General features: G+C 71.0%; 97 protein-coding genes (1 of these 97 cut by a window edge). 57 read left to right on the plus strand and 40 right to left on the minus strand.

All coding sequences use genetic code 11. The features are described from left to right. Positions 1-81: 81 nt before the first annotated feature. Positions 82-735: a helix-turn-helix transcriptional regulator gene (locus ACFYNU_RS30310; RefSeq protein WP_356592530.1), complete on the minus strand. Its 654-nt coding sequence runs from the start codon at positions 733-735 to the stop codon at positions 82-84. Between the two features lie 126 nt (positions 736-861). Between ACFYNU_RS30310 and ACFYNU_RS30315 the strand changes: the two genes are divergently transcribed. From ACFYNU_RS30315 to ACFYNU_RS30335, 5 genes are all read left to right on the plus strand, one after another. Further along, positions 862-1,824 carry a threo-3-hydroxy-L-aspartate ammonia-lyase gene (locus ACFYNU_RS30315; protein ID WP_356592532.1) on the plus strand — a complete coding sequence of 321 codons (963 nt, stop codon included), beginning with the start codon at positions 862-864 and terminating at the stop codon, positions 1,822-1,824. A gap of 117 nt (positions 1,825-1,941) precedes the next feature. After that, the gene (locus tag ACFYNU_RS30320; protein ID WP_356592740.1) at positions 1,942-2,742 is read left to right on the plus strand and encodes a GNAT family N-acetyltransferase; all 801 of its coding nucleotides are present in this window, start codon (positions 1,942-1,944) and stop codon (positions 2,740-2,742) included. Between the two features lie 207 nt (positions 2,743-2,949). After that, complete coding sequence (locus ACFYNU_RS30325; protein ID WP_356592534.1) at positions 2,950-4,359, plus strand: family 2B encapsulin nanocompartment shell protein; 1,410 nt, start codon at positions 2,950-2,952, stop codon at positions 4,357-4,359. A 41-nt stretch (positions 4,360-4,400) separates the two neighbouring features. Continuing rightward, positions 4,401-5,639 (plus strand): family 2 encapsulin nanocompartment cargo protein terpene cyclase, encoded by a 1,239-nt coding sequence (locus ACFYNU_RS30330; protein WP_356592536.1) that lies wholly within the window; start codon positions 4,401-4,403, stop codon positions 5,637-5,639. 15 nt (positions 5,640-5,654) lie between these two features. Beyond that, a complete protein-coding gene (locus tag ACFYNU_RS30335; protein WP_356592538.1) occupies positions 5,655-6,533 on the plus strand; it encodes a geranyl diphosphate 2-C-methyltransferase in 879 nt (292 codons plus the stop codon). A gap of 86 nt (positions 6,534-6,619) precedes the next feature. Here the strand turns inward: ACFYNU_RS30335 and ACFYNU_RS30340 are convergent, their stop codons facing one another. Then, positions 6,620-7,492 carry an ergot alkaloid biosynthesis protein gene (locus ACFYNU_RS30340; protein WP_356592540.1) on the minus strand — a complete coding sequence of 291 codons (873 nt, stop codon included), beginning with the start codon at positions 7,490-7,492 and terminating at the stop codon, positions 6,620-6,622. Between the two features lie 137 nt (positions 7,493-7,629). Here ACFYNU_RS30340 and ACFYNU_RS30345 point away from each other — a divergent pair, with 137 nt between their 5' ends. Genes ACFYNU_RS30345 through ACFYNU_RS30355 form a run of 3 tightly spaced genes read left to right on the plus strand, consistent with a single transcriptional unit; the run spans position 7,630 to position 10,223 of the window. Then, positions 7,630-8,247 (plus strand): TetR/AcrR family transcriptional regulator, encoded by a 618-nt coding sequence (locus ACFYNU_RS30345; protein WP_356592742.1) that lies wholly within the window; start codon positions 7,630-7,632, stop codon positions 8,245-8,247. 51 nt (positions 8,248-8,298) lie between these two features. Next, entirely contained in the window at positions 8,299-9,012 is a 714-nt protein-coding gene (locus tag ACFYNU_RS30350; RefSeq protein ID WP_356592542.1) for a TetR/AcrR family transcriptional regulator C-terminal domain-containing protein, read from the plus strand. After that, the gene (locus tag ACFYNU_RS30355; RefSeq protein WP_356592544.1) at positions 9,009-10,223 is read left to right on the plus strand and encodes an NAD(P)/FAD-dependent oxidoreductase; all 1,215 of its coding nucleotides are present in this window, start codon (positions 9,009-9,011) and stop codon (positions 10,221-10,223) included. The genes ACFYNU_RS30350 and ACFYNU_RS30355 overlap by 4 nt, the downstream gene beginning before the upstream one ends. Before the next feature lie 25 nt (positions 10,224-10,248). Here the strand turns inward: ACFYNU_RS30355 and ACFYNU_RS30360 are convergent, their stop codons facing one another. Next, positions 10,249-10,869, minus strand: a complete 621-nt coding sequence (locus ACFYNU_RS30360) for a CE1759 family FMN reductase (RefSeq protein WP_356592546.1) — start codon at positions 10,867-10,869, stop codon at positions 10,249-10,251. A 44-nt stretch (positions 10,870-10,913) separates the two neighbouring features. Continuing rightward, on the minus strand, positions 10,914-12,050 hold the full coding sequence (locus tag ACFYNU_RS30365) for an LLM class flavin-dependent oxidoreductase (RefSeq protein ID WP_356592744.1): 1,137 nt from the start codon (positions 12,048-12,050) through the stop codon (positions 10,914-10,916). Between the two features lie 293 nt (positions 12,051-12,343). Between ACFYNU_RS30365 and ACFYNU_RS30370 the strand changes: the two genes are divergently transcribed. Beyond that, positions 12,344-13,195, plus strand: coding sequence for a DUF3592 domain-containing protein (locus ACFYNU_RS30370; protein ID WP_356592548.1), 852 nt, complete (start codon positions 12,344-12,346; stop codon positions 13,193-13,195). A gap of 63 nt (positions 13,196-13,258) precedes the next feature. Here ACFYNU_RS30370 and ACFYNU_RS30375 read toward each other — a convergent pair whose 3' ends face one another. Together ACFYNU_RS30375 and ACFYNU_RS30380 are read right to left on the minus strand one after the other, a co-directional pair. Then, a complete protein-coding gene (locus ACFYNU_RS30375; RefSeq protein ID WP_356592550.1) occupies positions 13,259-13,795 on the minus strand; it encodes an EF-hand domain-containing protein in 537 nt (178 codons plus the stop codon). A 177-nt stretch (positions 13,796-13,972) separates the two neighbouring features. Beyond that, positions 13,973-14,515: an FABP family protein gene (locus tag ACFYNU_RS30380; RefSeq protein ID WP_356592552.1), complete on the minus strand. Its 543-nt coding sequence runs from the start codon at positions 14,513-14,515 to the stop codon at positions 13,973-13,975. A 143-nt stretch (positions 14,516-14,658) separates the two neighbouring features. Between ACFYNU_RS30380 and htpX the strand changes: the two genes are divergently transcribed. Both htpX and ACFYNU_RS30390 read left to right on the plus strand, forming a co-directional pair. Continuing rightward, on the plus strand, positions 14,659-15,564 hold the full coding sequence (htpX, locus tag ACFYNU_RS30385) for a zinc metalloprotease HtpX (protein ID WP_356592554.1): 906 nt from the start codon (positions 14,659-14,661) through the stop codon (positions 15,562-15,564). Between the two features lie 44 nt (positions 15,565-15,608). Next, positions 15,609-16,193, plus strand: coding sequence for a hypothetical protein (locus ACFYNU_RS30390; protein WP_356592556.1), 585 nt, complete (start codon positions 15,609-15,611; stop codon positions 16,191-16,193). On the opposite strand, the gene ACFYNU_RS30395 is transcribed toward ACFYNU_RS30390, so the two are convergent. Continuing rightward, positions 16,104-17,399 carry an MFS transporter gene (locus tag ACFYNU_RS30395; RefSeq protein WP_356592558.1) on the minus strand — a complete coding sequence of 432 codons (1,296 nt, stop codon included), beginning with the start codon at positions 17,397-17,399 and terminating at the stop codon, positions 16,104-16,106. The genes ACFYNU_RS30390 and ACFYNU_RS30395 overlap by 90 nt on opposite strands. Positions 17,400-17,453: 54 nt before the next feature. On the opposite strand from ACFYNU_RS30395, the gene ACFYNU_RS30400 reads away from it, so the two are divergent. Both ACFYNU_RS30400 and ACFYNU_RS30405 read left to right on the plus strand, forming a co-directional pair. Then, positions 17,454-18,254: a helix-turn-helix transcriptional regulator gene (locus tag ACFYNU_RS30400; protein WP_356592560.1), complete on the plus strand. Its 801-nt coding sequence runs from the start codon at positions 17,454-17,456 to the stop codon at positions 18,252-18,254. Between the two features lie 134 nt (positions 18,255-18,388). Further along, positions 18,389-20,377 carry an NAD-binding lipoprotein gene (locus tag ACFYNU_RS30405; protein ID WP_356592562.1) on the plus strand — a complete coding sequence of 663 codons (1,989 nt, stop codon included), beginning with the start codon at positions 18,389-18,391 and terminating at the stop codon, positions 20,375-20,377. A 121-nt stretch (positions 20,378-20,498) separates the two neighbouring features. Here ACFYNU_RS30405 and ACFYNU_RS30410 read toward each other — a convergent pair whose 3' ends face one another. Both ACFYNU_RS30410 and ACFYNU_RS30415 read right to left on the minus strand, forming a co-directional pair. Further along, positions 20,499-23,477: an FAD-linked oxidase C-terminal domain-containing protein gene (locus tag ACFYNU_RS30410; protein ID WP_356592564.1), complete on the minus strand. Its 2,979-nt coding sequence runs from the start codon at positions 23,475-23,477 to the stop codon at positions 20,499-20,501. A 22-nt stretch (positions 23,478-23,499) separates the two neighbouring features. Beyond that, positions 23,500-24,666, minus strand: a complete 1,167-nt coding sequence (locus tag ACFYNU_RS30415) for an aminotransferase class V-fold PLP-dependent enzyme (RefSeq protein WP_356592566.1) — start codon at positions 24,664-24,666, stop codon at positions 23,500-23,502. A gap of 97 nt (positions 24,667-24,763) precedes the next feature. Between ACFYNU_RS30415 and ACFYNU_RS30420 the strand changes: the two genes are divergently transcribed. Together ACFYNU_RS30420 and ACFYNU_RS30425 are read left to right on the plus strand one after the other, a co-directional pair. Then, entirely contained in the window at positions 24,764-25,516 is a 753-nt protein-coding gene (locus ACFYNU_RS30420) for an IclR family transcriptional regulator (protein ID WP_356592568.1), read from the plus strand. 402 nt (positions 25,517-25,918) lie between these two features. Then, positions 25,919-27,211, plus strand: a complete 1,293-nt coding sequence (locus tag ACFYNU_RS30425) for an SLC13 family permease (RefSeq protein WP_356592570.1) — start codon at positions 25,919-25,921, stop codon at positions 27,209-27,211. Between the two features lie 77 nt (positions 27,212-27,288). On the opposite strand, the gene ACFYNU_RS30430 is transcribed toward ACFYNU_RS30425, so the two are convergent. Further along, positions 27,289-27,477: a hypothetical protein gene (locus tag ACFYNU_RS30430; protein WP_356592572.1), complete on the minus strand. Its 189-nt coding sequence runs from the start codon at positions 27,475-27,477 to the stop codon at positions 27,289-27,291. A gap of 266 nt (positions 27,478-27,743) precedes the next feature. On the opposite strand from ACFYNU_RS30430, the gene ACFYNU_RS30435 reads away from it, so the two are divergent. The 5 genes from ACFYNU_RS30435 (at position 27,744) to ACFYNU_RS30455 (ending at position 31,979) form a co-directional block, all read left to right on the plus strand. Further along, positions 27,744-28,391, plus strand: a complete 648-nt coding sequence (locus ACFYNU_RS30435) for a TetR family transcriptional regulator (RefSeq protein ID WP_356592574.1) — start codon at positions 27,744-27,746, stop codon at positions 28,389-28,391. Between the two features lie 145 nt (positions 28,392-28,536). Further along, positions 28,537-29,805 (plus strand): FAD-dependent oxidoreductase, encoded by a 1,269-nt coding sequence (locus ACFYNU_RS30440; protein ID WP_356592576.1) that lies wholly within the window; start codon positions 28,537-28,539, stop codon positions 29,803-29,805. 58 nt (positions 29,806-29,863) lie between these two features. After that, complete coding sequence (locus ACFYNU_RS30445) at positions 29,864-31,093, plus strand: cytochrome P450 (protein WP_356592578.1); 1,230 nt, start codon at positions 29,864-29,866, stop codon at positions 31,091-31,093. Positions 31,094-31,210: 117 nt separating this feature from the next. Next, positions 31,211-31,405 carry a ferredoxin gene (locus ACFYNU_RS30450; protein ID WP_069627339.1) on the plus strand — a complete coding sequence of 65 codons (195 nt, stop codon included), beginning with the start codon at positions 31,211-31,213 and terminating at the stop codon, positions 31,403-31,405. 133 nt (positions 31,406-31,538) lie between these two features. Beyond that, positions 31,539-31,979 (plus strand): hypothetical protein, encoded by a 441-nt coding sequence (locus tag ACFYNU_RS30455; RefSeq protein ID WP_356592580.1) that lies wholly within the window; start codon positions 31,539-31,541, stop codon positions 31,977-31,979. A 72-nt stretch (positions 31,980-32,051) separates the two neighbouring features. Here ACFYNU_RS30455 and ACFYNU_RS30460 read toward each other — a convergent pair whose 3' ends face one another. Next, a complete protein-coding gene (locus ACFYNU_RS30460) occupies positions 32,052-32,456 on the minus strand; it encodes a DUF5997 family protein (RefSeq protein WP_356592582.1) in 405 nt (134 codons plus the stop codon). Between the two features lie 59 nt (positions 32,457-32,515). Between ACFYNU_RS30460 and ACFYNU_RS30465 the strand changes: the two genes are divergently transcribed. Next, a complete protein-coding gene (locus tag ACFYNU_RS30465) occupies positions 32,516-33,343 on the plus strand; it encodes a LysR family substrate-binding domain-containing protein (RefSeq protein WP_356592584.1) in 828 nt (275 codons plus the stop codon). A gap of 41 nt (positions 33,344-33,384) precedes the next feature. Here the strand turns inward: ACFYNU_RS30465 and ACFYNU_RS30470 are convergent, their stop codons facing one another. The 5 genes from ACFYNU_RS30470 to ACFYNU_RS30490 all read right to left on the minus strand — a co-directional run bounded on the left by ACFYNU_RS30470 (position 33,385) and on the right by ACFYNU_RS30490 (position 37,699). Continuing rightward, complete coding sequence (locus tag ACFYNU_RS30470) at positions 33,385-33,846, minus strand: SRPBCC family protein (RefSeq protein ID WP_356592586.1); 462 nt, start codon at positions 33,844-33,846, stop codon at positions 33,385-33,387. 21 nt (positions 33,847-33,867) lie between these two features. After that, positions 33,868-34,677 carry a PrsW family intramembrane metalloprotease gene (locus ACFYNU_RS30475; RefSeq protein ID WP_356592588.1) on the minus strand — a complete coding sequence of 270 codons (810 nt, stop codon included), beginning with the start codon at positions 34,675-34,677 and terminating at the stop codon, positions 33,868-33,870. An 89-nt stretch (positions 34,678-34,766) separates the two neighbouring features. Continuing rightward, a complete protein-coding gene (locus ACFYNU_RS30480) occupies positions 34,767-35,552 on the minus strand; it encodes an SAM-dependent methyltransferase (protein ID WP_356592590.1) in 786 nt (261 codons plus the stop codon). Positions 35,553-35,714: 162 nt separating this feature from the next. Then, complete coding sequence (locus tag ACFYNU_RS30485; RefSeq protein WP_356592592.1) at positions 35,715-36,785, minus strand: hypothetical protein; 1,071 nt, start codon at positions 36,783-36,785, stop codon at positions 35,715-35,717. Positions 36,786-36,874: 89 nt separating this feature from the next. Beyond that, positions 36,875-37,699 (minus strand): aldo/keto reductase, encoded by an 825-nt coding sequence (locus ACFYNU_RS30490; RefSeq protein WP_356592594.1) that lies wholly within the window; start codon positions 37,697-37,699, stop codon positions 36,875-36,877. 236 nt (positions 37,700-37,935) lie between these two features. Here ACFYNU_RS30490 and ACFYNU_RS30495 point away from each other — a divergent pair, with 236 nt between their 5' ends. Next, a complete protein-coding gene (locus tag ACFYNU_RS30495; RefSeq protein WP_356592596.1) occupies positions 37,936-39,192 on the plus strand; it encodes a glycosyltransferase family 4 protein in 1,257 nt (418 codons plus the stop codon). Next, on the plus strand, positions 39,189-40,058 hold the full coding sequence (locus ACFYNU_RS30500) for a hypothetical protein (RefSeq protein WP_356592598.1): 870 nt from the start codon (positions 39,189-39,191) through the stop codon (positions 40,056-40,058). The genes ACFYNU_RS30495 and ACFYNU_RS30500 overlap by 4 nt, the downstream gene beginning before the upstream one ends. A 55-nt stretch (positions 40,059-40,113) precedes the next feature. Here ACFYNU_RS30500 and pgm read toward each other — a convergent pair whose 3' ends face one another. Continuing rightward, positions 40,114-41,760, minus strand: coding sequence for a phosphoglucomutase (alpha-D-glucose-1,6-bisphosphate-dependent) (pgm, locus tag ACFYNU_RS30505; RefSeq protein WP_356592600.1), 1,647 nt, complete (start codon positions 41,758-41,760; stop codon positions 40,114-40,116). A gap of 51 nt (positions 41,761-41,811) precedes the next feature. Further along, a complete protein-coding gene (locus ACFYNU_RS30510; protein ID WP_356592602.1) occupies positions 41,812-42,426 on the minus strand; it encodes a WHG domain-containing protein in 615 nt (204 codons plus the stop codon). Between the two features lie 114 nt (positions 42,427-42,540). On the opposite strand from ACFYNU_RS30510, the gene ACFYNU_RS30515 reads away from it, so the two are divergent. The 3 genes from ACFYNU_RS30515 to ACFYNU_RS30525 all read left to right on the plus strand — a co-directional run bounded on the left by ACFYNU_RS30515 (position 42,541) and on the right by ACFYNU_RS30525 (position 46,269). Continuing rightward, positions 42,541-43,035: an FBP domain-containing protein gene (locus ACFYNU_RS30515; RefSeq protein ID WP_356592604.1), complete on the plus strand. Its 495-nt coding sequence runs from the start codon at positions 42,541-42,543 to the stop codon at positions 43,033-43,035. Between the two features lie 106 nt (positions 43,036-43,141). Further along, positions 43,142-43,918 (plus strand): HAD-IA family hydrolase, encoded by a 777-nt coding sequence (locus ACFYNU_RS30520; RefSeq protein WP_356592606.1) that lies wholly within the window; start codon positions 43,142-43,144, stop codon positions 43,916-43,918. Beyond that, positions 43,915-46,269 carry a glycosyl hydrolase family 65 protein gene (locus tag ACFYNU_RS30525; protein ID WP_356592608.1) on the plus strand — a complete coding sequence of 785 codons (2,355 nt, stop codon included), beginning with the start codon at positions 43,915-43,917 and terminating at the stop codon, positions 46,267-46,269. Before ACFYNU_RS30520 ends, ACFYNU_RS30525 begins: the two co-directional genes overlap by 4 nt. A 71-nt stretch (positions 46,270-46,340) precedes the next feature. On the opposite strand, the gene ACFYNU_RS30530 is transcribed toward ACFYNU_RS30525, so the two are convergent. Further along, on the minus strand, positions 46,341-46,820 hold the full coding sequence (locus ACFYNU_RS30530) for an AsnC family transcriptional regulator (RefSeq protein ID WP_356592610.1): 480 nt from the start codon (positions 46,818-46,820) through the stop codon (positions 46,341-46,343). A 138-nt stretch (positions 46,821-46,958) separates the two neighbouring features. On the opposite strand from ACFYNU_RS30530, the gene ACFYNU_RS30535 reads away from it, so the two are divergent. From ACFYNU_RS30535 to ACFYNU_RS30545, 3 genes are all read left to right on the plus strand, one after another. Further along, the gene (locus ACFYNU_RS30535) at positions 46,959-48,266 is read left to right on the plus strand and encodes an amidohydrolase family protein (protein WP_356592612.1); all 1,308 of its coding nucleotides are present in this window, start codon (positions 46,959-46,961) and stop codon (positions 48,264-48,266) included. Beyond that, on the plus strand, positions 48,250-49,767 hold the full coding sequence (locus ACFYNU_RS30540; RefSeq protein ID WP_356592614.1) for an APC family permease: 1,518 nt from the start codon (positions 48,250-48,252) through the stop codon (positions 49,765-49,767). The genes ACFYNU_RS30535 and ACFYNU_RS30540 overlap by 17 nt, the downstream gene beginning before the upstream one ends. Before the next feature lie 219 nt (positions 49,768-49,986). Further along, positions 49,987-50,730 (plus strand): NPP1 family protein, encoded by a 744-nt coding sequence (locus ACFYNU_RS30545; RefSeq protein ID WP_356592616.1) that lies wholly within the window; start codon positions 49,987-49,989, stop codon positions 50,728-50,730. Between the two features lie 105 nt (positions 50,731-50,835). Here the strand turns inward: ACFYNU_RS30545 and ACFYNU_RS30550 are convergent, their stop codons facing one another. Then, a complete protein-coding gene (locus tag ACFYNU_RS30550; protein WP_356592618.1) occupies positions 50,836-51,507 on the minus strand; it encodes an SGNH/GDSL hydrolase family protein in 672 nt (223 codons plus the stop codon). Between the two features lie 240 nt (positions 51,508-51,747). On the opposite strand from ACFYNU_RS30550, the gene ACFYNU_RS30555 reads away from it, so the two are divergent. Further along, positions 51,748-52,704 carry a right-handed parallel beta-helix repeat-containing protein gene (locus ACFYNU_RS30555; protein WP_356592620.1) on the plus strand — a complete coding sequence of 319 codons (957 nt, stop codon included), beginning with the start codon at positions 51,748-51,750 and terminating at the stop codon, positions 52,702-52,704. Between the two features lie 124 nt (positions 52,705-52,828). Here the strand turns inward: ACFYNU_RS30555 and rox are convergent, their stop codons facing one another. The 4 genes from rox to ACFYNU_RS30575 all read right to left on the minus strand — a co-directional run bounded on the left by rox (position 52,829) and on the right by ACFYNU_RS30575 (position 60,711). Beyond that, the gene (gene rox, locus ACFYNU_RS30560; RefSeq protein ID WP_356592622.1) at positions 52,829-54,274 is read right to left on the minus strand and encodes a rifampin monooxygenase; all 1,446 of its coding nucleotides are present in this window, start codon (positions 54,272-54,274) and stop codon (positions 52,829-52,831) included. 187 nt (positions 54,275-54,461) lie between these two features. Continuing rightward, positions 54,462-55,766 carry a hypothetical protein gene (locus tag ACFYNU_RS30565; protein ID WP_356592624.1) on the minus strand — a complete coding sequence of 435 codons (1,305 nt, stop codon included), beginning with the start codon at positions 55,764-55,766 and terminating at the stop codon, positions 54,462-54,464. Further along, positions 55,763-56,848: a hypothetical protein gene (locus ACFYNU_RS30570; protein WP_356592626.1), complete on the minus strand. Its 1,086-nt coding sequence runs from the start codon at positions 56,846-56,848 to the stop codon at positions 55,763-55,765. Before ACFYNU_RS30570 ends, ACFYNU_RS30565 begins: the two co-directional genes overlap by 4 nt. Then, positions 56,848-60,711, minus strand: coding sequence for a tetratricopeptide repeat protein (locus ACFYNU_RS30575; RefSeq protein WP_356592628.1), 3,864 nt, complete (start codon positions 60,709-60,711; stop codon positions 56,848-56,850). The genes ACFYNU_RS30570 and ACFYNU_RS30575 overlap by 1 nt, the downstream gene beginning before the upstream one ends. 62 nt (positions 60,712-60,773) lie before the next feature. Here ACFYNU_RS30575 and ACFYNU_RS30580 point away from each other — a divergent pair, with 62 nt between their 5' ends. Further along, the gene (locus ACFYNU_RS30580; protein WP_356592630.1) at positions 60,774-61,130 is read left to right on the plus strand and encodes a trypco2 family protein; all 357 of its coding nucleotides are present in this window, start codon (positions 60,774-60,776) and stop codon (positions 61,128-61,130) included. Positions 61,131-61,181: 51 nt separating this feature from the next. Here the strand turns inward: ACFYNU_RS30580 and ACFYNU_RS30585 are convergent, their stop codons facing one another. The 3 genes from ACFYNU_RS30585 to ACFYNU_RS30595 form a co-directional block, all read right to left on the minus strand. Further along, the gene (locus ACFYNU_RS30585; protein ID WP_356592632.1) at positions 61,182-62,309 is read right to left on the minus strand and encodes a type III polyketide synthase; all 1,128 of its coding nucleotides are present in this window, start codon (positions 62,307-62,309) and stop codon (positions 61,182-61,184) included. Between the two features lie 10 nt (positions 62,310-62,319). Then, a complete protein-coding gene (locus ACFYNU_RS30590; protein ID WP_356592634.1) occupies positions 62,320-63,528 on the minus strand; it encodes a cytochrome P450 in 1,209 nt (402 codons plus the stop codon). A gap of 282 nt (positions 63,529-63,810) precedes the next feature. Continuing rightward, a complete protein-coding gene (locus ACFYNU_RS30595; protein WP_356592636.1) occupies positions 63,811-64,602 on the minus strand; it encodes a calcium-binding protein in 792 nt (263 codons plus the stop codon). 157 nt (positions 64,603-64,759) lie between these two features. Between ACFYNU_RS30595 and hemC the strand changes: the two genes are divergently transcribed. Continuing rightward, positions 64,760-65,695, plus strand: a complete 936-nt coding sequence (gene hemC, locus ACFYNU_RS30600) for a hydroxymethylbilane synthase (RefSeq protein ID WP_356592638.1) — start codon at positions 64,760-64,762, stop codon at positions 65,693-65,695. Between the two features lie 131 nt (positions 65,696-65,826). Here hemC and ACFYNU_RS30605 read toward each other — a convergent pair whose 3' ends face one another. Together ACFYNU_RS30605 and ACFYNU_RS30610 are read right to left on the minus strand one after the other, a co-directional pair. Then, entirely contained in the window at positions 65,827-67,248 is a 1,422-nt protein-coding gene (locus tag ACFYNU_RS30605) for a carboxylesterase family protein (RefSeq protein WP_356592640.1), read from the minus strand. A gap of 115 nt (positions 67,249-67,363) precedes the next feature. After that, positions 67,364-68,266, minus strand: a complete 903-nt coding sequence (locus ACFYNU_RS30610; protein WP_356592642.1) for an MBL fold metallo-hydrolase — start codon at positions 68,264-68,266, stop codon at positions 67,364-67,366. A gap of 134 nt (positions 68,267-68,400) precedes the next feature. On the opposite strand from ACFYNU_RS30610, the gene ACFYNU_RS30615 reads away from it, so the two are divergent. From ACFYNU_RS30615 to ligA, 3 genes are all read left to right on the plus strand, one after another. Further along, a complete protein-coding gene (locus ACFYNU_RS30615; protein ID WP_356592644.1) occupies positions 68,401-69,252 on the plus strand; it encodes a helix-turn-helix transcriptional regulator in 852 nt (283 codons plus the stop codon). Positions 69,253-69,354: 102 nt separating this feature from the next. Beyond that, positions 69,355-70,278, plus strand: coding sequence for a TIGR03564 family F420-dependent LLM class oxidoreductase (locus tag ACFYNU_RS30620; protein WP_356592646.1), 924 nt, complete (start codon positions 69,355-69,357; stop codon positions 70,276-70,278). 67 nt (positions 70,279-70,345) lie between these two features. After that, positions 70,346-72,481 (plus strand): NAD-dependent DNA ligase LigA, encoded by a 2,136-nt coding sequence (gene ligA, locus ACFYNU_RS30625; protein ID WP_388767830.1) that lies wholly within the window; start codon positions 70,346-70,348, stop codon positions 72,479-72,481. Between the two features lie 37 nt (positions 72,482-72,518). Here ligA and ACFYNU_RS30630 read toward each other — a convergent pair whose 3' ends face one another. Continuing rightward, positions 72,519-72,986 carry a hypothetical protein gene (locus ACFYNU_RS30630; RefSeq protein ID WP_356592650.1) on the minus strand — a complete coding sequence of 156 codons (468 nt, stop codon included), beginning with the start codon at positions 72,984-72,986 and terminating at the stop codon, positions 72,519-72,521. Between the two features lie 173 nt (positions 72,987-73,159). Continuing rightward, positions 73,160-73,474 carry a nuclear transport factor 2 family protein gene (locus ACFYNU_RS30635; protein WP_356592652.1) on the minus strand — a complete coding sequence of 105 codons (315 nt, stop codon included), beginning with the start codon at positions 73,472-73,474 and terminating at the stop codon, positions 73,160-73,162. 203 nt (positions 73,475-73,677) lie between these two features. On the opposite strand from ACFYNU_RS30635, the gene ACFYNU_RS30640 reads away from it, so the two are divergent. Next, entirely contained in the window at positions 73,678-76,092 is a 2,415-nt protein-coding gene (locus ACFYNU_RS30640; protein WP_356592654.1) for an AbfB domain-containing protein, read from the plus strand. Between the two features lie 89 nt (positions 76,093-76,181). Here the strand turns inward: ACFYNU_RS30640 and ACFYNU_RS30645 are convergent, their stop codons facing one another. Next, a complete protein-coding gene (locus tag ACFYNU_RS30645) occupies positions 76,182-76,577 on the minus strand; it encodes a RidA family protein (RefSeq protein WP_356592746.1) in 396 nt (131 codons plus the stop codon). 105 nt (positions 76,578-76,682) lie between these two features. On the opposite strand from ACFYNU_RS30645, the gene ACFYNU_RS30650 reads away from it, so the two are divergent. Next, positions 76,683-77,705: a WYL domain-containing protein gene (locus ACFYNU_RS30650; protein ID WP_356592656.1), complete on the plus strand. Its 1,023-nt coding sequence runs from the start codon at positions 76,683-76,685 to the stop codon at positions 77,703-77,705. Between the two features lie 6 nt (positions 77,706-77,711). Here ACFYNU_RS30650 and ACFYNU_RS30655 read toward each other — a convergent pair whose 3' ends face one another. Next, the gene (locus ACFYNU_RS30655) at positions 77,712-78,959 is read right to left on the minus strand and encodes a serine hydrolase domain-containing protein (RefSeq protein WP_356592658.1); all 1,248 of its coding nucleotides are present in this window, start codon (positions 78,957-78,959) and stop codon (positions 77,712-77,714) included. 528 nt (positions 78,960-79,487) lie between these two features. Here ACFYNU_RS30655 and ACFYNU_RS30660 point away from each other — a divergent pair. From ACFYNU_RS30660 to ACFYNU_RS30670, 3 genes are all read left to right on the plus strand, one after another. Beyond that, positions 79,488-82,367 carry a carbohydrate-binding protein gene (locus ACFYNU_RS30660; protein WP_356592660.1) on the plus strand — a complete coding sequence of 960 codons (2,880 nt, stop codon included), beginning with the start codon at positions 79,488-79,490 and terminating at the stop codon, positions 82,365-82,367. Positions 82,368-82,387: 20 nt separating this feature from the next. After that, on the plus strand, positions 82,388-84,115 hold the full coding sequence (locus ACFYNU_RS30665; RefSeq protein ID WP_356592662.1) for a ThuA domain-containing protein: 1,728 nt from the start codon (positions 82,388-82,390) through the stop codon (positions 84,113-84,115). Between the two features lie 189 nt (positions 84,116-84,304). Beyond that, entirely contained in the window at positions 84,305-85,009 is a 705-nt protein-coding gene (locus tag ACFYNU_RS30670) for a GntR family transcriptional regulator (protein WP_356592664.1), read from the plus strand. Here the strand turns inward: ACFYNU_RS30670 and ACFYNU_RS30675 are convergent. Continuing rightward, positions 84,948-86,681, minus strand: a complete 1,734-nt coding sequence (locus ACFYNU_RS30675) for an alpha-glucosidase (RefSeq protein WP_356592666.1) — start codon at positions 86,679-86,681, stop codon at positions 84,948-84,950. The two genes, ACFYNU_RS30670 and ACFYNU_RS30675, sit on opposite strands and share 62 nt — an antisense overlap. A gap of 41 nt (positions 86,682-86,722) precedes the next feature. Continuing rightward, entirely contained in the window at positions 86,723-88,891 is a 2,169-nt protein-coding gene (locus ACFYNU_RS30680) for an alpha-galactosidase (RefSeq protein WP_356592668.1), read from the minus strand. A 213-nt stretch (positions 88,892-89,104) separates the two neighbouring features. On the opposite strand from ACFYNU_RS30680, the gene ACFYNU_RS30685 reads away from it, so the two are divergent. Beyond that, complete coding sequence (locus ACFYNU_RS30685; protein ID WP_356592748.1) at positions 89,105-90,271, plus strand: ROK family transcriptional regulator; 1,167 nt, start codon at positions 89,105-89,107, stop codon at positions 90,269-90,271. A gap of 84 nt (positions 90,272-90,355) precedes the next feature. Here ACFYNU_RS30685 and cynS read toward each other — a convergent pair whose 3' ends face one another. The 3 genes from cynS to ACFYNU_RS30700 form a co-directional block, all read right to left on the minus strand. Continuing rightward, on the minus strand, positions 90,356-90,799 hold the full coding sequence (gene cynS, locus ACFYNU_RS30690; protein WP_356592670.1) for a cyanase: 444 nt from the start codon (positions 90,797-90,799) through the stop codon (positions 90,356-90,358). Between the two features lie 136 nt (positions 90,800-90,935). Next, a complete protein-coding gene (locus tag ACFYNU_RS30695; protein WP_356592672.1) occupies positions 90,936-91,400 on the minus strand; it encodes a hypothetical protein in 465 nt (154 codons plus the stop codon). 29 nt (positions 91,401-91,429) lie between these two features. Beyond that, positions 91,430-92,305 (minus strand): alpha/beta fold hydrolase, encoded by an 876-nt coding sequence (locus ACFYNU_RS30700; RefSeq protein ID WP_356592674.1) that lies wholly within the window; start codon positions 92,303-92,305, stop codon positions 91,430-91,432. Between the two features lie 123 nt (positions 92,306-92,428). On the opposite strand from ACFYNU_RS30700, the gene ACFYNU_RS30705 reads away from it, so the two are divergent. The 4 genes from ACFYNU_RS30705 (at position 92,429) to ACFYNU_RS30720 (ending at position 96,219) form a co-directional block, all read left to right on the plus strand. Next, on the plus strand, positions 92,429-93,796 hold the full coding sequence (locus ACFYNU_RS30705) for a PLP-dependent aminotransferase family protein (protein WP_356592676.1): 1,368 nt from the start codon (positions 92,429-92,431) through the stop codon (positions 93,794-93,796). Between the two features lie 106 nt (positions 93,797-93,902). Next, complete coding sequence (locus ACFYNU_RS30710; protein ID WP_356592678.1) at positions 93,903-94,589, plus strand: ABC transporter permease; 687 nt, start codon at positions 93,903-93,905, stop codon at positions 94,587-94,589. Further along, a complete protein-coding gene (locus ACFYNU_RS30715; protein WP_356592680.1) occupies positions 94,586-95,260 on the plus strand; it encodes an ABC transporter permease in 675 nt (224 codons plus the stop codon). Before ACFYNU_RS30710 ends, ACFYNU_RS30715 begins: the two co-directional genes overlap by 4 nt. Beyond that, a complete protein-coding gene (locus tag ACFYNU_RS30720; RefSeq protein ID WP_356592682.1) occupies positions 95,257-96,219 on the plus strand; it encodes an ABC transporter substrate-binding protein in 963 nt (320 codons plus the stop codon). The genes ACFYNU_RS30715 and ACFYNU_RS30720 overlap by 4 nt, the downstream gene beginning before the upstream one ends. Positions 96,220-96,243: 24 nt before the next feature. On the opposite strand, the gene ACFYNU_RS30725 is transcribed toward ACFYNU_RS30720, so the two are convergent. After that, positions 96,244-97,215: an acetylxylan esterase gene (locus tag ACFYNU_RS30725; RefSeq protein WP_356592684.1), complete on the minus strand. Its 972-nt coding sequence runs from the start codon at positions 97,213-97,215 to the stop codon at positions 96,244-96,246. Between the two features lie 184 nt (positions 97,216-97,399). Here ACFYNU_RS30725 and ACFYNU_RS30730 point away from each other — a divergent pair, with 184 nt between their 5' ends. The 6 genes from ACFYNU_RS30730 to ACFYNU_RS30755 all read left to right on the plus strand — a co-directional run bounded on the left by ACFYNU_RS30730 (position 97,400) and on the right by ACFYNU_RS30755 (position 105,402). Next, positions 97,400-98,500, plus strand: coding sequence for a LacI family DNA-binding transcriptional regulator (locus tag ACFYNU_RS30730; RefSeq protein ID WP_356592686.1), 1,101 nt, complete (start codon positions 97,400-97,402; stop codon positions 98,498-98,500). Between the two features lie 54 nt (positions 98,501-98,554). Further along, on the plus strand, positions 98,555-100,171 hold the full coding sequence (locus tag ACFYNU_RS30735) for an FAD-dependent oxidoreductase (RefSeq protein WP_356592688.1): 1,617 nt from the start codon (positions 98,555-98,557) through the stop codon (positions 100,169-100,171). A gap of 109 nt (positions 100,172-100,280) precedes the next feature. After that, positions 100,281-102,410, plus strand: a complete 2,130-nt coding sequence (locus ACFYNU_RS30740) for a hydantoinase/oxoprolinase family protein (RefSeq protein ID WP_356592690.1) — start codon at positions 100,281-100,283, stop codon at positions 102,408-102,410. Then, positions 102,407-103,030, plus strand: a complete 624-nt coding sequence (locus ACFYNU_RS30745) for a hypothetical protein (RefSeq protein ID WP_356592692.1) — start codon at positions 102,407-102,409, stop codon at positions 103,028-103,030. The genes ACFYNU_RS30740 and ACFYNU_RS30745 overlap by 4 nt, the downstream gene beginning before the upstream one ends. A 4-nt stretch (positions 103,031-103,034) precedes the next feature. Beyond that, positions 103,035-104,315 (plus strand): TRAP transporter large permease subunit, encoded by a 1,281-nt coding sequence (locus ACFYNU_RS30750; RefSeq protein WP_356592694.1) that lies wholly within the window; start codon positions 103,035-103,037, stop codon positions 104,313-104,315. A 28-nt stretch (positions 104,316-104,343) separates the two neighbouring features. Next, the gene (locus tag ACFYNU_RS30755) at positions 104,344-105,402 is read left to right on the plus strand and encodes a hypothetical protein (protein WP_356592696.1); all 1,059 of its coding nucleotides are present in this window, start codon (positions 104,344-104,346) and stop codon (positions 105,400-105,402) included. Between the two features lie 63 nt (positions 105,403-105,465). On the opposite strand, the gene ACFYNU_RS30760 is transcribed toward ACFYNU_RS30755, so the two are convergent. After that, positions 105,466-106,629 carry a betaine/proline/choline family ABC transporter ATP-binding protein gene (locus tag ACFYNU_RS30760; protein WP_356592698.1) on the minus strand — a complete coding sequence of 388 codons (1,164 nt, stop codon included), beginning with the start codon at positions 106,627-106,629 and terminating at the stop codon, positions 105,466-105,468. 173 nt (positions 106,630-106,802) lie between these two features. On the opposite strand from ACFYNU_RS30760, the gene ACFYNU_RS30765 reads away from it, so the two are divergent. The 6 genes from ACFYNU_RS30765 to ACFYNU_RS30790 all read left to right on the plus strand — a co-directional run. After that, positions 106,803-108,101 (plus strand): alpha/beta fold hydrolase, encoded by a 1,299-nt coding sequence (locus ACFYNU_RS30765; RefSeq protein ID WP_356592700.1) that lies wholly within the window; start codon positions 106,803-106,805, stop codon positions 108,099-108,101. Positions 108,102-108,229: 128 nt separating this feature from the next. Continuing rightward, the gene (locus tag ACFYNU_RS30770; RefSeq protein ID WP_356592702.1) at positions 108,230-109,345 is read left to right on the plus strand and encodes a PP2C family protein-serine/threonine phosphatase; all 1,116 of its coding nucleotides are present in this window, start codon (positions 108,230-108,232) and stop codon (positions 109,343-109,345) included. 44 nt (positions 109,346-109,389) lie between these two features. Then, positions 109,390-110,370, plus strand: a complete 981-nt coding sequence (locus tag ACFYNU_RS30775) for an NADPH:quinone oxidoreductase family protein (protein ID WP_356592704.1) — start codon at positions 109,390-109,392, stop codon at positions 110,368-110,370. 5 nt (positions 110,371-110,375) lie between these two features. Continuing rightward, the gene (locus tag ACFYNU_RS30780) at positions 110,376-111,569 is read left to right on the plus strand and encodes an acyl-CoA dehydrogenase family protein (RefSeq protein ID WP_356592706.1); all 1,194 of its coding nucleotides are present in this window, start codon (positions 110,376-110,378) and stop codon (positions 111,567-111,569) included. After that, on the plus strand, positions 111,566-112,687 hold the full coding sequence (locus ACFYNU_RS30785) for an acyl-CoA dehydrogenase family protein (RefSeq protein WP_356592708.1): 1,122 nt from the start codon (positions 111,566-111,568) through the stop codon (positions 112,685-112,687). The genes ACFYNU_RS30780 and ACFYNU_RS30785 overlap by 4 nt, the downstream gene beginning before the upstream one ends. A gap of 110 nt (positions 112,688-112,797) precedes the next feature. After that, positions 112,798-114,310 carry the 5' portion of an ABC transporter substrate-binding protein gene (locus ACFYNU_RS30790; protein ID WP_356592750.1) on the plus strand. 86 nt of this gene lie beyond the right edge of the window, so the window shows 1,513 of its 1,599 coding nt (coding positions 1-1,513); it begins with the start codon at positions 112,798-112,800; the stop codon falls past the right edge of the window.

Genomic DNA, 114,310 nt, shown 5'->3' on the forward strand with positions numbered 1-114,310 from the left:
GGACGTACGTGGATGACTCCGACAACGCGGCGAGCGTGCGTGCCAGGCGTCGAGAGCCAGACGCGACTTTGCGGACACGCCCTAGGGGGTGTCCGGTCGGCTCTCGCGGTAGGCCGCCAGGTCCGCGTACAGGCCGGATCGGGAGACCCCCAGCCGTTCGGCGACGCGCGGCACCGCGTTGCGCATCTTGAACACGCCCCGCCGGTCGAGGGCTCCGACCAGGCCGAGCCGTTCGGCGCGGGTGAGAGCGTCGAACGGCTTGCCCCGGGCGAGCTGTTCGGTGCGTACGACAGCGTCGACGACCTCTTCGAAGTCGTTCGTGAACGTGGTGGCCGGAAGTTCGACCGGCGCGGTGCCGGCGAGCGCGGACAGGACGTCGGCCGCGTCGCGCAGGGCCGTCACGTCGATGTTCACGCACAGCGCGCCGAAGACCTGGCCCGTCGCGTCCCGCAGCGGCATCGTCGACGACTTGAGCACGCGGCCGTCCGGGCCGCGCGACAGGTAGTTCAGATCGTTGGTCGCTTCCTCGCCCTTGGCGAGCACGGAGAGCCCGATCTCGCTCAGCGCCCCGCCGACCCGCCGCCCGGTCACCTGCCCCGCCACCGCCACCACCGACTGGTCGCCCCGCCGGTAGTCGTGCAGGACGACCTCGCACGACGGGCCGAACGTGGCCGCCAGCCCGTCCACGACCGGCATCAGCGCGGCCAGGATCGCGTCGCCTGATGTGTCGGACACGCGGTACCTCCCTCTCTCTTCCGCTCTCTTCCGAATCTCTCTTCCGGCTTGGACGGGAAGTCTATAGCGTGGACGTATAGTCCAGATCGATGTCCGGTCATTCCGGCCCGGGAAGGGAAGCAGCAGATGCCTCAGTCGCCGACCTACGACGACGTCCAGGACGCGGCCACGCGCATCGCGCCGTACGCGCACCGCACCCCCGTACTGCGCTCGCGCCTCATCGACGAACAGCTCGGCGTCGAGGTGGTGTTCAAGTGCGAGAACTTCCAGCGCGTCGGCGCCTTCAAGTTCCGTGGCGCTTTCAACGCCCTGTCGCGGTTCACACCCGAGCAGCGGCGTGCCGGGGCGGTCGCCTTCTCCTCGGGCAATCACGCCCAGGCGGTCGCCCTCTCCGCCCAACTGCTGGGCATGCCCGCCACGATCGTGATGCCGCACGACGCGCCCGCCGCGAAGGTCGCCGCGACCAAGGGGTACGGGGGACAGGTCGTCACGTACGACCGCTACACCGAGGACCGGGAAGAGATCGGCCGCGCACTGGCCGCCGAACGAGGTCTGACGCTGATCCCGCCGTACGACCACCCGCACGTCATCGCGGGCCAGGGCACCGCGGCCAAGGAACTCTTCGAAGAGGCCGGCGATCTGGACGCCCTGTTCGTACCCCTCGGCGGCGGCGGTCTGCTCTCCGGCTCCGCTCTGTCCGCGAAGGCCCTGTCGCCGCACTGCCGGCTGTACGGCGTCGAACCCGAAGCCGGCGCCAAGGCGGCGCGGTCCGTCCGGCAGGGCTCCGTCGTCCATATCGACACCCCGAAGACCATCGCCGACGGCGCGCAGCCCCAGCATCTGGGCGCGTTCACGTTCGACGTCATCCGCCGTGAGGTCGCCGACTTCCACACCGCCACCGACACCGAACTGGTCGAAGCCATGCGGGTGTTCGCCACCTATCTGAAGATCGTGGTCGAGCCCACCGGCTGCCTCGGGTTCGCGGGAGTCCGCGACCTGGCCGCCCGGCTGCGCGGGCAACGGGTCGGGGTGATCATCAGCGGCGGCAACATCGACCTCGACCGCTACGCGTCACTTCTGGCCACCTGACCCACCGGGCCACGGCGAAGGCGGAACCACGGCGAGGAGGGATCGTTGTCCACTCCGGAAGCTCGTACCCGCGCGGCGGACGCGGCAAGTTGAGGAGTCTCGGTGGCGGATGCGGATCTGACGGATCTGACGGACTCGATCGAATCGATGGAACAGCTCGCCACGGTCTGGCGCGCCATGGTGCTCGACCGGGACGCGGGCGCGGACGTGTCCGATCTGCCCGGCATCGCCGTCCGCTGGGCCGACTGCCGGTTCCCCTTCTGGAACTGCGTCACACTGACCGATGTCGGCGCCGACACGGAGCTGCTCGGGCAACGGCTGCGCCAGGCCGCCGACATCATGCGTACGAAGAAGCATCCCGGCTTCCTGTGGGTCTTCGAGGATCTTCTCGACGACGGGGCGCGTGCGGCGCTGGAGACAGCGGCCGGGCAGGCACTCCTCGAACACGCCTTCCCCGGCACCGGCATGGCCGGAGACCTGCTCCCCATCCCCGAGCCGCACCACCCCGACCTGACGTTCGAGCGCGTGAGCACCGAGGAACAGCTGCTCGCCTACGCCGACCTCAACTCACGTGCCTACGGCTTCGATCCGGAGCACGGCCGCGACGGACTCGCCGGCTCCGCGCTCTGGAAGAACGAGGTGCACGCGTACCTCGGCCTGCGTGACGGGGCTCCGGTGACCTGTGCGGGGACGGTGGAAGCCGACGGCCGCCTGTTCGTGGTGCTCGTCGCCACGGACCCGAAGTGGGAGCGCAGAGGTTACGGCGAGGCGGTGACACGCAAGGCGCTGTACGAGGGGGCCCGCGCCACCGGACTGACCCGCGCCACGCTGCACGCGACCGTCGCCGGGGCGCCGGTCTACCCGCGTATCGGCTTCCGGCCGAACTCTCCGGTGCGTTTCTACAGTCTGAAGGGCTGACCGAACGTGGGGCCCGCCGTTCGAACACCATCCACCGGCCCGATAAACCTTATGTGGAACAAGATCCCCGCATCGAGGTAACTCAGCCGCTTCTCGCGGTGAGTTGGGGGCGACGGCCGTTAGCGTTCCCATCGATCTGGACGGACCGGCCGCGACTCGCGGCCGGGTCCGCGGATCGACCGCCGTCGCAAAGGAGAACGCGCCCCGATGACCGTTGACAGCAGCCCGGAAGCACAGCCGGAGTCACCACCGCAGTCCAGCCTTGGTACCGCGGCTGCCCGGAATCTCGCCACCACCACCAAGTCCGCCCCGCAGATGCAGGAGATCACCTCCCGGTGGCTGCTGCGGACACTGCCCTGGGTCGAGACCAAGGGCGGCGCCTACCGGGTGAACCGCCGGCTGACCTACACCGTCGGCGACGGCCGCGTGGAGTTCGTCCAGGACGGTGCCGGCGTCCGGGTCATCCCGCGCGAGCTGGGCGAACTCGCCCTGCTGACCGGCTTCGACGACGTCGACGTGCTCACCGCCCTCGCCGACCGCTGCGTCCAGCGCGACTTCCGCGCCGGAGAGACATTGGTCGAGCGCGGTACGCCCGCCGAACAGATCCACCTCATCGCGCACGGCCGGATCAACCAGACGTCCGTCGGCAAGTACGGCGACGAACTGGACGTCGCCGTCCTCGCCGACGGCGACCACTTCGGCGAGAACGCGCTGCTGGACGACGACGCGACGTGGGACTACACCGCCACCGCCGAGACCGGCGGCACCCTGCTCACACTGTCCCGCGCCGACTTCGCCGCCGTGATGTCCTCGGCGCCGGCCCTCCAGACCCATATCAGCCGGTTCAGCTCACTGCCCCTTCAGCGGCAGAACCGGCACGGCGAGGCCGAGATCGCGATGTCGGCCGGCCACACCGGCGAGGTCGCGCTGCCCGGCGCGTTCGTGGACTACGAGTTGAAGCCGCGCGAGTACGAACTGTCCGTCGCGCAGACCGTTCTCCGCATCCACACCAGGGTCGCCGACCTCTACAACGGGCCGATGAACCAGACCGAGGAGCAACTCAGGCTCACCATCGAGGCATTGCGCGAGCGCCAGGAGTACGAGCTGGTCAACAACCGCGAGTTCGGCCTCCTCCACAACGCCGACTTCAAACAGCGCATCCAGCCCCACTCCGGGCCGCCCACCCCGGACGATCTGGACGAACTGCTCTGCCGCCGCCGGGGCACCAAGGTCCTCCTCGCCCACCCGAAGACGATCGCCGCGATCGGCCGTGAGCTCAACAGCCGCGGGCTCTACCCGGACCATGTCGACCTCGGCGGCCAGCAGGTCCCGGCCTGGCGCGGCGTACCGATCCTGCCCTGCGGCAAGATCCCCATCACCAAGGAGAAGACCAGCTCGATCATCGCCATGCGCACCGGCGAGGACAACCAGGGCGTCATCGGGCTGCGCCAGACCGGACTGCCGGACGAGTACGAACCGGGCCTGTCGGTCCGCTTCATGGGCATCAGCGAGCAGGCGATCATCTCCTACCTCGTCAGCACCTACTACTCCGCCGCCGTCCTGGTGCCCGACGCCCTCGGGGTGCTGGAGAACGTGCAGATCGCCCGCACACGTTAGGGACGGCACGCTCCTCAACCACTTTCACCAAGGAGTCACGGATGCCCGACCCCGGGCCTTCCCCTCTGCAACCGAGCCCCGCCCTGGCACGGATCCTGGGCGGCCCCAGCGGTCTTGGCACAGCGAGCCTGCGTCTGGGCCGACAGACGGAACCTCCGGCTCCCGCCGAACTGCCTCCCGCCGGACTGTCTTCCGCCGAACCGTCTGCCGCGGAACTGCCTTCTGCCGAATCGTTTCTCGCGGCACGCGCCGGCACCGTCCCGGAGCCCTCGGCCTCTCCGGAGCCCGGGACCCCGGCGGCGGGCAGCCCCATCCCGGGGCTCTACCACCACCCGGTGCCGGAGCCCGATCCGGCACGGGTGGCGGAGGTCGGCCGCAGGATCAGGACGTGGGCGGTGGACGAGGTCCAGGCCTTCCCGCCCGAGTGGCAGGACCAGTTCGACGGCTTCTCCGTCGGGAGCTACATGGTCGCCTGCCACCCGGACGCCCCCACCGTCGACCATCTGATGATCGCCACTCGGCTGATGGTCGCCGAGAACGCGGTCGACGACTGCTACTGCGAGGATCACGGCGGCTCACCCGTGGGGCTCGGCGGCCGTCTGCTGCTGGCACACACGGCTCTCGACCCGCTGCACACGACGAAGGACTACGAGCCGCAGTGGGAGGAGTCGCTGCGGTCCGACGGACCCCGGCGCGCCTACCGCTCCGCCATGGAGTACTTCTGCCGCCAGTCCACCCCCTCGCAGGCCGACCGGTACCGGCACGACATGGCCCGTCTCCATCTGGGTTATCTCGCCGAGGCGGCATGGGCCGAGACCGACCACATGCCCGAGGTGTGGGAGTACCTGGCGATGCGCCAGTTCAACAACTTCCGCCCCTGCCCCACGATCACCGACACCGTCGGCGGTTACGAACTGCCCGCCGACCTGCACGCCCAGCCCGCCATGCAACGGGTCATCGCGCTCGCCGGCAACGCCACCACGATCGTGAACGACCTTTACTCGTACACCAAGGAACTCAACAGCCCAGGCCGGCACCTGAATCTGCCCGTGGTGATCGCCGACCGTGACGGTGTGTCCGACCGCGACGGCTATCTGAAGGCGGTCGAGGTCCACAACGACCTCATGCGCGACTTCGAAGCCGAGGCCGCCGCGCTGGCCGCCGCCTGTCCCGTCCCGAGCGTGCTGCGCTTCCTACGGGGAGTGGCCGTATGGGTCGACGGCAACCACTACTGGCACCAGACCAACACCTATCGATACAGCCTGCCCGATTTCTGGTAAGGAGCGCATTTCACAGTGACCAGCACCCAGCTCAGCAACGGCACGTCCGTGTACATCCCCGCCCCGGCGTCGCCGTACCAGGGTGACATCGCCCGCTACTGGGACGGTGAGGCCAGGCCCGTGAATCTGCGTCTCGGTGACGTCGACGGGCTCTACCACCACCACTACGGCGTCGGCGACATCGACCACACCGCCCTCGGAGACCCTGGCGACAGCGGGTACGAGAAGCGGCTGATCGCCGAGCTGCACCGGCTGGAGTCCGCCCAGGCCGAAGTGCTCCTGGGGCAGCTCGGCTCCATCGGGCGTGACGACACGCTCATGGACGCCGGCTGCGGCCGGGGCGGTTCGATGGTCATGGCCCACCAGCGGTTCGGCTGCACGGTGGAGGGCGTCACCCTGTCGGCCAAACAGGCCGAGTTCGCCAACCGCCGTGCCCAGGAACTCGGCATCGAGGACCATGTCCGGGCCCGGGTGTGCAACATGCTCGACACGCCCTTCGAGACGGGGCAGGCCGCGGGCTCGTGGAACAACGAGTCGAGCATGTACGTCGACCTGGACGACCTCTTCGCCGAGCACTCCCGCGTCCTCAAGGTCGGCGGCCGGTATGTGACCATCACCGGCTGCTGGAACCCGCGTTACGGGCAGCCGTCGAAGTGGGTCTCCCAGATCAACGCGCACTTCGAGTGCAACATCCACTCCCGCCGCGAGTATCTGAAGGCCATGGCGGACAACCGTCTCGTACCGCAGGCCATCATCGACCTGACCCCCGACACCCTGCCCTACTGGGAACTGCGGGCCACGTCGTCGCTGGTCACCGGTATCGAGGAGGCGTTCATCAACTCGTACAAGGACGGCTCCTTCCAGTACCTCCTGATCGCGGCCGACCGGGTCTGACCTGGTCTGACCTTGTCCGGGCCGGGTCCGGACCCCGATCCGGACCCGGCGCCGTACGGAGAGCCGCACCGAGAAGTAGCGGCGGGTCAGGTCAACTCCCGCTCGGCGAAGGCGCGGAAGGTCCCCGCCGGGCGGCCGGTGAGGCGCCGGACCGTGTCGGTGGTCCTGTCCTCCGCCCCCTCCGCGATGGAACGGTCCAGGCCGGCGAGCATCGCCGCGTACTCGGCGGGCATCGCCGAGGCCAGCCGGTCGCGCATCTGCTCGTACGTCAGCTGTCGGTGGGTGACGGTCCGGCCCATGACGGCGGAGAGGACGGCGGCCACCTCGTCGTAACTCAGCGCCTGCGGACCGGTGATGACCAGATCGCTGTTCGGGGCCTTCGCGGCGGTCAGCGCGTGTACGGCGACGGCGGCGATGTCGTCGGCGTCGACAAACCCGACTCGGCCCTCGCCGGTGGCCGTCAGGATGGTGCCGTCCGCCCGGACGCTCAGCGCGTGCGGCTGGTCGCCGGTGAAGTTCTGCATGAACCACGAGGGCCGCAGCACCGCCCATTCGGCGAACAGGCCGGGCAGTGCCTGGTGGATCTGTCCCATGGCCGGGCCGCCGGCCGTGATCGCCGAGGAGCTGAGCAGTACGGCGCGGCGCACGCCGGAGGCGCGGGCCCGGTCGAGGAAGGGCAGCGCGACCGCGGCCGGTTCCAGGGAGCCGGGCGGCGCGACGAGATAGACCCGGTCCGTGCCGCTGAGGGCGGTGTCGTACGTCGCGGGGTCGTCCCAGTCGAAGCGGACGCTCCGGGCCCCGGCCACGGGGCCGGCGCGCCGGCTCGCGGCGGTCACGCGGTGCCCGCCCGCCGTGAGTTGGGCGACGACGCGGCTGCCGGTGGTGCCGGTGGCGCCGATGACCAGAGTGGTGCCGGTCGTGCTCGGCGGTTCCGGTGTCGGCGTCGTGTCTGTGGGCACGGGGAACTCCGTTCAGTACGATACGGACCGGGGGTCCGCTTCTCGTTGCACGATACGGACCCCCGGTCCGCTTAGCAAGCAACGGGAGGAACCTCGTGTCAGTGCCCGATCAGGCGTCCGGTCCAGTGCCCGACCCGGTGGCCGAGTCGACTTCCGGGTCGGCGCCCGAGCGCAAACCGCGCAAGGACGCGGCCCGCAACCGGGCCGCCGCCCTCTCCGCCGCCGACGACCTCTTCGCCCGCTGCGAGAGCCCCGAATCGGTCACCATGGCCGACATCGCGGCGGCGGCCGGCGTCGGCAAGGCGACGCTGTTCCGCGCCTTCGGCGACCGCACCGGCCTGATCCACGCGCTCTACGCGGCGAGGCTCGAACCCGTCGCGACCGCCATCGAGGAAGGTCCGCCACCACTGGGCCCCCGCACCCCGCCGCTTCGGCGCGTACCCGCCCTGCTCGACGCCGTCCTGTGCTTCAAGCTCGACAACCGCCATCTCGCCCTGGCCCTCGAAGGGATCGGCGGCGACAGCCCGTACCAGGCCGCGCACTACCAGCGGTGGCACAGCACGCTCCAGGCCGTACTCGACCAGATCCCCGGCTTCTCGGGCGGCGACTTCACCGCCCACGCGCTGCTCGCCGCCGTCCGCGCCGACCTGGTCGAGCACCTCGCCGGCCGGCAGGGCGTGTCGCGTGAGCGGATGCGGGCGGACCTGGCGTCCTTCACGGCCAAGGTCCTGGATGTCGGCGCCCCTCCGAGCTGACCGAACCGACCGAACTTGTTCGTGACGAACATGTTCGTTACGCTTCCGGGTATGACCTCTCGTCCCCCCGCCCCCCGAAGTCGCCGCGAGCGGCCGGCCAAGCCCGCGCTGAGCCGACAGGGCATAGTCGCGGAAGCCGTACGGATCATGCGGTCCGAGGGCCTTGAGCGCGTCACCATGCGCCGCCTCGCGAAGGAGCTGGACACGGGGCCCGCGTCCCTGTACGTCTACGTCGCCAATACGGCGGAGCTGCACGCCGCGATCCTGGAGGAGTTCCTCGGCGCGGTCGATCTGCGGCCGGTGACGGCGGCGGGGGAGTGGCGGGACCGGCTCGCGTCGGTCCTCATCTCCTACACGCGCGTCCTGTTCGAGTATCCGGCCCTCGCCCGCTCCGCACTCGTGGCCCGGCCCTCCGGCGCGAACTACCTCGCGCTGGTGGAGGCGGTTCTCTCCCTGCTGGACGAGGGCGGCGTGCCCGGGGGCCAGGCCGCCTGGGGCGTGGACGTGCTGCTCCAGGTGGCCACCGCCACCGCCGCCGAGCAGTCCACACGCACCGAGGACACCCACGCCGAGGACGAGCACAACGCGCTCGCCCGCACCCTGCACGAGGTGTCGGCCGACACCCACCCGCGTATCGCCGCGCTCGCCGACGACCTGGTATCCGGTACCCCGCGGCAACGCCTGAGCTGGATGTTCCACACGGTCGTCAACGGAGCGCTGGCCACGCCTCGCCCGCACACCCCGGAAGAAGGAGCAGCCCCATGACCACACCCACCCACCACCCGATCGCCGTCATCGGCGGCGGCCTCGGCGGACTGACCCTCGCCCGCGTCCTGCACGTGCACGGCATCGACGCCACCGTCTTCGACCTGGAGGCGTCCCCGACCGCGCGGACCCAGGGCGGCATGCTCGACATCCACGAGGAGAGCGGCCAAGTCGCGCTGCGCGAGGCCCGGTTGCACGAGGACTTCCTGGCCAAGGTGCACCCCGGCGGCCAGGAGATGCGGGTCCTCGACAAGCACGCGCGCGTCCTGCGCGAGGACAAGGACGACGGTACGGGAGGGCGTCCCGAGATCGACCGGGGCGACCTGCGTGATCTGCTGGTCTCCTCCCTGCCGGAGGGCACCGTCCGCTGGAACGCCAAAGCCGTCTCGTGCCGTGCGCTGGGTGACGGCAGACACGAGGTGACCCTGGCCGACGGCGAGGTGTTCACCACTGACCTGCTGGTCGGCGCCGACGGCGCCTGGTCCCGCGTACGGCCCCTGGTGTCGGCGCAGACCCCTGCCTACACCGGGATCTCCTTCGTCGAACTCGACCTGTTCGACGCGGACGAGCGCCACCCCGGGAGCGCGGAGCTGATCGGCGGCGGCATGTGCCTCGCGCTCGGCGACGACAAGGGGTTCCTCGCGCACCGTGAGACGGACGGCAGCCTGCACATCTACGTGGCGCTGCGCGCCGACGAGACATGGCTGGGGAGCTTGAACTTCACCGACCCGGGCACGGGCACCGACCCGGGCACGGGCAGGGGCGTCGGCTCGGGCACCAGCACCGGCCCGGAAGCCGGCACCGTGAAGGCGGAGTTGCTGAAGCACTTCGGCGGCTGGGCCCCCGCCCTGCGCGATCTGATCACCGAGGCCGACGGCCCGCTCGTGCCCCGCCATATCCACGCGCTGCCGATCGTGCACCGCTGGCCCCGGGTCCCGGGAACGACGCTCCTCGGCGACGCGGCCCATCTGATGTCCCCCTTCGCGGGAGAGGGAGCCAACGGCGCCCTGATCGACGGCGCGGATCTCGGCCGCTGCCTGGCCGAGCACCCCGGTGACACGGAGGCGGCACTGACGGCGTACGAAGCCATCCTCTTCCCGCGCTCCGAGAAGACGGCGCGGGAGTCCGCCGAGGGTCTGGACGCCCTCTTCGACAGGAGCGCGCCCCAGCCGCTTCTCGACATGTTCGCCCAGTTCGACGAGGTGCGGTGACGGCCCGCCGGTCCGGCGGGCCTCGTCAGGACCGGTCCCGGCCCAGGAGCTGTTCCATGGCGGCGGCGCCTTCGCCGAACGCGTCGCGCCGCCGGTGGGGGCCGCAGCCCCGGACCAGACGGGCGTAGTCGGTCGCGGCGGCCGTGATGCGGTCGCCCAGGACCGTGCCGTCAGACTGGGAGCCGAAGTCGTCGGTGGCGGCGTACACACCCCGCGACGACACGATGGCGTGCAGATACGAGAACATCGGCCGCAGCGCGTGTTCGAGGACGAGCGAGTGCCGTTCGGTGCCGCCCGTCGCTCCCATGAGCACGGGCATGTCCGACAGCGTCTCCTCCGGGAGCACGTCGAAGAAGGACTTGAACAGACCGCTGAAGGAAGCGTTGAACGCGGGTGTGACCGCGATGACCCCGTCGGCGTCCGCGACCGTGCCGAACGCCTCCTCCAGCGGCGCGGCCGGGAATCCGCTGAACATCGCGTCGATGATCGCGTGTCCCAGCGGGCGCAGTTCGACGAACGAGGACTCCACCGTGCTGCCGGCGGCGGTGAGTTGGGTCCGTACGGCCGCCTCCAGGCGGTTGGCGAGCATGCGCGTCGAAGACGGTTCGCGCAGTCCGCCGGTGATGATCGTGATTCTGGTCGTCACGTCATCCGACCTCCGACTTCTCTCCGGGATACAGGGATTACGGCTCAGCCGGACGCGTCCTTCGTGTCCTTCATGTCCTTCGCGTCCTTGGTTTCCTTCGCGTCGCGCTCGTCCCGCTCGCGCAGCAGCGACTGATGGGTGGGGGCCGCCGGTGCCTCCGGCGACCTGCCGACGGCGAACTCCTTGCGCAGCACCGGCACGACCTCTTCCCCCAGCAGGTCCAGCTGCTCCAGCACCGTCTTGAGCGGCAGCCCCGCGTGGTCGAGGAGGAACAACTGACGCTGGTAGTCGCCCGCGTACTCCCGGAAGCCCAGCGTCTTCTCGATCACCTGCTGCGGGGAGCCGACGGTCAGGGGGGTGAGCGAGCTGAACTCCTCCAGGGACGGCCCGTGCCCGTACACGGGCGCGTTGTCGAAGTACGGCCGGAACTCCCGTACCGCGTCCTGGCTGTTGGGACGCATGAACACCTGTCCGCCCAGGCCGACGACGGCGGACTCGGGTGTGCCGTGCCCGTAGTGCGCGAAGCGCTTCCGGTACATCTCCACCATCTTCTGGGTGTGTGACGCCGGCCAGAAGATGTGGTTGGCGAAGAAGCCGTCTCCGTAATAGGCGGCCAACTCCGCGACCTCGGGGGTGCGGATGGAGCCGTGCCACACGAAGGGCGGGATTCCGTCCAGCGGACGGGGAGCGAGGGTGAAGCCCTGGAGCGGCGAGCGCAGCTTCCCCTCCCAGTCGACCACCTCCTCGCGCCACAGCCTGCGCAGCAGGTCGTAGTGCTCGACGGTCAGGGGGACGGCCTGGCGGATGTCCTGGCCGAACCACGGATAGACCGGCCCGGTGTTTCCGCGCCCCAGCATCACATCGGTCCGGCCGCCGGACAGATGCTGGAGGACGCTGAAGTCCTCGGCGATCTTGACGGGGTCGTTCGTGGTGATGAGCGTGGTCGATGTCGACAGGATGATCCGCTCGGTCTGTCCGGCGATATAGCCGAGCAGGGTGGTGGGGGAGGAGGGCACGAAGGGCGGGTTGTGGTGCTCGCCGGTGGCGAAGACGTCGAGGCCGACCTCCTCCGCCTTACGGGCCACGGTCACGGTGGCCCGGATACGCTCCGCCTCCGTGGGGGCACTGCCGGTCGTCGGGTCGGGGGTCACGTCACCGACGGTGAATATGCCGAACTGCATCCCGGTCATGTCACTGACACCTCCCTGCCTCGCGGCTCGCGCGGGCACCGCCCAGGGGGCAGGTGCGTGCGCCTCACGGGCGGTCTCCTGGGCTCACACACATGGGTTCACACAAAACACCCCATTTCTACCCTTCGTGGGTCGCGTTGAATCCGGCCGCGCCGACCCGGGACCGGGCGGGCGCGCAGGGGCCTGCCGGTCGCCCGCCTCCTGCGGCATGATGATCGCGGTGGACCCGTCGCAGGCCGCCGTCGGGCTCCACCGGTCGGCGAGGCGACGGCAGGGGGACGGGCGTGGACTGGCACGGGGTGCTGCTGCTGTGGTGCGTGGGGTGGGGCGTACTCGCGCTGATCGGATACGGCCGGTCGCTCGCCGGGGTCACCCGGGCCCAGCGCGCGGTGCGGGTCCCGGGGCGGATAGCCGAGATACGGGTCCCTGAGCACGGCGGCCCCGGCATCTTCGGGATACCCGTGGTCGTCACCTTCCGCGACCCCGTCACCGGGCAGGAGCATCGCCTGCCGTATGTGAACGAGACCGGGATCGAGTTGGGAGCGGTCTGGGTGGGCCGTGAGATCGCGGTGATCCACCCGCCCGGCGAACCCGAGCGCTTCGAGGTCACCTACGACGTCAAGGACGGTCAGGACGGCCTGGCCTGGCCGCACTTCGCGGTCTTCCTGCTCTACGCCGGTCTGGTCGCGGACACGGCGATCACCCGCGGCTATCCGTGGGCGCTGCTCGGTGTGGGCGTGCCTCTGACCGTCGTCATGTCGTACCTCCTGCGCCACGACCTCCGACTGACGCGACGCGAGGCGGCCCGGCGGATGGTCTCGGTGCCGGGCCGTGTCGCGGCCGTCCTCACGTCCGTCCATGACGACGGCGAGTCCGTCTGGACCAGCCGCACCGCGTTCATCACCTTCACCACTCGCGAGGGAACAGCCGTCGTCGGCCGTCTCCGCGCCGGCCGGAGGGACCCGAACACCAGATACGGCGCGGAGATCACCGTCCACTACCCGGCCGACAGGGTTGACGCCTTCACCCTGGATCCCGTCGCCACCCGCAAATCCGCCGCCAAGGACATCGCCTTTATCGTCCAGTGTCTGCTGCTCGGCGTGGCCGGGACCGTCGCGGGCGCCCTCCTGCTGTGACGCCGCCCCGCGACGGATCCCGCGAGGCGCTTCCGTCCGCGTGATTCCCGGCCCCTCGCCCTGTCACGGCCCCACGTTGCCGGTCAGGTGGTCGCCGGGGATACCCGCCTTCTCCGGGCGGTAGTAGTCCCTGATTCCCTCCGCCCAGGTGACTTCCGCGATCCGGTCACCGTCATCGGGGCCGAAGGCGTCGAACAGGGCGTCGATACGGGACCGTTCGAAGCCGATGGCGATCATCAGGGCCATGAACAGCGGGCGCGCGACGCGGCCGTCGCGCTCCGGGGCGCCGAGCGTGGCGAGCGCCACGGCGAAGTCGTCGATCGTCGCCTCGAACCGCTCGGGGGACAGCACGCAGGCGGTGAACTCCTCCCGGCTGACCTGTCCGTTGCCATGGGTGTCCAACTCGGTGACGAGGGTCCGCCAGTAGCGGCGACAGGAATCCAGCAGCGCGCTCCTCGCGGCCTCGTCGGACTCCGGTGCCACCGCGAGCACCCGGCTCGCCAGCAGCTCGAAGTCCTCGGCCTCCAGGGTGCCGTTGCCGTTGGCGTCGAGCAGGGAGAAGACGAGTTCGACCCGATCGGTCGCCTCAACGGTACGCATGGCGCTCACCTTTTCTCTCCGTCTTCCGGCCGGAGCCCGTGCCCCGGCGGCTGCTTCACTATCCGGCGGGTCCGGGAGCCCTGGTGGGGAAAGCCGGTGAGCTGCACACGAACGGGGGCATTTCGCCGGTCGGCGCATGAAACGGCACCATCTGGAAAGCGAAGGCGGCGGTGGTCGTCAACTGCCGCGTCGTAGCTCGGCCGCGAGATGGTGCCCCAGCGGCTGACCCACCGCCGCCAGATCGTGGACGAACGTCAGCGCGCCGTCGTCGGTCAGCGTGTAGCGCCGGCGCGTGGCGTCGACCTCCTTCGCCGTGGGGGTGCGGGCCACCTCGGTCGTGGCGAGGTCGACGTAGTCGCCGGCGGCCCGGCCCACCGCGATCTCCGCGATGCCGGTGGGCTGTGTGATCAGGGCCTCCACCAGCCCGTCGGGCTGAAGCCGCCACCAGCCGCTCTCCCGCGCCGACGGGCGCAGCGGCGCGTCGTCGGCGTCGAGCAGCCAGGCCCGGCTCTCGTAGCGCAGGAAGGGCCGCCCGTCGTGACTGAAGGTGATCTCCTGCGCGTAGGTGAAGTCGCCGGCGAGTGTGGGATACCCGCCGCGTCCCCGGCCGTGCCAGGTGCCCAGCAGACCGAGCACGGGCGTGAGCAGCGGGTGCGGCGCCGGTGCCTCGTCCGGTCGGTGGGCATCGGGGAACGGACGCTCTGGTACGAGGTCGAACACGGTTCGCGCTCCTGGAATCGGGGCCGGTACAGGGTGGCAGCCTAGAGCGCGCCCGACCCTGAGCGGCCCATACATTCTATTTACGCCGTTTTGCCGAGATGTGGAGGAAAATGGCAGGAGTAGAGAAGTGACGGAGGCGAGTGATGACACGAACCCGCTACACCAAGGACCGCGGCCTGACCACCCGCATGGTGACGACCATGTTCCTGATCGGTCTGCTGTACGTGGTCCTGGTCGGTGTGCTGCTGGCCGTGCTGGGCAAGTTCTGGCCGGTGATCCTGATCCTCGCCGGAGTGCTGTTCGTCGCGCAGTTCTGGTTCAGCGACAAGATCGCGGCCTTCGGGATGGGCGCGCACGAGGTCACCCCGGAGCAGGCGCCCGAGCTGCACGGCGCCGTTGACCGTATCTGCGCGCTGGCCGACATGCCCAAACCGAAGGTGGCGATCTCGGACAGCGACATACCGAACGCCTTCGCCACCGGCCGCAGCGAACGCACCGCGCTGATCTGCGCCACCACCGGACTGCTGCGCAGACTGGAACCGGAAGAACTGGAAGGCGTCCTCGCCCACGAGATGTCCCACGTCGCGCACCGCGATGTCGCCGTGATGACCGTCGCGTCGTTCCTGGGCGTGCTGGCGGGCCTGCTGACCCGGTTCGCGCTCTACAGCGGACTGTCGAGGAGCGCCAGCAACTCCGGCCCCCTCGGAATCGCGATCCTGGTGATCCCGCTGGTCAGCGCGGTGGTGTACGCGATCGGCTTCCTGCTCACGCGGCTGCTCTCGCGCTATCGCGAGCTGTCCGCCGACCGTACGGCGGCCCTGCTCACCGGAAAGCCCTCGGCACTCGCGTCGGCGCTGACCAAGGTCGACAGCCAGATGGCGCGGATCCCCACGAGGGACCTGCGGAAGGCGGAGCCGTACAACGCCTTCTTCTTCGTGCCGGCCTTCTCCTCCGGCGAGAGCCTGGGGCGGCTGCTCTCCTCCCACCCGACCCTGGAGCAGCGGCTGGACCAGCTGGGCCGGATGTCCGCCGAGCTGGCCCGCCCGTAGACAGCTCGCCACCCGTGAAACCGTCAGCGTGAGGAGCTGGTCCCGTGGGCCTTCTCGACACCATCCTGGGCCGCAGCAAACCGGTCCGCCCCGATCTCGACCAGCTCTTCGCCCTCCCGTCCGCCGCGCTAACCCTTGAGGCCGGGGCCGGATACACACCCACCGGCCTCGGGTCGGTCTGTTTCGCGGGCGTCGAGGGCGGCGGCTTCGCCCGGATCAGACAGGACGTACAGGAACTGCTCGACGCCGACACCGGCGAGGACAGTCACCCCGTGGAGTTCAGCCGGGACAGTTACGGCTACACCTGGCTGCTCGCCCGCCAGGCACCCGGCGACACGGCCACGCTGGTCAACGATCTGCACGCGGTCAACACCCTGCTCCAGGACGGCGGCTTCGGTCCGCAGCTCCTGTGCTCACTGATCAGCTTCCGGGACGCGGAGCAGCGACCGCTCGCCCTCGTCTACCTCTACAAGCGCGGCAGCTTCTATCCCTTCGCGCCGCTGCCCGGTACCGCCGAGAAGCGGGACAGCCAGCGCGAGCTACAGGTCAGGGCGATCATCGGCGACGACCTGCGGATCGAGTCGGACCTCGCCCGCTGGTTCCCCGTATGGGGCGCCCCCGGGCTCTGACCCGTCCCGGCCGGCCGGCCCCGCCGTGACGGTCTTCGCCGTGGCCTCCGGCTCGGTCTTCGCCGTGGTCTTCGAGCCGGGTTCCGGCAGCGTACGGAAGAGCAGCCAGCTCAGCAGGGGCATCAGGATCAGCGGGGTCAGCGCCGTACGCAGGGACGTCGCGTCGGCGATGGCGCCGACGACGGGGCTGGCCAGGCCGCCGATGCTGACGGTCAGTCCCAGGGTGATCCCGCCGGCGGTGCCGACGCGCGTCGGCAGATAATCCTGGCCGAGGGTGACCTGGAGCGAGAACGGGATGTAGAGACCGGCGGAGGTCAGCGCCAGACACAGGAAGATCGCCGGGCCGGGGACGAACACGATTCCCGCGACGGCGGGGATCGAGACGAGATACGACCAGCGGGCGACCGTGACCCGGTCCCAGCGGTCCGCCAGCGCCCCGCCCACCACGGACCCCACCGCGCCGCCGATGTAGAGCACGAACAGCGCGGCGGTGCCCGCCGCCTCGCTGCCTCCCGGACGCTGCTGGACGTAGAGCGCGATGAACGTGCTCAGGCCCACGAAGACGATCGACCGGCAGACCACGGCCAGCGAGAGTCTGACGAAGGCGGCCTTGTCGTCGACGGCTGTCGCGACCGTCTTCCCTGAGCCGGCGCTCACCGTCTTCCGCAGCGCCCGCAGGACGGGCAGACACAGCACGCTGCCCGCGAGGGCGGGCACCACGAGCAGCGGCGACAGACGCAGACCGCCGGTGGCGACGACGGCGGTGACCAGGAGCGGAGCGGTGGCGAAGCCCAGGGTGCCACCGAGCGAGAACCAGCCCATCGCACTGTGGCTGCCCCCGCTGGCCAGCCGGGCGACGCGGGCGGACTCGGGATGGTACGCGGCGACCCCGATACCGGACACCGCGACGAACACCAACGTCAGCGCGTACGAACCGCTCAGCCCGCTCAGTGCGATCCCCACCCCGCCGACGATCGTGCCCGCCGGCATGAGCCAGGGCATCGGCCGGCGGTCGGTGAGCAGGCCGAACACCGGCTGCACCACCGAGGACAGCACCGAGGCGGCGAGTACGAGGCCCGAGACGGCGGCATAGCTGTAGGCGCGTTCGGCGACGAAGAACGGCACCAGCGACGCGACAGCGCCCTGGTAGACGTCCACGCAGGCATGGCCGACCGCGAGGAGGGTGATCGATCTGTTCCTCGGCACCTCGCCATCGTGATCGCCGAGCCGTCTGTCGCGCTTCCGATAAACTGCCAGAAGATGAAGGAAATCCGCCACGAGCCCGTGGCGCCGACCCGCACCCAGTGGCTCGCGCCCGGAGCCGCCATCGACGCCCACCGTCATGACGACCACCAGATCGTCTACGCGGGCCGTGGCGTGCTGGCCGTGACGACGAGCACGGGCCTGTGGATCGCACCGGCGACCCGCGCCATATGGGTTCCGGCGGGCACCGTGCACGCCCACCAGGCCCACGGCGAACTCGATCTGCACCTGGTCGGCCTGCCCGCGAGTGAGAACCCGCTCAACCTGGCCGAACCGGCCGTACTGACCGTCGGGCCGCTCCTGCGTGAACTGATCCTCGCCCACACCCGGGACCACGACCACGGCCACGGCCACAACCGCAGCCGCACGCATGCCCATTCGCGGGACCCGCACGACGGCGGCCCCGAACGCGCCCGGCTGCGCGCCGTGTTGCTCGACCAGCTGCGCGTATCGCCGCAGCAGCCCGTGCACCTGCCCACCCCGAGCAGCCCTCAGTTGAAGGCGGTGTGCGAGATCCTGCGCACGAACCCCGCCGACAACCGCACCCTCCCCGCCCTGGGCAGGGAGGTCGGCGCCAGCGACCGTACGCTGTCCCGTCTCTTCAAGTCCGACCTCGGTATGACCTTCCCGCAGTGGCGCACCCAACTGCGCCTGTATCGCGCGCTGGTGCTGCTCGCGGAACACACCCCGGTGACCACCGTGGCCCATCGGTGCGGCTGGTCGTCCGCCAGCGCGTTCATCGATGTGTTCCGCCGGAGCTTCGGACACACCCCCGGCGCACACCAGCCCCGCCCGTAGCCGTTGAGCGCTTGCCCGAACGGGTGAACCGGCCGCCGAACACGGTGTGTTCGGCGGCCTGAGGCAGCACTGTGCGAGTGCGGGCCGACCAGTGCCGTAACCGCTGGGCAGAACGTGGGGGAAGGGGGGCGGGAGTGGTACGTGACAAGGGACGGCGGCCGGTCTCGTTGCGGGACAGGGCGGGCTACCGGTTCGACCGTACGCTGGCCCGCAGCACCGGCACGCTGATGGGCTGGCTGGTGGTCACCTGCCTGGCCGTCGTCGTCCCGGTGAGCGCGCTGCTGGTGTGGACGGACCCCGGCTCGCCGAGGTCACTGTCGGGCCGGCTCACCGCGGCGTGGCGTACCAGCGCGGAGACGCTGCGCCTCGGGTCCATGACCGGCACGGCGCCGCGCATGGTGCTGTCGGCGTTCCTCGGACTGGTCGCCCTGCTGTGCGTCTCGACCCTTGTCGGAGTGATCACCAACAGTCTGGCCGAGCGGATGGCGGAGCTGAGCCGTGGGCGGTCGACGGTCCTGGAGCAGGGCCATGTCGTCGTACTCGGCTGGTCGGACCAAGTGACCACGGTGGTGGGGGAGTTGATCGCGGCGAGCGCCGCCCGTCGCACCCGGGCCGTCGTGCTGCTCGCCGACCGGGACAAGACCGAGATGGAACGGACGCTGGCCGCGCACGTCGGCCCGGCCGCACGATCCCGGCTCATCTGCCGCAGCGGTCCCGCGAGTGACCCCGCCGTCCTGGCGCTGGTCAGCCCGGGGACGGCGAGCACCGTTCTGGTGCTGCCGTCCGGGGAAGCGGGGGGCGACGCCGAGGTGCTGCGCATCCTGCTCGCGCTGCGGGCGGTCGTCGGCGAGGGACCGGACGGGCCGCCGGTGCTGGCGGCGGTGCGGGACGACCACTACCGCGCGTCCGCCCGGCTGGCCGCGGGCCCGCACGGCACGGTCCTGGAGACCGACACGGTCACGGCCCGGCTCATCGCGCAGTGCGTCGGCCGCCCCGGTCTCTCCCTCGTCCTGCGTGACCTGCTCGACTTCGCCGGCGACGAGTTCCACCTCACCGACGCGACCGCGTTCGAAGGCGGCCCCTTCGGCACCGCGCTGCTCGGGCACGCCGACTCCTGCGTGGTCGGGCTCCTCACCCCGCAGGGACGTACGCTGCTCAATCCGCCCGCCGACACCGTCGTGGCGCCGGGGAGCAGACTGATCGTCGTCACCCGCGACGACGGCACGTCCCCGCCGGCGGACTGCCGGCGTCTCGTCGACCTCCCGGCGATCACCACGGACCCGCCACCGCCGGAGGAGCCCGCGCACCTGCTCATGCTCGGCTGGAACCGGCGTGCGCCCCTGGTGGTGGGCCAGTTACGGCGTACGGCCCGGCCGGGTGCTGTCCTGGACGTGGTGACGGACCGGGCCGTACCCGCACCGCGCGAGGCGGAACCGGCAGAAGCGGCGGCTCCCGGGACCAGGCTGACCGTACGGTTCCGGTCCGCCGCCCTGTCGCGGCCCGACACCCTCCTCGGGCTCGACCTCGCCCCGTACGACGGGCTGGTGGTCCTGGGCCCCGACCCGGACGAAGGTCCGGACCGTCCCGACGACTGGACGCTCGTCACCCTGCTGGCCCTGCGGCTGCTGGAACAACGAACAGGCGGACGGGAGTTACGCGTCGTCAGCGAACTCACCGACGACCGCAACCGACCCCTGGCACCGGTCGATCCCGGCTCCGACGTCATCGTCAGCGGTGAACTGACCGGACTGCTCATGGCGCAGATCGCGCAGAACCGGCATCTGGCGTCCGTGTTCGACGAGTTGTTCTCCGCCGAGGGCAGCATGATCTGCCTGCGGCCCGCCGCGACCTATGTCCACCCGGGCGCCACGACGGCTTTCGCGACCGTCGTGGCCGCCGCCCGGGACCGGGGCGAGTGCGCCATCGGCTACCGCCGCCACGACCGGCGCACGACGGCGCCCGACCACGGGGTGCGGCTCAACCCCCACAAGAGCGAGAGACGGGAGTGGAGCGCCGAGGACCAGGTGGTCGTCATCACGACGGAAGCGACTGAAGCAACCGAGGCCGCCGAGGTGACCGGTCCGGCAGACTCGGCGGATGCCGTACGCCGTCATCCGGACTGAGGACGGACCACGCGACGACGGCCCGCCCGGTGCCGGCCCTGCCGACGAACCCGGTGCCGTTCGTCGGCGCCGACGGGACCGAGGCGGCCGATGGGGCAAGTACCGCCCCCACCCCGCCGGTTCACTCCGAAGCGACCGCCTCCCACAGCAGTTGGACGGGGTGCCAGGCGTCGCGCGCCGTGCCGTGGAAGATCTGCTGCCGGCAGGACACCCCCGTGGCGACGACCACCGTGTCCGGCGGTTCCGCCGTGATCGCGGGGAAGAGCCGGTCCTCGCCCACCGTCATCGACACGTCGTAGTGCTCCGACTCGAAGCCGAAGGATCCCGCCATCCCGCAGCATCCGGCGTCCAGTTCGACCACCGACACCCCGGGGATCCGGTTCAGCAGCGCGACCGTCGCCGCCGTGCCCACCTCCGCCTTCTGGTGGCAGTGGCCGTGGTAGACGAGGGTGCGCCCGGCCAGCCAGGAGTCCTCGCGCGGTCGCAGCCGCCCGTCGTCGATGGCTTCGACCAGCAGTTCCTCGACCTGGCGCACCCGGCCGGCGATGTCCTTGACCGCGGGGTCGTCGGGCAGCAGGGACAGATGTTCGTCGCGCAGCGTCATCAGGCACGAGGGCTCGCAGCCGACGACCGGCGAGCCCGCTTCCGTCGCCTTGCTGATGGTGTCCGCGAGATGCCGGGCCTTGTTCTTCGCGTCGTCCACCAGCCCCTTGGAGAGGGAGGACCTGCCGCAGCAGACGCCGCTCTCCAGCCGTACGTCCCACCCCGCCCGCTCCAGCAACTGGACGGCCGCCCGGCCGATGTCCGGCTCGGTGAAGGTGGTGAAGGAGTCGGCGAGATAGGTGACGGTGCCCTGGGTGATCGGATGGGTGGTGTTCTTACGGCGGCGGAACCAGCGCGTCAGGTTCTGCCGTACGAAGACGGGGAGCGGTCGCGCCGGGGCGATGCCCACCGTACGGTCCATCAGCCGGCGCACCAGGGGGATTCGCCCCGGCAGGTTGGACAGCGGCGCGGTCGCCGAGCCCATGCGGTTCAGGAACCGGATCGACCCGAAGATGCGGGAGCGCAGCGGCACCCCGTGGATGTCGTGGTGGTGCGAGAGCGCCTCGCTCTTGAGAGTCGCCATGTCGACACCGAGGGGGCATTCGCTCTTGCACGCCTTGCACATCAGGCACAGGTCCAGGACCTCGTGCAGCCGCTCGTCCCCGAGCGCGGCGCGCGGGTCCGGCTCGGACAGGGCCTTGACCAGGGCGGCGGCCCGGCCACGGGTGGAGTCCTCCTCCTTGCGGGTGGCCATGTAGGAGGGACACATGGCACCGCTGCCGGACTTGCGGCACAGACCGATGTTCATGCACCGGTCCGCCGCCGCCCGCATGGCGCCCCCGCCGCCGTCGCCCGCCCCCGGCCCCGCGCCGACGACCTCGAAGGAGAGCCGGGTGCGCAAGGGTTCGACGGGGAGCAGCGTCGTGTCCCGCAGATTGTCCGTCATCGACGGGGCGTCCACGATCTTGCCCGGGTTGAGGACGTTGCCCGGGTCGAAGAGCTTCTTGACCTGCCGCATCGCCTCGTACAGCGCGTCGCCGAAGATCTCCCGGTTGAACTCGCTCCGGGCCAGCCCGTCGCCGTGCTCGCTGGAGTTCACGCCGCCGTACTCGGCGACGAGATCCTTGATCTCCACGGCGACGCTGCGCATCTTGACCACGTCCGCCGGGTCGGTGAGGTCGAGATACGGCCGGATGTGCAGACAGCCGACCGAGCAGTGCCCGTAGAAGCCGGCCGTCATCTCGTGCCGGTCGAGGACTTCCTTGAACCTGCGGGTGTACTCGGTGAGATGGACGGGATCGACGGCGGTGTCCTCGACGAACGCCAGCGGGCGCTTGGTGCCCTCGCTGGCCGCCATCAGCAGGCCGAGCCCCGCCTTGCGGACCTTCAGCAGGGACGCCTGCTGGGCCGGGGTGACCGCCCGGAGGGTGTGGTACCCGTGGCCGTTCCGGGACCAGAGTCCGGTGAGCCGCTTCAACTGTCCCAGCAGCTCGGCCTCGTCGTCGCCGCTGAAGGAGACGAAGAGCAGGGCCTCGGGATCCCCGTTCAGGAGTTCGCCCAGCGACGCGTACTCGATCTTGCGGCGGGACAGGTCGAGGATCGTCCGGTCCATCAGCTCCACGGCGGCCGGATCGCAGGAGAGCGCGTCCTGGGTCGCGTCGATCGCTCCGGCCACGGAGGTGAAGTGGCCGACGGCGATCACCGTACGGCTCGGCTTGGGCACCAGATCGACCAGCGCGCTGGTCGCGACGGCCAGTGTCCCTTCCGAGCCGACGACGAATTTGGCCAGGTCGAAGACGGTGTCCTCACGCGCCAGCCGGTCCAGCCGATAGCCGCAGGCACGGCGCCAGTGGGCGGGGAAGCCGTCCGCGATGGCCCCGTGGTTGGCCCGGACGATCTCGGGCAGCTCCCGGTAGAGGGCGCCCTCCAGGGTGGAGCGCGTGGCACGTTCCGCGCGGGTCGCCTCGTCCACGCGGTCCAGGCGGACCCGGCTCGCGTCCGAGAGCACCACGTCGAGTTCGCGGACGTGGTCGATGGTCATGCCGTGGCGTACGGATCCGCTGCCGGCCGAGTTGTTGCCGATCATCCCGCCGATGGTGGCGCGGTTGCTGGTCGAGGTGTCCGGGCCGAACATCAGCCCCCAGGGGCTCGCGGCGCGGTTGAGCTGGTCCTGTACGACTCCGGCCTCGACCAGTGCCGTACCGCTGCCGGCGTCCAGTTCCACGATGCGGTTCATGTACCGCGACAGGTCCAGGACCAGGCCGGGACCGACGGTCTGGCCGGCCAGACTCGTCCCGGCGCCGCGCGGCACCACCGACACCTGGTGCGCGGCGGCTGCGGCAACCGCCGCGGCGACGTCGTCGGCGTGCCGGGGGAAGACCACCCCGAGCGGGGTGATCGCGTACATGCTGGCGTCGCGTGCGAACAACTGCCGTGTGTAGTCGTCGAATTGGGCCTCTCCGTCGAGATCCCTGCCGAGATCCCGCTGGAGTGTGCGGGCCAGCTCCTGGCTCTCCGCGCTGTCGTGGGCGGGGCGCTCGCCCCTGGTGATGGTCATGCTGGGCAACCTCCTCGGTGTGTCAGCCCGCGCTCAGGACGTCCAGCGCCGCGTTGAGCCCGTTCGGATCGACGCGTACGCCCGACAGTTGAAGACCCATCTGGACCCCGGCGAGCGTGCCCGCGAGCGTCAGGTCGTTGAAGTGCCCGAGATGGCCGATCCGGAAGATCCGTCCGGCGAGCTTGCCGAGTCCGGCGCCGAGGGACATGTCGAACCGGTCGAGGATGATCTCCCGCACCTTGTCGGCGTCCACGTCCTCGGGCACGAGGACGGCGGTGAGCGCGGAGGAGTGCTCGCGGTCGTCGGCGCACAGCACCTCAAGTCCCCAGCCCCGTACGGCCGCCCGGGTGGCCGCGGCATGCCGGTCGTGCCGGGCGAAGACGGCGGGCAGTCCCTCCGCCGCGAGCATCCGCAGCGCCTCGTCCAGCCCGTACAGCAGATTCGTGGCCGGGGTGTACGGGAAGAAGCCACGCCGGTTGGCCTCGATGATCGGCTGCCAGTCCCAGTAGGAGGTGCGCAGTCCCGAGGTGCGGGAGGCGGTGAGTGCCTTCTCGCTGATCGCGTTGAAGCTCAGGCCCGGCGGGAGCATCAGCCCCTTCTGGGAGCCGGCCACCGTGACGTCGACCCCCCACTCGTCGTGCCGGTAGTCGATGGAGCCGAGCGAGGAGATGGTGTCGACGAGGAGCAGCGCCGGGTGTCCGGTCGCGTCCATCGCCTGCCTGATCTCGGGCACCCGGCTGGTGACGCCGGTCGATGTCTCGTTGTGCACGATGCAGACGGCCTTGATCGTACGGGCGGTGTCGGCCGCCAGGCGTTCGGCGACGGCCTCCGGGTCGGCGCCGTGCCGCCAGTCGCCCGGCACGAAGTCGACGTAGAGGCCGAGTTCGGTCGCCATGCGCTGCCAGAGGGTGGCGAAGTGGCCGGTCTCCACATGCAGTACGCGGTCGCCGGTGCTGAGGGTGTTGACGAGGGCGGCCTCCCAGGCCCCGGTGCCGGAGCCGGGGAAGACCACGACGGGTCCGGAGGCGCCGAAGACCGGCCCGAGCCGGGCGAGCAGGTTGGTGGTGAACGCGGCGAATTCGGGGCCGCGATGGTCCATCGTCGGTGCCGACATGGCGCGAAGCACCTGGTCGGGGACGTTGGTGGGGCCGGGGATCTGCAAGAAGTGCCGCCCGGTGCGAGTGGTCACGGTGGCCAACTCCCTTGAAAAGCGTGCCGCTATGTGGCACGGTGTGTCGTAAGATGGCACGGCGGAGCATATGAGCCAACCACTCGGGAGTCAACGGATGCAGAGCGTTCTCAACGCACTTCGGGTACTGGAAGAGGTCGCCGCGCGGCAGCCGGTGGGGGTCGCGGACCTCGCCCGGGCCCTTGATCTGCCCAAGAGTTCGGCGCAGCGGGCGCTGCGCACGCTGGACACCGCGGGCTGGATCCGCCCGGCCGGCGGCGAGGTCACCCGCTGGGTCCTGACCACCAAGGCGTTGCAGGTCGGACGCCGTGCCACCGGTGAACTGAGCCTGCGCGACGTGGCGGTGCCGATCATGGAGGAGCTGCGCAGACGTACCGACGAGACGGTCCATCTGACGGTCCCTGACGGCGACAAGGTGGTGCTGATCGAGCGCCTGGAGACCTCGAAGGCGGTCCGGATCATCCTGGCCCTGGGCACGCATCTGCCCTTCCACGCCTCCGCGAACGGCAAGGCCCTGCTCGCCGCGAGCGCGCCCGAGGTGGTCGAGCGCCAGCTGGCCGCGGGGCTGGAGGAGTTCACCGCCGCCACCGTCGTCGACCGCGACGCGGTGCTCGCCGAGCTGGCGCTGATCCGGGAACGCGGTTACGCCACCAACAGCGGCGAGTGGCGGGACGACGTCTCCGCCGTCGCGGCCCCCGTCCTGGGCGAGGCGGGTGTGCCGGTCGCGAGCATCAGCATCAACATGCCGACGAGCCGGATGACCCCCGAGTCCGCCGTCGCGCACGGCGCGCTGGTGAGCGAGACGGCGCGGCAGGTCAGCGCGGCGCTGGGCCACTCGCGCCAGGGGTGAACGGGCGGGCGCGCGGCCGGAGTTGAGCGGTGCGAGGCGGCTGTACGCGGAGGGCCGGGCCGCCTCGTTCGCGCCGTACGGACAGGGCCCGGCGGCCTCGACGGAGCACCGCCGGACGGGACGGATCCCCGTCCCGTCCGGCGCGAGGGAAATCCGCACAACCCTTGACGCCGCCGGAAAAGCTCTTCAATACTCCCGACTGCGGAAACCAGATTCCGTCTGGCGGAATGCTTCTCCCGGTCCTGGGGCGCTCCAGGGCCATGGGGGAGTCGTTCACGCGCCGTCCCACATCCCGGCATCTCCAGTGCCGCGTGCATCCCTCGTCATGCGCCGACGCGCCAGGGCGCCAGCGTGCCCCGGTGCGGCGCGACATGACCTTCTGCCGACGGCAAGGGAGCCCTCGTGTCAGATCAAGTCATCTCCATCATCGCCCTCGTACTGATCTTCGCCCTCGCGACCTTCTCGGCCGTCCACCTCGGCGTCCTCGCGATCGTCGCCGCGTTCATCGTCGGATCCACGGTGGCGAACGAGTCCAGCGACGACATCTTCTCCGGCTTTCCCGGCGACCTGTTCGTCGTCCTGGTCGGCGTGACCCTGCTGTTCGGAATCGCGAAGAGCAACGGCACCGTCGACTGGCTCGTCAACGCGGCCGTGAAGGCGGTGCGCGGCCGGATCGCCCTCATACCCTGGGTCATGTTCCTGGTCACCGCCGTCCTCACGGCGGTCGGCGCGGTCACCCCCGCGGCGGTGGGAATCGTCGCGCCCATCGGGCTCGGCTTCGCCGCGGCGTACGGCATAAGTCCCGTGCTCATGGGGCTGTTCATCGCCAACGGAGCCAGTGCGGGCGGCTTCTCGCCCATCGGGGTCTTCGGCAGCATCACCAACAACGTCGTCGAACGCAACGATCTGCCCGGCAACCCCGCGATGCTGTTCACCGCCTCGTTCCTCTTCAACGTCGGCCTGTGCGTCATCATCTTCCTGCTCTTCGGCGGACGGCAGTTGCTGGGGCGAATAGCAACCAGCGGAGGGAAGGACGCGGACGGCGTGGCGGGGGACACCGGGACAACCGGCGGGGCCACGGCGCCGGCGCCCCCACGGCTCGACCTCCCGCGCGCGCTGACCCTGCTCGGACTGCTCAGCCTGGTCGCCGGCGCGCTCTTCTTCGACCTGGACGTGGGCCTGATGGCGCTCACCATCTCCGTCGTCCTGACCCTGGCCGCGCCGAAGTCGGCCAAGGGCGCCGTGGACAAGTGCGCGTGGTCCACCGTGCTGCTCGTCTGCGGCATCGTCACCTATGTGAGCCAGATGGAACGTCTCGGCACCATCGACTGGCTCGGCGAGCGGGTCGCGAGCATCGACGCCCCACTTCTGGGAGCCCTGCTGATCTGTCTCATCGGCGCCGTGGTGTCCGCCTTCGCCTCGACCACCGGCATGCTCGGGGCGCTGATCCCCCTGGCGGTTCCCTTCCTGCTCACCGGCCAGGTGGGAGCCGTCGGCCTCATCATCGCGCTGGCCATATCCGCGTCGATCGTGGACGCGTCGCCCTTCTCCACGAGCGGTGCGCTGGTGACCGCGAACACCCCGGCGGACCAGCGCGATCTGGTGTTCCGCCGCCTCATGGCCTGGGGTCTGGGGATCGCCGTCGTGGGCCCGGTCGTCACCTGGTGCCTGTTCGTCGTCCCCGGCTCGCTCTGATCCGTCGGCGGCTCCGGAAACGGCAGTCGGCCCCCCGCGGATGACCGCGGGAGGCCGACGACTGTGTACGAGGGGTCTTAGATGTTGTCGCCGAAGACGACAACGGTGTTGAAGCTGTCCTTGATCCAGGTGGAGACGAAGTCGCTGTTCACGATGCTGTTGCCATCGTGCTGCCCGCCCCGCTCGTTGGCGGCGGCGGCGCCGGCGCTGCCGAGGAGGGTGAGGGCGGCGAGGGCGGTGGCGGCGACTGCTGTGCGGATACGCATGGGACTTCTCTTTCTACGGTGCTGCGGGGACTTTCGGACTCTGCACCCATAGACACCGGACGCCCCTCGGTAACAGGGGCCCGGGCGAGTCCACTCCGATGCAGGACGGCCACCTGCCGGGCGGGAGGCGCGGACGTGTGAACGGCGAGATTAAGTCAGTCGCTTGCTTTAACCAACAGAGGGCGGTTAACTGATCACGCAATCGAAGCCGACCGCGAGGATGCGCCATGGGTGACCCAGGGCCAAGTGCCGGTACTCTCGTGCCCGTGAGAGCGAAGACCGGCCGGGGGGAACGCGCCGACGCGACGCGGGAGTTGATCCTCGCCACGGCGGAGCGGCTGTTCGCCGAGCACGGGGTGTTCGCGGTCTCCAACCGGCAGGTCAGCGAAGCGGCCGGACAGGGCAACAACGCCGCCGTCGGCTACCACTTCGGTACGAAGGCCGATCTCGTACGGGCCATCGCACGCAAGCACGCCGAACCCGTCGAAGCGCACCGTCTGCGGATGGTGACCGAGATCGGCCCCGCCCCGGACGTACGGGACTGGGTGACCGCACTCGTACGCCCGGCCGCCGACCATCTCGCCGCACTCGGCAGTCCCACGTGGCACGCGCGGTTCGCGGCCCAGGCGATGACCGACCCGGGCCTGCGCGAGATCGTGATCCACGAATCACTCACCGCGCCCTCGCTGCGCCGGATCGTCCAGGGACTCGACGCGTGCCTGGCACATCTGCCGGCCGATGTACGGGCCGATCGCGGCGACATGGCCCGCCAGCTGATGGTGCATGTCTTCGCCGAGAGGGAGCGGGCGTTCGCCCTCGGCTCCGCCGCGCCGGGCTCGACCTGGCACGACGCCGGAACGGGTCTGATCGACGCGATGACCGGGCTGTGGCTGGCCCCCGTCACCCAGCCCTGACCACCCCTCACACCTCACACCTCACTCCCTCAGCTTTCTCGCCCCTGATCGCCCCGCCCGGCCCCGTCATGCCCCGGGCGCCGTCGAGGCCGGGCCCTGCGACCCCCACGTTCCTCACCGAACCGCAGACGGAGGAGTACCGACGATGAGAGCCACGGCGGACCGGACGCCACGCACCACCCCCCGGGAGGCGGCCGACGTGCTGGTGGTCGGCGCCTCCGCCGCCGGGCTCACCACGGTCGAAGCGCTGCGGCGCCACGGCTACACCGGCAAGGTCACCGTCCTGGGCGCGGAGACACACCCGCCGTACGACCGCCCACCCCTGTCGAAGCAGGTACTCGCCGGCACCTGGGAGCCCGACAGGGCCCAACTGCGCCCGAGCGAAGCGCTGTCGGCGCTGGACGCCGTTTTCATCCTCGGCGATCCGGCCATCGGTCTCGACACCACCACCCGCACGGTGCACACCGCCTCCGGACGCGCCCTGCGCGCCGACGCACTCGTCGTGGCCACCGGTACGCGACCCCGGACCCTCCCCGGCCAGGCCGGACTCGCCGGTGTCCATGTCCTGCGCACTCTCGACGACGCGCTCGCGCTCCGTACCGCACTTCTGGGCGCCACACGACTCGTGGTCGTCGGAGACGGCGTCCTCGGCACCGAGATCGCCGCCACCGCCCGCACCATGGGTCTCGACGTCACCCTCGCGGGACCTCAGCGCGCGCCCATGGCCGGTCAACTCGGCCACGCGGTCGCCGACTTGCTCGCCGAACTGCACACCGGGCGCGGGATCCGCCTGCGGCTGGGCGCCGGTGTCCGCGCACTGGTCGGCCGCGCCGGGACCGTCACCGGCGTAGGTCTCGACAACGGTGAGGTGCTGCCCGCGGATCTCGTCGTGGTGGCCGTCGGCGCCGAGCCGGTCACCGACTGGCTGCGGGACAGCGGCCTGCGCGTCGACAACGGCCTTGTCTGCGACTCCCGTTGCCGGGCCGGCGAGGGTGTGTACGCCGTCGGGGACGTGGCGCGCTGGCAGCACGACCAACTCGGCACGCTGGTAAGGCTGGAGAACCGCACCAACGCCGGCGAACAGGCCATGGCCGTCGCCGCCAACATCCTCGGCGCCGACCGGGCGTACACCCCCGTGCCGTACTTCTGGACCGACCAGTTCGACACGAAGATCCAGGTGCACGGCGTCGTACCCGCCGGCGCCGGCGCCGAGATGAGCGTCGTGGACGGAGACCCGGCGACCGGACGCTTCGTCGCGCGATACCGCCACGAGGGCCGGATCACCGGCGTTCTCGGCTGGAACATGCCCAAGCAGACCCGCCAGCGCCGCCAGGACGTCGCCGACGCGCTCGCCGACGGACCGGCCGCGCCGACTGCCGCGTTCACCGCTGCGCCGGCCACCGCCCCGCACTGACCGTCACCCGGACCCTCCCACCACACCCCCACGCCCCACCCCCCCTTGGAGGAGACATATGACCAGCACCGTCGAATCGGTCGGCGACACCCCGGCCCAGGTCCCGGACTTCCCGATGAGCCGGGCGGCCGGCTGTCCGTTCGACCCGCCCCCCGCCGCGGTCGCCCAGCGGAAGGAGGCCCCGCTCAGCAAGGTCCGGCTGTGGGACGGCAGCACCCCCTGGCTGGTGACCGGATACACCGAGGGGCGCGCCCTGCTCGCGGACCCCCGGGTCAGCGCCGACATCACCCGGCCCGGCTACCCGCTCCAGGCCCCGCTGCCCCCCGAAGGACCGTCGGCCAGCTTCATCCTGATGGACGACCCCGAGCACGCCCGACTGCGGCGCATGGTGACGGCGCCCTTCGCCATCAAGCGCGTCGCGGCTCTGCGACCGGGGATCCAGCAGATCGTCGACGACCTCGTCGACGACATGCTCGCCGGTCCGAAACCGGTCGACCTGGTGACGGCGTTCGCCCTGCCGATGCCCTCCCTGGTCATCTGCCAGTTGCTCGGCGTCCCCTACGCCGACCACGACTTCTTCCAGGCCAACAGCAAGGTCCTCATCAAGCGGACCAACGACCCGCAGGAGCGGTCCGACGCCTTCCGGCGGCTGACCGCCTATCTGGACGACCTGATGGGCGAGAAGCTCGCGGCCCCCGCCGACGACCTGCTGTCCGGACTGGGCGAACGGGTGAGGACGGGGGAGCTGACCCGGACCGAGGCGGCCCAGATGGGTGTCCTGCTGCTGATCGCCGGACACGAGACCACGGCCAACATGATCGCCCTCGGTACGCTCGCGCTGCTCGAACACCCCGCCCAGCTCGCGCTCCTGCGGGACTCCGACGACCCCAAACTGGTCGCGTCGGCCGTCGAGGAGCTGCTGCGCTACCTCAACATCGTCCACAACGGCCGCCGCCGCGTCGCGCTCGAAGACATCGACATCGCCGGCCGGCGCGTACACGCCGGTGACGGGCTGGTCATCGCCAACGACCTCGCCAACCGCGACCCCGACGCCTTCCCGGAGCCCGACCGGCTCGACATCGAGCGCGACGCCCGGCATCACGTGGCCTTCGGCTTCGGCGTCCACCAGTGCCTGGGCCAGCCGCTGGCCAGGCTGGAACTCCAGGTCGTCTACAGCACCCTCTACCGGCGCATCCCCACGCTCCGGCTCGCGACCGACATCGAGCGGATCCCGTTCAAGCACGACGGCGGTGTGTACGGGGTCTACGAACTCCCCGTCACCTGGTGACCCGCCCCCGACCTCGCCTTGCCCCAGACCTCGCCCCGCCCCTATCTCGCGCCGCCCGACCTCGCGCCGTCCCCGCCGGACCGGCCCGATGACCGACCCCCCACCGAAGGAGCCCTCATGAAGATCACCCTCGACCAGGACAAGTGCGTCGCGTCCGGACAGTGCGTGGTCGCCGCGGCGGAGGTGTTCGACCAGCGCGACGAGGACGGAATCGCCGTGCTCCTCGACGCCGAACCCCCGGCCGACCAGGCCGCCGACTCCCGCCACGCGGCGTCCGTCTGTCCGGCGCTCGCCATCCACATCGAGGAATGACACCCCGCCCGGTCTGCGGCCATTCACTCGAATGGCCCAGTCCGGGTGGTCGTGCGAGCACGGACGGCGGATTGTCGGGCCCATGCCGGAGTGGTCCGGAGAGCGGGCCACGTACTCGGCCGAGGAGGCTCTCATGGCACAGACCGCGACCCCGCACGGGGCGCATCACACACCCCGTCGGAAAGGCCAGGGCGGGACCGCCTGGGCGACGGGCGGGGCGATGTTCGCCGGGGTCCTGCTGTTCGTGGACGGCGTGCTGGCCGTACTGAACGGTGTCGTCGCCCTCGCGCGGGACAACGTCTTCACGCTCAACGGCAGCTACACCTACCAGTTCACCCTGACCTCATGGGGCTGGATCCATCTGGTGGTGGGCATCGTGCTGATCCTCACCGGCCTGGGCATCATCAGAGGCATGCCCTGGGCACGGGCACTGGGTGTGGGCGTCGCCGCCATCAGCGTCGTCGCGAACTTCATGTGGCTGCCCTACCAGCCCGTCTGGGCGGTGATCACCATCGCGATCGGCGTCTTCGTCATCTGGTCCCTGCTGACCGACCGCCCCCGACCGGCCCGTTGACCACGCACGGCGGGCGACCGGGACTTCTCCCGGCCGCCCGCCGGCGTACGGTCGTCCCGTCGCCCGAGCGGGTCAGGAGCGCGCGTCGCGGCCCTCGGCGGCCCGCTCCGCGTTCTTCTCCTTGATCCGCGCCGCTTCCTTCCGCACCTCGGCCTGGGTGGCGCGCTCCCGCCGCAGCCATGCGGGAAGCTCCTCCTTGAGCGCGTCGATCTGCTCCGTCGTCAGGGCGTCCGTGACGCCGCCACGGGCGAGGCCCGCGATGGAGACGCCCAGCTTGGCCGCGACCACCGGCCGGGGGTGCGGGCCGTCGCGCCGCAGTTCCAGCAGCCACTGAGGGGGGTCGGCCTGGAGCGCGTTCAGCTCGCCGCGCGAGACGACACCCTCCTGGAAATCGGCAGGGGTGGCTTCGAGGTACACACCCAGTTTCTTCGCCGCCGTGGCGGGCTTCATCGTCTGGGTGTTCTGGTGCGACGTCATGGTGCCCAGACTATCGAGCGCGTACGGGCCCGTTGACCACGACCGGTAGCCTGACCGGCGTGACAGGCTCGGAGGTACCCCTGACGTCCCCCACGTTCCGGCTCGCATACGTGCCGGGCGTGATCCCCGCCAAGTGGGTGCGGATCTGGCACGAGCGGCTGCCCGACGTCCCGCTGACCCTGACCGGGGTGGCCGCCGCGCAGGCGGCCGACACACTGCGGGCCGGCGACGCCGACGCGGCGTTCGTACGGCTGCCGGTCGACCGTACGGACCTCAGCGCGATCCCGCTGTACACGGAGACGACGGTGGTCCTCGTCCCGAAGGACCACCTCGTGGCCGCGGTCGAGGAGGTGTCGGCCGCCGATCTGGCCGGCGACATCGTGCTCCACCCTCTCGACGACACCCTGGACTGGGACGGGCCACTGCCCGGCAGGCCCGCGGTCGAGCGGCCCGCCACGACGGCGGACGCCGTCGAGCTGGTGGCGGCGGGCGTGGGACTCCTCGTCGTACCGCAGTCGCTCGCCCGTCTGCACCACCGCAGGGACCTCACCTACCGGCCGGTCTCCGACGTCCCCGAGTCGCGCGTCGCGCTGTCCTGGCCGGAGGAGGCGACGACGGACCTGGTCGAGGAGTTCATCGGGATCGTGCGGGGGCGCACCGTCAACAGCTCGCGGGGCCGTCGGCCCGCTCCGGAGCGGGAGAAGGCGGCGCCGAAGGGCAAGTCCGGGGGGACTGCCCGGCGCGCCGCCGGCAAGGCGACGGGTGACAAGGCGGGCAAGGGGGGCAAGGCCGCCAAGGCGGGCAAGAATCCGCGCGGCAACCCCCGGGGCGGCGGTTCCGGCGGCGCGAAGAACGGCAGGCGCGGCAAACCGGGCCGCCGTTCCTAGCGACCGCGACCTGTGGCCGTACGCGTACGCGTACGCCTACGTCAGCGATCGGCTTCGACGAGCCTGGCGAGACTGTCCAGCGACATACGCGTGCCCAGCTCGTTGTCGGCCACCGGCACCGCGTCCGGGACCCCCTCGTGCACCAGCACGACCTCCGTACCGCCGTCGACGTCCGAGAGTGTTGTCGTCATCGTCATGACGCCCCGCATCGCGGGATCGGCGGTCTCGAACTCAAGCACCTCCACGACCAGTTCGTCCGGCACGAGCCGTTCGAAGTGTCCGTGGTACGTGTCGGTCCGTCCGCCGGACTTCCCGGTGCCGGTCGGCGCCTCGTAGACGAGCGAGACACGGAACCGGCCGCCCTCACGGCCGTCGAACTCGTGCACCTCGGCGCTCATCCCCTCGGGCGCCCGCCACTTCGCGACCAGGTCCGCGTCCAGCAGCGCCCGGTAGACGGCGGCACGCGGGGCACGTACCCGCCGGGAGATCTGAGTCGAGTACATAAGACAGAACCTACCGCCCGTTCACTGCCGCTGTACGGGCCTCGGGCCCGCCGCCCGGCCGTCCCAGGACAGGGTGTCGCTCCGGTGGAGCTCCACGAGGAGCCAGCTCAGCGAGACCGCCGCCAGCAGGAAGTACGCGAACCGGTTGCTGACCCCGTCCCACAGCGCGTGCAGGGCGACCGCGAGCGCGAAGGTGAGGACGAGCCGCGCGGTGGCCGCCAGGGTCCACCGCGCCGCGACGGCCGCCCACAGCGCTCCGCAGACCAGCCCGGTCCACGCCATGTGCGCGGCGGGCGAGCTGAGTCCGCGCAGCAGCAGGGTCTCCTCGACGTCCCCGATGTTCCCCTGGGACGCCAGCAGCGCCGTGAACGCGTACCCCATCGTCTCCAGCACGGCGAATCCCATTCCCGCCGCGACCCCGATCAGCAGCCCGTCCCCGACCCGTACGGTGCCGCGCTGCCACTGCCACAGCAGGATCAGCACCGGGACGATGAGCTTGCAGGACTCCTCGATCAGCCCGATGCCGATCAGCGACGTCGTGCCGAGGCCGCGGAGCGTGTCGAACTCCAGCCGCCCGGCGGCCACGATCCCGACCACTCCGCCGAACAGCGCCGCGATCCCCAGCACGAACGGCCCGATCCGCCACACGCCCGTGTGCCCCGCCACGAAGGTCAGGAAGGAGAGCGGGACGACGAGCGCGCCCAACAGGATCAGCGACGGTACGTAGTTGACGTTGCCGGTGTCGATCAGCGTGCCCTGCACCAGGAAGTACAGCCCCAGCCCGACGGCCAGCACCGGCAGCCATGCCCACTTGCGCAGGGTTGTCGGCATCGCACAGCACCTCGGGTTCACGTCGACGGCGGTCGGGCCACCGCAGCGTAAGCCGGACCGGGCCGCGTGAGGGTGCAGCGACCCGCGCGTTACGGGATGCGCGCCACGCCCGCGTAGATGCCGCTCATCTCGTCCGTGGGCGCGTCCGTGCCCTTGAACCACGCGGGCGCCGTGACCAGTCCGGGCTCGACCATCTCCAGGCCGTCGAAGAAGCGGCCGACCCCGGCGTGGGTCCGGAATCCGAGCCTGATGCCGCCCTTCGCGTACTCCGCGACGACCTTGTCCGACAGCTCGGGCACCAGGTCGGACGCGGCGTGCGACAGCACCAGATAGCTGCCCGACGGCAGGACGTCCACCAGGCTGGAGACGATGTCGTACGGGCCCTGGTCGTCGGGGACGAAATGCATGAGCGCGATGAGGGACAGCGCGATCGGCCGGTCGAAGTCCAGGGTGGCGCGCGCGTACCGCAGTATCTCCTGCGGCTTGCGGACATCGGCCTCGATGTAGTCGGTGGAGCCCGCGGGAGAGCTGACGAGCAGGGCCTCGGCGTGCCGTAGCACGATGGGGTCGTTGTCGGCGTAAACGATCCGGGCCGTCGGCAGGATCCGCTGCACGATCTGGTGCAGATTCGGCTCGGTCGGGATGCCCGTGCCGATGTCCAGGAACTGGTTCACGCCGTTGCCGGCCAGCCAGGCGGCGGCGCGGTGCATGAACGCCCGGTTCTGGCGGGCGCCGTCCCTCGACTCGGCCGGCAGCCGCTCGCCCACCTCACGGTCGACCTCGTAGTTGTCCTTGCCGCCGAGCAGCCAGTCGTAGACCCGTGCCGGGTGCGGCTTGCTGGTGTCGACCTGAGGCTTGGGCGTCCCTGCCGTCATACGAAACTCCGATGCGTGCGTGGCGGTGCGACGGGAGGCGGCACGACGTGTCCGGGCGCCGTCACGGGGCTTCCCCCGGGCGTCACCAGCCGTCCGGAGAAGTCTGCCACAGGGCCCGCGAGTTGATCAGTTCGAGGTGGGCGGTGACCCGGGCCCGGCTCCTCAGGCCATCGGCAGACCCAGGCCGTAGTAGGTGACCCGGTACGGGCCCATGTCGCCCGCCTCGGACTCGATGCGCAGGTCCTCGGGGGACTCCACCCCCATCGCGCGGGCCGTCGCCACGATCGTCCCGGCCAGTGCCTTGCCGTCGGGCCGGCCCGGGCCGCCCGCGTCGACGCGCAGCCTGGGATCGTTGGCGTCGGGCCATGTGCGGGCGGTCATCGGGTACTCGGCCACCGTGCCCCAGCCCAGCGACATCGGGTCGAGCGACTCGTCCACGAAGGAGGCGAGCATCAGCCGGTCGCCGCAGTCGATGTCGACGATGAGCGGTGCGCCCTTCCCCTCGATCCGCCCGTAGATCGCCATCCACATCGGGGTCCGCAGCGCGGTCGTCTCGGCCGGCAGTGTCGTCAGGAAGTCGGCGAGCGCCATGGTCATGGTCTCCCAGCTGCGGGCCTGCCAGCCGCCGGGAAAGGTCAGTCCGCCGTTCGACGCGTCCTGCCGGAAGCCGAAGAAGCCGGTGATCGAGAACGCGTCGTCGTACCCCTGGCGTACGAACCAGTTCTCCGCCGGGTCGGTGGGCTGAAGCACCAGCTCCGGCCCGGTCGGCCCGGCGCGCAGTTCGAGCGTGTTCGGCTCGCCCCGCCAGCGCAGATACGGGGAGCCCCAGCTCTGCCCGGTGCGGACGAACGGAGCCCGTCGGCCGTAGACGCCCATGACCGACGCCTCGCCGAGCGTGCCGGTCAGTTCCTCCTTGACCAGCCGGAACGCCTCGGCCTGGGAGGCCGGGTCCGGCGCGGTGTGCCGTACCGGGACGGCGAGTTCGAAGTACGCCTCCCCGCGCGTGTACCGCTCCTCGTGCTTCCCGACCGGCTCCACCCGTGCGTCGCCGGTGGAGCGGCCGGTGACCACGGTGGGGCCGCCGGTCCAGCCCCAGCCGAGCCGGACGACCAGTGCCCGTGTCGCGTCCGCCGTCCAGCCGCCGGTGTCCGCCGAGCGAAGGCGGACCGCGAGGGCAGATATCGGCTCGTCCGTGGCGCTCTGTCGAGGTGCGCCGCCCCGTTGTTCGGTCATGCGACCGATCTTGCCGTACCCGCCGACCGGTCTTCGCTCGGAGTGGCGGAGTTGAGGCAACTGTTACGGACCGGGCGGCGCGCCGGGTGTCAGTTCATCCGGTCCGGGTCGGGACCGGTGCGCTCGTTCCGGTTCAGGGCCGAGATCTCGGCGATGTCGCCCTCGCTCAGCTCGAAGTCGAACAGGCGGAAGTTCTCCTCGACGCGCGCGCGGGTCACCGACTTCGGGAAGACGATGTCCCCGCGCTGGATGGCCCAGCGCAGTGTCACCTGGGCGGGCGTCCGGCCGACGGCGTTCGCGATACCGACGACGACCGGGTCGTTCAGCACCTTGCCCTTGGCGATGGGGGACCAGGCCTCGGTGGCGATGTCGTGCTCGGCGTCGAACGCCCTGACCTCGTCCTGGGTCAGATACGGGTGCGCCTCGATCTGGTTGACGGCGGGGACGACCACGGAGCCCTCCAGCAGCCGGCGCAGATGGTGCGGCTGGAAGTTGGAGACGCCGATGGCCCTGACGCGCCCCGAGCGGTAGATCTCCTCCAGCGCCTGCCAGGTCTCCACGAACTTGCCCTGGGCGGGCAGCGGCCAGTGGATGAGGAAGAGGTCGAGGTGGGCCAGTCCGAGGTCCGTGAGGCTCTGGTCGAACGCGGCGTGCGCGGCGGCGGGGTCGTGGAAGGGGTTGTTCAGCTTGCTGGTCACGAAGATGTCGTCCCGGTCGAGCCCGGAGTCGCGGACCGCCTGGCCGACCTCCTTCTCGTTGCCGTACATCTGCGCGGTGTCGATGTGCCGGTAGCCGACCTCCAGCGCGGTCAGCGTCGCCGCCCGGGTGTCGGCCGGCGGGATCTGGAAGGTGCCGAAGCCGAGCTGGGGGATCTTCACCCCGTTGTTGAGGGTGATGTCGGGTACGGCGTTCATGGGGACTCCTCGAGATGCTGCTCGACAGGCTGCGGGGGTGGTGGGGGAGAGTGCTCAGGGCCGTCTTCCCGATCGTATTGCCGGTAAAACAGCGGAATACGACAAATGCCCCAGCGGCTTCCCCCTGCGGGCGGCCTCCGACGGTTCGTCAGATCGCGGGTTACGGGCGGGGGCCTTTCTCCTTACCGAGGGGTTACGGAGGCAACCTTCTCGATGCCCGGCCCGTCATGCACGGCATGAAGATCTCATTTCTTATACACAACGCGTATGGGATAGGAGGGACAATCACCACCACGTTCAACCTGGCCCGCGCGCTGGCCGACCGGCACGACGTGGAGATCATCTCCGCTCTCCGGCACCGGGAGCGGCCTAACCTCACCCTCGACCCGCGCGTGAGGCTGCGGCCCCTGGTGGATCTGCGGCACGAGAAGAACGACCCACGCCATCTGACCCCGGCGAAGGTCTTCCCCTCGGCCGAGTACCGCTACCGGCAGTACAGCGCCCTCACCGACGAGCGCATCGGCGAGGCGCTGGCGACGCTCGACGCCGACGTCGTCGTGGGCACCCGGCCCGGCCTCAACGTGCACCTCGCCCTCCAGGCCCCCGCCCGTACGGTGCGCGTCGGCCAGGAGCACCTCACTCTGAACAACCACCCGCCGCGCCTGCGCAACGCGCTGCGCCGGGTCTATCCGCGCCTGGACGCGATCACCCCCGTCACGGAGGCCGACGCCGCCGTCTACCGGCGCAAGATGCGGCTGCCGGGCGTCCGGGTGCAGGCGCTCCCCAACAGTGTCCCGGCCCCGACGCTCCCGCCGGCCGACGGCTCCGAGCGTGTCGTGATCGCCGCCGGACGACTGGTGCCGGTGAAGCGATTCGACCTGCTGATCGAGGCCTTCGCCGCGGTCGCCGCCGAGCGGCCCGACTGGCAGCTGCGCATCTACGGCAAGGGCGAGGAGCAGGAGCGGCTGCGCGCGCTCATCGACCGGCTCGGCCTGTACAACAGCGTCTTCCTGATGGGCGCCGCGATCCCGATGGAGGCCGAGTGGGTCAAGGCCTCGATCGGGGCCGCGACATCGAACTTCGAGCCGTTCGGCATGACCATCGTCGAGGCGATGCGCTGCGGCCTGCCCGTCGTGAGCACCGACTGCGACTACGGTCCGGGCGAGATCATCGCCCCCGGCGAGGACGGCCGGCTGGTCCCCGTCGGCGACCGGGACGCCCTGGCCGGCGCCCTGCTGGACCTCGTACGCGACGACGAACTGCGCCGCCGGATGGGCCGCAGCGCGCTGGAGAACTCCCGGCGCTTCGCCCCCGGCCCGGTGGTGGCCCAGGCCGAGCGGCTCTTCGAGGAACTGGTGGCGGCCCGCGGCGAGGGCCGGCCACCCGCACGCACCACCGAGCACGCACTGGTGAGCGGCGGACACGCCGCCAAGGACACCGCGCTGGTCGCGGCCAGCAGCGTCCTGAGGACCGTACGGAAGGCACGAGGATGAGCGGCGACGACAACGCGAACGCACCGGCCGCGAAAGCACCGGTGGACAAGCCCCGCGCGGACGCGACCGTGGACGACGACGGACGTTTCGTCCTGCGCGTACGACTGCCCCTGCCCGACTCCGCGCGCCCCCGGCTGCTGCTTCAACTGCGCCCCAAGAAGGGGCAGTCGGAGGAGACCGGCCGTGTCGTCGCGCTGGAGCCCGCCGGGCCGGACGAATGGCGGGCCGTGCTGGAGACGGCGCCCGCCCTGCCGGAAGGCCGCTGGGACGCGTACGTCCTGGGGGCGCCGGGCGAGGAGCGCACACCGCTGCTGCCCGGTCTGCGTGATCTGCGCACGCTGGTCTCCGGCGGCGGCGACGGCCGGTCCACACCCCTGGCGGTCCGGATCCCCTACGCGACGAAGGACGGCCGGCTCGCCGTACGGACCTGGTTGCGGGCCTCGCACGCGGAGGCCGGCCGGATCGTCTTCTCGGGCCGGTCGATGACCGTACGGGCGCGGCTGTTCGGTCCCCGGCTGGGCGAGGGCGCGGCGGCGCTCCTGTACCGGCGGGGGCGGGAGACCGCCGTACGGCAGACACCGCTGCGGGCGGAGGGGGACCGGGCGTTCACCTTCACCGTCGACTACCCGGACCTGCTCGCGGAACAGGGCCGGCCCGACACCGACGCGGCGGCGGTCTGGGACGTGTACGTCCGGCCGGCCGCCGGGGCGCCCCGGATCAGGGTGGCCCGGCTGCTGGACGACGTCGCCGACCGCAAGGCGGTCTTCGTCTACCCGGCCGCCACCCTCGGCGGGGTGGCGGCGCGTCCGTACTACACGGTCGACAACGACCTCTCAGTGGAGGTCGCGCCCGCCGCCGGCCGGTGAACTCCGGCGCGCCGCGAGGCGGTTGACGCCCCGTCGGACCGCGGCCGACGCCGCGTCAGCCCGCGGCCCGCAGCACCGTCGACACCAGGGCCTTCGCCTCCTCCTGCACCTCACCCAGATGCTCCGGGCCCCGGAAGCTCTCCGCGTACACCTTGTACACGTCCTCGGTGCCCGACGGCCGCGCGGCGAACCAGGCGCTGTCGGTGCACACCTTCAGGCCGCCGATCGCCGCGCCGTTGCCGGGTGCCTCGGTGAGGACCTTGGTGATCGGCTCGCCCGCCAGGGAGTCGGCGGTGACCTGGTCGGCGGAGAGCTTGCCGAGGACCGCCTTCTCCTGCCGGCTCGCGGGGGCGTCCACGCGGGCGTAGGCCGGGTCGCCGAACCGCTCGGTCAGCGCGGCGTAGTGCTGGGACGGGGTGGCGCCCGTGACGGCGGTGATCTCGGAGGCCAGCAGGGCGAGCAGGATGCCGTCCTTGTCGGTGGTCCACACCCGTCCGTCGCGGCGCAGGAAGGAGGCGCCGGCGCTCTCCTCGCCGCCGAAGCCCAGACCGCCGTCGTACAGACCGTCGACGAACCACTTGAAGCCCACCGGCACCTCCACGAGCGTGCGCCCGAGGTCGGCGGCGACCCGGTCGATCATCGAGGAGGAGACCAGCGTCTTGCCGATCCCGGTGCCGGCCGGCCAGCCGTCACGGTGCGTGTAGAGGTACTGGATGGCCACGGCCAGATAGTGGTTGGGGTTCATCAGACCGCCGTCCGGCGTGACGATGCCGTGCCGGTCGGCGTCGGCGTCGTTGCCGGTCGCGATGGTGTACGTGTCGCGCTGCGCGATCAGCGAGGCCATCGCGTACGGCGACGAGCAGTCCATCCGGATCTTGCCGTCCCAGTCCAGCGTCATGAACCGCCAGGTCGGGTCGGCGAGCGGGTTCACCACCGTGAGGTCGAGCCGGTGCCGTTCGGCGATCCGGCCCCAGTACCCGACCGAGGCCCCGCCGAGCGGGTCCGCGCCGATCCGGATCCCGGCGTCGCGGACCGCGTCCAGATTCAGGACGGACGGCAGGTCGTCCACGTACCGGCCCAGGAAGTCGTGCCGCCCCGTGGTGTCGGCGGCCAGCGCCCGCGCGTACGGCACCCGGCGCACATCCGCCAGACCCGCCTCGATCAGCGCGTTGGCGCGGTCCTGGATCCAGGAGGTGGCGTCCGAACCGGCCGGGCCGCCGTTGGGCGGGTTGTACTTGAATCCGCCGTCGGCCGGCGGGTTGTGCGACGGCGTGACCACGATGCCGTCGGCGAGGCCGGTGGCGCGGTCCTGGTTGTGGGTCAGGATCGCGTGCGAGACGGCCGGGGTGGGGGTGTAACCGTCGTCCGCGTCGATCAGGACGGTGGCGCCGTTGGCGGCCAGCACCTCCAGCGCGGTCACCCGCGCCGGCTCGGACAGCGCGTGCGTGTCGGCGCCCAGGAACACCGGCCCGTCGGTGCCCTGACGGGTCCGGTAGTCGCAGATGGCCTGTGTCGTGGCGGCGATGTGGTCCTCGTTGAACGCCGCCCCGAGCGCGGAGCCGCGGTGTCCTGACGTACCGAAGGTGACCCGCTGCGCGGGCTCGGCCGGATCCGGACGCAGCGCGTAATAGGCCGTCACCAGCCGTGCCACGTCGACCAGATCTCCGGGCTGCGCGGGCTGCCCGGCCCTGTCGTGCACCATCGGCGGACTCCAATCGTGTCGGGCGGGCGCCCGCCGGTTCGAGGACGGGGCCTACGTAACCCTATGAGGTGGGGCCGCGCCAGTGGGCGCCGCGGTGCCCGTGCGCGGCCAGTGCTCCAGCAGCACATGGAGCGCTTCGACGGTGCGCTCCCAGGACGCCTGGACGTCGCGGTCGGCCGCGAACCCGCCGTTGGCCTCCAGCGTGCTGAAGCCGTGGAAGGTGCTGCGGAGCAGCCGTACGGCATCGGTCAGGTCGGGTTCGGTGAGGCCGTACGCCCGGAGCATCCCGTACGTCATCTCGACGGTGCGCAGATACGACGGGGGAGTGGACGTGATCGCCGGGTCGAGCCGGGTCTGGGTGGCGGCGTACAGGCCGGGGCGCTCCAGCGCGAACGTCCGGTAGGCGTCGGCGAACGCGACGAGCGCGTCCCGGCCGGCCCGGCCCGCCACGGCGGCGGCGACGCGCCCCGCGAACTCGTCCACCGCCAGCAGCGCGATCCGGGTCCGCAGGTCCGCCGCGTTCCTGAGGTGCGCGTAGAGGCTCGCGTCCTTCACCCCGAAGCGCCGGGCGAGCGCGGCCACCGTGACGTTCTCGAAGCCCACCTCGTCGGCCAGGGCGCCCGCCGCCTCGGTCAGGGCGTCGACCGTCAGTCGTACGCGCGCCATGGGCGCCACCTCCTGTGCTCGGCCCGGTTCGGCGTGGCTCCGCCCGAGCATACCCGGAGACTAGGAAAAATAATTATTTGCCTAATACGATTAGGCACTGTTAGCTTCGAAATCATGAAAGCAGTGACCGAGCAGGACATCCGCGCGTCGTTCGTCAATTGCTCCAAGGGAGAGGCGGCGCGACTTCCCGTACCGCGCGACCTCGCGGAGCGCCCCTGGGAAGACCTGGACTTCCTGGGATGGCTCGACCTCTCCGCGCCCGACCGCGGCTATCTCGTCACCGAAAGGGACGGCGCGCTCATCGGCGTGACGCTGCGTTATCCGTCACGCCGGAGCGGGTTTCTGCGCCGCAGCATGTGCTCCGTCTGTCTGACCACGCACCCGGGCAGCGGTGTGTCGCTGATGACGGCGCGCAAACGCGGCAAGGCGGGCCGGGAGGGGAATTCGGTCGGGCTGTACATGTGCACCGACCTCGCCTGCTCCCTCTACGTACGCGGAAAGAAAGCGGCGGCGCCCGGCGGGCGCATGGAGGAGAGCCTGACCGTGGAGCAGCAGATCGAGCGCGCGCGGGCGAACCTCTTCGGCTTTCTCGACCAGCTCGCCACCTGAGAGGCCGGCGCGCTCGTCCGTACGGTCGAACGCCCGGGCCCCGACGGGCGGGCCGCCCTACGATTGCCGGGAAAGCAGCTCTCTTCCACGGAGAAGGCGCGCCGCAATGACGAAACTCGGCCTCCCGGACAGCATCCAGGCCTGCCTGTTCGACCTCGACGGTGTCATCACGAAAACGGCCGTCGTGCACGCGGCGGCCTGGAAGGAGACGTTCGACGCGTTCCTGCGGGAACGCGACGGCGCGGGATTCCGCCCCTTCGACGCCGTCGCGGACTACAACCAATTCGTCGACGGACTTCCCCGCGCCGACGGCGTACGGGCCTTTCTCGCCTCGCGCGGCATCAAGCTTCCCGAAGGCGCGCCGGACGACCCGCCGGACCGCGACACCGTGCGGGGCCTCGGCAACCGCAAGAACGAGCGGCTGCTGAAGAGGATCAGATCCGGCGGCGTCGAGGCGTACGAGGGCTCGCTGCGCTACATCCGGGCCGTCCGGGCGGGCGGTCTGCGCACCGCGGTGGTCTCCTCCAGCACCAACTGCCGTGACATCCTGCGGGCGATCGACGCCGAGTCCCTCTTCGACACCCGTGTCGACGGTGTCGTGGCGGCGGAGCGCGGACTGCCCGGCAAGCCCGACCCCGCCCCCTTCCTCGCGGCGGCGGGGGATCTCGGCACCGAGGCATCGGCCGCCGCCGTGTTCGAGGACGCGCTGGCCGGTATGGAGGCCGGTCGCTCGGGACACTTCGGATATGTCGTCGGCGTCGACCGGGTGGGGCAGGCCGACGCGCTGCGGGCCCACGGCGCGGACACGGTCGTCACGGATCTGGCGGACCTCGCCGACTCCGCCGACTCCGCCGACTCCGCAGGCCAGGAGCCGCGGGCATGATCACCGACTCGATGTACGCCGTGGAGCCCTGGTCCCTGCGCGAGACGGAACTCAGCCTCGACGTCCTGCCGCAGAGCGAATCGGTCTTCGCGCTCTCCAACGGCCATGTCGGCTGGCGCGGCAACCTCGACGAGGGCGAACCGCACGGCCTGCCCGGCTCGTACCTCAACGGTGTCCATGAACTGCACCCCCTGCCGTACGCCGAGGCCGGTTACGGCTACCCCGAGTCGGGCCAGACCGTCATCAACGTCACCAACGGCAAGATCATCCGGTTGCTGGTGGACGACGAGCCGTTCGACCTGCGCTACGGACAACTCCGGTCCCACGAGCGCGTGCTCGACCTGCGGGCCGGCCTGCTGCACCGTACGTGCGAGTGGACCTCACCGGCCGGCAGCACCGTACGCGTGCGCTCCACCCGGCTCGTCTCCTTCACCCAGCGCGCCATCGCCGCCGTCTCCTACGAGGTCGAGGCGGTCGACACCGAGGTGCGCATCGTCATCCAGTCGGAGCTGGTGGCCAACGAGCAACTGCCCGAAGCCGCGGCCGATCCCCGCGCCTCCGTCGCGCTGGAGTCGCCGCTCCAGGCGGAGGAGACCTTCGCTTCGGGAAACCGGCTGCGGCTGGTGCACTCCACCCGCCGCAGCGGCCTGCGCGTCGGCGCGGCGGCCGACCATGTCGTGTCCGGCCCCGAGCCGACCACCACGGAGTGCGAGTCCGACGACGACGTCGCGCGGCTGACCGTCACCTCCGTCCTGAAACCCGGCAAGAGCCTGCGGCTCGACAAGCTCGTGGCGTACGGGTGGTCGAGCACCCGGTCGCTGCCCGCGGTCGGTGACCAGGTGGACGCCGCGCTGGCCGGCGCGGCGAGCGTCGGCTGGCAAGGGCTCGTCGACGAACAGCGCGCGTATCTCGACGACTTCTGGCGGTGCGGCGACGTCGAGGTGGAGGGCGACGAGAAGATCCAGCAGGCCGTACGCTTCGCCCTCTTCCATGTCCTCCAGGCCGGCGCCCGCGCCGAGCAACGAGGCATCGCCGCCAAGGGGTTGACCGGCTCCGGCTACGACGGGCACGCCTTCTGGGACACCGAGGCGTTCGTCCTCCCGCTGCTCACCTACACCTCGCCCGACGCGGTGTCCCAGGCACTGCGCTGGCGCCAGAGCACCCTGCCCGCGGCGCGTGAGCGCGCCGAGCAACTCGGCCTGCGCGGCGCCGCGTTCCCCTGGCGGACCATCGACGGCTCGGAATGCTCCGCCTACTGGCCGGCCGGCGCCGCCGCCTTCCACGTGAACGCCGGGATCGCCGACGCCGTGGTGGGATATCTGTTCGCCACCGAGGACGCGGAGTTCGAGCGGGACTGCGCCGTCGAACTGCTGGTGGAGACCGCGCGGTTGTGGCGGTCCCTCGGTCACCACGACCACCACGGCGCCTTCCACATCGACGGCGTCACCGGCCCCGACGAGTACAGCGCCGTCGTGGACGACAACACGTATACCAATCTGATGGCCCGCACGAATCTGCTGGCCGCGGCCGACATCGTGGAGCGCCACACCGACCGGGCGGCCCAACTCGGCGTCGACGACGAGGAGAGCGCCGCCTGGCGGGATGCCGCCGAGGCCATGCACATCCCGTACAACGACGAGTTGCGGGTGCATGAGCAGGACAACGGATTCACCGGGCACCAGCAGTGGGACTTCGAGAACACCCGGGCCGACCAGTACCCGCTCCTGCTGCACTTCCCCTACTTCGACATCTACCGCAAGCAGGTCGTCAAACAGGCGGACCTGGTGCTGGCGATGTACAAGTGCGGCTCGTACTTCGACGCCGACCACAAGGCGCGCAACTTCGCCTACTACGAAGCCATCACCGTCCGCGACTCCTCACTGTCGGCCTGCTGCCAGGCGGTCATGGCGGTGGAGACGGGACACCTGCGCCTCGCCTACGACTATCTGACCGAGGCGGCGCGGATGGACCTGGAGGACCTGGAGCACAACACGCGCGACGGTCTCCACATCGCCTCGCTCGCGGGCACCTGGATGGCTCTGGTGGCCGGCTTCGGCGGCATGCGGCACCAGGGCGACCGGCTGGACTTCGCGCCCCGGCTGCCCGAGGAGATCAGCCGGCTCGCGTTCACGGTGCAGGTCCGGGGCCGCCATCTGCGGGTCGAGATCACCCCGACGACCGCCACGTACACCCTCCCCACCGGTGATCCGCTGAAGATCCACCACTACGGCGACCTCGTCACCGTCCACGGGGGAGTCCCCGAGGCCCGCACCATCCCGGCCGTCGTCGCCTCGCCGACACCGGACTACCCGCCGGGGCGGCGGCCCAACGTGGACGGGCACCGGCGCTGATCGTTCGGGGTGCGCCGGGTGCGCCGGGTGCGGTCCGTGCGGTCCGGCCGGGGCGGTCCCGCCGTGGCGGTTCAGCCCGTGAAGTCGGGCGCGTAGACCCACTTCGTGGTCTCCGCGACCATCGTCACGTCCGTGGACAGCACCCCGGTGATCGACCTGATCGACGCGACCAGGTCGATCAGATGCGCGTCGTCCCGCGCCATCACCTCCACGATGAGGTCGTACGCGCCCATGCCCGTCACCACGTAGTAGGCCTCGTCCAGCTTCGACACGTTCTCGGCGACGCTCCGCGTCCGTGAGTCGCACCGGATGCCCACGATGGCCGAGCGGTGCAGACCGTGCGTGCCCGGGTGGGTCATGGTGCCCACGGCGACGATCCGTTCCTGGATCAGCCGGTTGAGCCGCTGACGCGTCGCCGCGTGCGACAGGCCCACCGTCCGTGCCAGCTCCGCGACCGGTGTCCGCCCGTCCGCCTGGAGGATGCGGACCAGTGTCCGGTCCGTCTCGTCCAGGTCCGCGGGCCGCAGGCCGCTGAATTGTCCGTGTCGCACCGTGCTCCTCAGGTCCTGAACGCCGGCGGGTCCAGCGGGCCCGCCACTTTCGTCAGGAGATTACTCGACAGGACTCATTGACACCATATTGATCGTGCGCCTAGCTTTCTGCCATCACTTTGACGGTAGAGGTGCTCCATGGCAACGAAAATACATGCTCTCCATGCGTCCACACTGATCGACGGGACGGGCGCCGATCCGATCGACAACGCCGTTCTCGTGGTCACCGACGGCGTCATCACCGCCGTCGGCACCGAGACCGAGGTACAGGTGCCCGGCACGGCGGAACACGTCGACCTCCACGACGCGACCCTGATCCCGGGCCTCATCGACTGCCACACCCATCTCGGCGGCACCCAGAGTTCCGACTTCACCCAGTGGGTCATCGAGGACGACCTCCAGCAGGCCGTGGAATCGACCGTCCAGATGCGAGAGCTGATGGTCCACGGCGTCACCACCATCCGGGACATCTCCCGCAACGGGCTGCGCCTCAAGCGCGCGGTCAACGCCGGGCGGCTGCCAGGACCCCGGATCGTCGCCTGCGGCCCCGGCATCTCCCGGACCGGCGGCCACGGCGACGCGCACAACCTGCACTGCGACCTGGTCCAGCGCAGCCACCCGTGGGCCCTGCTCGCCGACGGCCCCGAGGAGATCCGCAAGACCGTCCGGCTGCTGAACCGCATGGGCTCCGACGCCGTCAAGATCTGGGCGACCGGCGGCGGCATGTGGGACAAGGAGCTGGAGACCGACCAGCACTTCGACCTCGACGAGCTTCGCGCGGTCGTCCGGGAGGCGCGTATGGTCGGCGCTCCGGTGCTCGCGCACGCCGAGTCCCTCGCCGCGACCAAGGACTGTCTGCGGGCCGGGGTCGCCACACTGGAACACGGCGAGGAGCTGGACGAGGAGTGCATCGAGATGATGCGCGACCAGGGCGTCGTCCACGTACCGACGCTTCAGCTGTTCCTCGGCCCGTGGTTCGACCACTACCCGCCGCCGCCGCGCCAGGGTCTGGAGTCCTACCGGGGCGAGACGATGGTCGAGAAGGAGAAGAACCGCGTGGCCGACAACTTCAACGCCTCCCGCACCGCCGGTGTGCGGATCGCCGTGGGCAGCGACAGCTTCTCCAGCGAGACCGTCCCCTTCGGCGTGTCCACCCTCACCGAGGTCAGGACGATGATCGAGACGGGCATGCCGCCGATGGACGCCCTGGTCGCCGCCACCCTCAACGGGGCACGCGCGCTGCGGGTGGACGACGTCACGGGCTCGCTGACCGTCGGCAAGAGCGCGGACGTCCTGGCGCTCGGGCTCAACCCGCTCGACACCCCGAAGGCGTACGGCAAGGAGCACATCGTCCGTGTCCAGCGGGGCACCCAGGTCTGGGTCGACCGGTCGGACGACAGAACAGAGCTGCCGGACGGGAGGGCCCGTCATGGCGAAGTCGTCTGACACCCAAGGCGCGGGCACGAGCGCGGGCACGGGCGCCGGAGCGGGTACGGGAGCGGGCACGGGCCCCGGCGCCGAGCCGCGGCCGGTCCGTCTCGCCAACGCCGGGCTGACCACGAAGGACCTGGTCTTCTTCGTCGTCGCGGCTGCCGCGCCCCTCACGGTCATGGCCGGCGTGGTGCCGCTCGCGATCCGTACGGGCGGCGAGTCGGCCGCGTACGGCTATATCGTCCCCGGCGCGATCCTGCTGCTCTTCGCCGCGGGCTTCACCGCGATGAGCCCGATGATCAAGAACGCCGGCGCCTTCTACTCGTACATCGCCCGGGGTCTCGGCCGTCCGCTCGGCATCGGCTCCGCGCTGGTCGCGCTCGTCGCGTACAACGCGATGGCCGTCTGTCTGCTGGCCGGTTTCGCGTACTACACGGCGAACACCTTCTCCTCGCTCTTCGGCCTGGACGTCCCCTGGCAGCTGATCGCGGTGGTCGGCACGGCCGCCGTCGCGTTCCTCGGCTACTCCAAGGTCACCCTCGGCGCCCGTGTGCTGGGCATCGCGCTCGGTCTCGAACTCCTCGTGCTCGTCATCTACGAGGTGTTCGTACTGGTCAAGGGCGGCGCGAGCGGCCCGACGGTGAGCGTCTTCGCACCCAGCCTGATCACCCATGACGGCTTCGGGGCGCTGCTGGTCCTGACCGCCGGCGGTTTCATCGGCTTCGAGGCGACGGCGCTGTACGCGGAGGAGGTCCGCGACCCGGCCCGGACGATCCCGCGCGCCACCTACATCGCCATCGGTTTCCTCGCGGTCTTCTACACCTTCTCCGTGTGGTGCGTGTTCGTCGCGTACGGCTCCGACGGCGCGCTCGCCTTCGCGGGCGGTGACGACGTGGCGAACATGACGTTCGCCTCGATCACCCACTACGTCGGCGCGTGGGCCTCCGACTTCGGTCAGATCCTGCTCTGCACGAGCGCCTTCGCCGCCGCCCTCGCCTTCCACAACGCCGCGTCCCGCTACTTCTTCGCGCTCGGCCGGCAGCGTGTGCTGCCGAGCGCGTTCGGCAGGATCCACCGGCGTTCCGGCGCACCGGTCGGCGGAACCGTCGCGCAGACCGTCGTCAACGCCGTGGTCCTCGGACTGGCGATGATCCTGGGCGCCGACCCGTATCTCGTGGTCTTCCTCTGGTCGGCCGCGCCCGGGGTGCTGGGCATCCTCGCGCTCGAAGCGCTCACCGCGCTCGCGGTGGTCCTCTTCTTCGCGAGGAACCTCCGGGGCCACTCGCCCTGGCGGGTGCTGATAGCGCCCGCCATAGCCGCTGTCGGCCTGGTGGTGCTCGTGTGGCTCTCGGTCTCCCAGCTCGACCTCCTCACAGCCGCGGGATCGGCCACCAACTGGGCGCTGCTGCTGCCGCTTCCGGCGCTGTTCCTGGTGGGAGTCGTGATGGCCGTGCGGATCCGCCGCCGCGACTCGGTCCGCTACGAATCGCTCGGCACCGAGGACGTCGAGGGCTGATGTACAGGCTTCCGACACATCCGGTTCATTGCCGCTGATCGTCAACTCCCGGCAGACTCTGCGTGTTCAGTGGCCGCCACGCGCACGACATGGCTGACATGCGTGCCGTGGACGGCCCGGCCCAGCCCGCTCCCCACAGCGGGTTCGACCAGGAGGACGCAGTTGAAGAAGAGTTGGCCCTCGGCCAGGCGAACGGGCTCCGCGCGACGGCTCGGGAGGATGTCCCTCCTGAGTTCCGTCGGAGCCATAGCACTGGTGGTGGCCGCGCCGGCCACCGCCTTCGCCGACCCCCCACGGGCACTCCCCGGCAACGCCAACGAGCAGGAACGGACGTTCCAGCCCGCCTACGACTACGACGGTGACGGCTGCTACGCCAGCCCCGCCATCGGCCCCGACGGCACCGTCGCCCCGGGTCTGGGACTGGGCGGCGACGTCAACGGCAACTGCCGTGACCTCTCCGACCTGGAGAACAGCAACAGTTACTCGCGCGAGAAGTGCAACAACGGGTGGTGCGCGATCATGTACGCCTCCTACTTCGAGAAGGACCAGGTGTCACTCGGCGGCGGCAGCGCCGGACACCGCCACGACTGGGAACACATCGTGGTGTGGGTCAAGGACAACAACGTCGAGTACGTGTCGACGTCCGCCCACGGCGGGTTCCAGATCCACAACCGCTCCCAGATCCAGTTCGACGGCACTCATGCCAAGGTCGTCTACCACAAGGACGGCGGCAGCACGCACGCCTTCCGGGCCGCGAGCACGGGCGACGAGCCGCCGGAGAACCACCGGGGCACGTGGCAGTATCCGACGCTCGTCGGCTGGGAGGGCTACCCCGCCGGTCTGCGCGACAAGCTGAGCGGAGCCGACTTCGGCAGCGCGACGCTCGGTATCAAGGACAGCACGTTCAACTCGCACCTCGCCAAGGCCAAGCCGGCCGACATCCCGTTCGACCCGAACGCCTGACGGGCGACGGCGGGACGGCGACCCCGTTTCGGTCGTCGTCCCGCCGTCCGTCTTCCGACGTTCTCCGGTGGCTTCCGGTGGCTTCCGGTATCTTCCGGCGCGGCGTCAGCGCAGCGTGCCTGCAAGCGCGTTGATCACCTCGGACGCCAGTACCGCCTGGCCGGACGCCGAGAAGTGGATGCGGTCGGCGCTCAGCAGATCCGGCCGCGAGTTGACCGGGTGGTCCCACATGTCGATCACCAGGACGTCGAACTCGACGGCCAGGCCCAGGATGATGGCGTTGAGCATCCGTACCCGCTCGGGGAAGTCCGGGAACGCCGGTACGTGGAAGGCCCTGCCGAGTGTGAACGTCGTCAGCCGCGCCCCGGTCCCGGCCGCCCGCTCGAACACGCGCCGCGCCGTGCGCTCGACGGCGTCGAAGTCGGGCCGCTGACGGAACAAGTCGTTGGCCCCGCAAGAGATATGGAGCAGATCCGGGCGGAACGCGACGACCTCGTCCATCTGCCGGCGCAGTGTGTCGGCGGTGGTCGCGCCGATCGTGCCGGTGTTGAGGCAGACCAGTTCGGGACGTTCCCGGCACAGGGCATCGGCGACCCGATCGCCCCACGGCAGATGCGTGTAGCCGGGACTGGGGCCACCGGTTCCGGCGGCCAGGCTGTCGCCGGCGACCGCGAAGCGTCGCCACGGCGAACCGGCGAGGAGCTGGGCGGCGCGTCCCGGCGTGAGACAGAAGGGGTCGGCCTCTTCGGTGAGAGGCTTCGTTGCGGTAGTCGTCATGGCATAAAAATACGATCGGTCGTGCGGACAGTGCAAGAGAACTCGACGTCGGAGTGTCGGCGTGTCGGTGGTTCGGGGTGCGGGCGGGCCGAAGTCCGGACGGTGTGAACTCCCGCTATTGGTACGGACCTTGACGCCGTTCGCCGGTGTCCCTACGGTGGCCAATCAGCCCCTCGTTCACATGCTCGTCCTCTGTTCGCATATGAGACCCCCATGACTTCCCGTAGGAAGGCTCTTGCGATGCGTACTCCCAGACTCCTCCCCACCGTCCTCGCCGTCGCCGCGACGGCCGGCGCGCTGTCCATGACCGCCACCCCGGCGCACGCGGCCGTCATCAACGTGACGACCGCCGCCGAACTGAAGTCGGCGCTCACCACCGTCCGCCCCGGCGACACGATCCAGCTCGCCGACGGCAACTACACCGGAAACTTCAAGGCGCTCGTCGCCGCCACCGCCAACTCCCGTATCACGCTGACCGGTTCGGAGAAGGCGGTCCTCAACGCCGGCGGCGGGTACGTGCTGCACCTCAACGGCGCCTCGTACTGGACCGTCAAGGGCATCACCCTCACCGGCGCCCAGAAGGGGATCATGGCGGACACGGCCAACGGCGTCGTCATCGACTCCGTGGTGGTGCACAACCTGGACATGGAAGGCATCCACTTCCGCAAGTCCAGCCGCGACGGAGTCGTCAAGAACTCGCGGATCTACGACACCGGCAACGACGGCCGGGGCATGGGCGAGGGCGTCTACGTCGGCTCCGCCGGCGGCACCTCCGACAAGAGCGACAACGCGCAGATCCTCAACAACACCATCGGCCCCGATGTCGGCGGCGAGGCCATCGACATCAAGGAAGGCACCACCGGCGCGAAGATCATCGGCAACACCTTCGACGGCCGGGGCCTGACCGGCGCCAACTTCGACGACTCCTGGGTCGACGTCAAGGGCAACAACACCCTCGTCGAGAACAACACCGGGAAGAACACCACCAACAACGGCTTCGAGACCCACACCCAGCAGTCGGGCTGGGGCTGTGGCACGGTCTTCCGCGGCAACAAGTCGGACCTGACCGGCGCCACCGGCGACAAGCAGCTCGCGATCAACGTCACGGCGGACACCGCAGGCTGCCGGACCACCGTGCACTCGAACAACACCGTCACGGGCGGTCGTGGCCTGACGAACATCGCCATCACCCCCTGACCGGCCCCGGCCGCCACCGGCCGCCGGACGGGACGCACGGGCGCCCCGTCCGGCGGCCGACCCGCCAAGGCCCGGCCGTGCGCTCAGCTCATCGCGTCGCTCACCGGGGCACCAGCCACGTCGCTCACCGCTCACTCGCCGCGTCAGCCGTCGCGTCGCCGAACCACCTGGGCAGCCGGGCACGCAGATCCGACTGGTCCTCACCGACCCACGCCACATGACCGTCCGGCCGCAGCAGCACCGCGGGCACGTCCAACTCCTCGCTGACATCGACGACATGATCGACCCGGTCCGCCCAGCCCGCCACCGAGAGTCGGCCGGTCTGGTCGAGCAGCAGGCCCCGGCCCCGGTGCGTCAGCTCGTAGAGACGCCCCCGCTTCAGCGTCACGTCCCGCATCCGCCGGCCGAGCAGTTCATGGCCCTCGCCGAAGTCGTAGCGGATCCGGACGGCGATGATCTTCTCGGTCAGATACCGGCTCACCTCCTCGAAGTCCATCAGCTCCGACACCAGCCGCCGCGCGGCCCGGGGGCCGGGCTCGATCGACATCAGCTCCATCTGCGCCCGGGTGTTCTCCAGTACGTCGGCGGCCACCGGATGCCGTTCGGTGCCGTAGCTGTCCAGCAGCCCCTCCGGTGCCCAGCCGTCGACCTCGGCGGCCAGCTTCCAGCCGAGGTTGAACGCGTCCTGGATACCGAGGTTGAGACCCTGCCCGCCCAGCGGAGGATGGATGTGCGCCGCGTCGCCGGCCAGCAGCACCCGGCCGCTCCGGTAGCGCTCCGCCTGCCGGGTGGCATCGCCGAAGCGGGACAGCCAGCGCGGTGAGTGCACGCCGAAGTCGGTGCCGGCGGTGGCCCGCAGCTGCCGCTTGAACTCCTCGAACGTCGGCGGGACCGTACGGTCCTCGGCCACTCCGTCGGCCGGCACGCCGACGCGGTACGCCCCGTCCTCCAAGGGCATGGCCCCGAACCGCAGCTGGGTCTTGCGGACCTCGGTCATCACGGCGGTGAGGGTCTCCTGCGACGCGGTCACCTCCATCTCGCCGAGCAGGGTGTCGACCCTGCTCGGCTCACCGGGGAAGCCGATGCCGAGCAGCTTGCGCACCGTGCTGCGGCCACCGTCGCAGCCGACGAGATGGCGTGCGCGCAGCCATGAGCCGTCCGCCAGCTCGACATCCACCCCGTCGTCGTCCTGGCTCAGCCCGACCAGCTCGTGGCCGCGCCGGATCTCGGCGCCCAGCTCGACGGCGTGCTCGTTCAACAGCCGTTCCGTGACCGGCTGCTGGATACCGAGGACATACGGATGTGTGGTGTCCAGCCGCTCGGGTGCCGGCTTGCGGATGCCGGCGAAGAAGCCACCGAGCGGGTATCGCCGGCCGAGCGCGAGGAACCGGTCCAGCAGTCCGCGCTGGTCCATCACCTCGATGCTGCGCGCGTGCAGGCCCAGTGCGCGGACCTCCCTGGGCGGCTCCGATTCCTTCTCCAGCACGACCACGCGTACGCCGTGCAGCCGCAGCTCGGCCGCCAGCATCAAGCCGGTCGGTCCGCCGCCGGCCACGATCACGTCAATCACAGAGAACCCCCATATGTCGCCCATGGCAGACAGAAGCACACGGAAATCGTGAAGCTCTGATTTCGGTATGTTCTGGCGCCTCGGCCGACAATTCTGCGGCACGACCGGGGTCTTGCCGCAAGGCCCCCGGTGCGCTATATGTTGAGAGTGGCAAGGAGCGCGTGTGCTCTTTGCCTTCTTCTATTTCCTAGCGGCCCGGTGGCTCCTCGCAGAGGTCGTCCAGGACGAACGCCCCGGCGCGTTTCTGGAGTATCCGCTCCGCCTCCAGCTGGCCGAGCAGACCGTCGAGCGCCGCGGCGTCCTGCGGCTTCTCCAGGAATTCCAGTACGGCCCGTTGGAAGGCACCCCGCAGCGTCGACGGCATCGCGTCGGACGCGTCGAAACAGATCTGGTCCGCGCCGTTGAACAGCCGCAGCACCGCCGCCGAGGGGCCCGTCGCCGCGGACGTACCCGTCGCACCCGTTATCCCCGCCGCGCCGGAGGGGAAGTTCGGCCGCTCCGCCGGGGCCGCCGCCTCGACCCACTCGGCCTGGGCCTGCGGCGAGGTGAGTTCGAGCAGCAGCTCCCACGCCGCGTCGCTCGGCTTGAACACCGCGGCCATGTCGCCCGACACCTCGAACACGTTCCGGTCCGCCGGCAGCCCGGCGACGAAGTCCGACGTCGGCGCGGGTGTCACTTCGGGACCGTAGTGGCGGCGGATGAACGAACCTTGGTGCTCGCGGGTGCAGTCCTTCGCGTTCAGCAGCCCGTACCGGTTCGCGCCCAGGCTCTCGAAGTCCTTGGTGAGAGAGGCCAGGGCGTTCGCCTTGTCGTCGGTGGCGAGCACGTCGGCCCATTCCTGCCACGCCTGTTTCACCGGCCCCTTGTCCCACGGCTGGTTTCCGGTGGCCCATCTCTCGTACGTCTCGTAGCCGTGCCGTTGCAGCAGCAGGTCCTCGATCCAGTCCGTGCCCGGCCACCCGGACGTCGCGCCAGACGCCATGCCCAGACACCACACCGCCTCGGCTTCGTCCGCCTCGTCCTCGCCCGCCTTGCTCCAGACGATGGACTTGAGGTCCACCCGCACGGGCACCCAGAACGCGTTCACGTCCGTGTCCCCGTCGATGCCGGTGACCGAGATACGCGGCGCCCACGGCCCGATGGCCTCGGTCGCCACCTCCGGCGGCAGAGGCTGCGCGTCACCTTCGAGCGCGTACTCCGCCAGCTCACCGGTGCCGTTGAGGATCGCCACGTCGGGCGGGGCGTCCGTGCGCAGCTGCGCGACCAGTGTCTCGCGCAGCGAGCGTGTGCCCTCGTACGCGTAGTGCCGGCCCGTCCGCTCACCGATCTTCGCGAGCGCCGCCTCGAACGGCTTCTCCTCGCCGTCCGTCCACGGTCCCAGCACCACCAGCGTCTGCTTCTCCTCGGCCGCGCACCCGGCCGACACGACGGCCGCCCCGGCGAGCAGGGCGCCGGCGAGCGCCGAGCGCAGGAGAGCGTAGGGAGCCCTCACGGTGTCCTCCAGAGGATTTGCAGATGTCTGCGGCCGTAGTGGAACAACGTGAAACCGGACGCCACCGCGCCCGCCGCGCCGACCGCCAGGGCGATCTCGGCGGCCAGCGCCCAACTGCCCGGGTGCGTGCCGCGCAGCTCCACGCCGAGCCGCTCGTCCAGCGACTCGATCGTCGGATCGGCCTTCACCGTCGCCCCCACGGCGGCCAACTCGGCTCCCGCTTCCCGCACTTCCCGCTGCGCGTGCTGCTGGCCGACGGCGCCGGGCACCAGCACACCGAGGACCAGCGGCACCGGGAGCGCGTACAGCGCCAGCACCACGCTGAGCACATGCAACTGGGAGCGGACGAACTCCAATGTGCCGACCACGACGAACACGAAGACCAGCACGGCCAGCAGGGCGCCCGCCGCCGTCACGGCGGACAGCACGCTCCAGCCCGAAAGCTCCGCCGCGTCCGCCTTCAGCTCCCCTTCGAGGGCCACGATGCGGTCGAGCACGGCCGTGGGCTTGTCCGGGCTGCCGACGTCGTGCAGCAGGCTGCGAGCGTAGTCCAGCCCCGCCGTGCGCAGCGCCTTGCTCTCGTGATGGCTGTCGGCCCAGCCGATCCAGTCGTCGTAGGCCACCACCAGCCCCGACACCACCCGGACCTCCTGCTCCTGGGCGGGGCGCAGCGCCTCGGTCTGCGCGGCGTTGTTCAGGCTCTGCGACGCCTCGGTCAGCAGGGACGGATACCTCTCGCCGAGCCCGACGAGATCGGTCTGGAGCAGCGGATTCTTGCCGTTGTCGCCGAGACGCCGCGTGGCTTCGTCGTGCGCGAGGGCCAACGACGTCCTGGCATGGGCCAGTTCGACCATGGCGGGGGCGTAGCGCTCGCGCAGCTGACCCGTACGGTCGTGGAGGTCCAGATACGCCGTCCCGGCGAGCGCCAGGACTGTCAGCCCGAGCGCCGGCAGCAGCAGCATGCGACTGAAGAGGAACGGCGCGGTGTGCCGTCGCTCTCCCTTGTCGCGTGACTCGTCCTTGTCCCGTACGTAGCCACGGGCCCGGTCCCACAACGGCACGGTGAACTCGCGGAGGCCCATCACCGCTCACCCGTGGCCGAGTCCGTCGTCGGCGTGTCTGCCGTCGGCGGGTCCGTCGTCCCGCCGCGCAACCGTCTCGGCCGCCAGCCGCGCAACTGTCCCTGGCGCTGCTCGCCCCTGCTGTGGCTGAACGCGTAGGGGCGGGTGTGGTACGCGTTGTCGAGCAGGGCCCGCTCCAGCTTCCTGTGCTCACCTTCGGTGGTGCGCGGCACCTGGCCGGAGAGCTTGTCGTAGCAGGCCGCCAACTGCTTGCGCACATCGCGTTCGGTGGTGGGAACCTCGATCTCCGAGGGCAGCGACTTGCGGAGCGCGCGCAGTGGATCGGGCACCGGGGGAGTGGTGACCAGCCGGAGCAGCAGTTCCAGCACGTCGGTGCGCAGGCGGTACTGTGCCTGGCTGTCCGTCAGCCCCTCGTTTGTGTCCAGCAGATGCAGCGTCTCCCAGGCCCGGGCGGCGGCGGCCACGGTCGGCGGACCGCCGTCGGCGGGCGGAGCCGCGTGGATCCGCACGATGGCCGTGCGGGCGGCGGTGCGATGCCGTGAGTCGAGGGGGACGGCTTCGAGGAGGTCCACGGCTTTCTGGGTGTCGCCGTCGGCGAGATGGATACGGGCCAGGCCGAACGCCGCGCTGCCGAGGGCGCGGTTGCGCTTCCACACCGCGCTGTAGAAGATCACCGCCTGCTGCGGGTAGCCGAGAACCTCGTGGCAGTAGCCGAGGGCGAGCTTGGGCGCGTACTCGCCGGGAATCGCCTCGTAGACCTGGTTGAAGGACTCCAGGGCCGACTCCACCTCGTCTCCCGCGAGATGGAGCAGACCCCGGTGCCAGCGCAGCCGCCAGTCGTACGCGGCCAGGCTGCCGACGGCGGCCTCGGCCCGCTCCAACTCGGCCATGGCCGAATCCAGATGCCCGTCCGTGGGCCGATAGCGGCCGACCGCGAGATGGAGGCGGCAGCGCAGGAGAGCCAATTCGGCGGAAGGTACCCATCCGGCGCTGAGCTGGAGCAGACCGGCCGGATCCTCGTACGACGTGCGCTGCGCCCCCTTCCAGTTCGTGTCCTGCTCGCTCACCTTGGGCACGGGCAGGCCCACGGCCACCTCGGCCGCCTCGGGCGGTTCTATCGTCAGGGGGCGTTTTACACTGCCGCCGTGCCGCCACTGTCCGAGCGGTGGGGCCTTGCCGAGCTCGCCGTCGAGCGCGGCGGGTGCGACCGAGAACAGCGATGACGGCACGAACGTCTCCTCGTCGCGCCGCAGGGAACGCAACTCGCGCAGCACACCACGTAGTTGCACGGACATCTCCGACGCATCGGCGAACCGGTCCTCGGGGCTGGGCGCCATCGCCCGGTCCAGCACCCGTTGGAGCGAGGTGGTACCCAGGTCGACGTGGCGGGTGGGGACCCGGGCGAGCAGTTCCTGGAGGACGGCCCCGACCGCGTACAGATCCGCCGCGACTGTCACCTTCGTGGAGGTGCCGATCTCGGGGGCCGGGAAGGTGACCGGCCCGGCGTCGCCGATCTGCCGGACCCCCGCGACGTCGATGAGTTTGATGCCCTTGCCGCAGTGGATGACATTGGTGAGGGAGAGATCGCCGTAGACGGACTCGACGTCCTTGTGGAGATAGTTGAGCGCGTGCAGGATCTCCAGCCCGTAGGAGGCGATGAACTCGTGGACGCGGTAGCCGTCGAACGGCGCCGCGTTCCGCTCGATCTGTTCGGCGACCCACTTCAGCGGAGCTCCGTCGGCGAACTCCATCACGATGAAACCGGCCTTGTGCGCGGGGTGTCCGGGTTTCTCGGGATGGCCGGGCCGGGGTGCGTAGTTGTACACCTTGATGATCGAGGGGTGGTTGAGGCCGACCAGCCGGAGCAGTTCGCCCCGGGAGATCCGCCGGCCCGTCTGGTCGTCGGGATCCCGTACGCCCTTCAGCGCCACCACACGGTCGTTGAGCATCTCGTCACAGGCCAGATACACCTTGCCGTTGCTCCCCTCGCCGAGCAGCCCGACGACCTTGTACTGCTGGTGCAGCAGCTGGCCGGCCCTGAGACCGGACTCCGGCTCCGTCGGCGTCTCCGGCTCGGGCTCCACGAACGCGCGGGGATTCCTGACGGTGATGTCCGGCAGCGCGGTGAGATCGTCCTCTGGCGGGACCACCTTGTACTCGCCCGCTGAATTGGGCCGGTCGAGGCCCTGTACGGCGGAGGCGATCCGCCACACCGCCTCCTCGACGTCGATGTCCAGCTGGAACAGGTCGTACGCGAGAGCGGCGCTCTTGCGGGGGATCTCGCCGTCCTGGCGCAACCCGGCCAGCCGCGCGGTCAGTTGACGGTGGCGCAACTGAGGTGTTTCGGTGCCGTCCCGGTCGCCGGAGTGCGCGTTCAGCCTGCGGAGCCGCTTCTCCAGCGCGGCGAGCACAGCCATCCGTGCTCCGAGGGCGGTCAGGCGCCGCTCGGCCCACGCGTCGTCGAGCAGCGCGTCCACGACACGTTCGAGCAGGGGCGACCCGCGGTCGTGGAAGACAAGGAGCAACCGGGCGAGCCCGCCCTCTCGTAAGGCGCTGAGCAGCGGCAGCGCCGCATCGCCGGTCGGGGAGGTCCGGTCGACCGACAGGAACGCGGCGGAGACCGGCAGGCGGTGCGCGGTGATCAGCGCGAGCAGGCCGTCGTCGTCCTCCGGTCCCGCGTGATCCTCCTGCCCGTCGAGGCCCTCCGGTCCGCGAGCGCCCACCAGGCCGACGCGCTCGGCGGTGTACACGATCAGCTCGCCGGCGGTCAGGCCCTCGGCGTCCACGGCCAGGTCGATCGAGCCGACGGGGGGCTCCGTGCGGCCATTCGTGCCTGCCCGCCGCGGAGTGCGTTCGCGGTCGGCGAGGTTGAGCGTGGTCTGAATCGCCGAGATGTCGTCGAGCCGGTTCTCACGGACGAAGATCAGCTCAACCGGCTCCGCGACCGCGCGCCCGCCCGACACCGAGCCCGTCCCGGACACGGGGTTCGACAGCTGGGCGAGAGTCGCGCCGCCCCTCTCCGGAGCCGTGTCGACGAGCCAGTTCGTCACCTTGCGGCGGAGTCCGGCAGCGCGGTTCGACACACTCGTGGGCGGATTGCGCGGGATGGTGCGTGAGATGGCGCTACGCCCCCTCGGCTTCAACTCTTCCCGCTGTGCGGTCGACAGGGACTTCAGGATGGACAGATGTCCCACGAGAGTGTCGGTCGGGATCATGTAGGTGTGGCTGACCCCGTCCCGGGCGTTCTCGAACTGGTAAGCCATGATGCCGATGAGCGCGCCGTCGTTGGTGACCACGCCGCTGCCGCTGAAGCCGCGGCGTGGTGCGAACGACCCAGGAGCCCGGTCGAGTTGCATCCATTCGGAATTGCGCCCGGGCCCGCCCCGACTCCTGAGCAGGGCGCTCAGGTCCTCCCCGCCGGTCAACCTCTCCGGGTAACCGATGGAGTGGACCTTCTCGCCGCGCGGCGGGATCCGCTGGTCCAGTACGGCGGGCTTGACCGATGGCACGGAGGCCAGCTGGAGCAGGGCGATGTCGCCGCTGAAGCCCGGGGTCAGTGGCCTCAGATGATCGGCCAGCACCTCGGCGCGCAGCGGCGCGGGCGGGGGCCCGGGGACGCCGGGGAACTCCGCGTACAGGTTCTCGACGGGCCGCGGCGGCCCGCCGGCCTGGACGACCCGCGAGCCGTCCTTCCTCTTTCGGGACCGGGCCAGCACCACATGGGCGCAGGTGAGCACCAGCCCACCCCGCAACAGGACTCCCGCACCGAGCACCGGGCCCTCGTAGTCCCCTCCCCTGACCAGTCGGACTCGCCAAGAGGTGTCCTGGGACGCCGAGTTGGCTGTGTCATCTGACTCCCTCATACTGCTCAACAATAGCCACGGGGGGTGACAATCAGGCCCCGCTGCGTAACGAGGGGGTCCCAATGGGCACGGGTGACGGACGTGGTGGGCGTGGCGGGCGTGGTGGGCCCGACGGTACGGAGACCGCCGGTCTCGCCGAGGTGATCGGCCGGATCCGCGAGGAGCTGGAGAACGCCCAGCACGACGGCCGGGAGAGCGGCATCCAGTTCCGGGTGGAGCGGGTGAACGTCGAATTCACCGTGCAGGTACGGCGCGAGGGCACCGGCAAGGGGGGTCTGAACATCGGTGTGGTGACGGCCGAGGCGGGCGGCACGGCGGCCCGCGAGCACATGCACCGCATCGAGATCGAGCTGATGCCGCACGACAGGGACAATCCCCCGGAGGGGAGTGGCTTCAGTATCGGCGGCGAGTACGAGTGAGCGCCGGACGGGCGGCGGGCCCGTCCGGCGCTTTCGCGACGCGGTTGTGGATCAGCCGACCGTCTCGGAGCCTGCCATCAGAACCGGCGTCGGAAGGATCACTTCCCGTTCGAGCTGTCCGGTCTCCCGGCCGCCGACCGACCAGGTGCCGAGGGAGATCTCGGCCGTGATGCCGGGACCGAAGCCGGCGATCACCCCTCGCGCGCCGTGCTCCGCCCCGCCGTCCTCGAAGAAGCGGTCGAGCGCGTCGAAGATGACGGCGCTGGCGATGTTGCCGCGTTCGGTGAGGGTCGCCCTGCTGTAGCGGAACATCTCCGGCGGTACGTCCAGGTAGTGGCAGAGGTCGTCCAGGATCCTCGGGCCTCCGGCGTGCACGATGTAGAAGTCCAGCCCGGAGACGTCCCAGTCGTGCGGCTCGGCCATCTCCCGCATGGCGGGCGCCAGTACGGACATGGTGCCGGGCACCCGCTTGTCGAGCAGGAAGTGGAATCCGGTGTCACGGACCGCGTAGGAGATCCAGTCCTCCGTGTCGGGCACCAGATGCGACCCGTTGCGCTCCAGCTGGACGCCGGTGCCTCCCTGACCGCGTACCACCGCGGCGGCGACCGCGTCCCCGAAGAGGCCGTTGGAGAGCAGATTGCCCACCGCGAGGTCCGTCGGCTGGTAGCACAGCGAGCAGAACTCACACGCCACGATCAGCACGTTGGCCCGCGGATACGCCGAACAGAAGTCATGCGCCCGGTTGATGGCCGCACCGCCGGCGGCGCAGCCCAGCTGGGCGATCGGCAGCTGCCGGGTCTCCGACCCGAAGCCCATGGTGTTGATGAGCCACGCCGTCATCGAGGGCATCATGAAGCCGGTGCACGACACGTAGACGATCATGTCGATGTCCCGCGGCGTCAGTTCGGCGTGGGCGAGGGCCCGCTCCACGACCTCGGGCACCCGGGCCTTCGCCTCCACCTCGTAGGCGTCGTTACGGGCGGTGAAGCCGGGATGGCGAAGGGTCTCCTCGATGGGCCGCACCAGGCGTCTGGTGAGGACGCCCGTGTTGCTGATCAGCCGCACGGCGAGTTCGAGCTGCGGGTGGTCGGGGTGGAGCGAGCGCGCCAGCTCCACGGTCTGTTCCATGGTGATGACGTGCTCGGGGACGGCGATGGCGGGCCTGCACAGAGTTGCCATGATCAGTTCCTTACCAGGTCACCGGCAGGGCGAGCGGGTATCGCCAGATCGAGACGGTGTTCCACCGCACCTCCTCCGCCGGTACGGCCAGACGAAGGTCGGGGAATCGGGTGAGCAGCGTGCCGATGGAGACCTGGAGCACCATGCGTGCCAGGTGGGCCCCCAGACAGTGGTGGCTGCCGTACCCGAAGGTCATGTGCAGGGCCGGGTCCTCACGGTGGAAGTCGAGCTCGTCCGGCCGGTCGTAGGCGAGCTCGTCACGGTTGGCGGTCAGATAGGACACGTGCACCGTGTCGCCCGCCTTGATGACCACACCGTCGAAGTCGACGTCTTCCAGGGCCACGCGGGGGATGCCGACGCCCTGGCGGAACGGGATGTAGCGCAGCAGCTCCTCAAGGGCGCGCGGGAGCAGTTCGGGCCGGGCGCGCAGCTCGGCCGCCCGCTCGGGATGGGTCAGCAACGTGTAGACGATGTTGCTGATGTCGTACGTGGTGGTGTCATGACCGGTGATCACCAGGAGCATGGCCAGCACGGCGAGTTCGTCCGCGTCGAGCATCTCGTCACCGATGCGCGCGGTCGCGAGACCGCTGATCAGATCCTCGCCCGGCGAGCGCCGCCGCTCGGCCGTCAGCTCGGAGAAGTAGGCCCGCAGCCACGCCTTGGCCTCGACCGCCGAATCCCGGTCGGCCGCGCTCATGGACATCATGTCCATGGCCCGCCGCCGCAGTTGGGCGCGGTCCGTCTCCGGCACGTCCAGCAGCTCGCAGATCGTCATCAGCGGCAGCCGGTCGGCGAGATGTTCGGCGACGTCCGCCGGCGCGCCGCTCCTGGCCATGGTGTCCAGCAGCCCGTCCGCCGTCCGCTGGGTCCACGGGCGCAGCGCCTCCACCTGCGGGGTGGTGAAAGCCTTGTTGATCAGCCTGCGCACCCTGTTGAGCGCGGGCGGGTCCATGAGGTTGATGGACTCGGACTGCGCGATGGGCGCCGGGGTGATCCGGGGGAAGTCCTTCCCGATCAGGGCGGCTCGGCTGAAGCGGCGGTCCGAGGTGACGGTCCTCACGTCCTCGTACCGGGTCACCAGCCAGCACTCGCCCTCGCCGTACGGCATACGGACCCGGGCGACGGGTGACTCGATCCGCATCCGGGTCATGAAGGGGTCGGGCTCCAGGGCCACGTCATGGCGGAAGGGGCAGGTCTGTACTGAGTCCACGCCGGTCATCGCAGCACTCCCACGGGCAAGGGTGGTCACTCATGGTGACGTTGGCAACTCAGAGTTATTTCCGCACGGGGAGTGCCGCCATGCGCGGAGATGCCAAGCTCACCTGTACGGGTAACCGCCGGGACCATGCACGGACGGCCGACCCGTGTCCGGCCGTCGAAGCGCCCCGGCCCCGCGTTCGGCCATCTGCTTACGGCGCCTTTATGCGGGGGGTGGGCGCGCCCCGGCGGGGTGGGAGAGCCGCCGGGCGCGCCGGGGTACGACGGCGCGAACCGGCGCCGGTCAGCGGACGTCGACGTAGTCGCCCGTCGCGTTCTTCGGGGCCGTGGTGGTCGTACCGGCGAAACTCCACCGCCAGTAGCCGTCGGCCGTCGCCTTCACCGTCGTACGGAGGTTGCCCGTCCCGTCCGTCGTGAGGGTCTTCACGGTGGTGTAGGTGTCACCGGCCTTGGGACGGAACTGGAGTGCCACCGACTGGCCGGTGTAGCCGGCGTAGCGGTACGTGTCCCAGTTCGCCCGGGTCAGTTTGCCGGTGACCGTGATCGTGCCGCCCTTCGCGACCGGTTCGGGCGCGGCGTTGACCGTGAGCGCGCCGGCGCGCTTGAGCAGGAAGCCGCCGGTGTGCCTCGTGAGGAGGGACGCGCCGTCGTTGGTGTCCACCAGCGTGGTCACGTACCAGCGGCCCGCGTTGGCGTTGCCGAGGTCGGTGTTGTCGTTGTACGGATCGAGGTGGGGGTCGACGGTGAAGGTGGTGGTGCAGGCGGTGGCCGTCTCACAGAAGGCGTCGGTGGTGTAGAAGCCGCCGGCCGGACCCAGCAGGTCGACATCGGCGAGCTGGAGCCCGGAGTCGTCACTCCCGTGGACCGTGACCGTGAAGGTCTTGCGCTCGGTCGTGCCGACGACGACGTCCTTGCCGCCGTTGACGGTGACGCCGGTGACCACCGGATCCGTCGGCGCGGTGGCGGACACGGGAGTCGCGTGGGCAGCGGGAGCGCCGTTCGCGAGTGCGGTCGGTGCGGTGAGCCCGCCGACCGCGGCGGCGACGGTCAGGGCGACAACGGCATGTCTGGTCATATCAGGTATGACCGCCGAAAGCGGGAAAGGTTGCGGGCGCCGCCTAGGCTTCGCTCGTACACCTGCCCGAAGCGCCCAACGTGGCCGTGGCACGGGCGAGATGGGCCACCCGGGTCGGGTGGCGGGAGCACCCGCCCGACGCTCTATCGTGAACGCCATGTCCACCCCTGAACTGATCCGCATCGTCTCCCGTGACTCGCCGATGGCGCTCGCCCAGGTGGAGCGTGTGCGTGCCGAACTGACCGCGCTCCACCCCGGCATCGTGACCGAGGTCGTCCCGGTCAAGACGACCGGCGACAAGTGGATGGGCGACCTCTCCCTGGTGGAAGGGAAGGGCGCCTTCACCAAGGAGGTCGACGCCGCCCTCCTCGCCGGAGCGGCCGACCTCGCGGTGCACTGCGTCAAGGACGTGCCCGCCGACCGGCCGCTGCCCGCCGGAACGGTCTTCGCCGCCTTCCTCAAGCGCGACGACATCCGCGACGCTCTGATCCACCCCGGCGGGCACACCCTGGACGAACTGCCCGCCGGCACGCGCATCGGTACGTCGTCGGTCCGGCGCGTCGCCCAGCTTGCCGCCTCGCACCCGCACCTCATCTGCGTACCGATGCGCGGGAACGCCAACCGCCGGCTGGAGAAGCTCGCGGCCGGGGAGGCCGACGCGCTGCTGCTGGCCGCGGCCGGCCTGGAGCGCATCGAACGCCGTGACGTCATCACCGAGATCCTGCCGGTGGACCTCATGTGCCCGCCCATCGGCGCCGGGATCCTCGCCCTCCAGTGCCGGGAGGACGACACCGACACCATCGACGCCGTCTCCGCGCTCGGCGACCGGGACACGTACAAGGAAGCCTCCGCCGAGCGGATGTTCCTCCATGTCCTCCAGGGCCACTGCAACAGCCCGATCGCCGGGTTCGCGCACGCGGAGCGCAGCGGCGGCCTCTCCCTGCGCGCCCGGGTGTTCACCCCGGACGGCAAGACGGTCCTCAACGCGCACGAGTGGGCGGGCCCGCTGGATCCCGAGACCCTCGGCACCTCCGTGGCGGTGGCGCTGCTCCGCCAGGGAGCGCGCGAGCTGATCGACTCCATCGCCCACTAGGGCGCGTCCCCAGGGAGCCACGGGGGGAGAAGTGCCGCCCGTTGTCGGCGTCGGCCGAGTACGCCCGGTACGAGGCCGATCCGCCGCGTTGCGATGCGCCGCGCCAACGTGCCTGGCAGTCGGCGTGTCTGTCAGTCGGCGTCGGCGCCGTCGAACTTGTGGATCCGTCGCTCCCCGGAGGACGGTGGCCAGCCGGGGTCGCCGGTGCGGGCGAACGCGATCCATGCCGTGTGCATCTCCTCGGCCAGCGACGCGGGCGGCTCTGCCGGCCCCAGCAGACCACGTCGCCCGCGCAGCGCCGGAAGGCCGAGCCGGTCGAACACGAAGGGCAGTTCCACGGTGTGCGCCGCGCCGAGCCGGCCGTCGACGGCCGGCGAGCGCCAGCCGAACTCGTAGACGTGGGCGCGGCCGTGCGCCTCGGCCAGTCTCCGGCTGCCGGCGCCGAACAGCGCGTCGCCGAGGATCGCGGAGCGCACCTCGCCGTGCCCGGCATCCGGATGCCGGGCACGGTAGGCGGCGACGAGCGTGTCGGAACCGCCGTGCGCGGCGGCGGTCGCGTGCACGTCGTGCTCCGTCGAGGCCGTCAGCCGGCCCTGCGGGGCGAGGTACAGGTTCCCCTCCTCGCCGTTGGTGCCGATGAGCAGATCGACGTCCGCCAACAAGCTCTCGGCGGGCTGCCGTTCCAGTACGAGACCGAACGGGCTGAGCCCCATGAGCGGGTCGGACCGGTCGGCCGTCCGCAGATCCAGCCCACCCAGCTCGGGTACGACCTCGACGAGCCGTTCGTCGGGAACGTCCGCGAAAGCGGCGGCCGTCGGCGCGACGCCCACCTTCGCCGCGGCCGTGCGTGTCACCCGGGCGGCCTGCTCGGGCGAGAACGCTCCGAGTCCACTCCCGCTCTGCACGATCGCGCGCCGGACGAGCCCGGCCGCCGTGGGCGTGGCGAGGACGGCGCCGACGATCGTGGCCCCCGCGGACTGCCCGAACAGGGTGACGTTGCCCGGATCGCCGCCGAAGGCCGCGATGTTGTCGCGGACCCAGCGCAGCGCCGCGACGACGTCGAGCAGCCCGCGGTTGGCCGGCGCGCCCGGCAGATCGAGGAAGCCCGCGACGCCGAGCCGGTAGTTGAGCGTCACCAGGACCACACCGTCGCGGGCGAACGCGGCGCCGTCGTACAGGGCGGCGCCGGTCGAGCCGGCCACGAACCCGCCGCCGTGCACGAACACCATCACCGGGCTGCGATCGGCCGCACGTGGGGCCCATACGTTCACCGTGAGATGGTCGTCGCCCCGGACCCAACCGGGCCCGAAGTACGGTGACATGTCGAGTGCGCCGAAGGCGTCGCGGCGCGGCTGCGGCGCGCTGGGCCCCGGCGCCAGGGCGTCGCGTACGCCCGTCCACGGCTCATGGGGGCGGGGCGGCTCGAACCGCCCGGCGCCCCGTGGCGGTGCGGCGTACGGGACCGCGAGGAACCGCCGTATCGCGCCGTCGGTGTGGTCGGTGGCGGCGCCGCGTACGGCGCCGGTGTCGGTGGTGACGATCAGATCGGACACCGGTCTCCTTCTCCTGTTCTCGTACTGCTCGTACTGCTCGTACTGCTCGTACTGCTCGTACTGCTCGTACTGCTCGTACTGCTCGTGCTGCTCGTGGCGGTCGGGTGCCCGTCGGTCAGAGCCGGGCGAACGGCGCCCACGCCGCGATGGCGAACGTGTCGCCGTCCCGGACCACCTCCGCCCCGCCGGACCCGCCCAGATGCGCGGGCAGGACGAGCGAGTTGGTGTCACTGGCCCGGCCGAGCAGTCGGCGGCGGGTGGCCCTGGCCTCGGCCGGGTCCTCGCAGAAGCAGCTGTTGGTGTCGGGCTCCACGAACTGAAGCGGCGTATGCAGCAGATCGCCGACGAACAGCGCGCGGTCGGTGCCCGATTCCAGCGTCAGTACCGAGGAGCCCGGGGTGTGTCCCGGCGCGAGAGCGAGCCGCAGGTTTCCGTCGATGGTGTGACCGTCGTCCCACAGCAGCGTCTGTCCCGCCGCGTGCACCGGCGCCACACTGTCCTCGAACACGTTCTGATTGCCGCGCCCCAGCCTCGGGGCGTGGCCGTTCGCCGGATTCCAGAAGTCGAAGTCGCGCCGAGGCATCAGATAGGTCGCGTTGGGGAAGGTCGGCACCCAGTCACGGCCTTCGAGCCGGGTGTTCCAGCCGACGTGATCGACATGCAGATGTGTGTTGACGACCAGATCGACGTCCTGCGGGCGCACGCCCGCGCGGGCCAGCTCACCGAGGAAATCGCCGTCCCGCCGGCTCCAGACCGGCGAGTACGGGCGCTCCTTGTGGTTGCCGACCCCCGTGTCCACGAGGATCGTCCTGCCCTCGCTGCGCACCAGCCAGGTCTGGATCGCGCTGACACAGACATCCGACGCGAAGTCGACGAAGTCCGGCCCCAGCCAGCCCTCGTGCTCCCGCCACGCCTGCTCCGGCGCCTCGGGGAAGAAGGTGGCCGGAGCCATCTCGACCGATCCGTAGTACTCGACGACCCGCGTGATCGACACGTCGCCGAGAACGATTTCCTGCATGACCGGTCCTGTCTGTCGATCGGGTGGAGTCCCGTCAGCCTCACCGCACGGCGTGCCGGGTCACCAGTCCCGACCTGTGCCTACGCATGACAGGGGCAGGCTGGCAGCCGGGGGTCTCGGGCATACTCGACGGCATGGCGGTCTCCATGCCCCTCGGTGAATTCCTCCGGGCCCGGCGCGCCCGGGTACGGCCCGAGGACGTGGGCCTTCCCGGGCTGCCCGGCCGGCGGCGGGTCGCGGGCCTGCGCCGCGAGGAGCTGTCGCAACTGGCGGGCGTCAGCGTGTCGTACTACACGCGCCTCGAACAGGGCCAGTCGGTCAACGCGTCCGACGGTGTCCTGAACGCGCTCGCCACCGCGCTTCGGCTGGACGAGCACGAGCACGCACATCTGCGGGAACTCGCCTCGCGGCGTCAGCGGCCCCGTACCAGGCCCCCGGCGGAACGCGTCGACCCACTCACCCGCGACCTGCTGCGTTCGGTGGGGAACACCCCGGCGCTGGTCCTCGGCCGGCGCACCGACGTGCTGGCGTGGAACCCGCCGGCGCACGCCCTGCTCGCCGGACACCTCGACCCTGCCGCACCCGAGCGCCCCGACGACCGGCCCAACCTGTCCCGCATGGTCTTCCTCGACCCGCACACCAGAGACCTGTACGCGGACTGGGAACGCAAGGCACAAGCGGTCGTGGGCAGCCTGCGGCAGATCGCCGGACACCACCCCGAGGACGCGCTCCTGGCGTCACTGGTCGGGGAACTGACCACGGCGTGCCCCGAGTTCGCCGCGCTGTGGGGCGATCACCGGGTCCGGCCGTGCGAAGCGGACTCCTACCTGCTGCGTCATCCGCTGGCCGGGGAGCTGACCGTCACCCAGCAGATCGTCGTACCCGCCCGCTCGCCCGAGCAGTCCCTCGTCCTCGTCACCACGGAGGAGGGCTCCCGCTCCGAGGACACGCTCGCGCGCCTGTGCGCGTACGCGTACGCCTCCTGAGCCGCCCCTCGCGTATCACCGCCGGAGCAGCCGCGGCGAGCTGACACACAACTGTCATGAGGGAACGGAAATCGGTGGGCGGCGGGCGCTCGTTTCCCCTGCATGACTGTGGGAGTAGCACTCAACGCGACAGATCCCGACAACCAGATCGACGCCACCGTACGGCTCGCCGAGGAGGCCGCCGCGGCGGGACTGCGGTCCGCCTGGTTCGGCCAGACGCTGGGTGCCGACTCGCCGCAACTCGCGGCCATCGTCGGACGCGAGGTACCTGCCCTCCAGGTGGGCACCTCCGCGATCCCCGTCTTCGGCCGGCACCCGCTGACCGTGGCGAGCCAGGCACTGACGGCGCAGGCGGCCACGCACGGCCGGTACCACCTCGGTGTCGGGCTCGGCGCCGGGATCCTCGTCGAGGGCGCCTACGGCATCCCGTTCGAGCGGCCGGTGGCCCGGCTGCGCGAATTCCTCACCGTCCTAAGACAGTTGACCGAGACCGGCACCGCCGACTTCGAGGGTGAGCTGCTCACCACGCACACGCCCCTTTCCGCGCGGGTGCCGGGAGCCGACGCCGGTGTACCCCTGCTCGTCGCCGCGATGGGGCCGCAGGCGCTGCGCGCGAGCGGGGAGCTGGCGGACGGGATCCTGCCCTATCTCGCCGGGCCCCGCGCCCTGGCCGACCACATCGTCCCGGCCGTCCACGCGGCGGCGGAGGCCGCGGGCCGCCCCGAGCCCCGGATCGTGGCGCTCGTGCACGGCGTGGTCACGGACGACGTCGACACGGTGCGCGCGACGGCCACCGAGGCGCTCGCCTTCTACGAGCAGGTCCCGTCCTACGCGCGGGTCATCGAACTCTCCGGCGGCACACGCGCGTCCGACGTCGCCGTGATCGGCGACGAGCGGACGGTCGCCGCGGCAGTACAGCGCTACCGGGACGCCGGTGCGACGGAGGTCGTGTTCGCGGGCACGGAGATCGCCGGTGACGCCGACCGGCGCCGCACCTGGGACCTCCTCGGACAACTCGCCGAATGACCGCTCGACCGGCCCCCATCACTGACAGACGTGCAGGTCAGAGGCATTGTCAGTGGTGGACGGCAAGATGTACGACATGACGACACCCGCAGCCGCTCCTGTCGACGCAGCCGCCTACGCCGTCGCGGTGGAGACCGCGAGGAAGGCCGCCGCCGCCTACTACGCGACGGGCGAGAGCGCCCTGGACGACGACGCCTACGACCGCCTGGCGCGAGGCATAGCCGCCTACGAGGAGGCCCACCCGGACGACATCTCCGCCGACTCGCCCAACGGGAAGGTCGCGGGCGGCGCGGCGGTCGGGGACGTGCCGCACACGGTGCCGATGCTGTCCCTGGACAACGTGTTCGGCGGCGACGAGTTCACCGTCTGGGCCGCGTCCGTGGAGCGGCGCATCGGGCGGCCGGTGGAGCGCTGGAGCGTCGAGCCCAAGCTGGACGGGCTGGCGGTCGCCGCCCGGTACGAGGCCGGGCGGCTGGCCCGGCTGATCACACGCGGGGACGGACTGGCGGGGGAGGACGTCTCGCACGCGACCGCGATGATCGACGGTCTGCCCGACCGGCTCGCCGAGCCCGTCACGCTCGAAGTGCGGGGCGAGGTCCTGATGACCACCGAGCAGTTCGAACGGGCCAACGCGCTTCGCACGAGCCACGGCGGGACGCCGTTCGCGAATCCGCGCAGCGCGGCGGCCGGGAGCGTACGGGCCAAGGATCGCCCGTATCAGGTGGAGATGACGTTCTTCGCCTACGCGGCCCTGCCTCTCGCCGAGTCCGGCGGTGATCTGGGCGTCTCGCTCACCGAGCTGCCGCACAGCGAGGTGCTCGCGCTCGTCGGGGGTCTGGGCGTGCTCACGACGGCCGGCACCACCGTTCCGCCCAGGACGGTGACCGACGCCGAGGCCGTGCGCGCCCGGGTGGAGGAGATCGCGGCGCTCCGCCCGGAGCTGCCCTTCGGCATCGACGGCATCGTCATCAAGGCGGACGCTGCGGCGGACCAGCTGGCGGCGGGATCGGGCACGCGGGCGCCGCGCTGGGCGATCGCGTGGAAGCTCCCGGCGGTCGAGAAGGTGACCCGCCTTCTGGACGTGGAGTGGAATGTCGGCCGTACGGGCACCATCGCGCCCCGCGCCGTCCTGGAACCGGTCGTGATAGACGGCTCCACCGTCACCTACGCCACCTTGCACAACCCGAACGACATCACCCGCCGTGACCTGCGGATCGGCGACCACGTGATGGTGTACAAGGCGGGCGACATCATCCCCCGCGTCGAGGCGCCCGTCGCCCATCTGCGGACCGGCGAAGAGAAGGCCATCGTCTTCCCCGAGGTGTGCCCGCAGTGCGGCTCCGACATCGACACCTCCGAGCAGCGCTGGCGCTGTGTGCGGGGCCGTGACTGCCATGTCGTCACGTCGATCTCGTACGCCGCCGGGCGCGACCAGTTCGACATCGAAGGACTGGGGGCGACCCGGGTCGTCCAGCTCGTCGACTCCGGTCTCGTCGCGGACATCGGCGATGTGTTCACCCTCACCCGCGAGCAGGTCATCGGACTCGACCGGATGGGGGAGACCAGCACGGACAACCTCCTGGCCGCGATCGAGCGGGCGAAGGGGCAGCCGCTGTCCCGGGTGCTGGCCGCCCTCGGCGTACGCGGCACCGGACGTTCGATGTCCCGCCGGATCGCCCGGCACTTCGCGTCCATGGAGGGGCTGTGCGCGGCGGACGAGGAGGCGATGCAGCGCGTCGACGGGATCGGCGTGGAGAAGGCCCCGACGATCGTGGCGGAGCTGGCCGGGCTGGCGCCGCTGATCGAGAAGCTGCGGGCGGCCGGGGTCAACATGACCGAGCCCGGCGCCACACCGCCGTCCGATGAGCCGACGGCCGCCGAGGGCGGCCAAGTCGCCTCCGGGAGCGGCCCGTTGGACGGAATGACCGTGGTGGTGACGGGCGCCATGACGGGACCGCTGGAGAAGCTCTCACGCAACGAGATGAACGAACTGATCGAGCGGGCGGGCGGCAAGTCCTCCTCCGGCGTCTCCAAGCGCACGTCCCTCCTCGTCGCGGGTGAGAACGCCGGATCGAAGCGCGAGAAGGCCGAGAAGCTCGGTACGCGAATAGCCACACCCGACGAGTTCGCGGAGCTGATCGCGGAGGTTCTCGGCGACGGCGACGGCGACGGCGACGGCGGTGGCGGGGCGCTCGGCTCCTGACCGCGTTCTTCGTCCGTCCGCCCGGCCGTGTTCGTCCTCAGCGGCCGGCCCGGACATACCGCACGTCGAAGTCCACCGCCCAGGCCTCGCCGTCCTCCGACCGCTCCCAACCGCCCGTGATCGTGTCGCCCGCCGCGTCGAACGTCGCTGTGAAGCGCTGGTGGAAGCCGGGGGCCGCGCGCCACTGCCTCCATACGCCGTCGGTCAGGCTCGTGCGGTAGACCCGCGCGACGCCCCGGCCGTCGGCGTACAGCGTCGTGAACTCGTCCGAGGTGTCGTCGTAGCCGGTGATCGTGCTCGTGGGGAACGGGGCCTGCGAGCCCCACTCGGGCGGGATCGCCGTCGTGGGCCCGATGTCCGTGCGCTGGACGAGAAACGCGCCGCCCTCCAGCCGGACGAACTCGGTCCGCACCGGCCCCGCTCGGTCGCCGGCGGCCCACATGTCCCACTCGCCCACGAGGGCGTCCAGCCGGCTCAGCGCGCTGTGGGGGGTCGGTCGGCGCATCGGTCTCTCCTCTTCCTGGTTCGGGGCCGGTGCGGCCCCGCTGCCAGTGGTGACCGGGAAGTGCCCCGGGACTCATCGGTCCGCGTCACGTACTTACGCGGACGTCGGGACGCGGACGTCGAGGCTCGGGCGGCACGCGGACGACGAGCCGGCGGCGGTCGGAGCCGTAGGAGCTACGCCTGGCCCGTCTCGAAGCGGGTGATACGGCCGTCGGTGACGGTGAACGCCCAGCGGGTCCGCATGGTGCCGTACGTCGAGTTGGTGAATGTCGCCGTCAGCGCACGGCCCTCGTCGGAGGCGGTCTCGACGTCCATCCGGCCGTCGGCGGAGAAGATCTCCTTGTCCACCCAGCCCGCGAGGTCACGTTCGCTGCCGTCGTCGGACATCGTGGCGTCCGGGGCCAGAACGGCGAAGAAGGCGTCGCGGTTCCCGCCGTTGACGGCCGAGACGAACGCGGCGACCGCCGGGTCCGCGGGGATGACGCTCATGGGTGGTCCTCCTTGCGACTGGCTTGTGACTGGGCTCCCGCCGTGCGGTGGGCAGTGCCATCATCACGCCTGCCGCGCCACCGCGCAGCCCGGCGCGACGGGCCCGCGCGCGGAGGGTGTACAGCTCTCCTCCAACGATGTAAAAGATGCCTACGGGCCGAACCAGCACCGTCCTCGCCCGCGACCGAGGAGGGCAATCGACCATGCGTGTCCCGCTGCCGAGCTCCACCCCCACCCCCACCCAGCACCCCGCAACACATCACGCCGCACGACATCACGCCGCACGACATCACCCCGTACGCGACCGCGCCACCGCCTGGCTCGGCGCGTTGCTGCTCCTGTGCGCGAGCCTCGTCGTGGCCGGCGGCGGCCCCGCCGAGGCGAAGGCCGCCGCCTGGCAGCCCAAACCGTCCCCCATGACGACCCCGTGGACGAATCAGGTCCCGGTCGACAAGCCGCTGCCGGAGTATCCGCGCCCGCAGCTCACCCGCCCCGACTGGCTCAATCTGAACGGCATCTGGGACTTCGCGGTCACGGGTGCGAACGCCGGGCAGCCCGCCGCGTTCCCCGAGCAGATCAGGGTCCCGTTCGTCGCCGAGTCCGCCCTCTCCGGCATCCAGCGCAGGATCACGCAGAGCGACAAGCTCTGGTACAAGCGCGCCTTCACCGTCCCGGCGGCCTGGGACGGCCGCAATGTCCAGCTGAACTTCGGGGCGAGTGACTGGCAGACGACGGTCTGGGTCAACGGCCGGCAGGCGGGCGCCACGCACAGCGGCGGCTACGACGCGTTCACCTACGACATCACGCCGCTGCTGACGGCGGGCACCAACACCGTCGTCGTCTCCGTCTTCGACCCCTCCCAGACCGGTGGCCAGGCCGTCGGCAAACAGCGGATCAGCGACGTCACACCGCATCCCGGCGGCGGCATCTTCTACACGGCCGCGTCCGGCATCTGGCAGACCGTCTGGCTGGAGCCCACCGCGTCCGCTCACATCACCCGGCTCGACATGGTGCCCAGCCTCTCCGACAGCACACTGAAGGTCACCGTCCGGGGCGCGGGCGTCGCAGGTCAGACCGCCAGGGTGACGGTCTCCTCCGGCGGTACGCCGGTGGCCACCGTCACCGGGCCGGTGAACAGCCCGTTCCCGGTGCCGATCCCGAACCCGCGGCTGTGGACTCCCGAGGATCCGTTCCTGTACGACATCAGAGCCGACCTGCTGTCGGGCACCGGGACGGCCGTCGACTCGGTCGGCAGCTACGCGGGGATGCGCTCGATCTCCGTCGGCAAGGTCGGCGGCGTCCAACGCCCGCTCCTCAACGGCAAGTTCGTCTTCCAGACCGGCACACTCGACCAGGGCTACTGGCCGGACGGCATCTACACCGCGCCCAGCGACGAGGCACTGCGCTACGACCTCCAGAAGCACAAGGACCTCGGCTTCAACATGGTCCGCAAACACATCAAGGTCGAGCCGCAGCGCTGGTTCTACTGGGCCGACCGGCTCGGTCTGCTGGTGTGGCAGGACATGCCCGCGATGGACACCCGGACTCCGGACAGCGCCGCGCGGGTGCAGTGGGAGGCCGAGTACGACCGGATCATCGACCAGCACCGCAGCTCACCGTCCCTGGTGATGTGGGTCAACCAGAACGAGGGCTGGGGCCAGTACGACCAGGCCCGGATCGCCGACGAGGTCAAGGCGTACGACCCCGCCCGGCTCGTCAACAACATGAGTGGCGTCAACTGCTGCGGCTCCGTCGACGGCGGTAACGGTGATGTCATCGACAACCACATCTATGTCGGACCGGGCACCACGACACCGACGGCCACCCGCGCGGCGGTCCTCGGCGAGTTCGGCGGGCTCGGCTGGAAGGTGCCGGGACACGAGTGGTACCCCGGCGGCGGCTTCAGCTACGAGGACCAGACGAGCGTCACCGCGCTGAACAACCGCTTCGTCGGTCTCATCGACACCATCCGCGAGAACCAGCTGCCCAGCGGTCTCTCCGCGTCCGTCTACACCGAGATCACCGACGTCGAGAACGAGGCCAACGGCCTGCTGACGTACGACCGTCAGGTGGTGAAGGTCGACGCGGCCCGGGTCAGGGCCGCCAACCTCGCCCTCGTGGAGGCCTCGCGCAACCCGCCGCCACCGGTCACGCTGCCCACCGGCCAGAACAAGTCGCTGCGGGTGACCACCCCCGGTCACACCGGCAAGTACCTGCGCCATCAGGACGGCCTCGCCTTCACCGCGCCCGTCGACGCGAACAGCGACGGCCTGCTGAAGAACGACGCCACCTGGAAGATCGTCCCCGGCCTCGCGGGCAGCGGCTGCTACTCGTTCGAGTCCCGCAACTACCCCGGCCAGTATCTGCGGCACCGGGACTTCCGCGTGTACAAGGAGGCGGGTGACGGCTCGGCGCTCTTCCGCGCCGACGCCACGTTCTGCGCGCTGCCCGCCACCGGGGGAGTGCGTCTCGCGGCGTACAACATGGCCGGCAGCTATCTGCGGCACATCAACTCGGAGGTGTGGATGGCGACTCGGGGCGGTCCGCGCGCGTGGGACAACCCCGCGTCGTTCACCGAGGACACGGTCTGGTCCGTCGACAATCCGTGGGCGGGCTGACCGGGCCTTTGCGAGGCCGTTCCCGTCGGCCACGGCTCGGACTCACGCCTCCCCCGAGGACGGCGTGAGTCCGGCCGGCCGAGGCCGTGTCACGCCACGGCGGTTCCCTCCAGCTCGACCAGCAGGGTGGGGATCGCCAGCCGGGTCACCCCGAGCATCGTGGTGGCCGGCGCCACCCCGGCGGCCCCCAACCGCCCGGCCAGCACGCCGTAGTGCTGGAAGAGCAGACCGACATCGGTGGTGTAGACGTTGAGCCGGACGAGGTTCGCGAGGGACATGCCCGCCTCGCCGAGTACGGCCTCCACGTTGTCCAGGCTCAGCGCCAACTGCGCCGCCATGTCGCCCTCGTGCCGGGGCCTGCCGTCGCCGCTCGTCGCGGTCTGCCCCGAGAGATACAGGGTCCGGGTCTGCCCGGAGACGATCTCACCCTGGTTGAAGCCCATCTCCACCGACCACGGCACCGGGTTGACGGCCGTTCGCTCCATAGCCACTTCTGCTCCATTCGATCGATCGCCGGTCCTCGACGTCGTGACGCAGCCTCCCAGCGAATACACGACATCCTCGGTCGTGTATGTCGATAGGGTTTTCCCATGCGTGCCGACCGGCTGGTCTCCCTCGTGCTGCTGCTGCGCCAGCGCGGCCGGCTGTCAGCGACCACGCTGGCCCGCGAGTTGGAGGTGTCCACCCGTACGGTGCTGCGCGACATCGAGGCGCTGTCAGCGGCCGGTGTGCCGGTCTACGCCGAACGCGGTCGCAACGGCGGGTTCGCGCTGCTGCCCGGATTCCGGACCGAGCTGACCGGGCTGAACCACGACGAGGCGCTCGCCCTGCTGGTCGCCGGATCGCGGCGCGGCGCGCAGGTCTTCGGCCTCGGCTCGGCGCTCGCCTCGGCCGTGCTCAAGGTGGTTGACGCGCTGCCCGAGAGCCATCGGGACACCGCGGCCGGCGTCGCCGAGCGACTGCTCATCGACCCGGAGACCGATCTCCTCTCGCGCCGCGTGAGCGCCGATGAGGTGCCGGACGCGACAGCGGGCGAGATCCGGCGCGCCGTCCTCGGGGGACAGAAGCTGCGCATCCGGTACGCGGCCACGGGTCAGTCACCGCGGTGGCGCACGGTGGACCCGATCGGTCTGGTGACCGTACGCGACCAGGGCTATCTGCTGGCGACGAGATCCGGCGCGGACCGTACCTACCGGCTGTCCCGGGTCCTGGCCGCCGAGGCACTTCCCGAACCCGCGCAGCGGGCGGACCGCGTCGACCTGGACTTGGCCTGGCGGGAGCGCGGCACGCGATTCCGCACCGGCGGCGAACAGGTCGCGGTGCTGGTACGGGTGGACCCGGCGCGGCGGGAGGAACTGGTGGGCACCGCGCTGGCGGTCCTCACCGAAGAAGCCGAGGAAGCGGAGGAAGCAGCGGGAGCAGCGGGAGCGGAGGAGGCCGGCGGCGCAGGCGGGTGGCTGCGGTTGGAGGTGACCTTCCAGGACGCCCGGCACGCCGAGTGGGCGCTGTGGCGGCTCGCCACGGACGCGGAAGCCCTGGCCCCGGAGTGGCTGCGCACCGCCCTGCGCGACCGGGCCGCCGCGATCGCCGCCCGCTACGAAGCGCCCTCCTGAAACCCGTCAGGGGCCGCCGCCGATGCCCCGGCCCTTCGCGCACAGCGCCGCGTCCACCGCTCCCTGCAAGTGGCGCAGCCGGTCGCCCGTGGCCGCCGAAGTCGTCGTGTAGACGGTCACGTTCCCCCGGCCCGTGGTCGCGTGGCCGCCGCCCACCGAGTTGCCGGGCAGGTCCCCGCCGTGGCCCCAGTAAGCGCCGCCGCAGCTCAGCGGGATGCTCGCGACCCCGTACCCGTAACGGCTGCCCCGCGGGTAGACGTCCCGCCCGCCGACGTCCGTCGTGTCGCCGGTCATCTGCCGCACCGCCCAGCCGGGCAGCAGCCGGCCGTCGAAGAGCCCCTCCCAGAAGGTGTTGAGGTCCTTCGGGGTGGACACCAGACTGCCGGACGGTCCGAACTCGTAGCCGGGCAGTTCGGTCACATCGACCACGCCCGCCCCGGGATCGGCGGGGTGGTAACCGTAGTTGTGGGCGTGCGGGCCGCGCAGCGTCAGCTCGCCGGGCGCGGGCCAGTAGGTGTTCCGCAGATCGAGGGGGCGCAGCACGGTCCGCTCGATGTACGTGCGGTACTCCTGTCCCGACGCCTTGTTGATCACAAGCCCCAGTGCCAGGTAGTTGGTGTTGGAGTAGGCCCACTCCGTGTCAGGTGCGAAGTCCGGCCCCTCGGCGAGCGCGAGGGCGAGGAAGTCCTCGTCCGTGTACGGGCCGCCGTTCCAGTCGACCAGGTTCGTGTACTCGGGCAGTCCGCTCCGCTGCTTCAGCAACTGCCTTACGGTGACGGGGCTTTCGGCCAGCTGTGGCACATAGCGCCCGGCGGGCGCGTCGAGCCGTACCTTGCCCTCGGCGACCAGTCGCAGCACGGCGGTGGCGGTGAACGCCTTGGTGTCGCTGGCCAGTCGGAATCTCGCGTCGGCGTCGACCATCGGCCGGCCCGTCCCGATCTCCGCCGTCCCGGCCGTGTACGTCCGCCCGTTGACGTACGCCAGTGCCCCGGGCACCCCGTCCCGCTCGACCAGCAGGTCCAGTTGACGCTGTACGGCGCCGGGCCGGGCGTCCCGCGCGGTGGCGCCGGGGGCGGCCGTGGCGATCAGCGCGGGGGCCAGCAGGGCGAGGGCGACGACGCGCCGGCGGGTGTGCCTGCCGGCGCCGGTAACGGCGCGCCCGGCCCCGCTTCCCCCTCCACTCGCCCCTCCGCTTCCCCCTCCGGTCAGCGCCCCGGTCCCGCTGACGGTCTCGGCGGTCGTGTCGCGGCTCATGGTGAGTCCCCTCGTTACGCGTGTCCCCGGCCACGATCCGGCCGATGGCACGAGCTTGGTCTCTTCGGACCGCGAGTTCACGGGGGCTGGACGGCACATCGCGGGGTGTATCCATCTCCACCGTGACGCGGGGGTTCTCCTCCGGTGCCACCCTCGGAGCGGCATTTTGTTCAGTGTGCGAACGCAATCCGGGCGGTGCGTCAACGGCCGGGATTCATCCGACGGGGCGCCGCTCGTACCGCGCCGATCCAGCAGCAGGTCAAGGCCATTTGGATAGACTCTTGACAAATTAGTGGCCCGTTGCCAGCATGCGAAACTCCCGCGGGTTTCCCGTGGATGTTCGGTGCCGTACCACATGCCCTCGCACGGATCGCACGGACCGCACGGACCGCTCGGATCGCACGGCTGCTCATCGGGTGAAGGGACATCACTCGGTCGGCAGGTTCCTCCCTGAGTGAGACACGGTGGCGCGCTCGCCCGCGCTGCCGCCTGTCTCGCTTCCCTTGATCAGGTATGGAAGGACGCTCGATGTCAGGACTCTCAGGACGGCCGCGCCCGAGACAGAAGTGGCTGAGGTGGCTCGCGGTACTGGGTCTGGTGGTGAGTGGCGGCGCGATCAGCGTCCCCACTGCCGCCGCCCACCCCGGTCACCCCGGCCACGAGGAAGCACCGGCGGCGCCTGCCGCCATTCCGGCAGGCGACTACCAGCAAGTACAACTCGCGCTCGGTTCGGCCGAGTTGGGCGAGGCGATGTCACTCGCCGTACTGCCCGACCGCGCCGTCGTGCACACGGCGAGGGACGGCACGGTCCGCTACACGGACGCCGCGGGCAACACCAAGTCGGCGGGCAAGCTGGACGTCTACACCCATGACGAGGAAGGCCTCCAGGGGATAGCCGCCGACCCGAACTTCCAGAGCAACCGGTATCTGTACCTGTACTACTCGCCCAAGCTCAACACCCCCGGCGGCGACGCCCCCGTCACGGGCAACGCCGCGGCCTTCGAGCCGTGGAAGGGCCACCTCAACCTCTCGCGCTTCACGCTCAAGGCCGACAACACGCTCGACCTGGCCAGCGAGAAGGTCGTGCTGGAAGTCCCCAACGACCGTGGTCAGTGCTGCCACGTCGGCGGTGACATCGACTTCGACGCGCAGGGCAACCTCTATCTGACGACGGGCGACGACACCAACCCGTTCGAGTCGGCCGGCTACTCGCCGATCGACGAACGCACCGACCGCAACCCGCAGTTCGACGCCCAGCGCTCCTCGGGCAACACCAACGACCTGCGCGGCAAGGTCCTCCGTATCAAGCCCACGGCGGCCGGCGGCTACACCGTGCCCTCCGGGAACCTGTTCGCGCCCGGCACCGCGCGCACCCGCCCCGAGATCTACGCGATGGGCTTCCGCAACCCGTTCCGGATGTCCGTCGACAAGGCCACCGGCATCGTCTACCTCGGCGACTACGGACCCGACGCGGGCGTCACCAACGCGAGCCGCGGCCCCAGCGGCCAGGTCGAGTTCAACCGCATCACCGGACCGGGCAACTACGGCTGGCCGTACTGCACCGGCACGAACACGGCCAACGAGACCTACAGCGAGTTCACCTTCCCCAGCGGCCCCTCCGCCGCCAAGTACAACTGCGGTGCTCCCGCGAACAACTCCTTCCGCAACACCGGTCTGCCGACCCTGCCCGCCGCCAAGTCGAGCTGGATCAAGTACGGCGGCGACGCGGGCTCCCCGCCCGAGTTCGGCGGCGGCTCCGAGTCGCCGATGGGCGGCCCGGTCTACCGCTACGACGCCAATCTCAACTCGAACGTGAAGTTCCCTCAGTCGCTCGACGGCCGCTTCTTCGCCGGTGAGTACGGCCGCAAGTGGATCAAGGCCATCGAGGTCAAGGGCGACGGCACCCCGGGTGTCATCGAGGCGTTCCCGTGGACCGGTACCCAGGTCATGGACCAGGCGTTCGGCCCCGACGGCGCGCTGTACGTCCTGGACTACGGCACCGGCGGCAACAACCAGGCCCTGTACCGCGTCGAATACCTCGCGGGCGCCAACCGCAACCCGGTCGCCAAGGCCGCCGCCGACAAGGTGTCCGGCCCCACCCCGCTGACCGTCGCGTTCTCCTCGGCCGGCAGCTCCGACCCCGAGGGCAAGGCCCTGACGTACTCCTGGAACTTCGGCGACGGCACCACCTCCACGGCCGCCAACCCGAGCCACACCTACACCACCAAGGGCACCTTCCGGCCGACGCTCACCGTCCGGGACCCGGAGGGCCTGACCGGCACGGCGAGCCTGGTCGTCACGGCGGGCAACACCGCCCCGACCGTGACCCTCGGCAGTCCCAAGGACGGCCAGCTGTTCTCCTTCGGTGACACCGTGCCCTTCCAGGTCACCGTCAGCGACCCGGAGGACGGGACCATCGACTGCTCCAAGGTCAAGGTCACCTATCTGCTCGGCCATGACGAGCACCGGCACCAGATCACCCAGGCCACCGGCTGCTCGGGCAATCTGAATGTGCCCGCCGACGGTGAGCACGACAGCGCCGCCAACATCTACGGGGTCTTCGACGCCGAGTACACCGACGGCGCCGGACTGACCTCGCACAGCGTCCGTATCCTCCAGCCCAGGCACCGCCAGGGTGAGCACTTCGGCGCCCAGTCCGGCATCCAGGTCGCCGCGCACGGCAACGCCGAGGGCGGCAGCACCGTCGGCTTCACCGACAACAACGACTGGATCTCCTTCAAGCCGTACAACCTGGCCAACGCCAACCGGATCACCGCCCGCGTGGCGTCCGGCGGTGTCGGCGGCAGCCTGGAGGTCCGCGCCGGATCCGCGACCGGCACACTGCTCGGCACGGTGGCAGTGGCACCCACCGGCGGCTGGGAGAACTTCGTCGACGTGTCGGCGAACCTCACCAACGCCCCCGCCGCGACCACGGAGTTGTTCCTGGTCTTCAAGGGAGTGACCGGCCAGGGCAACCTCTTCGACGTCGACGCCTTCACCCTCGCCACCGGCACCAGCGGCTCCAGCCAGACCGTCGAGGGCGAGTCGTTCAGCTCGGGGCAGGGCGTCCAGGCGGCCGACCACGCTCCGGCGAGTGGCGGCAGGACGCTCGGCTACATCGAGAACGGCGACTGGGCGGGCTACGCCGCCGTCCCGACGGCCGGGACCAAGACCTTCTCGGCGAAGGTCTCCTCGGCCGGCGCCGGCGGCACCGTCACGATCCGCTCGGGCTCGGCCACCGGAGCCGTCCTCGGCACCGTCGCCGTCCCCAACACCGGTGGCTGGGAGACCTTCCGAGAAGTCTCCACCGCGCTGACCGGCACCGGGTCGTCCGGGGCGCTGTTCCTCACCTTCAGCGGTGGGGCCGGCTCGCTCTTCGACATCGACACCCTCACACTCACCAAGTGACGCGAGTCAAGGAGACAGTGATGCTCCGTCAGCTCCGCACCCTGCCGAAGACCGCCGCCGCGGCCTTCGCCCTCACCCTCGGCCTCGCCGCGTCACTCCTGGCACCGGCCACCGCGGCCCAGGCCGCCGATCCCGCCTACCGGGTCCTCGTCTTCTCCAAGACGGCGGGCTTCCGCCACGACTCCATCCCCGTCGGCACCCAGACCATCCGCGACCTCGGCGCGGCCAACAACTTCACCGTCACCGCCACCGAGGACAGCAACGCCTTCACCACCGCCAACCTGGCCAACTTCAAGGCCGTCGTCTTCCTCTCCACCACCGGCGACGTCCTGAACGCCAGCCAGCAGACCGCCCTCCAGGGGTACGTGGACGGGGGCGGCGGCTACTTCGGCGTCCACGCGGCGGCCGACACCGAGTACGAGTGGCCGCACTACCAGACGCTCGTCGGCGCCTGGTTCAAAAGCCACCCGGCGATCCAGCGGGCCACGCTGAAGAACGAGGACCGGTCGCACGCGGCCACCGCCCATCTGGGCCAGACCTGGTCCCGTACCGACGAGTGGTACAACTACCGCACCAATCCCCGCCCGCAGGTCCGGGTGCTCCAGAGCCTGGACGAATCCACCTACACCGGTGGGGAGATGAGCGGCGACCACCCGATCACCTGGTGCCACCCGCAGGGCAGCGGCCGGTCCTTCTACACCGGACTCGGCCACACCCAGGAGTCGTACGCCGACCCCGCGTTCCGCTCGCTGCTGCTCGGCGGCATCCGGTACGCGGCGGGCTTCGCCAAGGCCGACTGCCGGGCGGAGACCGGCTACACCACCCTCTACAACGGCTCGACCACCGGCTGGTCCCAGGCCGGCCCCGGCAGCTTCACCAACACCGACGCCACCTTGAACTCGACAGGGGGCATGGGCCTGTACTGGTACCGGGCGAAGGAGTACGCCTCGTACTCCCTCAAGCTGGACTGGCGCATGGCCGGTGACGACAACTCCGGTGTGTTCGTGGGCTTCCCGGCCTCCGACGACGTCAACACCTCGGTGAACCAGGGCTACGAGATCCAGATCGACGCCACCGACGCGGCCGACCGGACCACCGGGTCGATCTACGGCTTCAAGGCCGCCGACCTCGCCGCCCGGGACAACGCGCTCAACCCGCCGGGCAGTTGGAACACGTACGAGATCCGGGTGGAGGGGGAGCGGCTCCAGGTCTTCCTCAACGGCGTACGGATCAACGACTTCACCAACACCGACCCGGTGCGCTCGCTCCAGCAGGGGCACATCGGGATCCAGAACCACGGCACCGGTGACGACGTGTCCTTCCGCAACATAAGGATCAAGGAACTGGGCGGCACCAACCCGCCCCAGTCGACCACCTACGAAGGGGAGTCCTACACCTCGGGACAGGGCGTCCAGCCCGCCGACCACGCTCCCGCGAGCGGCGGCCGGACGCTCGGCTACATCGAGAACGGCGACTGGGCCGGTTACTCGCAGGCCTCGCTCGCCGGGGCCAAGACCTTCGCGGCGAAGGTCTCGTCGGCCGGCGCCGGTGGCACCGTCCAGATCCGCTCGGGCTCGGCGACCGGACCGGTCGTCGGCACGGTCGCGGTGCCGAACACCGGCGGCTGGGAGACCTTCCGGAATGTGTCCACCACGCTGACGGGCACCCCGACCGGACCGCTGTTCCTCAGCTTCACCGGGGGCGGCGGCTCGCTGTTCGACATCGACACCTTCACGATCGGCAGATAGCGGACGCGCTGGTCCGGCCGCCCCCGGATCCGACGCGGAGCCGGCGGGCGGAGCCACCGGACAGGCTGTAAGTGAGCGGTGGAACGGCAGAGTTGGCCCCGAGGAATCATCCTCGGGGCCAACTCAATTTTCCGTATGGCTTGTGTCAATGACATTGACGCGTCGTACCTGATACGTCATGTATGAGACATGACCTTCACGCCGACTCCGATACCGTCCCGCACCCAGTACGTCCTGGAGGCGATCAAGCACGCCATCCTCACGGCGCGGCTCCGGCCGGGGCAGGCGCTGGTCGAGGCCGAACTCGCCGCCCAGTTCGGCGTGTCCAAGACACCCGTACGCGAGGCGCTCAAGACCCTCGCCGGTACCGGACTCGTCGTCATGAGCCAGTACAAGGGCGCCGTCGTACGGCACGTCGACGCGGCCATGGCGCGGGAGGTGTACGACGTGCGCCTGCTGCTCGAACCGGAGGCGCTCCGTCGCACGGTGAGCCGTGCCGCCCGTCTCGACGCGGCCCAGGACGCCCTGGAGCGGGCCGAGTCGGCGGCCGACCGGGCGGACAGGTCGCTCGCCAACCGTGACTTCCACCGGGCACTCTATCTGCCGTGCGGCAATCCCCTGCTCGCCCGGATGCTGGACGAGATCCGCGACCAGGCCGCCCTCGTGTCGACCGTGGCCTGGGCGTCGGTCCCGACCTGGGAGCGCGAGGCGGCGGAGCACCGCGAGATCCTGCGGCTCGCCGTCGCCGGGGACGCGGGGGCCGCCGGGAACGCGCTCCACCACCACATCGCCTCGTTCGTACGCCGCGCGTTCCCCGAGGAGACGGCGCCCGTCAGCTCGTCGTCGGACGGGTCCGACGACGGAGGACCCGTGCCTCCCACGGCGCGAGCGTGATCGTGCCGGCCGGCGGCCGGGGATCGGGGACGTTCCCGATCAGCAGCTCGGCGTCCCGCCAGCCGTCGTCCGGCGGTTCGATCTCGGCCGGCCCGCCGGTGAAGTTGCCGAGGACCAGCAGTTCGGTCGCCGTGCCGTCGGGCGCCGCCAGCCGTCGCGCGAAGGCGTACACGTGCGGGTCGTCCGGCAGCAGCATCGTGAAGTCGCCGTAGGCCACGGCCGGTTCGCGGTGCCGCAGCTCGATGAGCCGGCGGTAGTGGTGGAAGACGGACGCCGGATCGTCGTACGCCGCAGCCGCGTTGACCTCGGTGTGGTTCGGGTTGACCGGGATCCACGGGGTGCCGGTGGTGAACCCGGCGTGCGGGGAGGCGCCCCACTGCATGGGCGTACGGGCGTTGTCCCGGCCCATCGCCCGCAGTCCCGCCAGGACCCGCGCCGGGTCGGCGCCCCCGTCGACCGCCTCCGCGTAGTGGTTGAGCGACTCGATGTCGCGGAAGTCGTCGATGGAGGTGAACAGGGCGTTGGTCATGCCCAGTTCCTCGCCCTGGTAGATGTAGGGCGTGCCGCGGTGCAGATGCAGCACGGTGGCGAGCATCGTCGCGGACCTGACCCGGTGGGCGGGCCCGTCGTCGCCGAAGCGGGAGACGACACGCGGCTGGTCGTGGTTGTTCCAGTAGAGGCTGTTCCAGCCGGTGTCGGCGAGGGCGTCCTGCCAGCGGCCGAGCGACGCCTTGAGGTCGAGCAGATTCAGCGGCGTCACGTCGAACTTGCCGTCGCCGTGGTCGAGTCCGACGTGCTCGAACTGGAACACCATGTGCACCTCGGCGCGCGCCGGGTCGGTGAAGAGCCTCGCCTCCTCGACGGTGACACCCGGCATCTCGCCGACGGTGAGCAGCCGTTCAGGGCGCCCGGCGAACACCTCGCGGTGCATCTCCTGGAGGAACTCATGGATCCGGGGGCCCGCGCCGTGGTGGGTGCGGTCGGGCAGCGCGGGGTCCTTGGAGATGAGATTGATGACATCCATCCGGAAGCCGTCCACACCCCGGTCGAGCCACCAGTTCATCATCCGGTGGACGGCCGAACGGACTTCGGGATTCTCCCAGTTGAGATCGGGCTGCTTGCGGGAGAAGAGATGCAGGTAGTACGCGTCACCCGGCTCGTCGTACTCCCAGGCGGAGCCGGAGAAGAAGGAGCGCCAGTTGTTGGGCTCGGCCCCCGGGGTGCCGGGCTCCGCGCCGTCCCGGGCGGGCCGCCACCAGTACCAGTCGCGCTTGGGGCTGTCCGGCCCCTGCCGGGACTCGGTGAACCACGGGTGCTCGTCGGAGGTGTGGTTCACCACGAGGTCCATGACCAGCTTCATGGAACGCGCGTGGACCGCGGCGAGCAGGTCGTCGAAGTCGGCGAGGGTGCCGAAGGACGGGTCGATGTCCTGGTAGTCGCTGATGTCGTAGCCGTTGTCGTCCTGCGGGGACGGGTACACCGGCGACAGCCACAGGACGTCGACGCCGAGAGCGGCGAGATGGTCCAGCCGGCCGATGATGCCGCGCAGGTCCCCGACGCCGTCGCCGTCGGAATCGGCGAAGCTGCGCGGATAGATCTGGTAGACGACCGCCGACTTCCACCAGGCCTCGGAAGAGGGGAAGTTGGGGGCGGTGTCGGTGTCGGTGCTCATGTGCTGGACCTCGCATGGGTACGCCGGTGTTCCGGTGCCGGTCAGATTCTGCTCGCTTCCACGAGCACGAGACGTTCCGGGTGGAGCGTCGGTGCCCGCACCCCGGTGACGGCCAGCAGCCGGCCGGTCAGCTCCACCCCGTCCGCGCGCTCCCACCAGAGCGGGTCGGACCGGTGGGGTCCCTCGGTCCGGTCGCCGGGCCGGTGGGGCCGGATCCGGTAGCGGGCGTCCGCGTCGAGTCCGGGCAGCAGCACCTGGCCGGCCGGTGATGTCACGCTCGTCGCCGTCTGGACCAGGGCGTACAGGGCGTGCGAACGGTCGGCCGCCACCACGCCGTGCACCCACAGCGCCGGATCGGGATGGTCGCCGTGCACGACCGTGCCGGAGTGCAGCAGCGGGCGGAGCCGCTTGTACGCGGTGACCCACTCGGCCAGCCGGGCGCGCTCGTCGGCGTCGGCGGCGGTGAGGTCCCACTCGATGCCTAAGTGCCCGAACAGGGCGGTCCCGGCCCGGAAGTCGAGGGTGTGGGTACGCCCGGTGGTGTGCGCGACGGGTGAGCCGACGTGCGCGCCGAGGAGTTCGGGTGGCAGCAGCAGTCCCGTCCAGCGCTGGATCTGCTGGCGTTCGAGCGCGTCGATGCAGTCGCTCGTCCAGACGCGGTCGGTGCGTTCGAGGACTTCGAGGTCGATCCGGCCACCGCCGGAGGAGCACGACTCGATCTCCAACCCGGGGTGCCGTGCGCGCAGTTCGTCCAGCAGCCGGTAGGTCGCGGCCGTCTGTACGTGGACCCCGGCCGTGCCCGTAGGGCTGTGCCCGGCCTCCACGAGATCCCGGTTGTGATCCCACTTGAGATAGTCGATGTCGTACTCGCCGACCAGCGCGTCCAGCCGCTCCAGCAGATACTCGTACGCCCCGGCGTGGCCGAGGTCGAGCACCTGCTGGTGCCGGGACTCCGGCGGGAGCCGCCCGCCCGTGGCCAGGATCCACTCGGGGTGCGCGCGGGCGAGATCGGAGTCGGGACTGACCATCTCGGGCTCGACCCACAGCCCGAACTCCATTCCCAGCGACCGGACATGGTCGACCAGCGGCCCCAGTCCCTCGGGCCAGACGGTCTCGTCCACATACCAGTCGCCGAGCCCGGCCCGGTCGTGCCGCCGTCCCTTGAACCAGCCGTCGTCCAGCACGAAACGCTCGGCGCCCACCTCGGCGGCGGCGTCCGCCAGCGCGGTGAGCCTGCCGAGGTCGTGCTGGAAGTACACGGCCTCCCAGGTGTTGAGGGTGACCGGCCGGGGCCGCCGGGGATGCCGGGTCCTGGCGCGCAGATGCCGGTGGAAGCGCCCGGCCAGCTCGTCGAGCCCATGGCCGTACGATCCGACGACCCACGGGCTGGTGTACGACTGGCCGCCCGCCAGCCGGACTTCGCCCCCGAGCAGCGTCTCCCCGCCGCCGAGCAGCGACACACCGGCCGGGGTGCGTTCGGCGAGGGTGCGGTGGTTGCCGCTCCACGCCACGTGCAGGCCCCAGACCTCGCCCGTACGGAAGCCGAATCCGCGCTCGCCCGCGAGATGCAGCAGGGTCGCGTCGGTGCCCGTACGGCCCCGGCGGTTCTCCCGCAGATGTGTCCCCAGCGTGAACTCGTGCCGCTGCGGGCTGCGTTCGCGCGCGTGCCGCCCGGTGAGATCGAGGAGTTCGGTGGCCCGGGCGGGCACGGGGAGGGCGAGCAGCAGACCGTCGAGGACGTACGGGCGTTCGCCGGTGTCGCGGTTGGTGACGGTGGCGCGCTGCCGTACGAGCCCGGAGGCGGTCAGCTCGATCTCCAGCACGAGTTGGAGCCGCGCGTGTTCGTCCACGGCGTCGACGGTCAGCTGCTGAGCCTGGGGGGCGTCGGGTGTGCGGACGGTACGGATCGAGCGGACGGTGAAGGCGGTGGAGAAGTCGGCGCCGTCGCGATGGCCGGTGAGGCCGGGTGTACCGAGCCAGCCCGCCGAGTGCTCCGGCAGGAGGGACAGCGGCACGGGCAGGTCCAGGGTGTTGGACATCTGCCGGGCGGCACTGACGGTGGCCAGCTCGGCGAGCGCGGAGTGGTCGATGTCCCCGAGGTCGTCGCCCCAGTGGAGCACCCGGGGCAGCCGGCCGCCGGTGTGGTCGAGGACCAGGCTCGTGCCGGGGGCGCGGAGATGGAGGTAGCCAGGGGAGTGACCGGTGGGCATACGGGCTCCTCGGATCGTCCGTCGTCTCACGTTAGTTTCGGGGTGGAAGTTTCCACTCGTCAACAGGTCGCTGAGCTGCCGTCGTTATGGCCGGAACAGGTCTCTCCTCGCATGTTTACTTCCGATGTAGAAGTAAAGGAGGGCGAGCTGGCAGGATGGACGGACTCAGCCACCGCACGCGCCGGGCTCCTCGCGGAAGGTCTTCCCTTGCACGTGACACCAGCGCCGTGGACCCCGCTGTCCGGCGCCACGCACGCCGTCGCCCTGGAGGTCCTGCGCCGCGGACCGCTGTCCCGCAGCGAACTCGCCCGTCGACTCGACCTCTCCGCGGGCAGCCTCACCCGGCTCGCGAAGCCTCTTCTGGACAGTGGGCTGCTCGTCGAGTCGGGCGGTACCGGCCACGCGTCACGCGCCGGCCGCCCCACCCGGCCGCTCGACATCGTCGCCGACGCGCACCATTTCATCGGCGCCAAGATCACCCACGAGGACGTGCACGCCGTGGTGACCACGCTCCGCGCCGAGGTGGTCGCCTCCGCGCGGGCGGAGCTGCCGGGCCGTGACCCGGCCTCGGTCGTCGCCGTCCTGCGTACGCTCGCGGCCGGACTCGTCGCCGAACTCGCCCCACGGGCACGGCGGATCACGGCCGCCGGCGTGAGCCTGGGCGGCAGCGTGGCCGACCACGCGACGGTCACCGCGGCGCCGTTCCTGGAGTGGGACGACGAGGTGCCGCTCGGCGCCCTGCTCTCCGACGCGCTCGGGGTGCCCACCGCCGTCGACAACGACCTGCTCGCGCTCACCCGCGCCGAGCACTGGTTCGGCGCCGCACGGGGCCGCGACCGGTTCGCGGTCCTCACCGTCGGCGCGGGCATCGGCTACGGCCTCGTCATGCACGACCGTGTCGTGGACAGTTCGGACGCGGGCGTCGGCCTGCTCGGACACTTCCCGCTGGACCCCCTGGGACCGCTCTGCCCGCGCGGGCACCGCGGCTGCGCCACGGCGATGCTGTCGACGGCCTCGCTGCGGGCCGCCGCGTCGGTGGGACTGCGGAGGGACGTCGGTTACGACGAGTGCCTCGATCTCGCGGCGTCCGGCGACCCGGTGGCCGGTCCGCTGGTCCTGGCCTCGGGCCGGGCACTGGGGCGGCTGGTCGCCGCCGTCGCGAATCTCACCCTCACCACGGAGATCGTGCTCACCGGCGAGGGCGCGCGGCTGGCGGAGGTCGCTCAGGACGCGCTGCGCGAGGGCCTGGCGTACGACCGGGATCCGCGCGCGTCGGCCGTCTCGCTCGACGTACGGCCGGTGGACTTCGGCCTCTGGGCACGCGGTGCGGCGGTGACGGCCATTCAGATGTACGTGCTGGGCCGGAGCCCGGGGGAGTGAGTGTTCCGACCGCGTCGGGGTCGCGCCCTGACCCCGTCGCGGTGGTACGTGACGCCGACTCGTCCGGCCGTCACGTACCTCCCGTCACCACTGGTACGGGAGGTACTTGCCGTCCATCGTGATGACCACGCGGTCTCCGGCCGGGTCCGGTACGCGCTGGACGTCGAGCCGGAAGTTGATGGCGCTCATGATGCCGTCGCCGCACTGCTCGTGGATCAGTTCCTTGATCGTCGGACCGTAGACCTGGACGACCTCGTACAGCCGGTAGATCGTCGGGTCGACCGGCACGGCGGCGTCCAACGCCCCGCGCGTCGGCTGGAGTTGGAACGCGAGAGCGGCGTCGTCCTCGAGTTCGAGGAGCGCTGCGGCGGTCGCGGCCTCGTCCTTGCCCATCGGGTGCTGGCCGAGCAGCGCCGCCGTGGTCCAGGCGAGCGGTTTGCCCACCGCCTCGGCGAGTTGGGCCCAGGTGACCCCGGTCTTCACCTTGGCCTGACGGACGGCCTCGGCGGCTTCGTGCTTGCTGAGCATGTGCATCTCCATTCCCGGACTGCGGCCTGGTAGCACGCGGCCAAAGCATAGGAGAGAGGCACCGGGAAGAGACAGGCCAGGAATGGCGCGGCAGCTCTGGTCGACGGCGCCGACACGCGGTTTCGCGAACGGCCGTTCAGGACAGTGACTTGCGTGCCTTGCGCAGCCCGTAGAGCTGGAGATCGGCGAATCCCAGCACCGCCACCGCCTGGAACACGATCATCGCCGTGCCCAGTCCGGTCGGGTCGAGCCACCCCGCGGCGGCCGTCACCACGCTGAGCGCGAACCACGCCAGATTGCTGCCGATCACCGTCCACACCGCCGTACGGCGCGGTGTCCGCGTGGAGCCGATCCGGGCCACGAGGAGGGCGTACAGCACCAGGAACGCGCCGATCCCGGCGAGGAACGCGGCGGGCAGCCCCAGCGGCGAGTCCAGCAGGGCGCAGCCGATCAGTGCGGCGGCCCCCACCGCGCCGGTGGCGACGGCGTCGAGCCGCAGCGCCAGACGCAACAGGCCCGTGTCACCGCCCACGGCGCCGGAACCGGCGGACGCGGCCGTCAGCGACGGGGCGGGGACACGGTACGAATCCGACGAACTCATGGGTTCCTCCTCGGGGAAGCGACTTGACCTCACCGATGGTTCTCGAAGGTCCCGGATCGGTCGATTACCCGAGAGGTAATGGGCGGCAGGGAGTCCAGGAACGCACCGAGCGCCGCGTCGAACTCCGCCCGGCGCTCAAGGTTCGGCAGATGCCCGGCTCCCTCGATGACCGCGAGCGTCGCGCCGGGTATCCCCTCGCTCATCACGCGTGCGTCCGCGACCGGCGTGTAGGTGTCCTCGCTGCCGACGACGACGAGTGTGGGAACCGCCACCCGCCCCAACATGCCGACGTAATCGGGCCGTTCGGCCCGGCCGCGCAGCGCAGCCGCCGCGCCCTCGGGCGGCGCTGCGCGCATCATGTCCCGTACGTGCCCGGCCACCGCCGGCAGCGCCTCGGCGTTGTGCGGGGTGATCATCTTCGTCAGCACCTCGTCCGCGTACGGCCCCATGCCCTCGCGCAGCAGCCGGTCGGCCGCCGCGTTACGGGCCGCCCTGCCCGCCTCCGTCTCGGCGGCGGCGAAGGTGTCGGCCAGCACCAGGGCCCTGACCCGCTCGGGGAAGAGCCGGTAGAACTCCAGGACGATCTGGCCGCCCATGGAGAGCCCGCCCAGCACGACACGGCCGACGCCCAGCCGGTCGAGCAGCGCCGCGATGTCCCACGCGAAGGTGGTGAGGGTCGTCTTGCCGGGTATGACGGTGCTCCCGCCGTAACCGCGCAGATCGGCCGCGATCACCCGGCGCCCGGGGCCGGCGAACGTCTCGATCTGGGGCCGCCACATGGAGCGGTCGAACGGGTGGCCGTGCACGAGGACCAGCACGTCACCGCCGTCCCCCTCGCCGTCCCCGCCCGCCGTCCCCGCGTCGTCGTAGGTGACCGTGATGTCGTAAAGCGTCGTGGTGCTCATGCCCGCGTCCCTCGTCCGGTGCTCGGCTCCGTGCCCTGTCCCACTTGCCTTCTCGATGCTAAGTGGTGCATCATCTCGATGCAATACTGAAATTGATCTCGGAGCAATACTGAGGTCGATCGCATGCAATGCACCGCCACGAGCGGCGCGGGAGGGAACGCCGTGGAGGACTACCGTCTGATCGCCGACCAGCTCGCCGCCGACATCCGGGCCGGGCGGCTGCGCCCCGGGGAACGGCTGCCGCCGCAGCGGCCGTTCGCGCGGAGCCGTAACATCGCCAACTCCACGGCGGCCAGGGTCTACGGCGAACTGATCCGGCGCGGACTGGCCGTCGGCGAGGTGGGCCGGGGGACCTTCGTACGCGCCGCGCCGCCCGGACCGCAGCCGACGCTCACGGAGCCCAGCGACGCCAGGGTCGACCTGGAGGTCAACTTCCCCGTACTGCCGGAGCAGGCCGGGCTGCTCGCCGCCGGACTGGCGCGTCTGGGCCGCCCCGACGTACTCGCGGTGAGCCTCCAGCCCCTCGGCGGAGCCGGATCACCCGCCGCCCGGGAGGCCGCCGCGTCCCTCCTCGCACGCGCCGGCTGGACACCGGAACCGGAGCGCGTCCTGTTCGCAGGCAACGGCCGCCAGGCCATCGCGGCGGCTCTCGCCGCGTGCGTCCCGGCCGGGGAACGCCTCGGCGTCGAGGAGTTCACCTACCCCGTCGTCAAAGGCATCGCCGCCCATCTCGGGATCACCCTCGTCCCGCTCGCCATGGACGAGCACGGACTCCTGCCCGAGGCCCTGACCGACGCCCCGCCGCTGCGGGCCGTCTATCTGCAACCCACGCTCCACAACCCGCTCGGCATGACGATCCCGCCGGAGCGCAGGGCCCAACTCGTGGAGACGATGCGGGCGTTGGAGCTGTACGTCATCGAGGACGCCATCTACGGATTCCTCCGCGACGACGTGCCGCCCCTCGCGACCCTCGCCCCCGAACGCACCATTGTCCTGGACAGCATGTCCAAGCGGCTCGCCCCAGGCCTGACCCTCGGATACGCCGTGGCGCCGCCCGGTCTCGAACAGCGCCTGGCCTCCGCCCTGCGCTCGGGAGCCTGGGCGACGTCCCGCTTCGCGCTCGACGCCGCGACCCAGTGGACGACCGACGGCACCGCCGACACGATCGGCCGGGCCAAGCGCGCCGACGCGATCGAACGGCAGCGCATCAGGGCCGAGAGCCTGGCCGGCTTCACCGTGCGCGCCGATCCCCATGGCTACCACTGCTGGTGGGAACTGCCCGACCACTGGCGCGCCGAGACGTTCGTCGCCGCCGCCGCCCGACTCGGGATCGCCATCGCGCCCGGCGCCGCGTTCACCGTGGGCACCGGCCGTGCGCCCAACGCCGTGCGACTGGCCCTCGGCACCCCCTCGCACCGCACGCTCACCGACGCCCTGGACCTCCTCGCCGGACTGGCGCGCGGCACACCGGAGGACGCCGCGCCCGAGTGACGGCGGGGCGCGGGCGGGGTCCCAGGGCGTCGGCCGCCCCTCCGGCGCGATCCCGTACGGGCCAATCCCACGCGCGACCGGCCCGGAACAGCGCTGGAATGGGCGGGTGACCGCACCCGACGACTGCCTCGCGCACAACGACTGGATCTGCGGCGCCTATCTCACCAGCCGACGGCACATCCTCTGGGACGCGGTCCTCCAGCATCTCCAGCTGACCGCCGTCTCCGTCCTCATCGGCCTCGCGCTCGCCCTGCCGCTCGCCCTCGCCGCCCGGCGCCGGCGCTGGGCGGCGGGACCGGTGCTCGGCATCACCACCGTGCTCTACACGATCCCGTCGCTCGCGATGTTCTCGCTGCTGCTGCCGGTGTACGGACTGTCCGCCTCGCTCGTCATCGCCGGGCTCGTCCTCTACTCGCTCACCCTGCTCGTACGGAACATCCTGGCCGGGCTGCGCGCCGTCCCCGAGGAGACCCGGCAGGCCGCACGGGGCATGGGATACGGGCCGATCAGACTGCTCCTCACCGTCGAGCTGCCGCTCGCGCTGCCCGCGTCGATGGCCGGCCTGCGCATCGCCACCGTCTCGGCGGTCTCCCTCGTCACCATCGGTGCGATCGTCGGGTACGGCGGACTCGGCAATCTCATCTTCGCCGGGATGAACACCTTCTTCAAAGCGCAGGTCCTCACCGCCTCCGTCCTCTGCGTGATCATCGCGATCCTCGCCGACCTGCTGCTCCTCGCCGTCCAGCGGGTGCTCACTCCCTGGACGCGACGGCCGAGGGAGCGCAGCGCGTGAACACCCTCTCCGACGCCTGGTCCTGGCTCACCAGCGGCTCCCACTGGTCCGGCTCCGACGGCATCTGGAACCGCCTCGGCGAACACCTCTTCCTCACCGTCGTCTGTCTGCTCATCAGCTGCGCCCTCGCGCTGCCCGTGGCACTCGTCCTCGGCCACCTCGGCAAGGGCGGCGCCCTGGCCGTCAACATCTCCAACGTCGGCCGGGCCGTCCCCACCTTCGCCGTCCTGGTCCTGCTGCTCCTCACCCCGATCGGACAGTACGGCGACTGGCCGACGATCATCGCGCTCGTCCTCTTCGCGATCCCACCGCTGCTCACCAACGCCTACGTCGGGATACGGGGCGTGGACGCCGATGTCGTACGCGCCGCCCGGGGCATGGGTATGACGGGCCGTCAGATGCTGGCGCGGGTCGAACTGCCCCTCGCGGCGCCGCTGATCCTCACCGGTGTACGGATCGCGGCCGTCCAACTCGTGGCCACCGCGACCATCGCCGCACTGGTGGGCGGCGGCGGGCTCGGCAGGATCATCACCGCGGGCTTCAACCTGGCGTCCACGCCGATGGTGGTCGCGGGCGCCTTCCTGGTCGCGCTGTTCGCGCTGCTGGTCGAAGGGCTCTTCGAGGTGGCGGAGCGGCTGGCGCCCCGGTGGGTGAGAGGCGACACCGGATGAGCCCGCGCCGCCGGGCCGCGGCTCCGCTCCTCGCCGTACTCCTCGCCCTGACGGCCGCCGCCTGCGCCACGGGTCCCTCCCTGGAGAAGCAGGGCACGGTCACCGCCTCGCCCGGCGACAGCAAGGACCTGACCATCGGCTCGGCCGGCTTCACCGAGAGCGATCTGCTGGCGCGGATGTACGCGCTCCTCCTCGGCCGGGCCGGCTACCGCACCAAGATCCTCTCCGTCACCAACCGTGAGCTGTACGAACCGGCCCTGGAGAGCGGGCAGATCGACGTCGTGCCGGAGTACGCCGCGACCTTCGCCGACTGGCTGAACGCCAAGGCCAACGGGGCGGACGCCAGAACCGTCGGCTCGCCGGACCTGGCCGCCACCATGAAGGCGCTGCGTGAACTGGCGGCCAGGCGCGGGCTCGACGTACTGGCCCCGGGCCGCGCCGTCGACCAGAACGCGTACGCCGTCAGCGTCTCGTACGCGCGGAAGCACCGGCTCAGGACGCTCTCCGACCTCGGGCGCGCCAAGCTGCCCGTACGGCTGGCGGCGGGCGACGAGTGCGTCCAACGCCCCTACTGCGCACCGGGGTTGAAGAAGACGTACGGCATCCGCCTCACCGGTATCGACCCCAAGGGACTCGGCACCACCCCGTCCAAGCGGGCCGTGCAGAACGGGCAGGACCAGATGCTCGTCACCACGACCACCGACGGCACACTCGCCGAGTTCGGCCTCGTCATCCTCGCCGACGACAAGCACCTCCAGAACGCCGACCACATCGTGCCCGTCGTCAATCGGTCCCGGGCGGGCGGCGCACGCGTACGGAACGCGCTCGACAAGCTCAGCACCGTCCTGACGACCAAGGATCTGGCCTCGCTGAACGAGCAGGTCGACAGCTGGCGGCGGCTGCCGGAGGACGTCGCCCGGAACTACCTCAAGAGCAAGGGACTGATCCCCGCCGGGTAATCGACCACGGTCACCAAGGGCCTGTCAGGCCGTCAGACGCGGCGGGAGCCAGGCCAGTTGGGCCTCTTCCTGGTAAGGCCCGCCGCCCTCGTGGTCGTTGAACTCGTACACCTCGATCGTCCGGTCCTCGTGCGGATAGGCGTTGAACGCCGCGAACACCGTCGACGGCGGGCAGGTCTGGTCCTCCAGCCCCGCCGAGAACAGCGCCGGGGCCCGGCCGCGCGCCGCGAAGTGCACGCCGTCGAAGTAGCTGAGCGTCCGCCGGACCTGCTCGCCCCGGCGGCGGTAGGTGTTGAGGTATTTGCCCACCTCCCGGTACGGATGCCGGTCGGTCAGCGTCGTCGCCCGGGGGAAGTCGCAGAGGAACGGCACATCGGGGGAGATGGCCACCAGGTCCGGCACCAGACCGGCCACCGCCAGTGTGATCCCGCCGCCCTGGCTGCGCCCGATCGCGGCTGTGCGGGAGGCGTCCACCAGCGGATGGGAGCGGGCGGCCTCCACCGCGCGGACGGCGTCGGTGAAGACCCGGCGGTAGTAGAACTCGCGCGGGTCCTCGATGCCCCGGGTCAGAAAGCCGGGGAACGCGGACGCGCTGCCCACCGGGTCCGGGGTGTCGCTGCCGCCCCACCCGGCGCCCTGCCCCCGGGTGTCCATCACGAAGTACGCGAAGCCCGCCGACGGCCAGAGCAGCCGCGAGTGGGGCAGCCCGCGCCCGCCGCCGTAACCGACGAACTCGACCACCACGGGCAGCGGTTCGCGCGTCCCCGCCGGCAGCACGAACCAGCCCTTGACCGGGTGGCCGCCGAAGCCGGCGAACGTCACGTCGTACGCCTCCACGGTCGACAGCCCGGTCGCTACGGGCTCGAACCGGGCGCCGAGACCGTGGGTGCGGGCCTCGGTGAGCGTCGTCGCCCAGAAGGCGTCGAAATCGTCCGGTTCCACGGACCGGCTGCGGTAGCTCCGTAGCTCGTCGATGGGCAGATCGAACAGGGACATGTGCGGGATCACCTCGTGCTTCTGCGGGCGGACGATCACACCGTACGGTCCGGGCGCCGGTCGAAGAAGAGTGCGAAAGAACTCCGGACGAAGTCTGGGCGATCTCTTGACCCGCGTCGGCCGGAGGTCCACAGTACTCGTTAATGCGCATTACTAATACGCATTAACGATCCGGAGGAACACGGTGGAGGAACCCAGGAAGCGGGCCCGGCCCGGCCGGAGCCCCGCACCCACGGGCCGTACGTCCAGGCCGCGCCAGGCCGAGGTCGCCAGGCTCGCCGGGGTCTCGCAGGCCACGGTCTCGCTGGTGCTCGGGGCGCGGAAGCAGGGCGCGACGATCTCCGAGGAGACCCGGCGCAAGGTGCTCGACGCGGTACGCAGCCTCGGCTACGTCCCCGACCCGGCGGCCAGCCGGCTGGCCGCCGCGCGCAACAACCTGCTCGGGGTGTTCAGCTTCACGTCCACCTTCCCGACCGACGTGCAGCACTCCTACTACCCCTTCCTCGTCGGCGTCGAGCGGGAGGCGGCGGCACGCGGTTACGACCTGGTGCTCTTCACCGGCTCCAGCACCGGCGGCGCGGGGGCCGCCGGACCGCACGCGCTGAACCGCGTACGGCTCGCCGACGGCTGCCTCTTCCTCGGCCGGCACGCCCCGGCCGACGAACTGCTCCGCCTGGTCGCCGACGGCTTCCCCGTCGTCCATCTCGGCCGCAGGGACGAGTTGGAGGGGCTGGCCTGGGTCGGCGCCGACTACGTCAGCGCCAGCAAGGAGGTCGTCTCCCATCTCGCCGGGCTCGGCCACCGGCGGATCGTGCTCGTACGGGAGGACGACGAGGCACCGGCGTCGACCGACCGTGAACACGGCTTCCTCAAGGGCCTGGAGGAAGCCGGACTGCCCGGCGGCCCCGCCGCCGTCTTCCGGTCCGCCGACCCGGAGCACGACCTCACCGCCGAACGGTTGCGCGGCTGGCTCGATGACGGCGTCACCGCGTTCGTCGCCGAGGAGACCGACACCGGCGACGCCTGGCGCGCGCTGCACGGCGCCGCCCACTTCGTCGGCATCGACTGCCCGCGCGACGCCTCGCTCGCCCTCCTCGGCAGCCCGCCGCCGGATCTCTCGGACGGGCCGACACCCACCGGATTCGACATCCCCCGCCCGCAGTTGGGCGCCGCCGCCGTGCGGATGCTCGCCGCGCTGGTGGCGGGGGAGCAGGCCACGGAACCGCTGGTGGCCTGCGGCTTCCGGCCCGGTACGACGGCGGGAGCGGCACCCGTACTGCACTGACCCCTCACGAAGCACAGCAAGCACCAAGTACCACACAGCACCTCAAGGAGACCCGTGACATCCGCATCCGCACCCGACATCCTCATCGTGGGCGCCGGGCTCGGCGGCGTCGCCGCCGCCCTCGCCGCCTGCCGGGCCGGACGCACCGTCGTCCTCACCGAAGAGACGGACTGGATCGGTGGCCAGCTCACCTCCCAGGCCGTCCCGCCGGACGAGCACCCATGGGTCGAGCAGTTCGGCACCACGGCCTCGTACCGCACACTGCGCGAGTCCATCAGGGACCACTACCGTCAGTGGTACCCACTGCGCTCCGAGGCCCTGGCCCTCACCGATCTCAACCCGGGCGCGGGCCGCGTCAGCAAGCTCTGCCACGAGCCGCGCGTGGCCCTCGCCGTCCTGGACGCGATGCTCGCGCCGCACCGCTCGTCGGGCCGGCTCACCCTGCTGACCGAGCACCGCCCCGTCGCCGCCGAGACGGGCGACGACGACACCGTACGGTCGGTCACGCTCACCGACGCGCACGGCAACCGCCGTACCATCGGCGCCCGTTACGTCATCGACGCGACGGAGACCGGCGAACTGCTCGAACTCGCCGGGGTCGAGCACGCGATCGGCGCCGAGGCACGGAGCGAGTTCGACGAGCCGCACGCCCCCGACGAGGCGCAGCCGCTCAACCAGCAGGGCATCACGGTGTGCTTCGCGCTCTCCCACCACGAGGGCGAGGACCACACCATCGAGCGGCCGGCCGACTACGACTTCTGGCGCACCTACCAGCCGGACTTCTGGCCCGGACCGCTGCTCGGTTTCCTCGCGCCCGACCCGCGCACCCTGGAGGCCGTACCGCGCACCTTCGTGCCCAACCCGGACCTCGACCCGCTCGACGTCACCGCCGACCAGTCCGCCGACGCGGGCGACAAGGAACTGTTCGGCTTCCGCCGGATCCTCGCGCGCAAGCTGCACCGGCCCGGCGCCTTCGACTCCGACATCACCCTCGTCAACTGGCCGCTCAACGACTACTGGCTGAAGCCCCTGATCGGCGCCGGCGAGGAGACGTCGGCCGCCGCGCTCGCCGAGGCACGGCAGCTGTCGCTCTCGGTCCTGTACTGGCTCCAGACCGAGGCGCCGCGCGCCGACGGCGGCACGGGATTCCCCGGACTGCGGCTGCGGCCCGACGTCACCGGTACGGCCGACGGGCTCGCCAAGGCGCCGTACGTACGCGAGTCGCGCCGTATCAAGGCCGTCACCACCGTCACCGAGCACGACGTCGCGATCGACATCGTGGGCCCGTACGGCGGCACCCGCTACCGGGACTCCGTCGGCGTCGGCAACTACCGCATCGACCTGCACCCCTCGACGGGCGGCGACAACTACATCGACATCGGCTCGGTGCCCTTCGAGATCCCGCTCGGCGCGCTGATCCCGCGCCGTGTCCGCAATCTGCTGCCCGCCGGAAAGAACATCGGCACCACCCACATCACCAACGGCTGCTACCGGCTCCACCCGGTGGAATGGAACATCGGCGAGGTCGCGGGCGCACTGGCCGCGCACTGCGTCGCCGAGGGCGTCGAACCGCGCCAGGTCCAGGCCGAGGACAAGCGGTTCGACCGATTCGCCCGGCTGCTCGACCGCGAAGGAGTGCAGCGCCACTGGCCCGACGTACGCGGCTACTGACAACACCCGGCGACACCGGGGCGCGACAGCCGGGCGGAAGCAGCTCCACCTGCCCCGCCCGGCCTACCGCCCGCACCATGCCAACTGTGCACAAGGAGGTGCCCAAGCCATGAACACCCACCGCATCCGCGTCGGCATCGACGTGGGCGGAACCTTCACCGACGCCGTGGCCGTAGACGCCACGACCCTGCGACTGCTGGGGCAGGTCAAGGTCCCCACCAGCCACCACCACGAGGACGGCGTCGCCCACGGCATCGTCGAAGCTCTCGACCGTCTGCTGGAGCAGACCGGACACGCCCCGAAGGACGTGGCCTTCCTGGCCCACGGCACCACTCAGGCTACCAATGCCCTGTTGGAGGGCGACGTCGCCACGGTCGGTCTGATCGGTGTCGGATCCGGCCCGAGCGCCGGATTCACCCGCAGGCTCGCCGCCTTCCGGAAGCTCGAACTCACCCCCGGCAAGCGGCTTCCGCTCGCCTACGCCCATGTCACCGACCCGGACGACGCGCCCGCCGTACGCGCCGCCGTCGACTCCGTCGCCCAGCAGGGCGCCCAAGTCGTCGTCGCCAGCCAGCCGTTCAGCGTCGACCGCCCCGAGGGCGAGGACACCGTCGTCGCGGCGGCCAAGGAGCGCGGACTGCCGACGACCGCCGCGCACGAGATCACCTCGCTGTACGGGCTCCACAAGCGGACCCGGACCGCCGTCGTCAACGCCGCGATCCTGCCGCGCATGCTCGCCACCGCCGACCTCGTCGACGCCTCCATCACCAAGGCCGGCGTCACCGCGCCCCTGATGGTGATGCGCTGCGACGGGGGAGTGATGTCGCTGGACGAGATGCGGCGCAGACCGCTGCTGACCGTGCTGTCCGGACCGGCGGCGGGAGTCGCCGGCGCGCTCATGCAGGAGCGCGTCAGCGAGGGCCTGTTTCTGGAGACCGGCGGCACGTCGACCGACATCAGCGTCGTACGGCGCGGCAAGGTCGCCGTCCGGCACGCCACCATCCTCGGCAAGACCTCGTACCTGTCGGCGCTCGACGTCAGGACCGTCGGCGTCGGCGGCGGCTCGATGGTCCGGATCGGCGGGGAGAAGGTCACCGGCGTGGGACCGCGCAGCGCGCACATCGCGGGACTGCCGTACGCCTGTTACGCCACTCTGGACGATCTGCGCGACGCGAAGGTCACCACGATCCGGCCGATGGACGACGACCCGGCCGACTACGCGGTGCTCGACGCCGCGGGCGGACGCTTCGCGATCACCATGACCTGCGCCGCCAACGCGCTGGGCCGGGTCCCCGAGGGGGACTTCGCCCACTGCGACCCGGCCGTCGCTCGGGCCGCGATAGCCCCCCTGGCCGCCGCGCTCGGCACGGACGTCGCCACGGCGGCTGCCCAGCTCCTGGACGCGGGCACCGGCCAGGTCAGGACCGTGGTCGACGCGATGATCCGCGACTACCGCCTCGACAAGGACACCGCCGTGCTCGTCGGAGGCGGCGGAGGCGCCGCCTCCGTCACCCCGCATCTCGCGGCCGTCACCGGCCAGGAGGGCAGGATCGCCCGCCACAACGAGGTCATCAGCCCCATCGGCGTCGCCCTCGCCCTCATCCGCGAACAGGTCGAACGCATCATCCCGGGCGCCGGCCAGGAACAGATCCTCGCCGTACGGGCCGAGGCCGAGGCCGCCGTCGTGGCCCAGGGCGCCGCCGCCGACGGCGTCGAGGTGGAGGTCACCGTCGACCCGCAGACCAGCACCGTGCGGGCCGTCGCGACCGGCGCCACCGAGCTGCGTACACAGGACCGTGCCCACCGGGCCGACGACACCGAACGGCTGCGCGCCGCCGCCGACAGTCTCAAGGCCGACCCGGCGTCGGTACGTGTCCTCGCGGGCACCGCCGCGCACACCGTGTACGGCACCGACGTCCACCGCCGGTTCCGCGCCGACCGGCACCCGGTGCGCGTCGTGGACGCCGACGGGGTCGTACGGCTCCACGCGCCGGACGCCCGCGTCGAGTCCACCACCGTCGGCCGCGCGCCGGAAGTCCTCGCCGGGCTGGTGAAGGAAGCCACCTCCTACGGCGACGGCGGCGTCCGCGCCCCCGCCCTGCGGCTCCTCATCGGCTCCCGGATCGCCGACCTCTCCGGCGTACTCGACCCGGGGCCGCTGCTGGCGCTCGCCCGCAGCGAACTGCGCGCACGCGCCGCCGACGAACCGGTCGTCGCCGTCCTGGAGGTGCGCTCATGAACGCCACCGCCCTGCTCGACCGGACCGCGCGCGCCGCGATCGAGAAACTGGCGGCGACCGACGACATCGAGTTCGGCGTACGGCTGCTCGCGAACACCCCCACGCACGAGAGCCGCGACCCGGCCCGACTGCGTCAATGGGCGCTTACCGCCGACGAGTTCGGCGCCGCGCTCGGTCCCGTCCCGTGCACGGCGCGCGTCGTGGAGAGCCACGACGGCCTGGACCGGGGGCTGCTGGCCCGCTACACCTCGCGGCCGGTCCCCACCGTCGAGCTGTTCACCGACAGCCTGGCCCTCGCCGAGGAACTGATCGACCAGCTCGGCTGGCGGCACTGGTATCCGGCCGGGTCCGTGCGGGCGGCGGCGATCGCCCACGAGGCCGTCCACGAGCAACTCCACCACGGACCGGCGAAGGCGGCCCTCAAGCGCTCACTGGACCATGTCGTGCTGCGCGTGGGACGCAGGCACCTGTACGGCCATGTCGCCGGCGCCGACGAGATCGCCGCCCACGCCCACGCCCGCACGGTCTGCGGTCTCGGCCGCAGCCCGCTCCTGCTGACGGCCGCCCTGGCCACCGCCGCCGACGCGCGGCAACGCACCTCGCACGGAAGAAAGAAGTAACGCCATGGGCGTCGTCATCCTTCTTGTCATGGCGGCCGGTGTCGCCGCGATGCTCACCCGTAAGCTCCCCACCGCCTTCGCCCTGGTCATCCTGGCCGTTGCCATCGCCTTCCTCGCGGGCGCCCCGCTGACCGGCGAGAACAGCGTGCTGGACACGGTCATCCAGGAGGGCGCCCCCGCGCTCGCCGCCACGATGATCGCGATCCTGCTGGGCTCCTGGCTCGGCAAGCTCCTGGACGAGACCGGTATCGCCGGCACCCTCGTCCGCAAGATCGTGGAGTTCGGCGGTGACCGCCCGGTCGTGGTCGCGCTCGGCGTCCTCGCCGTCTCGACCCTCGTCGGTACGGTCACGGGCTCGGCGCCCGCCGCGATGCTCGCCGGCATCATCGGCATCCCCGCCATGGTCGCGGTCGGTATCCCCAAGGTCACCGCGGCCGGCACGATCCTGATGGGTATCGCCGCCGGTATGCCCTTCGAACTGCCCATCTGGCAGTTCTTCTCCACCGCGCTGGAACTGCCCGTCGACACCGTGCGCGGCTTCATGCTGAAGCTGTTCCCGTTCGCGCTGGCCGCCGCGATCCTGTTCGTCCTCATCGAGACCCGGCGGCGCGGCGTCGAACACGCCTGGTCGCTCAAGTCGGCGTCCGCGAAGCCCACTTCGCGCCGCAAGCAGCTCGGCGACGCCCCGTGGTACGCGCTGCTCACCCCGCTCGTACCGCTCGTCCTCGCCCTCGGCTTCGACATCGCGATCCTGCCGTCGATGCTGGCCGGTGTCCTGTACGCGCTGGTCACCACCACCCGGCCGGGCGAGATGAACAAGCGGCTGCTGCGCACCCTGTACGGCGGCTTCGAGATCGCGGCGGCACCGATCGTGCTGTTCATCGCGATCGGCATCCTGCTCGCCGCGGTGAAGCTGCCCGGCGCCGTGGAGGCGCTGGAGCCGCTGATCAAGGCGGTCAGCCCGCAGAATCCGGTGCTGTTCGTCATCGTCTTCACCCTGCTCGTACCGCTCTGCCTCTACCGGGGACCGCTGAACGTCTACGGTCTCGGCGCGGGCATCGCCGGTGTCCTCATCGCCGCCGGCATCTACCCGGCCGTCGCGGTGCTGGGCATCGCCACCTCGTACAACCAGGTCTTCGGTGTGTCGGACCCGACCAGCACCCAGACCGTGTGGAGCGCGCAGTACGCGGGGGTCACACCGCAGCAGGTGATGCTGCGGACCCTGCCGTACGTATGGGCCGTCGCGCTCGGCGGATTCTGCGTCACCGCCGCCACCTATCTGTGATCTCTCAACTCCCGGGACGGAGCACGACATGACACAGCACGACGCGCACGACAGGCCGAGCAACCCCGGCCGGCGGATCTTCCTGCGGGCGGCGGCGGCCACCGCCGCCGTGACCTCCGGCGTGATGGCCACCGGCGCGGCGGCCGGCAGCTCCGCCGCCGCGCCCGCCCCCGCCCCCGCTCCGGCGGCGGCGCCCGGCGGGTTTCCGAACTACAAGTATCTGAAGACACTCCTGATGCCGTCTCAGCTGAAGTACAACCCCACCGGCGAGATCATCTTCCCGTGCATCCGGGGCGTCTACGACAAACTGGCCAACCCGCTGGGCCGTTACTACCTCTACTACGGACCGCACGACGCGCCCGGCGGTATCTGCCTGGCCTACGGCGACTCGCTGGAAGGGCCGTTCACCGAGTACACGGCGAACCCGGTCGTCTCCAACAACTGGCAGCCGCACTACCAGGTCAGCCACGTCGCCTCGCCGCACGTCATCTGGCGCCCGGACGTCAAGGAGCTGTGGCTCTACTTCCACGGCGAGAACGGCACGACCCGGCTCGCCCGGTCCAAGGACGGCATCACCTTCACGTACGACAAGGTGGTGCTCACCACCGCGATGATGCCGGCCGGCAGCACCGAGACCTCGTACGCCCGCGTCTTCCCCCACGAACTGCCCTCGCGCGGCGCGCACTACGTGATGCTGTTCATGCTCAACAACACGTCCAACCACCGTGACATCGCCTGGGGCTGGTCGGCCGACGGCCGCAACTGGACCTTCGACCGGACGCCGCTCGTCCGCCACTCCGACGTCGGCGCGAACAACGTCGGCGGCCCGCACCTGCTGAGCCGGAACGGCAGCACATACGTCGTCTACAACACCGACAAGGAGCACGGCGGCAATCTGCTGATCACCGAGGTCGGCAACGACTTCAGCCGCCGCACCCACCTCGGTCTGTTCTACGACTCGGCCAACAGCGCCCCGGACAACGGACGCAGCGCCGCCCCGAGCTTCGGAACCGACAACGGGGTGCCGTACATGGTCTACGAGGCGGGCGAACGGCTTCAGGGCTCGATCGCGGTCGCGCGCGGCTGACACCGCGCCGCCGATCCGCCGGCCGGGAGGCCGGGCCGCGCCATCCCGCGGCCCGGCCCCCGGCTACGCGTCGGACACCGAGTCGAAGTCGACCTCGTCGCGCGCGATCCCGTGCGCGTCCGCGTCCACCGACCGGCGCAGCGCCTCGTGCAGCTTCGCCGGGGTCAGCACGCCCGCGAACCGCGATCCGTCCACCACCGCCACCCACCCCGCGTCATGCTGAAGCATCTCGCTGAACGCCTGCTTCAGCGGCGCCCCGACCGGCACCCATGCCTCCATCCGCCGCGCCAGATCACCCACCGTGCCCCGGTCGTCCGCGCCCGCCAGCGCGTCCGCGGACACCCAGCCGTGCAGCTCACCGCCGCCGCCCAGCACCACCGCCCAGTTGGCGCCCGCCTCGCGCAGCCGCCGCGCCGCGCCCGCGGCGGGCTCGTCGAGCCGGGCCACCGGCGGCTGCTCCAGGTCGGCCGGTTCGATCGTGGTGACCGCGAGGCGCTTCAACCCCCGGTCGGCGCCCACGAATCGCGCGACGTACGGGGTGGCCGGTGTCCCGAGGACCGCCCCCGGACTGTCGAACTGCTCGATACGCCCCTGCCCGTACACCGCGATACGGTCGCCCATCCGCACGGCCTCCTCGATGTCGTGCGTCACCATCAGCACCGTCTTGCGCACGGTGGCCTGGAGGTTGAGGAATTCGTTCTGGAGCCGCTCACGCGTCACCGGGTCGACCGCGCCGAACGGCTCGTCCATCAGCAGCACCGGCGGATCGGCCGCCAACGCCCGTGCCACCCCCACCCGTTGACGCTGCCCGCCCGACAACTGCGCGGGATGGCGCGGCCCGTACACCTTCGGGTCCAGCCCCACCAGATCCAGCAGCTCCGCCGCCCGCTCGCGTGCCTTCGGCTTCTTCCAGCCGAGCAGGACCGGCACGGTCGCCGTGTTGTCGAGGACCGTACGGTGCGGGAAGAGCCCGACCTGCTGGATCACATAGCCGATCCGGCGGCGCAGCCTCACCGGGTCGACACCGGAGATGTCCTCGTCCTCGACGAGGATCCGGCCCGACGTCGGCTCGATCAGCCGGTTCACCATCATCATCGTGGTCGTCTTGCCACAGCCGGACGGTCCGACCAGCGTGACCAGCTCGCCTTCGCGTACCTCGAAGGACAGTCCGTCGACGGCCGTCGTACCGTCTGGGTAGACCTTGCTGACCTGCTCGAACCGGATCATGGACCAACGCTAGGAGGGGGCACCCGCCCGCGCACACGGACGGCGGCCGAACGGCCGCGAGCACACACCGCCAGAGCCGCCAGAGACCGCCAGAGCCGCCAGAGACCGCCGGAGACCGTCAGAGACCGCCGAAGGCTGTCAGACACCGCCAGAGACCCGAACCAGGAGCCCCTTTGCCCAGCTACCGCCAGTCCGGCGTCGCCTTCACCGACCACCGCTTCTCGGTCCCGCTGGACCACGCCAACCCTTCGGGGGAGCGGATCGAGCTGTACGGCCGCGAGGCCGTCGCCCTCTCGAAGACCGACGCCGACCTGCCCTGGCTCGTCTATCTGGAGGGCGGCCCCGGCTTCGGCGCCCGCCGTCTCATCGGCCGCCAGGCCTGGCTCGGCCGGGCCCTCGAAGAGTTCCGGGTGCTCCTCCTCGACCAGCGCGGCACCGGCGCCTCCACCCCGCTCAACCGCCAGACCCTCCCGCTGCGCGGCGGCCCCCGGGAACAGGCGGACCATCTCGCCCTGTTCAGGTCCGACAACATCGTGCGCGACTGCGAGGCGATCCGCCCGCAGCTGACCGGCGGCGCCCCGTGGACCGTGCTCGGCCAGAGCTTCGGCGGCTTCTGCGCCGTCCGCTATCTCTCCGACGCGCCCGAGGGCCTGGCCACCGTACTGATCACCGGCGGGCTGCCCACGCTGCACGGCGGCCCCGACGACGTCTACCGCGCCGCCTATCCGCGGATCGAACGCAAGGTCGCCGCGCACTACGCCCGCTACCCGCAGGACGTCGAACGGGCCCGCCGTATCGCCGGACACATCGCCGAGCACCCCACCGTGCTGCCGGGCGGCTACACGCTGACGGTCGAGGCCTTCCAGTCGCTCGGCATCCTCCTCGGCACCGGCTCCGGCACCCACCAGCTGCACCATCTGCTGGAGAACGCCTTCGTGCCCACCCCCGGCGGCACCGAGCTGTCCGACGCCTTCCAGGAGGCGGTGGCGGCGCAGCTCTCGTTCGCCGGCCATCCTCTGTACGCGCTGGTCCACGAGGCGATCTACGCCCAGGACGGCCGCCCCACCGCCTGGTCGGCCGAGCGGGTACGCGCGGAGTTCCCGCAGTTCGACGCGGGGCGGACGCCGGCCGGGGACGGCCCGCTGCTCTTCACCGGCGAGACGATCCACCCGTGGCACTTCACCGCCGACCCCGCGCTGCGCCCGCTGCGCGAGGCCGCCGAACTGCTGGCGGGGCGCCGGGACTGGCCCGCGCTGTACGACCCCGCCCGGCTCGCCGCCAACGAGGTCCCGGTCGCCGCCGCCGTCTACCACGACGACATGTACGTCGACACCGGCCACGCGCTGGAGACGGCGCGCGGCATCCGGGGGCTGCGTACCTGGGTCACCGACGAGTACGAGCACGACGGCGTCCGGGTCTCGGGCCCGAAGGTGCTCGACCGGCTGCTCGGCCTGGCGCGTGACGAGATCTGACCGGGCGCCCCGGTTGGCGGGTCACCCTGTTTGTTGGTTTTGACGGGTTTCGTAGCCCGGTGAATGTGTTGTTCTCGTGATGTGGTGGCGGGACGGGGAGACGGGCTCGGCAGCGAAGGACCGATGACATGGACCAGGGGCATTCCCGCCTTCAGCAGTACCCCTGGTTGCCCCCGGTGCTGCTGGTGGGTTCCGTCGGTCTCGAACTGGTGACTCCCAAGATCGTCAGCGGCGCCGCGCTCATCGCCGTCGCCGGCATGGCGGCGGCCATCAGCGGCACGTTCCGCTACACGGTGCTGGTCGTGGCCGTCGGTCTCGCGCTCACGGGCATCTCCGCGTTCGAGGCCCACCACGGCTACGCGTCCGCCGCCGTGCAGGTCGCGGAGATCGTGATCGCCTCTGCTCTCGCACTGGCCGTCCGGCGCATGCTCGACAGCCAGAGCGCCAAGTTCTCCGTGGTCAGATCCACCGCCGAGCAGTTGCAACGGGCCGTTCTGCCACCGCTGCCCAAGATCGTCGGCCCGATGACCGTCGCCTGCCGTTACGAGGCGGCGAACACCGTCGCCCGGATCGGCGGCGACCTCTACGCCGTGGAGGAGACGCCCTTCGGTCTGCGGCTGCTCATCGCCGACGTACGCGGCAAGGGCCTCGGCGCGGTCTCCGCCGTCTCCATCATCGTCGGCGCCTTCCGTGAGCGCGCCGAGTCCGAGGCCGACCTGGAAGGGCTCGCGGAGCGACTCGACCGGGCCGTGACCCGGTCCGCCGAGCACTACGCCGACCCGTTCGGCGTCGACACCGGCGAGGCCTTCGCGACCGCCCTGCTGATCGAGATCAACCGGCCCGGCACCACCCTGCGGCTGCTGAACTGCGGCCATCCCGCCCCCTATCTCGTCCAGGACGGCGAGGTACGTGAACTGGACACCGGCCAGGCGACGCCCCCGCTCGGGATGCGGAACCTCGCGCCCAGCATCGGCGGTTCCCACACGTACGACTTCCCCACCGGCGCCACCCTGCTCTGCGTCACGGACGGCGTGACCGAGGCACGGAACGCCGCAGGGAGCTTCTTCGATCCCGTCAGTGATCTCAAACCGGTCCCCGACCGGGATCCGGAGCAGCTGATCGCGGCCCTGTTCTCGTCGGTCGCCCGGTGGACCAAGGGGAAACGGAGCGACGACATGGCGGTGCTCGCCGTCGCGCGGGACGGAGCCGGTGAACCTGTTCACAGGAGGCAAGCGACTGCTTAGTATGCGAGGGAGCGCATCCCGACCCCTCAGGTGGAGGCCCCCGAATGCAGGCATGGCGAGTGCACCGGAACGGCGAGCCGGGCGAGGTGATGCGGCTGGACGAGGTGGACCCGCCCGCACCGGGCGACGGCTCGCTCCTGCTGAAGGTCCTCGCGGCCGGCCTCAACTTCCCCGACGCACTGCTCTGCCGGGGCCAGTACCAGGTCCGCCCGCCGCTGCCCTTCACCCCCGGCGTCGAGATCTGCGGGGAGACCGAGGACGGACGCCGGGTCATCGCGACCCCCGCCCTGCCCCACGGCGGACTCGCCGAGTACGTCGTCGCCGACGAGGCCGCGGTGCTTCCCGCGCCCGACGCCCTCGACGACGCCGAGGCCGCGGCCCTGCACATCGGCTACCAGACGGGCTGGTTCGGACTCCACCGCAGGGCGCGCCTCCAGCCGGGCGAGACGCTGCTCGTGCACGCCGCCGCCGGAGGCGTCGGCAGCGCGGCCGTCCAGCTCGGCAAGGCCGCGGGCGCCACCGTCATCGGCGTGGCGGGCGGCGAGGACAAGGTGCGCGTGGCACGGGAGTTGGGCTGCGACCACGTCATCGACCGGCGCACCGACGACATCGTCGCCGCCGTGAAGGACCACACCGGCGGGCGCGGCGCGGACGTCGTGTACGACCCCGTCGGCGGCGACGCGTACACCAAGTCCACCAAGTGCGTCGCCTTCGAGGGCCGCATCCTCGTCATCGGCTTCGCCAGCGGTGCCATCCCGGCCCCGGCGCTCAATCACGCGCTGGTGAAGAACTACTCGATCGTGGGTCTGCACTGGGGCCTGTACAACCAGAAGGATCCCGCCGCGATCCGCCGCTGCCACCAGGAGCTGACGGACCTCGCGGCCAAGGGCGTCGTCAAGCCGCTCGTCAGCGAGCGGGTGGCGATGGCGGACGCCGCGTCGGCCGTCCAGCGCCTGGCCGACGGCACCACCACCGGCCGGCTGGTCGTGATCCCGGCCCCGGCGCCGGGGGCGGGCGACCGGTGAGCGCCATGGACGCCACCGAACTGCGAAGCCGTACCAGGGACTTGCTCGACGCGCACCCGCCGGCCGGCACGGCACCGACCGACTTCCTGAAGGCCCGCTTCGACGCCGGGCTCGCCTGGGTGCACTTCCCGGCCGGCCTCGGCGGGCTCGACGCCCCGCGCTCCCTGCAATCCGTCGTGGACGCCGAACTGGCCGCCGCCGGCGCGCCCGACAACGACCCGCGCCGTATCGGCATCGGTCTCGGGATGGCCGCGCCCACCATCCTCGGATTCGGCACCGAGGAGCAGAAGCGCCGCTTCCTGCGGCCCCTGTGGGTGGGGGAGGAGGTCTGGTGCCAGCTGTTCAGCGAGCCGGGCGCCGGGTCCGACCTCGCCGCGCTGGGGACCCGCGCGGTGCGGGGCGGCGACGGTGACGGCGCCGGCGACTGGATCGTCAACGGTCAGAAGGTGTGGACCTCCAGCGCCCATCTCGCACGCTGGGCCATCCTCATCGCCCGTACCGACCCCGCCCTGCCCAAGCACCGGGGCATCAGCTACTTCATCTGCGACATGACCGACCCCGGCGTCGACGTCCGGCCGCTGCGCCAGATAACCGGCGAGGCCGAGTTCAACGAGGTCTTCCTCACCGACGTCCGGATCCCCGACGCCCACCGGCTCGGCGCGGTCGGCGACGGCTGGCAGGTCGCCAGGACCACCCTCATGAACGAACGTGTCTCGATCGGCGGCGCCCGGCTGCCGCGCGAGGGCGGCATGATCGGCCCGGTCTCCCGGACCTGGCGCGAACGCCCCGACCTGCGCACCCATGAGCTGCACCAGCGGCTGCTCACCCTCTGGGTGGACGCCGAGGTGGCGCGCCTGACCGGTGAACGGCTGCGCCAGCAACTCGCCGTGGGCCGGCCCGGACCCGAAGGCTCGGGCCTGAAGCTGTCGTTCGCCCGGCTCAACCAGGAGATCAGCGGACTCGAAGTCGAACTGCTCGGTGACGAGGGCCTGTTGTACGACGACTGGACGATGCGCCGCCCCGAGCTGGTCGACTTCACCGGCCGGGAGGCCGGCTACCGCTATCTGCGCTCGAAGGGCAACTCCATCGAGGGCGGTACGAGCGAGGTACTGCTGAACATCGTCGCCGAACGCGTCCTCGGCCTGCCCGCCGAGCCGCGCGACGACAAGGACGTCGCATGGAAGGACCTCACCCGATGAGCGGCCCCGAGGACGCGCCCGACCTGCTGTACTCCGAGGCGGAGGACGACCTGCGCGCCGCCGTACGGTCCCTGCTCACCGACCGCGGCGATGTTCCCACCGCGCTCGCCCGCGCCGAGTCCGGCGCCCCGTACGACCCCGTCCTGTGGACCTCGCTGGCCGCCGGGATCGGCGCGGCGGGGCTGCTCGTACCGGAAGCGCTCGGCGGCCAGGGCGCAGGCCATCGCGAGGCGGCGGTGGTGCTGGAGGAGCTGGGCCGGGCGGTGACTCCCGTGCCGTATCTGACCAGTTCGGTGATCGCGACCCAGACGCTGCTCGCCTGCGGTCCGGACAGCGCCAAGCTGCTCCGCGCGCTGGCCGAGGCCCGTACCGTCGCCGTCCTCGCCGTCCCGCTCTCCACCGGACCGGGCGCCCCCCTGCCGGGCACGGCTCCCGGAAGCCCGGTCAGGGCCGTCGCCGACGCCGCGACCGCCGACGTCCTGCTCGTCCTCGCCGCCGACGGGCTGTACGCGGTCGGGACGTCGGCGCCCGGCGTCACCGTCCGGGCGCAGACCCCGCTCGACCTGACGCGCCCGCTGTCCACCGTCACCGTGACCGGTACCGCCCTCGCCGCCGGGACCCGGCTCGCCGACCGGGACGCGGCCGAGGCCGCCGTACGACGCGGACTGCTGGCCGGTGCAGGGCTGCTCGCCTCCGAACAACTCGGCCTCGCCGAATGGTGTTTGACCGAGTCGGTGCGGCACACCCGCGAACGGCACCAGTTCAACCGTCCCATCGGCTCCTTCCAGGCACTCAAGCACCGGATGGCACAGCTGTGGCTGGAGGTCGTCTCGGCCCGCGCCGCCGCCCGCGCCGCCGCCGACGCGCTGGCCACCGACAGCCCCGGCGCACCCCTCGCGGTGGCCGTCGCCCAGGCGTACTGCGGCCGGGTCGCCGTGCACGCGGCCGAGGAGTGCGTCCAGCTCCACGGCGGCATCGGGATGACCTGGGAGCACCCGGCGCATCTGTATCTCAAGCGGGCCAAGTCCGATGAGATCGCGCTGGGTTCGACCGGAGCGCACCGCGACAGCCTCGCGGCGCTCACCGGACTGCCGGCCCCCGGAGCCCCGACGCGGTAGTTCCGGCCGCCCTTCGACCGGGATACCACCTGGACAAGCACCCCTTTACATACTGTTTAATTGCGAGTCGTTCGCAATAACGTGTGATCTTCAGTAGGGGTGTGGAATCCATGACCGCCCGTTCGATACGTGGCACGGTCGCGGCGGCGCTGGCCGGTTCGCTGGCCCTCACCGCCGTGGCCTGCTCGAACCCGGACAGCGGCTCCGGCGACGGCGGTGGGGACCAGGAGTCCGCCGTCGTCGGGATCGCCTACGAGCCGGACAGCCTCAGCCCGCTGCTCGGCTACGGCAAGGACGGCAACTCCAAACTCTTCGACGGTCTGCTCGCCGTCGACGGAGACATGAATCTGAAGCCCGCGCTCGCCTCCGCGCTTCCCGAGGTCGCCGCCGACGGCATGACCTACACCTACCGGCTGCGCGACGACGTGAAGTTCAGCGACGGCAAGCCCTTCAGCGCGGCGGACGTCGTCTTCACCTACCGCACCATCCTGGACGCCGGGACCAGCAACCCGTCCAAGACCGAACTCGCGGCCATCGAGGACGTCACCGCGAAGGACGCGAACACCGTCGTCTTCACCCTCAAGTACCCCTACGCGCCGTTCGCCCAGCGGACCGTGCTCCCCATCGCGCCGGAGCACATCGCGGGCAAGCAGGACGTCAACTCCGGGCCCTTCACCAGCAAACCGGTCGGCACCGGGCCGTATCTGCTGACCAACTGGTCCAAGGGCGAGAAGATCAGCTTCAAGGCCAACCCCGACTACTGGGGCGGCGAGGCCGAGGTGAAGAAGTTCACCATGGCGATCATCAAGGACGACGACGTACGCGCCACCCGGCTGCGCGCCGGTGACCTCGACGGCGCGATCCTGCCGCCGAACCTCGCCAAGGGCTTCGAGAACGACAAGGGCAGGAAGACGTACGCCGCCACGACGTACGACTACCGCACCGTCACCCTGCCGACGCACAACAAGGTCGCGGGCGACACCGCCGTACGCCGCGCGCTCGACGTCGCCGTCGACCGCGAGACCATGGTCGACAAGATCCTCGACGGCGCGGGCAGGGCCGCCTACGGTCCCGTCCCCACCGACAGCGAATGGTTCGCCAAGGGCACCGAGCGCCCGCACGACCTCGCGCGGGCCCGGAAGATCCTCGACGAGGCGGGCTGGCGGGCCGGCGAGGACGGCATCCGTACCAAGGACGGCGTACGCGCGAGCTTCCCGCTCTGGTATCTGACCGGCGACAAGCTCCGCCAGGACCACGCCCTCGCCTATGCCTCCGACGCCAAGAAGGCCGGCATCGACATCAAGACCCAGGCCGGGACCTGGGAGGTCATCGAGCCGCGGATGAGGACGGACGCGGTCCTGGCGGGCGGCGGAGCCCCCGGCGACCCGGACTTCGACCAGTTCGGCCTCCTCAACTCCGGCCTCGCCGGGGACGGCTTCAACAACATGGCCTGGTACGACAACCCGGCCGTCGACAAGGCGCTCGACACCGGCCGCGAGAGCGGGGAGAAGGCCGCACGCAAGGCCGCGTACGACACCGTCCAGCGGGAGTTGGCCAAGGACCCCGGCTACACCTTCCTCACCCACATCGACCACATCTACGTCGTGAACGACACCTGGGGCA

It is taken from the genome of Streptomyces sp. NPDC006643 (genome assembly GCF_042870175.1).
GTDB lineage: Bacteria > Actinomycetota > Actinomycetes > Streptomycetales > Streptomycetaceae > Streptomyces.

Bases quoted from the DNA above. Each gene is read 5' to 3' on its own strand.
- ACFYNU_RS30720 (WP_356592682.1), top strand. From the start codon at position 95,257: ATGAGCCCGCGCCGCCGGGCCGCGGCTCCGCTCCTCGCCGTACTCCTC.
- ACFYNU_RS30770 (WP_356592702.1), top strand. From the start codon at position 108,230: ATGGACCAGGGGCATTCCCGCCTTCAGCAGTACCCCTGGTTGCCCCCG.
- ACFYNU_RS30480 (WP_356592590.1), bottom strand. From the start codon at position 35,552: ATGACGGCAGGGACGCCCAAGCCTCAGGTCGACACCAGCAAGCCGCAC.
- ACFYNU_RS30355 (WP_356592544.1), top strand. From the start codon at position 9,009: ATGACCACACCCACCCACCACCCGATCGCCGTCATCGGCGGCGGCCTC.
- ACFYNU_RS30515 (WP_356592604.1), top strand. From the start codon at position 42,541: ATGAAAGCAGTGACCGAGCAGGACATCCGCGCGTCGTTCGTCAATTGC.
- ACFYNU_RS30495 (WP_356592596.1), top strand. From the start codon at position 37,936: ATGAAGATCTCATTTCTTATACACAACGCGTATGGGATAGGAGGGACA.
- ACFYNU_RS30540 (WP_356592614.1), top strand. From the start codon at position 48,250: ATGGCGAAGTCGTCTGACACCCAAGGCGCGGGCACGAGCGCGGGCACG.
- ACFYNU_RS30485 (WP_356592592.1), bottom strand. From the start codon at position 36,785: ATGACCGAACAACGGGGCGGCGCACCTCGACAGAGCGCCACGGACGAG.
- ligA (WP_388767830.1), top strand. From the start codon at position 70,346: ATGTACGACATGACGACACCCGCAGCCGCTCCTGTCGACGCAGCCGCC.
- ACFYNU_RS30460 (WP_356592582.1), bottom strand. From the start codon at position 32,456: ATGACGTCGCACCAGAACACCCAGACGATGAAGCCCGCCACGGCGGCG.
- ACFYNU_RS30450 (WP_069627339.1), top strand. From the start codon at position 31,211: ATGAAGATCACCCTCGACCAGGACAAGTGCGTCGCGTCCGGACAGTGC.
- cynS (WP_356592670.1), bottom strand. From the start codon at position 90,799: ATGCTCAGCAAGCACGAAGCCGCCGAGGCCGTCCGTCAGGCCAAGGTG.
- ACFYNU_RS30420 (WP_356592568.1), top strand. From the start codon at position 24,764: ATGCAGAGCGTTCTCAACGCACTTCGGGTACTGGAAGAGGTCGCCGCG.
- ACFYNU_RS30315 (WP_356592532.1), top strand. From the start codon at position 862: ATGCCTCAGTCGCCGACCTACGACGACGTCCAGGACGCGGCCACGCGC.
- ACFYNU_RS30550 (WP_356592618.1), bottom strand. From the start codon at position 51,507: ATGACGACTACCGCAACGAAGCCTCTCACCGAAGAGGCCGACCCCTTC.
- hemC (WP_356592638.1), top strand. From the start codon at position 64,760: ATGTCCACCCCTGAACTGATCCGCATCGTCTCCCGTGACTCGCCGATG.
- ACFYNU_RS30670 (WP_356592664.1), top strand. From the start codon at position 84,305: ATGACCTTCACGCCGACTCCGATACCGTCCCGCACCCAGTACGTCCTG.
- ACFYNU_RS30645 (WP_356592746.1), bottom strand. From the start codon at position 76,577: ATGGAGCGAACGGCCGTCAACCCGGTGCCGTGGTCGGTGGAGATGGGC.
- ACFYNU_RS30375 (WP_356592550.1), bottom strand. From the start codon at position 13,795: ATGCGTACCGTTGAGGCGACCGATCGGGTCGAACTCGTCTTCTCCCTG.
- ACFYNU_RS30365 (WP_356592744.1), bottom strand. From the start codon at position 12,050: ATGCAGTTCGGCATATTCACCGTCGGTGACGTGACCCCCGACCCGACG.
- ACFYNU_RS30740 (WP_356592690.1), top strand. From the start codon at position 100,281: ATGAACACCCACCGCATCCGCGTCGGCATCGACGTGGGCGGAACCTTC.
- ACFYNU_RS30590 (WP_356592634.1), bottom strand. From the start codon at position 63,528: ATGACCGGCGTGGACTCAGTACAGACCTGCCCCTTCCGCCATGACGTG.
- ACFYNU_RS30780 (WP_356592706.1), top strand. From the start codon at position 110,376: ATGGACGCCACCGAACTGCGAAGCCGTACCAGGGACTTGCTCGACGCG.
- ACFYNU_RS30640 (WP_356592654.1), top strand. From the start codon at position 73,678: ATGCGTGTCCCGCTGCCGAGCTCCACCCCCACCCCCACCCAGCACCCC.
- ACFYNU_RS30455 (WP_356592580.1), top strand. From the start codon at position 31,539: ATGGCACAGACCGCGACCCCGCACGGGGCGCATCACACACCCCGTCGG.
- ACFYNU_RS30470 (WP_356592586.1), bottom strand. From the start codon at position 33,846: ATGTACTCGACTCAGATCTCCCGGCGGGTACGTGCCCCGCGTGCCGCC.
- ACFYNU_RS30570 (WP_356592626.1), bottom strand. From the start codon at position 56,848: ATGGGCCTCCGCGAGTTCACCGTGCCGTTGTGGGACCGGGCCCGTGGC.
- ACFYNU_RS30350 (WP_356592542.1), top strand. From the start codon at position 8,299: ATGACCTCTCGTCCCCCCGCCCCCCGAAGTCGCCGCGAGCGGCCGGCC.
- ACFYNU_RS30520 (WP_356592606.1), top strand. From the start codon at position 43,142: ATGACGAAACTCGGCCTCCCGGACAGCATCCAGGCCTGCCTGTTCGAC.
- htpX (WP_356592554.1), top strand. From the start codon at position 14,659: ATGACACGAACCCGCTACACCAAGGACCGCGGCCTGACCACCCGCATG.
- ACFYNU_RS30445 (WP_356592578.1), top strand. From the start codon at position 29,864: ATGACCAGCACCGTCGAATCGGTCGGCGACACCCCGGCCCAGGTCCCG.
- ACFYNU_RS30705 (WP_356592676.1), top strand. From the start codon at position 92,429: ATGCAATGCACCGCCACGAGCGGCGCGGGAGGGAACGCCGTGGAGGAC.
- ACFYNU_RS30660 (WP_356592660.1), top strand. From the start codon at position 79,488: ATGTCAGGACTCTCAGGACGGCCGCGCCCGAGACAGAAGTGGCTGAGG.
- ACFYNU_RS30750 (WP_356592694.1), top strand. From the start codon at position 103,035: ATGGGCGTCGTCATCCTTCTTGTCATGGCGGCCGGTGTCGCCGCGATG.
- ACFYNU_RS30610 (WP_356592642.1), bottom strand. From the start codon at position 68,266: ATGCAGGAAATCGTTCTCGGCGACGTGTCGATCACGCGGGTCGTCGAG.
- ACFYNU_RS30490 (WP_356592594.1), bottom strand. From the start codon at position 37,699: ATGAACGCCGTACCCGACATCACCCTCAACAACGGGGTGAAGATCCCC.
- ACFYNU_RS30430 (WP_356592572.1), bottom strand. From the start codon at position 27,477: ATGCGTATCCGCACAGCAGTCGCCGCCACCGCCCTCGCCGCCCTCACC.
- ACFYNU_RS30440 (WP_356592576.1), top strand. From the start codon at position 28,537: ATGAGAGCCACGGCGGACCGGACGCCACGCACCACCCCCCGGGAGGCG.
- ACFYNU_RS30700 (WP_356592674.1), bottom strand. From the start codon at position 92,305: ATGAGCACCACGACGCTTTACGACATCACGGTCACCTACGACGACGCG.
- ACFYNU_RS30575 (WP_356592628.1), bottom strand. From the start codon at position 60,711: ATGAGGGAGTCAGATGACACAGCCAACTCGGCGTCCCAGGACACCTCT.
- ACFYNU_RS30695 (WP_356592672.1), bottom strand. From the start codon at position 91,400: ATGAGTTCGTCGGATTCGTACCGTGTCCCCGCCCCGTCGCTGACGGCC.
- ACFYNU_RS30680 (WP_356592668.1), bottom strand. From the start codon at position 88,891: ATGCCCACCGGTCACTCCCCTGGCTACCTCCATCTCCGCGCCCCCGGC.
- ACFYNU_RS30545 (WP_356592616.1), top strand. From the start codon at position 49,987: ATGTCCCTCCTGAGTTCCGTCGGAGCCATAGCACTGGTGGTGGCCGCG.
- ACFYNU_RS30555 (WP_356592620.1), top strand. From the start codon at position 51,748: ATGCGTACTCCCAGACTCCTCCCCACCGTCCTCGCCGTCGCCGCGACG.
- ACFYNU_RS30330 (WP_356592536.1), top strand. From the start codon at position 4,401: ATGCCCGACCCCGGGCCTTCCCCTCTGCAACCGAGCCCCGCCCTGGCA.
- ACFYNU_RS30775 (WP_356592704.1), top strand. From the start codon at position 109,390: ATGCAGGCATGGCGAGTGCACCGGAACGGCGAGCCGGGCGAGGTGATG.
- ACFYNU_RS30745 (WP_356592692.1), top strand. From the start codon at position 102,407: ATGAACGCCACCGCCCTGCTCGACCGGACCGCGCGCGCCGCGATCGAG.
- ACFYNU_RS30755 (WP_356592696.1), top strand. From the start codon at position 104,344: ATGACACAGCACGACGCGCACGACAGGCCGAGCAACCCCGGCCGGCGG.
- ACFYNU_RS30665 (WP_356592662.1), top strand. From the start codon at position 82,388: ATGCTCCGTCAGCTCCGCACCCTGCCGAAGACCGCCGCCGCGGCCTTC.
- ACFYNU_RS30655 (WP_356592658.1), bottom strand. From the start codon at position 78,959: ATGAGCCGCGACACGACCGCCGAGACCGTCAGCGGGACCGGGGCGCTG.
- ACFYNU_RS30630 (WP_356592650.1), bottom strand. From the start codon at position 72,986: ATGCGCCGACCGACCCCCCACAGCGCGCTGAGCCGGCTGGACGCCCTC.
- ACFYNU_RS30535 (WP_356592612.1), top strand. From the start codon at position 46,959: ATGGCAACGAAAATACATGCTCTCCATGCGTCCACACTGATCGACGGG.
- ACFYNU_RS30500 (WP_356592598.1), top strand. From the start codon at position 39,189: ATGAGCGGCGACGACAACGCGAACGCACCGGCCGCGAAAGCACCGGTG.
- ACFYNU_RS30650 (WP_356592656.1), top strand. From the start codon at position 76,683: ATGCGTGCCGACCGGCTGGTCTCCCTCGTGCTGCTGCTGCGCCAGCGC.
- ACFYNU_RS30620 (WP_356592646.1), top strand. From the start codon at position 69,355: ATGACTGTGGGAGTAGCACTCAACGCGACAGATCCCGACAACCAGATC.
- ACFYNU_RS30580 (WP_356592630.1), top strand. From the start codon at position 60,774: ATGGGCACGGGTGACGGACGTGGTGGGCGTGGCGGGCGTGGTGGGCCC.
- ACFYNU_RS30615 (WP_356592644.1), top strand. From the start codon at position 68,401: ATGGCGGTCTCCATGCCCCTCGGTGAATTCCTCCGGGCCCGGCGCGCC.
- ACFYNU_RS30595 (WP_356592636.1), bottom strand. From the start codon at position 64,602: ATGACCAGACATGCCGTTGTCGCCCTGACCGTCGCCGCCGCGGTCGGC.
- ACFYNU_RS30410 (WP_356592564.1), bottom strand. From the start codon at position 23,477: ATGACCATCACCAGGGGCGAGCGCCCCGCCCACGACAGCGCGGAGAGC.
- pgm (WP_356592600.1), bottom strand. From the start codon at position 41,760: ATGGTGCACGACAGGGCCGGGCAGCCCGCGCAGCCCGGAGATCTGGTC.
- ACFYNU_RS30635 (WP_356592652.1), bottom strand. From the start codon at position 73,474: ATGAGCGTCATCCCCGCGGACCCGGCGGTCGCCGCGTTCGTCTCGGCC.
- ACFYNU_RS30785 (WP_356592708.1), top strand. From the start codon at position 111,566: ATGAGCGGCCCCGAGGACGCGCCCGACCTGCTGTACTCCGAGGCGGAG.
- ACFYNU_RS30585 (WP_356592632.1), bottom strand. From the start codon at position 62,309: ATGGCAACTCTGTGCAGGCCCGCCATCGCCGTCCCCGAGCACGTCATC.
- ACFYNU_RS30400 (WP_356592560.1), top strand. From the start codon at position 17,454: ATGAAGGAAATCCGCCACGAGCCCGTGGCGCCGACCCGCACCCAGTGG.
- ACFYNU_RS30675 (WP_356592666.1), bottom strand. From the start codon at position 86,681: ATGAGCACCGACACCGACACCGCCCCCAACTTCCCCTCTTCCGAGGCC.
- ACFYNU_RS30525 (WP_356592608.1), top strand. From the start codon at position 43,915: ATGATCACCGACTCGATGTACGCCGTGGAGCCCTGGTCCCTGCGCGAG.
- ACFYNU_RS30725 (WP_356592684.1), bottom strand. From the start codon at position 97,215: ATGTCCCTGTTCGATCTGCCCATCGACGAGCTACGGAGCTACCGCAGC.
- ACFYNU_RS30325 (WP_356592534.1), top strand. From the start codon at position 2,950: ATGACCGTTGACAGCAGCCCGGAAGCACAGCCGGAGTCACCACCGCAG.
- ACFYNU_RS30475 (WP_356592588.1), bottom strand. From the start codon at position 34,677: ATGCCGACAACCCTGCGCAAGTGGGCATGGCTGCCGGTGCTGGCCGTC.
- ACFYNU_RS30510 (WP_356592602.1), bottom strand. From the start codon at position 42,426: ATGGCGCGCGTACGACTGACGGTCGACGCCCTGACCGAGGCGGCGGGC.
- ACFYNU_RS30760 (WP_356592698.1), bottom strand. From the start codon at position 106,629: ATGATCCGGTTCGAGCAGGTCAGCAAGGTCTACCCAGACGGTACGACG.